Below are 115,343 nucleotides of genomic sequence, written 5' to 3' on the forward strand. Positions count from 1 at the left end.
AAAAGAAAGGGGAGCAGAATTTTGCTGCGATCGCCTGGGAATGCGCTTAGATTGCTCAGCCTGTACTGCCTCTTTGCCCAATGCTTTGAGGAGGAGCGCTCGCTTCTCGGGCGAGAGGTTTTTCAGTCGTTCTGAACGATTAGTAGACATCATAATTTACCTCGTCGCAGTGGTCGCTGTTTGTGATAGTTAAGGAAAGCTTTGCTGCTATTTTTAGCTGGTCGTTTAAAACAACGTTGATATCTGCTTCAGTGGTGAGGGGGTTGGCAAGGACGACTCGAAAAGCAACAATGGGAATGGTTTTGCCATAACAGGTGTTTTGCACGGTTGTTCGCGATACGAATGTGTGACCGGCTCGCCGCTGGGCCTCCTGAAGGCGCTCGTTAAATTGATTGATGAAGTGGTTGTCTGCTTCGGCTAGTTGTTTTTTGGCTGCTTTTTCCCTGAAGGTTTCTGGAATGTAGCGGTATAAAAGAATATTAATTTCTGGTTCTAGCAGCAATTCAAATGCTGGATTTTCCCGAATTAAATTGGCGAAGTGCTGCGTTTTATGGATGCCTGCATCTATCAAAAACTCATAGCCTTGATGGCCGATGATATTCAACGCGGCTTGCAAGTACAAACTCGCACCTGGTCGAGAGCCTTCGAGAGAGCGCTTGCCTAGATCGATGGAGTCTTTTCGCACCGTGTAGGGTGCGTGTTTTTCAATAACTTTGGCGGTTTGGGGATTGCGGAATAAAACCAGACCGATTCCCATTGGCAAATACATTTGTTTGTGTCCATCTATGGTGACGGAATCTGCTAGTTCAATGCCTGCGAATTTGTGCCGGTGACGTTCGGAAAAAAGCACGGGGCCGCCCCAAGCTGCATCGACGTGAAAGTGAGCGTTTGCTTCTTGCGCGATCGCGGCTATTTCTGGAAGCGGATCGATACTTCCCGAATCGGTGCTGCCTCCAATACCGATAATTGCCAGAATGTGCAGATTGCGATCGCGACATTCGGCTACAGTTTGGCGCAGCGCTGCCAAATCCATGCGGTGATTGGAATCGGTAGGGACTTTGAGGAGATTGCGATCGCCAATGCCTAATAAACCGGCAGCCTTTTCAAAAGAATAGTGCATCAAATGGGAGCCGATTATCACCATTCCCTTGTAGCCGTAAAACTCTAAAGCGGCGTACAAGCCTTCTTTTTCAATGCCACTAAAGTTATTTTTTGGCCCTAAAGAAGCGTTGCGAGCGCACCACAGGGCTGTAATATTAGCCAGGGTGCCGCCCGTTGTCATGATACCGAGCGTGCTGTCACTTTTTTGAATGTGCTGGTTATAAAAATCCTCAGAAAAATCGTAAATTAATCGGTGGATCATTGCCAAAGTCTGGCGCTCGCAAGGGCTTAAAACTTTGGCAGTTTCCATCTTGACTAAATTTTGATTCATCGCGGTTAACAGCTTCGCGATCGGGCGCACAAAATAGGGAAGTGCGCTCGTCATGTGACCGATATATCGGGGGGAAGAGGTGTGAATGGAATGAGCAACGAGGGTTTGAGTCAAATCATCGATATAATTGCCAACATCTGTAGGAAGGGCGGGAATTTTGTTTTCCCTAAACTCCTGAATAATTAACTCTAAGTCAATATCTGTACTAGCAGTTTTTGCGTACAAAAAGTCTTGAACTAGGGCAGAAATTCGCTCCTCCATTGCTTCTTCTGCCAAAAATGACTTTTCTGAAGCACTGAATAGCTCCATTAACTTTTCTTCAAGTGGGGTAACAGAGGCTTTTAATGACTGCATTACATCTTGAGAATCTTTGGCTTTTACTGTTAGTTTATTCATCCCGCATCAATCCTGTTAAATGGGCTTTTTTGTCTCCTATTCCCACCGAAGCCTTAAGGAGAAAAGGGCTGTTTGTGCTTTTTTGCTAACCCGATATTTACTCAGTCAGCATCACAGTTTGTGCTGACTCTCCCTCACTTTTTTCTAAGAGATCGAGCAATTCATCTATCTGGTTAGAATCGGCGTTTGCCAGAATTTCTTCCTCGATTAGTTCAGCTAAATTCTCAATGGTGGGAGCGGCAAAAAAATCGCACATCGCTAACTCTACCCCAAAGCACGATCGCACTCGCGATATTAACTGTGTTGCCATCAGAGAGTGACCGCCGATGTCAAAAAAGTTTTGGTTAGTTCCTACTTTTTCTAGCCCTAAAAGAGCAGTCCAAATCTCAGCAATTTCTTTCTCGGTGGGCGTTTGTGGCTCAGTGAAGGCTGTTTCATCAGAAACGTAATCGCACCTTTGAGATAAGGCGAGGCGGTCAATTTTTCCGTTGGGCGTTAGTGGCAGCGCATCTAATAGCACAAAAGCTGAAGGCACCATGTAATCTGGCAGTTTGTGCTTCAAGAATGAACGGAATTCGGAAATAAGTTCTGGGTGCTGATTTGTGAACCCAGAGTTAGGAACTAGGTAAGCGACTAGGCGTTGACTGCCTGGTTCATTTTCTTGAAGCAAAACAGCAGCGGTGGACACAGAAGAATGTTGAGAAAGTGCTGCCTCTATTTCTCCTAGTTCGATGCGGAAACCGCGAATTTTTACTTGGCAATCGCCACGACCCAGAAATTCTATATTACCATCCGGCAGGTAACAACCGAGATCGCCTGTTTTGAACAAAACTTTTTGATGAGAATTACCGAGAAAATCTAATTTTTCTTGCCCAAACGGGCTAGAAATGAATTTCTCCGAGGTTAAGTCGGGACGGTTTAAGTAGCCCTGTGCCAATCCATCGCCGCCGACGTAAATCTCGCCGGGAATTCCTATCGAAACGGGTTGCAAATTGCGATCGAGCAGATAAATTTGCGTGTTGGCGATCGGGCGACCGATTGGAACTTTCTCGACACAGTGAGTTGCATCGTACCACGTCACGTCCGCAGCTACTTCCGAAGAGCCATAAAGATTGATTAATACCCGCTGGGGCATCTGCTCTCGAAATTGCTGGCAAAGTTCCATCGGCAGAGTTTCTCCGCTGCAAATCCAATATTTTAATTGAGGCAAACGCCTGTCTAAATCAGGGAAAGAATCTAAGAGAGCGCGCAACAAAGAAGGAACCAGCACCAGTCGCGTTACATTTTGTTTTGATAAAGTCTGAATGAATTGGTTAATATCTTTGACGGCTCGATCGGGAATTATCACAGTTGGCAACCCATGCAACAAAGGAGCAAAGATTTCCCAAACCGAATCGACAAAATTTAAGGAGGTTTTTTGACAGCAAATATCTTGTTCGATAAAAGGGTAGGGGTTCCAAAAACAGCGATTGACTGTGCCTCGGTGGGTGCCGAGTACGCCTTTGGGAGTGCCAGTCGAGCCGGAAGTGTAGAGGACGTAAGCGAGGTTTTCAGCTTCCACTTTAACAGCGGGGTTGCGATCGCTCTCGCGGGAAATTTCCTGCCATTCGCCGTCGATACAGACGACTTTAGCGCTGTTTTGGGGGAGGGTTTCTAGGAGGTTTTTTTGAGTCAAAAGCACCGGAACTTTTGCGTCGGCCAGCATGAAGGATCGGCGTTCTTGGGGATAAGCAGGATCGAGAGGAACGTAAGCGGCACCGACTTTTAAAATGCCCAAAATGGCCGCCAGCATTTCCAGCGATCGCTCTAAGCAAATTCCCACCAAAACTTCGGGTTTTACACCTAGAGTTTGCAGGTAATGCGCGATTTGGTTGGCTTTGGCATTCAATTCGCGGTAAGTCAATTGTTCATTTTCGCAAATTGCAGCCACTGCATCTGGGGTTCGCTCTGTTTGCGCTGCAAATAATTCGTGAATTGAGGAATTTTTGGGGTAATCCGCTTGGGTGTCGTTCCACTGGACAAGTAATTGCTGGCGTTCGGCGGCGCTCAATAAAGGCAATTCTGACAGTTTCCGCTCAGGATTGGCAGTCATTCCCTGCAGTAAAGTTTGCAGGTGTCCGAGCATCCGTGCGATCGCACTGTCCTCAAAGCGGTTGCTATTGTAACCAATTTTGAGCGCCAACTCCTCACCCGGCACCACCGTCAGCGTTAGAGCATAGTTCGTCTTTTCAAAAGAAAGAACGCTTTCTATTTCCAGGTTTTGAACCCGCTTCTGCAAAGAAGACTCCAAGGGATAGTTCTCAAAAACTACCAGCGTGTCAAACAAAGGCAGCCTGCGCGGCACTTCGCTCCACCGCTGCACCTCTACCAAGGGGCTGTATTCGTACTGCCGCGCCTCTATTTGTCGATCCTGGAACTGCTTGAGCCAAGACAGCAGCGAGTCTTTTGGGCGAATTTTGACGCGCGCGGGCAGGGTGTTGACGAACAGCCCCACCATCGATTCTACTCCCGCCAAGTCTGGTGGACGACCGGAGACAACCGTTCCAAAAATGATGTCTTCCTCGCCGCTGTAGCGGCTCAGAAGCAGCCCCCAGGCTCCTTGCACTAGAGTGTTCAGCGTCAATTGCTGCTGCCGAGCTAACGATCGCAGCGCTGCTGTTGTCGCTACAGGCAGCAGGATTTGCTGCTCCCGATCGCTTTCTTCTCCCGCCGAGGCTCCAAAATCCCGCTCAATTGGCATCGGCGTGGGTGCGGTAAAGCCTTGGAGGCGCTGCCGCCAAAACGACTCAGCCTCAGACAAATTCTGCTGCTGTATCCAAACAATGTAGTCGCGATAGGGGCGCGGGCGCGGCAAGGATAATTGCTCGCCGTTGAGTTCGGCTTGGTAAAAATCAAAGACTTCTGTGAGGATGGTGGGGTTGGACCAGCCATCTAGCAGCAGGTGGTGGTGGCTCCAGATGAAATAATAAGTATCTTTTGCCAGTTTGATCAGAGTCATCCGCATCAACGGCGGTTGCCGCATATCGAAATCCCGCTCGCGATCGCTTTTGAGAAAGGTTTCTAGCTGCTGTTGCTGTGCTGCGGGCGCGAGCCCTTGCCAGTTGCACTCCTCCCAAGGCAGTTGGACTTGCCGGTACACGACTTGAACGGGTTCTTTGAGGCCTTCCCAGACGAAGGAAGTACGCAAGATGGGATGTCGATCGGTCACCTGCTGCCACGCCTGCTTGAATGCCTGCGGGTTCGCCAGTTTGCGAAGCGTGCAAGTTAATTGCTCGAAATAAACTCCCGAGTTGGGAGAGTACAGGGTGTGAAAGAGCATCCCCTGCTGCATGGGCGAGAGGGGGTAAAAATCTTCAACGTTGCTTTTGCCCATTTCAAACTTTTCCAATTGCTGAAAGAATGTCTTCTAGGTCGTTTTGCGTCCACTGGCTCCACTTGAATTCTGCAAAGTCAGAGGGAGTGCAGCCGACTGCTTCGGGTTCCTGGGACGCCAGGGCGATCGCTCGCAGGGCTTCGGCAAATTTTTGCGCTAAATTCTCCACCGTAGAACGGCGGTGGATTTCCTCGCTGTAAGTCCAATCCATTCGCAACTGCCCGCCCGCAACAAATCCGTTAATTTCTATCAAATAGCTGCGGTTTCCTTCGGGGCTAAAAGGCTGCCCGACGGATTCCCCAGACAGGGCAAATAAAGATGATTCAGGGAGAACTTGGTCGAACTGTCCGAAGTAATTGAAACTCACCTCGGCATCCGGGAGCGAGCGCAATTTCTGGGAAATTTCGCCGCCAGCGAGATATCGCAGCAACCCGTAACCGATACCGCGATTCGGGATGGCGCGCAACTGTTCTTTGACAGCCTTTAAGCCATCTGCAGGAGTTGAAGCCTCGCCGATCGACAGCAGTACCGGAAACACGGAAGTAAACCAACCCACAGTCCGCGAAACGTCTGCATCTGGGAAGATATCTTCTCGCCCGTGCCCGTCTAAATCAACCAGCAGCGATGGCTCTCGGGTCCACTGGGCAAACGCCCACGCCAGTGCTGCCAGCAGCACGTCGTTAATTTGGGTTCGGTAGACTTTGGGAACTTCGTGCAGCAAGACGTTAGTGTCTTCTGCTGCGATCGCCACCGACACGATGCGCGACTGGGCTACCGCATTGCTTCCCCCAGCGAAATCTACTGGCAGGGGAGAAATCGGCTTTTGCAGGTGTGCCAGCCAGTAATCGAATTCTTCGTGCAACGCTTCTGACTGAGCGTATTCAACCAGCCGCTGTGCCCACTGTTTGAAAGATGTCGTCTTCGGCGGCAGCGAGATTGCAAGACCCCTGCTCAACTGCTCGCAGGCATTCTGCAAGTCTTCCAGCAAAATTCGCCACGATACGCCATCGACAGCTAAGTGGTGGATAACTATTAGCAGGCGCGAAGGTTGCTGCGCCCCCAGATCGAACAGAACAGCGCGCGCTAGCGGCCCTTCTGACAGGTTTAAGCTTGCCTGTACTGCATCGGCCTTAGACTCAATAGCACAACTTTGCTCGTTTGTCAACAAATTAGATAAATCTAATTTTTCAAACGGCACGGCTCCCCCCGGTTCGGCATTGAACTGCTGCCAGCCAGATTCGCCGGGCGCAAAGCGCAGGCGCAGGGCGTCGTGGTGCGTCAGAAGTTGCGCGAACGCTCGCTCCAGCAGCACTGCTTCGAGGGGTTGCCGCACTTCTAACATCACGGCTTGATTCCAGTGGTGCCCACAGGCAAAATTTTCTTCAAAGAACCACTGCTGCACGGGAGTCAGCGGCACCGCGCCCGTCACCGGTTTTTGCTCGGCTCGCACAGCCTCGACAGTGCCAGCAGCGGCTGCCAGAAACGCGATCGTCTGGTGCTGGAATAGCAGTTTGGGAGTCAGTTGAATCCCCGCTCGATTGGCTTTGGCGACAATCTGAATGCTGAGAATCGAATCTCCGCCCAACTCGAAAAAGTTGTCGTGTATGCCCACTCGCTCGATTCCGAGAACCTCCATCCAAATACTGGCTAGCTGCTGCTCGATGCTGCTGCAAGGAGCCGCGAAAGTCTCTTCCAATTCGGATCGCGTCAAGTCTGGCGCTGGGAGCGCAGCCCGATCGAGCTTGCCGTTAGGCGTTAGAGGCAGTTTCTCCAGCAGGACGAAGGCAGACGGCACCATGTACTCTGGCAAGCGTTCTTGCAGGAACTGGCGCAGCTCGCTAGAAGACAGTGAAGAATTTTGCTCTCGGGCGTCGGGGACGACGTAAGCAACGAGACGCTTGCGAGCGTTCGTCTCGGACCACACCAAAACCGCACTTTCCCGCACTGCAGGATGCTGGGAGAGTGCCGCCTCAATCTCTGCCAGCTCGATGCGGAAGCCGCGAATTTTCACCTGATTGTCAATGCGACCAATTAGCTCGATATTGCCGTCTGGCAAGTAGCGAGCTAAATCCCCAGTTTTGTAAAGGCGATTTGAAGGCCCGAAAGCAGAAATTTCTTCGCAGAAGGGGTGGGCAATGAATTTCTGGGCGGTTAATTCGGGGCGGTTGAGATAGCCTCGCGCCAAGCCTGCACCGCCGACGTGCAGTTCTCCGGGAACGCCGATCGGCACGGGCCCCAAGGCAGCGTCTAAGATGTAAAGCTGGGTGTTGGGAAAGGGCCGTCCGATGGGCACTAACTGCTCGCCCGCTAAATTTCCCGTCGCGCTTTCAAAATAGCAACTGTCGATGGTGGCTTCAGTGATGCCAAAAGAGTTAATCAACCGAGTTTCAGGGCCGCAAAATTGCCGGAATTTTTCATATTCCGAGGCATACCAACTGTCTGAGCCGCAGACGACGATTTTCATAAAGTCGAGCCGCTGTCCGCTCTCTTCTAGGTACTGGATCAGGTTCCTCAAGACGGCGGGAACGAATTCGGCAAAGTCGATCTTTTGCTGCCGCATCAGTTCGTAGAGTTCCTGCGGCGCGAGCAGCAAATCGCGATCGCACAGCACCAGTTTGCCGCCAGAACACAGCGCTCGCATCAAGTCGCCGCTAAAAACGTCGAATGAGAAGCTGGCCATCTGGAGGTGAGATGTTACCCCAGACCGAAGCTCATAAGCGGTTTCCCAGCCTAAATAGGCATTTACCAGACTGCTGCGATTGACTGCCACCCCTTTAGAGCGTCCAGTAGAACCCGAGGTGTAGGTAACGTAAGCGAGGTTTTCAGGCGTGGCTGTGTTAGAGGGGTTTTCTTCGCTCTCCAGGGCAACTTGCTCCCAGTCTGCGTCCAAACAAACGACTTTGCAAGAGTGCGGGGGGAGCTTGTTTAACAGGTGTTGTTGCGTCAGCAGCAGTGGTGCCCCGGCGTCTTCGAGCATATAAGCCAAGCGCTTCGGCGGGTAAGCGGGGTCTAGGGGCAGGTAGGCTGCACCTGCTTTGAGGACGCCCAGAAAAGCCGCGATCGCCTCCTCTGAGCGATCGGCGCAAACGCCCACCAGCACATCTGGACTTGCCCCCAGTTTTTGCAAGTAATGCGCGATTTGGTTGGCCTTGGCGTTGAGCTGTCGGTAGGTTAGCTGCTGGTTGTCAAAGACTGCCGCCGGGGCGTCGGGGGTTTGCTCCACCTGTTTTTCAAACAGATCCGGCAGGCACTGGTTGGGAAAATAACCCGTATTGGTGTTATTCCACTCCAGCAATTGCTGCTTTTCGGCAGCAGTCAGCAGGGGCAAGCTGGAGAGGTGCTGCTCTGGCTTAGCGGCGATACCTTCCAACAAGGTTTGCAGGTGTCCGAGCATCCGGGTAATGGTGGCGCGATCGAACAAATCCGTGCTGTATTCCACTGAGGCTTGCAGCCTTTCTCCCACTTCTTCTAAATCCAAGCTCAAATCACACTGCGTCGTATTCGTTTCGACCTCGAGCAGACTTAAAGTCAATCCGGGCAGCTCCAAGGGCGGCATGGGGTTATTCCGCAACTGGAACATAACCTGAAATACCGGGTTATAACTGAGACTGCGCTCGGGTTGCAGTTCCTCAACCAGTTTCTCAAATGGCAAGTCTTGGTGCGCGTAGGCTCCCAAAGTCACCTCGCGCAAGCGTTGAAGCAATTCTCGAAAAGTAGGATCGCCGGAAACGTCAGTCCGCAACACCAGCGTATTGACGAATACGCCAATGAGCCCTTCAATTTCCGCGCGGTTGCGGTTGGCGATCGGCGAGCCGACTAGCAAGTCTGTCCGCCCTGTATAGCGGTAAAGCAGCGCTTTAAATGCCGCCAGCAGCGTCATAAACAGGGTAACGTCCTCCCGCTGGCTGAGGTTTTTGAGGGCGGCTGTCAGCTCGAAAGACAGCAATAGCGACTGGGTTGCGCCTTCGGAGGTCTGAATTGGAGGTCGGGGTCGATCGGCTGGCAGTTCCAGCAAGGGAGGCGCTCCCTCCAACTGTTGCTTCCAGTACGCAAGCTGAGTTTGCAGCACTTCGCCGCAGAGCCAGTGGCGCTGCCAGATCGCAAAGTCGGCATACTGCACGGGAAGCTCTGGAAGCTGCGGTTGGTTTCCGGCGGATAAGGCTTCGTAAATTGCCGCCAGTTCCCGCGCCAGCACTCCTATCGACCAGCCATCTGAAACGATGTGGTGCATCGTCAGCAGCAGGACGTATTCTTCTTCGCTAAGCTGTAGCAAAGATGTTCGCAGCAAGGGGCCTCGTTCTAAGTCAAAGGGCTGTTGCGCTTCCTTTGCAGATAGCTGCTTTACGGCTGCCTCTCGATCGCTCTGGGGCAGTTCTCGCAGGTCTATTACTGGCAGCGGCAGGCGAGTTCCAGGGGGAGCAATGACTTGAATTGGCTGTCCCTGAACCTCAGTAAAAGTCGATCGCAAAGCTTCGTGCCGGTTGACGATTTCGTTGAAAGTTTGCTCCAACACGGCGACATTTAATTTGCCTTTGAGCCGGATAGCGCCTGGGAGATTGTAGAAAGATTTTCCCGCCTCGAACTGGTCGAAAAACCACAGCCGTTGCTGGGCGAAAGACAAGGGGATCGAGTCGCCTTCTTTCCTTCTAGGAATTCTGCGATCGCTTGAGGATTCTACCCCCTTTTCTCGTAGCATCACTTCCAGCAATGCGCGTTTTTTTGCAGATAGTTTCAAATAGCTCATTTGACCCTGATTAATTTTGACTAGACTGCTGGAATTAATAAGTAGAGGGAGAGGCGATCGCCAATTCCCGATCGGGGAGAGAAGTTTTCTCGGCCAGCATTCGCTCTACTTCTTCATCGGAAAGTTCCGCAAGACTCAGCAGCAATTGAGCGGTATTTTCAACTTTCTCTCGCTGTGCGGGATTTTCCACCAGGGCAGCGGCTTGCTCGGATGCGGTAGGCGACTCGAAGAAGGAGCGCAGGGGGATATCTACCCCGAAGGTGTCGCGCACGGCTGAGATGATTTGCGTGGCTAGTAGGGAGTGCCCTCCTAAATCGATAAAAAAGTTGTCGTGAATGCTGATTTTTTCCACTCCGAGTATTTCAGCCCAGATGCCTGCGAGAACTTTTTCAACCGGGGTGCCAGGCGCGACAAAGGTTTTCGGAAGGAAGGCGGCATCCGGTGCGGGAAGAGCTTTGTGGTCTACTTTTCCATTGGCAGATAGCGGCAGTGCCTCCAGCATGACAAATGCAGACGGCAGCATATATTCGGGCAGCTTTTGGCTCAGAAATTGCCGCAATTCGCAAGTTTCTGGCGCTGGATTTTGTTGGGGAACCACATAGGCTACTAACCGTTTCTGACGGAGATCTTCCCCGAATGCCGTTACTACACACGATCGCACTGCCGGGTGCTGGTTCAAAGCGGCTTCAATTTCTCCGGCCTCGATGCGGTATCCCCGAATTTTGATGCGGAAGTCTTCTCGCCCTAAAAATTCGATGTTGCCGTCAGGGAGGAAACGCCCTAAATCTCCCGTTCGGTACAAGCGTTCGCCCGTCCGGGGGTGCGTTATGAAGCTGGCTGCAGTTTTTTCCGGATTGCGCCAGTAACCTTTGGCCAGTCCAATTCCGCCGATGTAAAGCTGACCCGGAACCCACACCGGACAGGGATCTAGCGCTTCGTCTAATACATAGAAGCGCTGATTTTTCATCGGTTTGCCGTAAGGCACGCTTGGACAATCTGGGCTGACTTCTTCAATGGGATAGAGAATCGACCAGATAGACGCTTCAGTCGCCCCCCCCAAGCTCACGACTTGCACGCATTCGCGCAAGGATTTAATTTGCCCCGGCAAAGTCAGAGGCAGCCAATCTCCGCTGAGCAAGACTAACCGCAGATTCTGGAAAACTTCCGGCTTGCCACTGGCATATTCCACCATCATCTGCATTAAAGCCGGCACGGAATTCCAAAGGGTGATGTTTTCCCGCACCATTAGTTCTGCCCAGCGAGCGGGGTCTTGTGCGGCTGAAGATTCGGGCAAGACAATCGTTCCGCCAGCCGCTAGGGTGCCAAAGATGTCATAAACTGACAGGTCAAAACTGAGGGAAGAAAGCGCTAACACTCGGTCACCTGCTTCTACCCCGAAACGCTGGTTGATGTCAGCAATGGTGTTGACAGCACCGCGATGGTCAATAATTACCCCTTTGGGCACGCCGGTAGAGCCAGAGGTGTAAATGACATAGGCGAGGTCTTCTGGCGTTTGCACTGGCTCTAAAGGCTGGTGAAATTCATCGGTCAGTTCTTCGGTATCGGCGCAAATTCGCTGCAGGTTTTCTGGCCAATCTAAGGAGACCTCTAGCCCAGATTGGGTGACAGCTATCTCAACTTCTGCTTGCGCTAACAGTTGCGATCGCCGTTCTTTTGGCAGTGCGGGGTCTACGGGTACATAGGCCGCCCCAGACATGAGAATTCCCAAGCACGCCACCACTTGTTCCCACCCTTTCTTCATGACGACTGCAACTAAAGTGTTGGGTCGAGATCCCAGCTTTTGCAGTCGATAACCCAGCGCGCGGGAACGCTGGTATAGCTCCTCATAAGTCAGGGTGCAATGCGTTGCCACGACAGCCACTTTTTGCGGGTGCAAAGGCACGCGGGCAGCAAACAAAGTGTGAAGCATTTCTGCAGGCACCGGCGCCTCGGTCGCGTTAATAGCGGCGCGTTGCTGCAGTTGTGTCGGTGGCAATAATTGGGGATTTGCTTCTTGCCAGATTTCCGCTTCATCAGCCAAACGCTGCAGGAAATGGCTGTAACTGGCAAACATATCATCCAGCATCCCTGCGGGGAAAAGTTCTTCCACAGCATCCCAGTTGAAAACCAAAGCACCCGCTTCTTCCGACACCTGAACGTCTAAGAAAACTTGGGGTGTCTGAGTGATGGCGCAAACTGTCTCTCCCAGCCAGTGCAGCGGGAAATTTTGTTCTCCTTCGGCATTTTGAGTCAGGGTGCTGGTAAACACCACCGGCATCAGCGCTGCTGAAACCCTCCCTTGTTGGCGGAGCAACTCCCGCAAAACTTGCACGCCGCTGAAATAGCGGTGGTCGAGGTCATCCCACAATTGCTCTTGGAGTCGCCGAACCCGAGCTGCAAAGCTATCCCGCGCCGAGTTATCGACCGCAAGCAATATCAGTGAGGTGAAATCTCCCGCGATCTCATTAACTTGAGGGTGCAAGGGCAAGCGATTAAACAGAGTTAGCCCAATGGTAAACCGAGGATTTTTGCTCCAAACAGCCAGAACTTCCGCAAAAGCAGCGAGCAAGATTCCCGAAGGGGTGCTGCCCGCTTTAGTTGACTTATTTTTGAGTTGCTGCCAGGTTTTTGGGTCTAATTGGCCGGTTCGGCGCTCGAAACGGGGTTTTTCGATGGCAGCCGGATTCTTAATCAAGGGCAGATCCGGTGCCGGCGGTAAAGTGGGAATGCGGCTTTGCCAGTAATCCACAGATCGCCGGTACTCTTCTGTATGGCGGCAGGCTAATTCTGCAAAGACATAATCTCGGAAGGAGATTTCAATGTCCGAAAGGGTTTCGTTGGGATTCTGGTAAAGCTTGGCCCATTCCTGACCCAGCATTTGAAAACTCCAAGCGTCGGCAATCAAGGCATCAAAGCTGAAGTGCAGCCGCACCCGCCGGTCATCTAACACAGAGGCGCGAATTTCAAATAAAGGCCAGCGATCGCTCGGAATTACCTGATGGGACAGAGACTCGCGAACCGCTTCGATCTGAGAATTTACGACCTGAGAATTTTGCCCGCGCAGGTCTAAAACTTGAATTTGATAAGCCGGCACCTGCTCCAAGATTTGCTGCTGCCCGTCTGGTCTGACGATCGCTCGCAGCATCTCGTGACGTTCGATTAATTGCTGCCAAGCTTGGCTGAATCGCTCTAGGTCTAAATTGACGCTTTCAATCTCTGCATAAATGTGCGTGGCGACCCCGCCCAACTCAAACGTTTCTCCGCGACCGATCCAGTAAGCCTGCTGGATGTCGGTGAGCCCGAAGGGCTGGTGCCGCCCCTCTGGATCGGGCGTTATTACCGGCAGGCTATTGGCAAAAACTTGTTTTACCGCATCACTTTTTTGCGGAGAAATTACAGCCGCCAAACTTTCCACCGTCGGGCACTGAAACAAACTGCGTAGTGGCAACTCTACCTGAAACGCTTCTCGAACTTTAGCAATCAGTTGCGTTGCCAGCAGGGAATGTCCTCCCAACTCGAAGAAATTGTCGCCAATTCCTATTTGTTTGACGCCGAGAACCTGACTCCAAATTTCAGCGAGTAACTGTTCTTCCCGAGTGCGAGGTGCAGAAGCTGCGTTTAACTCCGATCTTTCTACATCGGGCGCTCTGAGCGATCGCCGATCGATTTTTCCATTAGATGTTAAAGGCAGAGCCTCTAGCAGCACGAAGGCTGAAGGGATCATGTATTGTGGCAGCTTTTCTTTGAGAAAGCCACGCAGTTTGCTAATTAAAGATGGCTGCCCAGTGCTGAATTCTGAGCTAGAAACGATATAAGCCACCAAGCAGTTTTCGCCTGAATTATCCTCCCCAAGCAGCACTACACTTTCCCGCACTGCTGGATGCTGGCTCAGTACCGCTTCAATCTCGCCCAGTTCAATTCGGAAACCGCGAATTTTGACTTGATTGTCGCTGCGGCCTAAAAATTCAATCGTTCCATCTGGCAGGTAGCGGGCAATATCTCCAGTTTTGTACAACCGCGCCCCGATTTCCTCACAGAAGGGATTGGGAATAAACTTTTGGGCAGTTAGTTCGGGTAGGTTCAAATAGCCTCTGGATAAGCCAGCGCCGCCGATATACAGTTGGCCCAAAACGCCTACAGGAACCGGCTGCAAATTTGCGTCCAGAATGTAGAGCTGGGTGTTGGGAAGAGGGCGACCAATCGGGATCGAACCGCGCTTTGATTCAACGGATTTTATCCGATGGATCGCTGTCCAGACAGTGGCTTCTGTGGGGCCGTAAAAGTTCCAAAGGGGGAGGTTCCACTCAAGCAACTCAGAAGCGAGTTCTGCAGGCAAAGCTTCTCCGCCGCAAATAATTAGGCGCAGGCTCCATTTTGGCTCGCGATCTGCTGTTTTTTGAGCGTCAATCAGTTGGCGAATTGCTGAAGGAGTTTGATTGAGAATGGTAACTCGCTCGGAGCACAGCAATTGGTAAAAAGCCAAGGGCGATTGAGTCACTTCGAGAGGGACGATAACCAGCTTGCAGCCGTGAACAAGTGCTCCCCAAATTTCCCATACGGAGAAGTCGAAAGCGTAAGAGTGAAAAACAGTCCAAGCGTCGCGCTCACTAAAATTAAATAGGGGGTAAGTGGCTGCAAAAAGATTAACGGCGCTGCGATGGTTGACTTGAACGCCCTTGGGTTTCCCTGTCGAACCTGATGTATAGATTACATAAGCGAGACAATCGGGTGTTACATCGCTCAAACAATTTTCTTTGCTTTCTCGCGCGATGTTTTCCCAGTCTGAATCAAGGAAAACTGCACTCGACGCCCGATCGCGAATCTTCTCATCTAAATGCGACTGCGCCAGCAGCACTTGAACCTTGGCATCCTCCAGCATGAAGCTCAAGCGTTCGCTTGAATACGCCGGATCGAGCGGAACATAAGCGCCGCCAGCCTTAATAATTCCCAGCAATCCCACCACCATTTCTAGGGAGCGATCGACATAAATTCCGACGCGGACTTCAGGTTTTACACCGAGTTTTTGCAGGTAGTGCGCGACTTGATTCGCTTTTTGGTTTAGTTCCTTATAGGTGAGCTGTTTGTTTTCAAACACCACCGCAATGGCATCGGGTGTCTGCTGCGCCCGAGCTTCAAAAATCTGGTGAATTGTAGAATCTTTTGGATAATCGACTTGCGTATTATTCCACTCGATTAGGAGTTGATGCCGTTCGCGATCGCTCAACAATGGCAACTCTGAAATGCGCGTGTCGGCATTGGCGATAATTCCTTCCAACAAAATCTGAAAATGCCCTTGCATCCGCGCGATCGTGCTGGGTTGGAACAGGTTCGTGCTGTACTCCCACGTCGCCGTCAACCCCCGCTCGGTTTCTTCCAAAAATAGCATCAAGTCGAAATTAGCCGTTCCGGTATCGATTTCATGGGAATTTAAGGTCAGCCCTGGCAATTCTATAGTCTGCGTCAAGCCGTTTTGCAAGGCAAACGCCACCTGAAACAGCGGCGAGTAGCTCAAATCTCGCTCTGGCTGCAACTCCTCGACCAGCTTCTCAATCGGTACATCTTGATGCGCGTAAGCGCCTAATGCCACTTCTCGCACGCTGCTTAGCAACTCTCGAAAACTCGGATTTCCATTTAAGTCAGACCGCAGCACTAAAGTATTGACAAAAAATCCAATTAATGCTTCTATTTCGCTGCGATTGCGGTTGGCGATGGGAGAGCCAACTAAAATATCTGTCTGCCCCGTGTAGCGATAAAGCAGCGTCTTGAAGGCTGCCAGCAACGTCATAAATAGGGTGGCTTTTTCTTGCTGGCCCAATTGGGCCAGTGCCAAGCTCAAATCTTTGGGCAACTCCCAAGTTTGTCTCGCACCCTGGAACGTTTGAACGGCGGGGCGAGGAAAGTCTGTTGGTAAATTTAGAATCGGCAAGCTGCCACTTAACTGCTGCTTCCAGTAAGCCAGTTGCGTCTCTAATATTTCTCCTTGCAACTGCTGGCGCTGCCATGTGGCAAAGTCGGCGTATTGAATTGGCAGCGGGGAAAGCAAGGGTAAACGATCGCTAGAAAAAGCTTGATAAAATTCTGCCAACTCCCGGAGAAATACGCCCAGGGACCAACCATCAAAAACGATATGATGCACGGTTAGAAGTAAGACGTGCTCTGTGAAGTCGAGGCGCAGCAGTTGGGCGCGCAGCAGAGAGCTTTGCCCCAAGTCAAAGGGATCTCGCGCTTGGAGGGCCGACAGCCTTTGTACCTCGGCCTGGCGATCGTCTGGGGAGCGATCGCTCAAATCTATCAGCGGCAGCGTCCAATCGCCCGCAGCAGCGACAACCTGTATCGGTTGCCCTTCCACAGCGACAAATGCCGTTCTCAAAACCTCGTGCCGCTCGATAATTTTCTCAATACTTTGCCTGAGTGCTTCTGCATTGAGTTGTCCTGTGATCCGAACTGCACCGCAGAGGTTATAAAAGGGGTTTCCTGGTTCCAATTGGTCAAAGAACCATAAGCGCTCTTGAGCAAAAGACAGGGGGATATTTTGTAGGCGAGAAACTGCCTGAATAGACGCAATTTTCGGGGCTTCAGCCAATTTTTCTAAAATTTTTGCAGCCAGTTGAGCAAGACTTAATTCCTGGAATAAGTCTTCTATTGATAAAGCTATTTTTAGATCGGTTTCGATCTGATTTTTAAATTCAAATACCGCCAATGAATCCAAACCCAAGTTACTAAAACCCTGTGCCGATTGGATTTGAGAAATGCTGACTTTCAGCACCCTCGCTACCTGCTGTCGCAAATAGGTTTCTAACTGTGCCTGCTGTTCGGCTAACTCGGCTGTCAGCAGATTTTCTCGCGTGAGGCGATTCTCTATTTCAACAAAATCAGATATCTCTAAAACGCTACTGGCGACAACTTCCAATTTGTCAGCTAGAAAGTCAGCATAGGCGGCGCGACGTTGAATTTTACCGCTGGTCGTTTTCGGAATACTTCCGGGCTTAATCAGCACTACTCCATAGGCTTGTAGTTCATATTCGATCGCAATGCGATGGCGGATGGCGCGGATAATTTCCTCGCTATTGGCCGGTGTTTTGCGAGATTCTATTTCTTGGACAATAACGAGTTGTTCAGTGTCGGCAATTTTTACGGAAAATGCTGCGTTAGCCCCTAACCGTAAAGTGGGGTAACTTTGCTCTGCCGTTCTTTCTATATCTTGGGGGTAAAGATTGCGACCTCGGATGATAATCAAATCTTTGAGTCGCCCTGTAATAAACAGTTCTCGATCGCGTAAAAAGCCTAAATCTCCTGTTCGCAAAAATGGCCCTTCGCTGGTATCTGAAAGATATGCTTGGAAAGTTTTTTCTGTTTCTTCTGGGCGATTCCAATAGCCTCGCGCAACTGTTTCGCCAGCTACCCAAATTTCTCCGACTTCCTGCGGCTGGCATTGCGTCAGAGATTCGGGATTGACGATCGCAACTTTAGTGCCAAATTCAGGGAAACCGCAGCCAACTAAAGTTCTCGCGCCACGATCGCCTTCGACAACTTCTACAATGTGATTATTTTCCAGCGCCCCAGCGTCAACAGGTAAGAAAGTCGGTGTTGCGCCGCTGCGAACCGTGGCAATTTTTAACGTGGTTTCTGCCATTCCGTAAGCAGGACAAAAGGCATCCGCGTGAAAACCGCAGGGCTCAAAAGCTTTGGTAAATCTCTCTAGGGTTTCTTTGTGGATGGGTTCTGCGCCGTTATAGGCGACGCGCCAACTACTCAAGTCGAGCTTTTTTTGGCCATCGCTCAAGATTTTGCTTATTTTGCTAGCACACAAATCGTAAGCAAAATTTGGCCCGCCGCTGTGGGTAGCTTTGTAGCGCGAAATCGCTTCCAACCAGCACATCGGGTTTTGAATAAACGCGGCTGGCGGCATGAAGTAAGAGGGAATTCCCAGATACAAAGGTTTGAGCAATCCGTCAATTAACCCCATGTCGTGAAAGGGGGGAAGCCACGTTACGGCAACGCTTTCGGCATCGTGGTGAAAGCCTCGGTGAATGTATTCGATGTTGTACAAAACGTTGGCGTGGCTCACCATTACGCCTTTGGGGGTGGAGGTTGAGCCGGAAGTGTACTGAAGATAAGCCACGGAGTCGGGATGGATGGGTGGCTGCTGCCACTTTTCGCCGTCATCGGCAAGCATCTCTGCACTCAGCCAGTGCAGCCCTTTGAGTTCCGGCGCTTGCTCGCATAGCTGCTCTAAATTTTCCAAGTGTCGCGCGGGAGCGATCGCAACTTTTGCTCCTGCGTCTTTGGCGATCGCACTAATTTTCGCTAAATTCCGTTTCAGCTTCGGCGGATAGAGGGGAACTGCGATCACTTTGGCGTACAAACATCCAAAAAAGGCGGCGAGATAGTCCAATCCTGGTGGGAAAAGCAGTAAGGCTCGTTCGCCAGTGACTCCCAATGTCTGAAGTCGCACGGCGTGCGATCGGGCGATCGCGTCTAACTCTCGATAAGTCAAACTGGCGGTTTCAGTTTTTCCGTCTAACAGAAAAGTATATTTCTGCTCTGGTTGGTGTAATGCTCTGTTTTGCAGGAGTTCTACTAAAGTACAACTTTCGGTGAGTTGGTGTCCCTTAATGCTTGCGTCACTCATCGATTCTTTTTACCTATAAATCTTGTTTGCAGTACGCCAACCAGTTCCGCCAAATTCTTTCCACATAGACTTTCTGTGAACAGTTGTCGGGCGTTACGAGTCTCCCATCAGCGCGTTTTAGTCTTCAATCCGGGTATTAGTGCTTGTTTTGAGGTTTTTTTGTCGATCGCGCTGTTCGGCAATGGCTCCGGGGCGATTTCAGTCCGAGCCAGCTTCGATATCAGCTTCAGGGGCTTTACGGCTATCGACTTTAAGCATCCTATGCTAGATGATATTTATTGTCAAGAGTCGTTTAGCAAATTTGTTGACTCCTATGGTTTCCTATATGACAATCTTTTCTAACTCTTGCCATAGCATTTTAGGCGGTCGTTTGTCTAGCCCTGACAAGAAACCATAATAGGCAACTGGTACCTAGAGAGAGGGGTGATACCCCCTATTTTAAAATGCAATTAGTTTTCATTAGTTAACTCTTGACAGATGCAAGTCCTCTGTTATCTAATTAAGGCACTTTCTCATTAAGCGTCCAGCGACTACTTCCTTTAACCGAGGAAAATGCCCACCGTGGGCGATCGTCTAGAGCGCCACCGGACAGAGGCGTTCGCCCTCACGCGCTTCCTGCCAGACAAAGGCTGCTAGCGACGGGAGAATCGGATCGAAGTGCGCCCGACAACTAGGTCGTATCTTCCGCAGGTCAGTTTCACTCCTGCCCACAAGAGCAGCAACGCTGCCACAAATCATGTTGTGCAAACAACGCAAACCACATATCCGAAGTTCTATCAATTGTTGATTCAAGACTAATGAACAGATCGCAGAAATTTTTAAGTAGCCTTGGGCTGGCAGGAGTCGTGTCGGCGTTAGTCGCTCAGTCGGCGTGCGCTTCCAACATCGCGCAGGTGACGGGCGTTCGCCTCAACCCCACGCCAGAAGGTATTGAAATCATCCTAGACACTGAAGATGGAAGACCCCTGCAAGTCTTCACCACCACCTTTGGCGAAACTTTACAAATTGATGCCATCACCGCTCAACTGCGACTACCGGGGGGAAATGAGTTTCGTCAAGACAAACCGGCTGCGGGAATTGCTTCTGTCACCGTTACTCCTTTAGATAACAACAGCATCCGAATCAGAGTCATTGGCGAGAGGGGTCAACCAGTGGCACGGGTGATTCCTAACGCTGCGGGTCTGATTCTCAGCTTAAAACCCACCTCGGAGATGACTGCTCGCCCGGCTGCACCGGCTCCTACAACACAGCGGCCGGGGACACCCGCAGCACCCTTGCCACCGACCGGGCAGCAGGTAGAGATACCCGCAGAACCCTTGCCACCGACCGCCCAGCCGCCAGGAACGCCCGGAGAACCCTTACCGCCTACAGCGCAGCCACCAGGAACGCCCGGAGAACCCTTGCCGCCTACAGCACAGCCGCCAGGAACGCCCGGAGAACCCTTGCCGCCTACAGCGCAGCCGCCAGGAACGCCCGGAGAACCCTTACCGCCTACAGCACAGCCACCAGGATCACCGACACAGCCACCCGGAACGCCACAGGCGGGGAGAGACCCGATTGAAATCGTCGTCACTGCAACACGAACCGCACAAAGAGTGACGAACGTGCCGCGCTCTATAACGGTGATAGACTCAGAAGAAATTCAGCAGCAGGTAGGGCCATCGAGAAATGTCGGGGAAGCTCTGGCAAATCAGGTTCCCGGTTTCGCGCCGCCGACTCAAACTACGAGTACTTATGGTCAAACTTTGCGGGGTCGCAACGTTTCCGTTCTGATTGACGGCGTGCCGCAAACGACCAATCTTCAATCTTTTGTCAGGGATTTTAGAAACATCGATCCCAGTGCGATCGACCGCATTGAAGTAGTGCGGGGGTCTACCGCAATCTACGGCGCTCAGGCTACAGGTGGCGTGGTTAATATTATTACTCGTCGGCCAACTGAGGAAAGGCTAACTGCTGTTACTGAAGTGGGCGTCAGTAGCGCTTTAACAAACACAAGAGATGCTTTAGGCTTTAACGCTCAGCATACGATGTCTGGCCGAACGGGTAATTTCGATATGACGGGCACTGTGTCGCTCGCTAGAAGTGGAGCTTTTTACGATGCCAAAGGCGATCGCATTCCCTTTTTTGAACTCGGCGGAGATAGCAGCACCCTCTTCAACGTGATGGGCAAAGTCGGGGTAGATTTGGACACCGAACAGCGGCTGCAACTAACTGTCAATCACTATCGGGAAACTCAAGATCCCAATGTAATTCCAGACTTTAGTGTTGACGACCAGGAAGGACGCCAAAAAGCCCGCGCCATCCGAACCGGAAATTTGGATATCGCCGGGGAAACACCGGGAAATAGGAATACACAGCTCAACTTAAGTTACACCAACCAAAACCTTTTTGGCAGCAGCCTTCAAAGTCAAATTTACTATCGAACGCATTCCAATGTAGGTGTTCCTTCGGATTACCGCACGTCCGATTTCTTTGGGCCGTTTGTCGGTGTTACTCGTTCGCGCACCAACACCGAACAAATAGGAGGAAGGCTTGCGATCAACACTCCTTTATCCCGTGCCGAAAATCTTCGATTAACTTGGGGATCTGACTATGTTACTGAAGATAGCAGACAGCGTTTCGACCTGTACGACCCGGAGAGATTTGACGCAAGTGGTGGCCGGGTTTACCGGAAAATCTCCGAGCGTCCTTTCGTTCCTCCTTACACTTTCAACAGCCTTGGCTTTTTCGGTCAATTGGAATGGAATATTGACGATATCGTCATTCTAAGTGGTGGGATACGTCACGAACGCCTCGGGTTAAACGTCAATGATTATACCACTTTTAATGAGCGCCAGATCGAAGGAGGCGATCGCAAATTTAACGCCACCCTATTTAATACAGGAGCTGTCTATAAAATTACTGACAACTTCAACATATTTGGCAACTTTTCTCAAGGTTTCTCAGTTCCAGATTTCGGCCGCATCCTCCGCCAACCCCCCGACGATTTTGTCGGAATTGAATCTTCGTTAGAAGTAACTCAACCGCAAAAAGTCAACAGCTACGAAATTGGCATTCGAGGAGGGTGGCAATCCGTGCAAATGTCGCTTGCCGCTTTTTACAATACCTCCGATCTAGGAGTCCGTTTTACACCAGTTGGCAACACAGGCCGCCTGGAACTACAGCGCTCCCCAGAACGCATTTATGGCTTAGAAGGAACTGTGGATTGGCAACCTGGACAAGCATGGTCGCTCGGCGGGACTGCTACTTATATTCAAGGCGAATATGAGGACGAAAACAGTTACCTCGCCCTCGATAGCAGCCGAATTCCACCACTCAAGCTAACAGCTTATGTTCAAAACGAAACTTTGCCGGGATGGAACAATCGGTTACAGTTATTATATTCTGGAAATCGCGATCGAGCATTCAAAGACGGCTCGGATGGCGGCCCGATTAGCAGCTATCTCACACTGGATTACATCAGCGCGGTTAAAATTGGCTCTGGGCTGCTAGAAGTCAAAGTGGAGAATTTATTGAATAATCAATATTTTCCCGTGATCTCGCAATACTCCGCTGGATTTGGATCGGGACAGCGTTAATTATGCAGGGAGAGGTCTAACTCTCAGTGTTAATTACCGCCTTAACTGGTAATTACAGCAGATTGCAGGTTTATGAGGTAGATTCAATATCCCCGTAGGGACACTCCAATAACCCATTGGTGTCAATTTAAGCTGTTAGTCCGCTAGTCCTCGCGCCCACCCGCTAGTCCGCCAGGGGTTGAAACCCCTGTCTAATAGCTAAAGTCCTCTTGCATAGGACTAAGGAGTTGAAAAGTGTTTTTCTCAGTCCTCATAGCGAGGACTTTAGCTTTGAGACAGGGAATTCATTCCCTGTCGGACTATCGGTTTTACCTTAATGACAACAGTTAACGGCTTTGAGAAAAATTTAGAGATGAAGTTCCGCAAACTCGCATTCAAACTGCACTTGTATTTGGGGTTGGTGGTAGGAATATTTCTAGCAGTAATTGCTTTAACGGGCAGCTTGCTAATTTTCGGCCCCGAAATCGAGCGGTTCTTCAATCCCCAACTTCTGCAAGTAATTCCTCAAGCCGAACGGATACCGCTGGAAAATGTCCTGAAGATTGTCGAAAAAGCTTATCCGCAAAATCAAGCTCTTAGTATCTTGCTGCCACGAGAAGCGGAGGATGTTTGCCAAGTTTCAATGCTGTCAAAGAGTGAGGAAATAGTTAGCGTTTATGTCAATCCTTACAGTGGAAAAATTACGGGTGGGCGCCTTTGGAAAGAAACTTTTACAGGTTTTATTTTTACGTTACACGCGGAATTAGCGGGAGGAGAATTCGGTCATCTTGTGGTCGGTATTTGCGGTCTAGTAATGCTAGGACTAACTTTCACTGGCTTGGTTCTTTGGACGGGCTGGCGCAATTTGGTTCGCGGATTTTCTATTAATTGGAAAGCTCACTGGCAGCGGACTGTATTTGATTTACATAACGTTTCGGGCATTGTATCGGTCGCTTTTCTCATACTCATCTCCGCTACAGGGACAGCGATAATTTTTTACGAGCCGGTTCAATCGACGCTTTATTTGCTAACGAATCAAAAGCCACAGCCCGCCTTGACTTCTCATCCCGACTCTAGCAGTTCGAGGCAAAACCTTGACGAAATCTTACACCAAGTTAATACCGTTTGGCCGGAAGCTAAAACCACTTTTATTTCTCTGCCTTTGAAGCCTGAAGCAACTTTTAAAGTACGGAAAAAATTTCCCAATGAGCCTCACCCAAACGGGGTTAGCACCATTTATCTCGACCAATATAGTGGCAAAATATTGCAGGCTGACAGTGTAAATTCAGCTTCTGTAGCAAATCGAATTCTCAACTCGCTTTATCCGCTACATATTGGCAGCTATGGCGGAATTTACTTGCGACTTGTACACGCGATCGCAGGATTAGCAGCGATTGTACTGTTTGTTACGGGCGTACTAATGTGGCGGCAGCGGCATTTGGCGAAATTTTACCGCAAGGAGGCGAGACAGCAATATGAAGAATTATCTCCACTGAGCCAGCAATGGCCTTGGTTTTAATGAGAGCGGTGTGCGGTTGGATGCGGGTGTCATTCTCCTGCCTAAAAACCCCGATTCTCTGAATTTTAAATCCTATCAATCGCTTCTTTAATGCAAAAATTTATTCAACTCTGGCTCGGACAAACTGCTTCGATGATTGGCAGCGCTATGTCCGCGTTTGCGCTGACTATTTGGATTTGGGAGTCCACCAGTCAAGTGACGGCTTTGGCTTTGTTGATGTTTTTTACTCAATTGCCGCGCATCTTGCTTGCTCCGGTTGCTGGCATTCTCGTCGATCGCTGGAATCGAAAATTTTTGATGGGGAGCGGTGATGCGGTTTCAGCTTTGTTAACGCTCACTATCCTATTACTTTATATCAGCCAAAACCTGCAAATATGGCATATATATGTAGCGGCTGCGATTAACGGAATTTTTGACCAACTTCAGCAGTTAGCTTACTCCGCAGCGATCGCCACAATGATGCCAGAAAAGCATTACAGCCGCGCTAGCAGTTTAAGTTTTTTGGCAAAATACGGCGCGAGTATTATTGCTCCGACGCTGGCGGGCATTCTCTATTCTGTGATTGGGTTGAGCGGGATTTTTACGATCGACCTGGCAACTTTTACAATCGCGATCGCCACCCTAGTATCTGTCAAAATACCCCAGCCCGCGATCGCCTCCAATCCCCAGCCGACTCGCCCCCACCTATTGCAAGAACTCAGCTTCGGATTCCGCTACATCGTCCAGCGTCCCAGCCTACTTGCCTTGCTGGTGTCGGTTTCGCTATTCTGGTTCGCTCACGACATCGGCGCCGCCCTCTACTCACCGATGATTCTGGCACGCACCGGCAATAATGCCAGAATCCTCGGTACTATTCTTTCAGCCGCCGGCGCAGGCGGCGTTTTAGGAGCATCAATCGTCAGTATTTGGGGCGGCCCCAAACGCCGAATCCGGGGCTTTCTGCTCGGCATGGCAGGCGCGGGCTTGAGTAAAATAGTCTTTGCTTTCGGTCAGGCGCTTTCCATCTGGATTCCCGCTCAATTTTGTTCGTCTTTCAATTTCCCCATCCTCGGCAGTTCCAACGAGGCAATCTGGCTGGCGAAAGTCGCACCAGAGGTACAGGGCCGCGTTTTTGCTACCAGAGCAGTCATCGTGCAATTGGCGTCCGCGATCGGTTTATTGATCGCAGGGCCACTTGCCGATCGCGTCTTTGAACCCGCCATGCAACCGGGAGGTTTTTTAGCAGCTATTTTTGGCGGAATTCTGGGGACAGGTGCCGGTGCTGGCATGGCTTTGTTATACGCTATCTCCGCCCTGGGCTTATTCCTCGTTGCAGTCGGTGGGTATGCTTGCCGACTGCTACGCGATGCGTAAAGGGGACACGGAAAAAAGTCTTTTAACTTCTTCCTTCTTCCTCCTTCCTTCTTCCTTCTTCCTTCTTCCTTCTTCCTTCTTCCTTCTGCTATAGTTTTTGGCGCGAACTCAGGTGAGCTTCAATTTCCGATCGCGATCGCCATACAGGGCGCAATTCCTTGCGAGCAAATAGCTGCAACTGATCGCCGGCGTGGGGCGAACCAGGTTGAGTGGCGTTGCCGTAACTGTTTAGCGCCATCGCTTTGACCGGATTCGAGAACTCAATCGCGGCCACAAAAGAATCGCCCGCCACCGCTTGAAAGCGATCGTCCTTCCCAGGAGCGAACCATACTGAGCGAAATACACCCAAAGCACCGTCAGCTCCATTTGCAGGCAGATTCGCCACCCCAGGCAATCGGAAGACTTCCCCCCATGCGACATCTAACGCGCCATAAGTTACCTCAACTTTGGTTGCTGTCGCTTCCAGCACCCGCACCGCCTCCGCAGGATTTGCCAACCCGTCTGGCGTCGTTAGCGGCGCATCTTCGCTCCAAGGTTTAGCGAATAACCGATCGGCATCCATCGCTTTTTTCCAAAAGGCAAACAGCACCGCACCGCGACTGTCAGCATCGACTTTGCGATCCCAAGTGGCGAGAACTTCCGCAGCGCGGCGCGCTTTTTCACTGCCTTGCCGTGCGGCGGGAATTAAATCATCGAGGAGGCGATCGGCGAGTTCTACCTGAGTGGAATGTTTGTATTGCATCAATTCATCGAAAGAGATTTTTTCATCTTCTAATAGCATTTTTGCCGATCGCTGCGATCGCAAGTCCATCGGGCCGCGCGGTGCCATGTAGGCGGGATAATTATCCGGTGCGATCGCGCTGGGAAACGTCGTTGTCCAAGGCGGATCGTTAGTATTTTGCAACCAACCGCTGGGCGGATCGACAACGCGCGGCAAATCCGCATAGGGATGATTTTTGCTCCACAAAGTCTCTGACGTATTGCCTGCGATCGTGCCTGACCAGTATTTAAAATCTCCTTTTTTGCGTATGGGGACTTGACCGTTAAACAAGTGCATGATATGCCCCTCACGATCGGCATACATGACGGTAAACAGAGGAATTTCCAAGCGCTTTAAAGCGGTTTCAAATTCAGAAAAATTCTTTGAGCGTGCCATATCCCACCACTGCTGAAGGGCTGCTGGTTTATCCAGTCCGACAACGCGCAGGGCGATCGCTTTGCCCTGTTTTTCTGTGACAATCGGTCCGTGAACAGAACGCCGCACGACTAGAGATTCCGATCGCAAATTTCCATTCTTTTCTTTGACTTTTAAAACCTTCTCTTCTCTGTCAAATTTTCGGACTTCGCCATCGAAGCGATAGCCATCGTTAGCGAGGGGCAATTCATAGGCATCCCAGCCATCGTGAGTGTTGACAGTATGAGTCCATCCCAAGTTGTCATTAAAGGCGATCGTTAATACAGGAAATCCGACGAGAGTCGCTCCGTAAGCGTTAATTTCTGGGGCAATCAGTTGCGCTTCGTACCATAAATATAAATCCGACCAAGGAAGGTGAGGATTTGCCAATAGCATGGCATTGCCGCTTTCAGAGCGCGAAGGAGCGATCGCCCAACCATTAGAGCCTTTGGGGGTATCATTTTCAGCGATATCTTCAAGGCGCTCTGGATCGACTACAAAAGTAAAATTGATGACGCGTTGCGCGTGTGCCAATACATCTGGAGGTTTGAGGGGCAATGCTACCTTTAATTCTTGGGTGAGCGCCTCTGGGTGTTCTTTTGCATAGGCATTCATTCCGCCAACAAAAGCATCGAGATAGTTGCGAAAAATGGGATTTTGTGATTCATACCACGCATTGGCGCGATTAGGAATTCCCATCGTTTGCACCCAGCGATCGGATTCCAGATAATCTTCGCCCCAAAATTCGGCAGCTTGCCCGCGAGCTTGGCCGTAAAGACGCAAAATCAGATTACCGTGACTTTGCATCTGCGCCCAGCCGAAAGCGTAGAAAAGGCTTTTACTATTCTCTCCATAAATATGTGGAATTCCATAGGTATCCCAAAGGATTTGATTGCCGATTTCAGGCGAGGATTGAACCCCATTATTTAGAAGCAAAACTAAAATAAAACTCATCAATAACGAGACAATCCGGCGACCTTGTTTTTTTAGTTGTAGAAACACTGGAAATTAATTGGCTAGGGTTAAACTGAGACATAACAGCATTTTCAACAAGCTGCACGAACAAAACGCCGAGGATTTAAATCCCTTTTATGGAGAACAAGGGAGAAAATTATACAAATCCGATGGCCAAAAACGTAACCTATCTACGTCTATCGGCGTCCATCTGCTGTTAAAAAAATAACACCTCTTCGAGACATCCAGAAAATCCGAAAAAACACCCTGTGTAAATCGGATGTGAAATTAAAAGCCCTCCGCTACGCTCACCAACTTGAAAAGCGCTATGAAACGCCCGTGTGTCGGCCCTAAAGCGCATTAATGCCATTGGTGAGGAGGAGGGGTAAACAAGTAGGGCGAGATAGGTTATAAGGTTATTTTTTAAGCTGCCCCTGTTGCCAAGTTCCCTCTACTTTCGTTCCATCTGCATATAGATAAGAACCTTGCCCGTGTTTCTGGCCGTTGAGGAATTCACCTTGATAGCGATCGCCATTGGCGTAAATACAGGTACCTTTGCCGTTGAACTGACCATCCCTAAATTCGCCTTCGCAGCGATCGCCATTAGCAAAAATAAAAACTCCTTTCCCGCTCATCTTACCCTTGACAAAAGTGCCTTTATAGCTATTTCCATTGGCGAACTCACGGACACCTTCACCACTAAATTCTCCATTGTCAAACGGCCCTTGATAACGTCCCCCTTCTTTAAAAGTAAACAACCCCTGACCTTGAAGGTTGCCCTTCACAAACTCTCCTTCATAGCGGTTGCCGTTCTGATATTCGCGAACCCCTTTACCGTGAAACTGCCCTTCACTAAATTGCCCCTCATAACGACCTCCTTCAGCAAAGGTATAAATTCCCTGCCCGTGAGGTAGATTATTCAGCAACTCTCCTTCGTAGCGGTTCTTATTAGCATATTGACAGACGCCTTTGCCGTTAACTTTTCCTTCTTTAATATCTCCTTCGCAACGAGTGCCATTACTGAACGTAAAAGCCCCGCGACCGCTGGGAGAACCATTGGTAAAAGAGCCTTCGTAACGAATGCCGTTAGTTGAGGTAAAAGTTCCTGTACCATCGAACTCACCGTTTTTAAAAGTGCCTTCGTAGCGGTTGCCGTTAGCAAATTCGCGGACACCTTGACCGTTGAATTCACCATCGGCAAATTCTCCTTGGTATCGACCTTCTTCTTTAAAAGTATAGATGCCTTGACCGTGAGGTTTGCCGTTGAGAAATTGGCCTTCGTAGCGATCGCCGTTGGCATATTGACAGATGCCGGGGCCGCTGAGTTTTCCCTCGCTCAATTCTCCCTCGCAACGTCCGCCATCGGGTAAAGTAATTACTCCTGCCATTGCGCTGTGAGGGTTGGCAAACAACAAAGCAATTCCCAAGTTGGAACCAAGTAATAGAGCGAGTCCAACTCGCTGAAGTTTACTTAATATTGGTGACGACATTCCCAAATTCATAATTCACAAAAAATTCAACTTTTAACTTTGCTATTCCTTGGACGGTGCTATAGAATTTCCAGCCAAATTGCTAGAGTCTCAAAAAAATCCCTAGTCAGTGAGCAGGAAGGTAATGGTTATTCTTTCTCCTTGAATGCCACTCTCTGATGGGGCATATTTCCTTTCTTCTACTGTTTTCATCGCTGCGCGATTCAAGTCGTTGTATTTGCTAGGAGTCAAGATCTTGATGTTGACTGTCTTACCGTTGGGGTCAATGTCACAAATGAGTTCCACTTGGCCTTGGCGCCCTTCTTCTCTGGCTGCGCTCGGATAGTTAGGTTTACCGCAGCCACTAATGCAAGTGCCTCCAGGCGTGCCGGGAGCGCGCGAAGGGCTCCCCCCTCTTCCTGGATTTGTCGGTTTTTGCCCTGACCCCGAACCGCTTCCAGAGCCTCCGCCTCCACGACCTCCGCCTCCAGAACCTCCGCCTCCAGAACCTCCGCCTCCAGGGCCTCCGCTTCCAGAGCCTCCGCTTCCAGAGCCTCCGCTTCCAGAGCCTCCGCCTCCAGGGCCTCCGCCTCCAGAACCTGGTAAGCCAGCCGTCGCCGATCTTCCCAATCGCCCCGAACCATCCCCAAATGGCTCTGAGGAAGGTAGGTCGCCATTTTCGCTGGCGCCAGATGGTGAGTTCGAGGCACTTCCTCCAGGGCTTCCACCTCCAGGGCTTCCGCCTCCGGGGCCACCAGAGGCAAGGTTTCCTAAACCTCCGATCGCATTTCCAGAATTGCCACCGCCTCCTGGCCTAGTAGGTGTGACAGGCGACCCGGCCCCGGGCGATCGCTGTATGGGCCCGGAAGAAGGATTTAATGGTTCTGAGGAAGGCTCCCCGCTACCCGCCGAAGCAGGCGGGTTATTATTTTCAGGGCTGGCTGGGGAGTTGGGATTTCCAGCATCGGTAAGGTCTGGGAGACTCCCACCACGCTTGGGGCGGGGTTCGGTAACGGGTGGTTCGCTTTTTGGAGGATCGGGCGAGGGAGTTTCGGGTTCGTTGGCGATCGGGGCTTTAGGAGTTTCTCGGGAATTAAAATCCTGTTGAGGTGGGGGAGAAGGCTTCTCTGGAATTGGTGGTGGCGCTACCGCTACGGGTGGCTTCTCTGGAATTGGTGGTGGCGTTACCGCTACGGGTGGCTTCTCTGGAATTGGTGGTGGCGTTACCGCTACGGGTGGCTCCTCTGGAATCGGCGGTGGCGTTACCGCTACGGGTGGCTCCTCTGGAATCGGCGGTGGCGTTACCGCTACGGGTGGCTCCTCTGGAATCGGCGGGGGCGTTACCGCTACGGGTGGCTCCTCTGGAATCGGCGGGGGCGTTGCGGCTACGGGTGACTCCTCTGGGGGACTTGGCTCTGCTGGCGGTTCTGGTTTGAACGTCTCAGGTGGGGGAGATACCTTTTCTGGAATAGTCGGCTCTGGCTGGGTTTCCTCTACTTTGGGTTCATCAAGCACAACAACTTCAATGGGTTCCTCTGCAAATTCAGCAGGTTCGACCAAGTTGAGGCTCAACGGCAGCGCGACACCGTGCAGTAAGCTTGAGGCTAATAGACTGATCGCCAGAACTTTTTTGAGAGCTTCTTCTTGTTGTTCTCTTTGCGTCGCCGAAATATTTGAAAAACTCATGCCTTATCAATCTCCTTGATGGATGGGTTGGCAACGTCCTCGCTGGCTCCCCCACATAACCCGAAACAAGCTACCAACAGCCTGTTGAGCTTGCTATCAATTATGAACCTACCCATCCTATAAGAAGACTGTCACCCTGTTCAAGACTCTTGCAATTAATTTTCATTATTTAATTTTGAGATAGTGACTAGACGCTACCAATCAGCATTTCCTTTGGGGGCGTCTACCTTGCTCTTATGGGCTCTGTCAATGTTCTGATTCTGGTAGGGCAAGGTTCAAAAATGCCTTAACTGCAATACTCTAGCCCGTAATATACCAACAAATTTCCACATTCTCAAGCTTTTCATAAAAATACTTTAATAAGTAAAGTTAATTTTACTTTTCCAGTTGATAGGTAATATTTATTTAAAAAGGTGGATCATGACTTGACAAACCCTGAACTTTGTGGAAACCTAGTTGAGAATCTTTAAAATTATTGAAGATTATTGTCAAGTCCTAACGCAAATATTTAGCAAAGAAGCACTGGCAGAACAATCTGTCGCGATCTCGGTCGTGATCACATTAGGAGCATTTTGGGTACAGACGAAGATAGTCACATACAGGTAGTGCGTTTGTGCGATCGCGATCGCGATCGCACTTGAGTGAAACAATTCGCAGCCTGAATCACTTGTGCCGACTTGACGCAGAAACTCTACCAGCCTTCGATCGGGCTAATTGCACCATTAGGCAGCTTGCGCTCACTCAACACAGCTAACGAGAATACAAACTAATGGATAATTTCATTTACATTTTTCGCGCTGGGGGCATTGTTTCTTGGCCGCTGCTTGCCTCGTCAATCGCAGCAGTCGCACTGATTTTAGAGCGTCTTGTCTTTTGGTTTAAAGTGAATCAGCGACAGCGGCGGGTCGTGCGGGAAGTGCTAAGACTTTACAGTCAAAACCCGGATTCCGCCATCAAAAAGTTACAAGTAAACGCTGATTTGCCGTTAGCCAGAATTTTTTTGGAAGCATTAGAATTAGACTCGCCCAACATCGAAGAATTTCGTTTGGTCTTAGAGAGTGCAGCTCAGGCAGAAATCCCCGTTTTGAAGCGATTCAATACAATATTTGACACCATTATCACCCTCTCCCCGCTATTTGGGTTGCTCGGAACAGTTTTGGGCTTAATTACCACCTTTGACTCCCTCAAACTGGGAGATGCTGCAGGCACCAATGCCGCGGGCGTTACCGGGGGGATTAGCGAAGCCCTCGTTTCTACGGCAATGGGGTTAGTGGTGGCAATCTTTACGCTCGTATTTGCTAATATGTTTCGTGGGTTTTACTTACAGCAGATTGCTTTTATGCAGGAAGCCGGAGGCCAGCTAGAGCTATTGTACCGTCACCACTACGAAAAACTACCAAGAGAATCTAACTATGCGCCTACCCGATGAACCTGATAGTATTCCCCAGATCAACATCGTGCCACTGATTGATGTAACCTTCGCCATATTGACGTTTTTCATTGTTTCCTCTTTGTCTTTATCCAAATCCGAGGGTCTACCCGTAAATTTACCGAAAGCATCAACCTCTCAAGTTCAGGACTCGCCTGCTAAAATTACCGTCACCATTGATGCTCAGGGAAAATTAATGGTTGATAAAAAGTCAGTCAACTTAGAGCAGATTGAGAGTACAGTGCGACAGGTAATGGGGTCAAATCCGAACTCATTAATTGTGCTGAATGCGGATAAAAGCGTCAATCACGGAAATGTTGTGGAAGTTATGGATCGATTACGCCGAATTAAGGGAGCTAAGTTAGGGATTGCTACGGCAAAGTAGAGAGTTCCTATAATTACTAATTTGTAATTCGCTCACATCATTAAACAGGAATTACCCCGTGAAAATTTACTAAAAAAAGCCTGTAAGCCTGATTAAAAGGTAGTCCTGAATAGTCTCTACGATTCAGGACTTTATTTGATAAAGCAGTTAAAAATTAAAGTCCTTACTGCCAACAAACAGCAAGGACTTTAATTATTTATTCCTGAGTTTTAAGGACGAACATCCTTACTAAACACGTTAAATACTTGCCATCACTTCACGCGCTGCAGCCAAAGTTCGATCGATATCTTCGTCAGTATGAGCCAAAGAAGTAAATCCCGCCTCAAACTGCGAAGGAGCAAGATAAATTCCGTGCTCCAACATTCCCCGGTGAAAGCGGCTGAACTTCGTCAAATCCGACTTCTTCGCATCCTCGTAATTGTGAACCGGGCCAGCCGCAAAAAACAAGCCAAACATCCCGCTAATTTGCCCGCCCCAAACCGCGTGTCCGGCTTCCTTAGCAATTTTTAGCAATCCGTCAGACAGTTTTTTAGTAATCTTATCCAACTGTTCGTAAGTGCCGGGTTTTTGCAGCAATTCCAAAGTCTTAATCCCAGCAGTCATCGCCAAAGGATTTCCCGAAAGCGTACCCGCTTGATACATCGGGCCAGCAGGAGCCACCATCCCCATAATATCCCGCCTTCCCCCGTAAGCTCCCACCGGCAAACCGCCACCGATAACTTTACCCAAAGTAGTCAAATCCGGGGTGACACCGAATCTTTCCTGAGCTCCGCCGTAGGCGATGCGGAAACCCGTCATTACTTCATCAAAAACTAACAAAGCACCGTTATCTTTAGTAATTTCCCGCAAACCTTCGAGAAAACCTGCATCCGGGGTAATAAAACCGGCATTCCCCACCACTGGTTCGAGAATTACGCCTGCTATCTCGCCGGGATTTTCGGCAAATAAAGCTTTGACTGCTTCTAAGTCATTGTAGGGAGCGTTGAGGGTATTGGCAGTAGTGGATTTCGGGACGCCCGGAGAGTCGGGAAGGCCCAGAGTTGCAACGCCGGAACCGGCTTTTACCAAGAACATATCGGCGTGTCCGTGATAGCAGCCTTCAAATTTAATCAGTTTATCGCGTCCGGTGAAAGCTCGCATCAGCCGCAAAACGGCCATACAGGCTTCGGTGCCAGAGTTGACAAATCGCACCATTTCAATGCTGGGAACGGCATCGATGACCATTTCGGCGAGTACGTTTTCCAACAGCGATGGCGCGCCAAAACTTGTACCTTTTTCTAAAGATTCGTGCAGGGCTTTGATGACTTCCGGGTGGGCGTGGCCGCAGATGGCTGGGCCCCAAGTGCCTACATAGTCAATGTATTGGTTGTCGTCAACATCCCAAATGTAGGCTCCTTTTACCCTGTCAAAGACGATGGGCTGTCCGCCTACGGATTTGAAGGCGCGCACGGGCGAACTGACGCCACCTGGCATCAACTTCTGGGCAGCGGCGAAAATTTCTTCGGATTTGGTCGTTTTCAAGGTTGTGGAAACCAATGTTTTCTCCTTAGTGAACGTCTGTTGTTGGTAGAATAATTTTATAACCGGTTCAACATAAAGGTTAGGTCGATTCAAGGAAACTATTCTAGTAGATTTTAGGGTACAAACCAATGAGTAGCAATACTAGCTTGGGTTTTTTAGGCTTTGTAGCACCCGCATCGATCGCCCTAAAGTGTAATTTTTTGTAAAAGAGTTCTTGACAATTTACCCCTCCCTTGCTCAATCTTCTCTCTTCCTTTGCGTCCTCTGCGTTCTCTGCGGTTAATTAAAAAAAATCTCCGACAGGAAAGCGTTAATCTATCTTACCAAGTTGAAATAAAATTATGTCTACTACTGATTTATCGAGTTTGAGCAGATCGATCCCAATTGAAAAGATTCGTTACGACGATCGCGGTTTAGTGCCTGCGATCGTCCAAGATTATTTGGACGGTACGGTGTTAATGATGGCCTGGATGAATCGGGAGTCGCTGCAAAAAACGCTCTCTACCGGGCAAACTTGGTTCTGGAGTCGTTCTCGTTGCGAATTGTGGCCAAAAGGCGCGACTTCGGGACACATTCAAAATGTCAAAGGGCTGCGCTACGACTGCGATAGCGATGCTTTGCTGGTGACTGTCGAACAAATCGGAGATATTGCTTGTCACACAGGAGAAAGAAGTTGTTTTCACCAAGTTGATGGGGAAATTTCACCGCCGCCAGGGGATATGTTATCTCAATTATTTGCGGTAATTTGCGATCGCCGTGATCATCCTAACGAAAGTTCTTATACTTGCAAGTTGTTCGAGGGCGGTGACAACAAGATTCTCAAGAAAATTGGCGAAGAGTCGGCGGAAGTTGTGATGGCTTGCAAAGATGACGACAAAGACGGGATTGCTGGGGAAGTTGCGGATTTATTTTATCATGCTTTGGTTGCTTTGGCTCACCATCAAGTTGATTTGAGAGAAGTTTACCGCAAATTGGGCGATCGACGAAAATAATCGGTAATTGGGAATGGGTAAGTGGTAATTGGGCATCGATAAGTGGGAGGCTATAACAGCGGTTTTTTTAACAACATTCGATCGAGCTTTTGCAAAATAAAAATAGCCGCGCCGACACTCAAAGCCAAACCCAACCAAAAATTATCTGCCGCCCATTTACCTCTATCCAAAGCCAAACCGCCCAGCGGCGGCCCGATTAAATAGCCTATCGCCCAACACTGAGAATTAACCGCCAAATACACTCCCCGTAAAGACTCTGGGGCTAAATCCACCACCAAAGCCGAAGCAAAAGGCGTATAAGCAACAGTCGCAACCGACAAAAAGCTCAAGCCTAAAACAGCTAAAAATAGATTGCCAGTTGCAGCCATTCCCGTCAAGCCGATCGCGATAAATCCCATTCCCCACAGCAGCGCCGAAATCATCAAAGCTTTCGAGTGGGAAAACCGCCTCAAAGCTTTAACAACCGGCAGTTGCAAAGCCACAGTTAAAAACGTGCTAAAAGCAAACAAAACAGTAATTGTACCAGTAGAAAAACCTGTTCGCGTCCCCACCGCCACAAACTTGTTAAAGTACAGTGGCATTGTGGTTTGGATTTGGGAAATATATAATGTGAACAGAGTATTTACTAAAGCATAAACTAGAAGACTTGGATCGCTCAGTGCCACCATCCAGCCATTTTTCCGATTTTTGTCGCCTCTATCCGTTGGATTAGCTGGTTTGTAAGTTTCGGCGATCGCGATCGCCACCACCGCAAACAGCACTAAAAACGAGATACCATCAATAATAAAGAGCGATCGATAATTCCCCGTTAACTCAATCAACAAACCGCCCAAAATAATCCCAACTTGCAAACCCAAATTATCAGCAAGCCGCGTCAAAGCAAAAGCCTCCTGTCGTTGTTCACCCTCCGTTAAATCCGCCACCATCGTCTCGGTTGGAGGCCAATACAAACCCACCCCAAAACCCATCAGTAAATTGCCCGCAATTAAGCCAACGAAATCATTAGTGGCCGCCAGTACAAAAGAAGCCACAGCACAAATAACTGCCGCCAGCAATAAAGTTCGCCGCCTTCCCCAAAATTTTGAATCGCAAAAAGAACCGCCCAAAATTCTGCCGAATATTCCCGAAACTGAACCACTACCCAAACCAATCCCAACAGCAGTAGCAGATAAACCCACGCGATCGACAAAAAATATCGGCGCGTAAAATAAAGTAAAACCGGTGCCACTTTGGGAGAGGAATCTGCCGGCAGCAAGAATCCAGACTTGAGGGGGGAGACGGGGCAACCAAGAGGATAATTGAAATTTAGGCATATACAGTTAAATTAGGAGTTATTTCTGGACGCAGAAACCTGGTTTTTTATGAAAAAAATACGTTCCTGTGTTTAATCAGGGTCAAAAACAGATATCTTTGGTCGCAGTGCATAAGTCCTGTGAGTAATTATTAATTTATTCGGTACTTTTTCCGAATTAGTATTAGTTAGCGGAGGTGATGACAAACATAAGTGAGCTTAACAATTCTTCAGGGTATGTTACACAAAAGTTACCATTAATTTAAAAATACTTAACAGAATTTGAGAAAAAAGTTAGTTAAACTCTAGAAAAGGCAGAAGAAAATTTTAGAGGGTCTAATTATATGACAGCTATTACAACATCAAGAGTGGAATCAATCAAACCGCGCTGGCAAGCAATTGTCATGGTGGCTCTAATTTTCTGGCTCAGCGTTAGCCTGATTTTGGATCTAGTCATTATGCCCAGTCTCTACGTATCTGGCATGATGACATCTCCCGAGTTTACAACAGCCGGAAATTTAATGTTCTGGGGATTCAACCGGGTTGAGTTAATCTGTTCGGGCCTGGTGGCAACGGGTTTGATGGTTTTGAGCAATTTAGTCGGTGACTTCGCCAAGCGCAGCCGCACAGCAATTTTATTATCATTGGTACTTCTGGCGATCGCCCTGATTGACACCTACGCCCTGACACCCCAAATGAGCGCCCTAGGAATCCAGCTAAATCTGTTCGATTCCGCAGCAGAAGTGCCCGCCGGGATGAATCTACTGCACCAAGGCTATTTTGCATTGGAAGCGCTGAAGTTGGCTGTCGCCGGTACCCTGCTGGGCTGGTGCTACCAAAACCAAGTTTAATCGATACAATGCTCAGAGGTTGAGTTGAGAAAAACTCAACCTGCAGCGGGGGGCGTGAATTCACGCCCCCCGCTAATTTTTTAAATTTTAGCGATCGAAAACGAGGCTTGAATTGCAGCCATTCTGTATTCATCGGCGTTAATCTGTGTTTATCTGCCCTCATCTGCGGTTAAAACAAGAGAATGTATTAACTAACCGCAGATGACAATGGATTGACTCTAATTCACGCAGATGAAGAGAATAGAGACATGAATAATCTCCGATGCTAACAGATTTGATATAACTATATTTTCGAGTTTCCTGACCCTCCCAAAAACGGATACTTGCGAACGACTCCTGTTGTGGAGAACTCAAAATTTTAGACTCTTGTTCAACTTCCTACATTCATCTGTGGAGTAAATCTAAAATCTAAAATCGACCGACGCCCCGCCCTACTCGGATGCTTCCGGTAAATCTGCTTTTGGCCACAGTAAGCGCAAGCCCATTACCGCAAATCCGATCGCTGCGAGTCCCTTTACCAGTCGTTCCGGCAACACCTCTGCAGTGCTGAAGCCGATCGCCACACCGATTAAACTCGCCAGCAGCAGCGCCGACGCGGTGCCGAAAAATACAGCCCGCGGCGAGTTACAACTACTGCCCAAGGCGATCACAGCTAATTGACTTTTGTCTCCCAATTCTGACAAAAACACTGTAATAAAACTGATTCCCAAAAGTTGCCAGTCCATATTTTTTTAGTTCTTAGTTAGCTATTGTAGAAATCTACGACTTACCGACAGGCAGACAATTAACCCAGCACTTCCCACAGCAGAATCGCCGAAATTGCCAGCAAAATCACTCCGGCTGCTCTCTCCAAAGTTCTCGGAGCAATCCGACTAGCCAGCCACCTTCCCAGCAACACCCCCAGCAAACTGGTTGCTATCAAAGCCGAACCCGCACCCGCAAAAACGATCCAAGGATTTCGAGATTCAGCCGTCATTAGCAAAATCGCAAGCTGAGTTTTGTCTCCTATTTCAGCTAAAAAAATAGTTGCAAAAGTCGAAGCAAAAACTGCCCAGTGCTTCGACTTCAGTTTCTTTTGTTCCTGACAAATATCGGGATTTACAGTCCCTGAGAGTTCAGCGGGCTCCGGGGTTAAAGCAGCACAAATATCAGTAACCTCTTTTATTTGTAGTTGTACCTGTTGTGGCAAATCATAATTGAGGTTTACTGAGTCAGAAGCAGACAAGCTTGGCGGAACAGAATCAAGTTTCACGGGCAATGAGTGCTAAAAGCTATTTATTTTTGACTTGTACTTTTGATTCTAACTCTCTCGGTGCCTGCTTTTACCAAACCAGGGTCATCTTTTTCCCCCGAGCTTTCAGCAACTGATTCCTGGAACCACTCACCGCACCCAAAAACGGATACAAGCCCCCCGATTTATCTGTCGAGTCAATCTAAAATCTAAAATCTAAAATCTAAAATTGACTGACTGACTGGTTCATGTGCCGTAAGTTCGATCGCCCGCATCTCCCAAACCAGGTACAATAAAGCCCTGTTCGTTGACTATTTCGTCGATCGTTGCCGTGTAAATCATCAAACTCGGGTACTCTGCACTCAGCCTCTTCAAAGCCGGAGGAGCAGCCACCACAGAGATAATCCGAATCAAGCTCGGGTCAATTCCCCGCTTCGTCAATTCCTGCATTGTCGCTATAATCGTGCCGCCAGTCGCCAGCATCGGCTCGCTAATTATCACCCGCGTTTCCGGGTTAAACTGCGCCGGCAATTTGTTCAAATAACAAGTCGGTTGCAGCGTCTCCTCATTTCTTGCCATGCCGAGGTGGTAAACCGAAGCCAGCGGTACAACCGTCTGAATTCCTTCGAGCAGTGCCAAACCCGCCCGCAAAATCGGTACCACAACTAACGGAGCTTCCGGGTTGATAAAAGTCGCCGGACATTCGCCCACAGGGGTCTGCACCGTCGTTTCCACTGTCGGCAGCCATTCTCGAATCGCCTCGTAAGCCAGCCACCTTCCCAATTCTGTCATCGCAGAACGAAAAAGTACCGAGGGGGTGGCCGCGTCGCGGGCAACAGCCAGCCAGTGTTTAATTAATGGATGCGGGGGAACGTAAACGCGCAGTTGCAGGGACATTAGAAAATTGGGGAGAGTGCTAGGTTTGAGAAATTTTATGCGGTGCGGTCGATCCTCTTCGAGGGCTTCCCCAACGGGCGATCGATCGCTCTGTGCAACTTATCACATCCTTGAGGACGCATACAAGCCAGAGATTGAGAATCGACATCTTGCACTATTTTCAAGATTACCGTCACAGGCTCAAACCTCCGCCGCACTACCGGGCTATTGCAACAAGCACCAGCCCTCGGTTAGAACTGACATCTTGCACCATTGTTAATAAGCCTTTCACGGGCCGGCTCTCCTGCCCAACCCCTACTCCCCACAAGAAAACTCACTCTTTGTGGAACAGGCCCGAAAGCCTGTTCTTGAGAATTTTGCCAGATGTGAGTTAGAGCCCATTCGCCGATCGACCTCCATCAGCTTATTGAAATATTTTTCCAATAGTATTGACATTAATTAGCAACAAGGCTATAGTGATTTTTAGTGTTCTCCTCTCAAAGGATCGGCAGACGGGGGCAGTCGGCAATGGTAGACTGTTCCCGCATTTTTTTTGAGGAAAGAAGAAGGAAGAAGTCCGATGCAAGTCGGAAGAAGTCAAGGGTGAAGAGGGAAGAGGGAAAAAGGCAGAAGGCTAGATATGCAAAGGGAAAATAGCAGAGGCAACAGTTCAGGGAGGGCGATCGACTGTAAAATCATAGAAATATTAAGATTTTTAACCCAATGTCAGCTCCTACCCAATCCCAGTTATTTTCTCCCAACTCCCGCCCTATACAGCAAGAGTTTGATGTAATTGTCATCGGTTCCGGCATTGGCGGACTCGTGACAGCCACCCAGCTAGCCACTAAGAAAGCCAAAGTTTTAGTGCTCGAAAGCTATACAATTCCCGGGGGTAGCGCTGGATATTTCGATCGAGAAGGCTACAGATTCGATGTCGGCGCCTCCATGATTTTTGGCTTCGGACAGCGTGGTACCACCAACCTCCTCACCCGCGCCCTGAAAGCAGTCAACGTCACTTTAGAAACGATTCCCGACCCCGTACAGCTTCACTATCACTTACCCAGCGGCTTGGAACTTGAAGTTCCCCAGGCTTATGATAAATACTTGCAAGAATTAACAGACAGGTTCCCTCACGAACGCGAAGGAATCCACAAATTTTACGGCGAATGCTGGAACGTCTTTAACTGCCTCAACGGGATGGAATTGCTATCCCTAGAAGAACCCGGATATCTAGTCCGAGTCTTTTTTCAGAATCCTTTAGCCTGTTTGGGGTTAGTAAAATATCTGCCTCAAAATACTGGCGACATTGCGCGGCGCTACATAAAAGACCCTACTTTGCTGAAATTTATCGACATGGAATGCTACTACTGGTCTGTAGTACCTGCAGACTTGACGCCGATGATTAATGCCGGAATGGTATTTTCCGACAGACATTACGGTGGCATAAATTATCCCAAAGGCGGAGTCGGTCAAATCGCCCAGAAATTAGTCGAAGGATTAGAAAAATGCGGCGGGAAAATTCAATACAAAGCTAAGGCGAAAAAAATTATTACACAAAAGGGTCGCGCTGTGGGAGTCGAGCTAGCAACCGGCGAAGTTTACCGGGCAAAGCGGATAGTTTCTAACGCCACGCGATGGGATACTTTCGAGAAGTTGCTGCCTGCAGAAGAGATGCCCGCTAGCGAGAAGAAATGGCAGCAGCGCTATCAAAAAGCCCCCAGTTTCTTGAGTTTGCATTTGGGAGTGGAAGCAAGCGTAATCCCTGCGGGTAGTGCCTGCCACCACATTTTGTTAGAAGATTGGGACAAAATGGAAGCGCCGGAAGGAACAGTTTTGGTGTCAATCCCGACCGTGCTCGACCCGGATTTAGCTCCCGCAGGATATCACATAGTTCACGCTTTTACTTCGAGTTGGATGGAAGAGTGGGAAGGACTTTCACAGCAGGAATATGAGGAGAAAAAGGAAGAGGCGGGAGGGAGAATTATTGAAAGATTAGAAAAGATTTTTCCCGGTTTAGATGCCGGTTTGGATTATATGGAAGTTGGGACAGCGCGTTCTCACCGTCGCTTTTTGGGACGCGAAGACGGAACTTACGGGCCGATTCCGCGACAGAAGCTAATGGGTTTGCTGGGAATGCCGTTTAATCGAACTTCTATGCCTGGTTTATATTGTGTGGGTGACAGTACGTTTCCCGGACAGGGTTTAAATGCGGTGGCATTTTCTGGGTTTGCTTGCGCGCACCGAATTGCGGTTGATTTGGGTTTTTAGCGGTAGTAGTAGGGTGCCTCAGATTGTCCGCTTGAAATACGACATAAAATGTGAGGCTCTGGGGCAGCCTACAAAAAGACTAAAAACCCGGTTTCTGGAGAGAAACCGGGTTTTAACCTCAAAATTGGTGTTTTCCATTCTTTTAATGAGTTTACTGGTCGTAGCTGCCGCCGACGCCGATTTGGGTATTGTAGATTTTCGCATCTGTGATCGTCATATCTTTCATTGATGCGCCGGATACGTCAGCGGTGTTAATGATGGCTGCGGTCAGATCTGCCCGATCGAGGTCTGCGTCATTTAAACTGGCATTAGTCAGGAAAACTTGGGTCAAGTTAGCACTCGTCAAGTTAGCACCCGTCAAGTCAGCACCTTCGAGGTTGGCACTAGATAGGTTTGCTCCTCGTAAATTTGCTTCTCTTAAATCAGCACCAATTAAATGAGCTCCCGTTAAATCTGCTCCTGACAAGTCGCACTTAAAACATTGCCCGGTTGACAATAACTGTTTGACGTGAGCGGGATTTTCAGCGCGAGCCGGACCGGCCAACAGTAGGGGAGTAATTAAAAAAGTAGCGGCTAATAGATTGCGTTTCATAATCCCTTTTCCTCACCAGACTCTGTATGTAACTTCTTGTGTTGATATCTACAATCTTACCACGGTTGTTTTCGCAAGTTGCGATCTAATTCACAGATGGGCTGTGATATCGATTGCCCTCAACCACGCATAGATGGTCTCGACAAGCTCGCAAAACATAATTTCGCAAAACTTAACACTGCCGAACTGAATACAGTGCCTTTTTGTAGTAACCTTTTCTAGGTTAGCTGAAATAGGCAACAGATGTGTCTTTCTGAAGATGGAGATAATTCGCAATGCTATGGATGATTTTAGCGGCGATCTTATCGCAAAAAGTTCACAAAAAATACCTGGTTTTCAATAAAAGTGTCACGAGATAGAAAATTTAATTTAAAATAAAGATCAGCTTATAACTTTATAGGTAGAGGCAAAGCAGTCACTGGTCTGATCCCCAGCCCAACTTCGGCTGCATTTTTAACAATAAGTTTAATTAGGTCTCAGCAGCGCAGTAAAAATCCACCTAGTGCTTGGAAATCAGCACTTTTTTGGAATGTCGCAGAGTCCACGCGATCGCAAAACTCAATTAAATATGCTCAAAAACGATTCATCCAAGTATCTGCCAACCTTAGCTCAAGTAATTGACCGCTACCCCTTGACAGTTGCGCCCGATACCCCACTAGCAGAAGTAATTACCCTGATGGGCCAACGGCGCGGAACTTGCTCTCTAAACGCAGACATTCCACCAACCGATATCTATCAGCCACTAACAGAAATCGCAAATCCCCCCACCTCAAGTGCATTTAGAGACGCGACAGGTATCTGCGTCTTTGTCGTGGAAGAATCCCTAGAAAAATTATCCTCGCACTCTGCTCCACATTCTCAATTGCAAGGAATCTTCACCGAAAGGGATCTTGTCGATTTGATTGCCTCGGGCAAAAACTTAAAAGGTATCACCATCGCAGAAGTAATGAGGCAGCCTGCTGCAACTCTCACAAAATCCGAGACTCAAGACATTTTCAGCGCCCTAATTCTGCTGGGGCAACGAAGAATTAAGCATTTACCAATATTGGATAGTGAAGGTCAACTCTTAGGAGTAATTACCCCGGAAAGCATTCGCCAAGCCATGCTGAAACCGGCAAATATCTTACAAATGCGCCGCGTGAAAGAAGTAATGACAGCACAAGTCATTCAAGCACCTCGCTCCGCGTCAGTTAGGAGTTTAGCCGAGTTGATGGCCCAGCACCGCGTTAGCTGCGTAGTAATTACCGAATCAACAGAATTATCGATGAATTTACCGTTCCCCATTCCAGTAGGTATAGTCACAGAACGGGATATTGTCGAATTTCAAGCTTTAGATATAGATTTGTCGCAAACGATCGCCCAAACTGTGATGAGTACCCCCTTATTTAGCCTCAAGCAAGAAGACTCGCTGTGGGTAGCTCATCAGGAAATGCACCAGCGTTTAGTCCGCAGGTTAGTAGTAACGGGGGAAGAGGGAGAACTCCTGGGAATAGTTACTCAAACCAACATACTTCGCGTACTTGACCCGATGGAAATGTCCGGGGCGATCGATGTTCTGCACGATTCAGTGGCACAAAGGACTAGGGAATTGCAAAAAGCGATCGCATCCCTGAGCTTGACTAACGCCAGACTAGAAAGGGAAATTGCTACCCGCGTGCGGGCCGAGGCCAGGCTCCACCTTTTAGAATCTGCTGTAGTGAACGCTAACGACGCAATCGTGATTATGGATGCCGGAGACAGCGATATCTCCGACCCCACCATCATCTATGCCAACGAAGCTTTTACCCAAATGACGGGCTACCTACCCGAAGAAATCATCGGGAAAACCCCCAGTTGCTTGCGTGGCCCAGAAAGCGACCCAACCCAAGTCGCTAAAATTCGCCGTAGTTTCTCTCGCCGAGAACCCCTACGCGTAGAATTGATTAACTACCGCAAAGACGGTTCAACATATTGGGTGGAACTCAACAGCGTACCCATTGCCGACACCTCCGGGAACGTTACCCACTGGGTGTCGGTGCAGCGAGATATTACCGATCGCAAGCGCATGGAACAAGCATTTTTTGAAGAAAAAGAACTCGCTCAGGTTACTCTACAATCGATCGGCGATGCCGTAATCACTACTGACGCCGACGGCTGCATTTCCACCCTTAATCCAGTTGCCGAAACACTCACGGGTTGGTCTACATTGGAAGCTAAAGGTTTGCCCCTCGCCCGCGTGCTGAGAATAGTTGACGAAACTACCAGGTGGCCGATCGAAAATATCGCCGAAATCGCTTTGGGCGAAGGTCGGATTGTTGACCAAGGACACAACAGCTTGCTGATTGACCGCAACAACACCGAATTTGCGATCGACCACTGCGTCGCCCCCATCCACGCTAGCAACGGCGAAATTGTCGGGGCCGTCGTTGTGTTCCGAGATGTTACGCAAGTGCGAACTCAAGCGCGGCAACTCACCTGGCAGGCAACTCATGACCCCCTGACGCAATTAGTCAACCGCCGGGAATTTGAGTACCAGCTAGAGCACGCCTTACACGGCGCTCAAGGTTACGGGCAAGAACACGTGATGCTTTACCTGGATCTCGATCGCTTCAAAATAGTTAACGACACCTGCGGTCATGCTGCAGGGGACGAACTACTGCGCCAAGTCAGCCAGCTATTTAAAAGCAATATCCACAAAACCGATATTTTGGCGCGTCTGGGTGGCGATGAATTTGCCGTACTCCTGTACAATTGTCCCGTCGAACGAGGATTGAATGTTGCAGAATCGCTGCTGCGAAGCATTCAGCGATTCCGCTTTGCGTGGCAGGATAAAACTTTTTCGATCGGCGTCAGTATCGGTTTGGTAGCAATCAATCCCAAAACAGCCTCGACATCTGCGATTTTGAGCGCGGCCGATATGGCCTGCTACGCTGCTAAAAATAAAGGTCGCAACCGGGTGCAGGTTTATCAAGCCGGCGATCAAGAATTAATCAAACAGCACGGCGAAACCGAGTGGGTGGTGCAAATTCATCAAGCTTTAGAAGAGAATCGCTTTTGCTTGTATTCTCAGCCGATCGTACCTTTGCTCAACTCACCAACTACCGGAACCCACCGCGAAATCCTCCTGCGCCTCCAGCTTGAAACTGGTGAGTTGGTGTCGCCGATGGCGTTTATTCCAGCGGCCGAACGCTACAACTTGATGCACGCGATCGACCGCTGGGTAATTCGCACTTTATTTAGCAATTTATCTAAAATTTTCACGGCAAATTTATTAGTCCAAAACCCCGGGGTAGACAGCGATAAAATAGTTACCTTCCCTGCTTGCTCTATTTTGTCTAATCCGCAATCCTCATTTGGCAAATATCCCAGCCTTTATTCGATCAACCTTTCTGGGGACAGCCTCAACGAAGAAAAGTTTATCGAGTTTATTCAGGAGCAGTTTTCCATCCATCAAATACCGCCGCAAATAATTTGTTTTGAAATTACAGAAACCGTGGCGATCGGTAATCTCAGTAAGGCAGCCAGCTTGATTTGGCAACTCAAGGAACTAGGCTGCCAGTTTGCCTTGGACGACTTCGGCAGCGGGATGTCTTCCTTTGCTTACCTGAAAAGCTTGCCGGTTGATTATCTCAAAATAGACGGCAATTTTATTAAGCATATTGTCGATAATCCTATTGATATCGCAATGGTGGAAGCTATTACCAAAATCGCTCACGTCATGGGCATTAAAACTATTGCCGAGTATGTGGAAAATCAAACAATTATGGATAAAATCAATGAACTAGGGGTAGATTACGCTCAAGGCTATCATTTGGGAAAACCTCAGCCTTGTAACTTCACATCTCCTATTTTAGAAGAAGTTTTGGGGGAGTTTCCTGTTAATTCTTTGGCTTTTGAGGCTAAGCTGGCTTGTTGAAGAAGGAAGTGTGGCAACGAGCCAGCAATGGGATTTAACCGATTTAACGGAGGGATGTTGAGCGATGAAGGAAAAGGGAGATTTTAAGTTCTCACATCGTTTACTGTTGTTTCGGAATGATTTAACCGCAGAGACCGCAGAGGGCGCTGAGTCTCCAGAAGAGAGAGATGAATAATTCTGATACCAACGAATTTGATATCAGATCAATTCCCCATTCCCCACTACCCATTACCTTCTACATTACTTTCCGCCGCTTCAATGTACTGACTGTCTAACAAAAAAGCACCTTTTTCAAAGCGAATTCCCCAATAATTGCCGGGACGCCGATCGATTACAACACCTTCAGCGCCGATCGCAATTAAATTCGCAGGCCGCAGCATCGGCATCGGTTCGGCAGTTTTGACGTAAGGCGGCATCGCCACAACTCGGACTTTTTGACCGATTGTAAATTCTTTTTCCATGACCTTTATTCCCTAAAAAAACACGGCGATAAAGGAATTTTAACACGGATACGCGGATGGATTTAATTATCTTACTATCTGTCCAATGTTAGGGAGTTTTACAAGTTTGGGTTTATTCTATAAATTCCAACAAATTTCAGTCCCCAAGGGGAAAAAGGTACTGTGTCACCTTTCGCCCGTTGGGGCGGATAGGAAAGGAATGTTTCTGTTTGATTGATTAATGGATTAGGGATGGATAATAAAAGGGAGAATTATAAAGCGTAATTAAGGGAATAACCGCCAAAGTTATTGATATTTTAGGCTGCCATCTTCGTTATATTCAAGTTCATGATATTTTCCCCCTAACCTTAAGTCATGAAGACATCGTTGGTAGTTTTTGGCTCCCATATCGAAAGGGTTAGTCCTGTTCAATCTTGCCCATTCAGCTATCTTTAGCTGGTTAGTTACCCCTGAAGCATCGGCTACGGTTTTGACAATCCAATCAAACATTTTTTTCTTCTAAGCTGTCTCTCACTCTACCTCTCTAGATTAGCTATATATTCACCTATAGGCAATCAAACATTTTTTTCCTCTAAGCTGTATCTCACCCCTAACTCGGACGATCGCCCGTAACACCCCTGACCGATCGCGCTACAATTGTAAATCGGGATGAAAATGGCTGAACTAAAAGTAGGGGATAGTTTCTATGGCTACAAATCGTCGCATTGAGCGTGTAGCTTCACTGATTAAACGGGAAGTCAGCCTGATGTTGCTGAATGGAATCAAGGACGACCGTGTAGGTGCTGGTATGGTTAGCGTTACCGACGTAATTGTTTCGGGAGACCTTCAGCATACAAAAATTTTTGTCAGCATCTACGGTACTGATGAGGCAAAGGCCGAGACTATGGAGGGCTTGAAATCTGCTACTAGCTACGTCCGCAACCAGTTGGGTCAACGGGTGCAACTGCGCCGGACACCGGAAGTGATATTTCTCGAAGACCATTCTTTGGAACGGGGCGATAAAATGTTGATACTGCTGAATCAGCTTTCTGCCGATCGCAAACCGGGTATGTTTGATGACGAAGGATTGGCGGATGGCAATGAAAATGATGATGATGATGATTTAGAAGCAGACGAGGATTAGTGTCTGAAGGTAGTCAACAGTCAACAGTCAACAGTCAACAGTCAACAATTCCTAATTTCCCATGATTGACAATCTTTCCTTACCAGAACTGGTGGCCCAGATGTTCGTGGTGCGCGCTTCTGGCTGCTTGTTCGACCACCAAATCCGCTATCCCGAATGGGAACCAACTGCTAGCAAACTCCGCTATTATCTGGAAAAGTTGGGCGTCGGCGGCGTGATTTTGGTGGGGGGAAGTGCTGCGGAGTTGGCGGTTCGATCGCACCAATTGCAGTCTTGGGCCAAGTTTCCGCTGCTGCTGGCGGCTGATATTGAAGAAGGTGTCGGCCAGCGGTTCGGCGGGGCGACTTGGTTCGGGCCGCCGATGGCAATTGCCGAAGTGGCGCGGCACGATGCAGGTAAAGCCGATCGATATGCTGAACAAATGGGGGCTGTCACTGCGATCGAAGCTAGGGCGATCGGTCTAAATTGGATTTTCGCACCAGTGGTTGATGTTAACAACAATCCCGACAATCCTGTGATTAACGTCCGCGCTTTTGGCGAGACACCGGAAATTGTCGGGAAATTAGCCGCTGCTTTTATTCGCGGCGCAGGTCAACACCCGGTTTTGACTACAGCTAAGCATTTTCCCGGCCACGGAGACACGGCGGTTGATTCTCACTTGGAATTGCCGGTTTTGCCGCATTCGCCAGCGAGATTGGCCCAGGTGGAGTTGCCTCCTTTTGTGGAGGCGATCGCCGCTGGGGCCGATGCTGTGATGAGTGCTCACTTGCTGATTCCGGCTTGGGATGCCGAGTTTCCTGCTACTCTTTCTCGCAAGATTTTGATCGGCAAGCTGCGAGAAGAGTTGGGATTTGAAGGTTTGATCGTGACGGATGCTTTGGTGATGGGTGCGATCGCCAATAAGTACGGCACTAATGAAGCTGCTGTTTTGGCGGCTGAGGCTGGTGCTGATGTTTTGCTGATGCCGCTTGACCCGGAAGGGGCGATTCTGGCTGTCTGCGAAGCTGTCACTCAAGGGCGACTTTCTATAGCACAAATCAAGGAATCTGTCAAGCGAATTTGGTCTGCTAAAGCTAAAGTCGGTTTGTTAGTAAAGGAAAAGGAAAAAGCAGTAAATTCAACATCGATCGACTCGATCGACTTAGGTTTGCTGGCAAACCCAGAGGCAAGGTCAACTGCTGCCGATATTTTGCGAGATTCTTTGAAATTTGGAGGTTCTCTGCCTTTAGTGGCGAAAAAGCCCCCAGAAAACCAGCTTTTGCGGAATTTGATTGTTGTAGATGATGTTTTGGGGTGCGAGTTTTTGGGCAACCACACTCCGGCGATCGCCATTCCCGAACAGTTTGGTTACGAATTGCAACTAATTGACGATCGCACAGGCGCGATCGCTGAAAATACAGGTGCAGAGCATTTTTCTGCGACGCTGCTGCAAATTTTCATTCGCGGCAATTGCTTCCGAGGCAGTGCTGGTTTGACCGAAGCAGCTCAAGATTGGTTTAAGAAATTATTAAAGACGGGTGAACTGCAAGCTGTATTAATTTACGGAAGCCCCTACGTTTTAGAGCAATTTTTGCCACACTTGCCTCCGAGTATTCCTTATGTATTCTGTTTTGGGCAGATGCCGGCCGCGCAATCTCTCGCTCTAGAATTGCTATTCGGCATTAACGAAACTGGTAATGCTTGAGTTGCCGGACTCCTGAATCTTTCCTTTGCTGCTTGCTGCCTCAAGAGTTAAATTCATCAACCCGGTTTCTCGCGAGAAATTCTGCCTTTGGAGGGGGAAGCATCCAGAAACCGGGGATCGGGCTTTAGTGCCTAAGGCCTGAAGTGATATCAGTTTCAAAAAAGGGCGTTGCTGATTTAGGGTATGAAGGGCTAAATATGCAAGTCAGAGAAACCAGTATCCACAAAACTTCGGGATTTTCAAGTTATTTTTTTCATACCCTGATTAAGCAACGCCCAAAAAAGAATGCAACTGTAGGCAAGCTACAAACCCATATCCCGTCATTCATTCCCAATTCTAAAATCTAAAATCGCTCGACAGAGCGCGACTCTACGGCTCGACTGAGCGCTCGCCGAACGTCTCACCTCACGCCCAAGTCTCAAATATAAAAGGGTATGAGCTTTGCAACAGATCCACCTGCTAGCCGGAAAAATGTGCCACGTCTCTACCTCCCAAGACTGATCCGATCACTTACTCATCATTGCTAGAATTTTTTTCACTTAACCGTAGTGAATTGTATACCTCTATACTGACAAAATTTAACTTACATATCCGGAATTTTGGATTATATTATTACAAAGGTCATAATTTTTTTTTAACTAAAACCTTGAGGGCGCATTATGATTCAGTCAACTATCAAAATCAAATACTCTTTAGATGTCATCCAGGATGAAGCCCGTCACCTCGTGCACGAGGGTGTGCTGAGCCGGCAACAGCCTATCTACACGCTCTGCCAATTCATTCCGCCTCGGGAATGGGCTTGCGTGGAGTGCGAGTTAGAAAAATGCGACTTCTTGCTGCGCGATCGCATCGCCGACCTGATCGGTTCTGAAAACTGGGACAATGACTAAAGTTTGGTTCTTTTAAATAAGTTGGTAAATCACTTTGCAAGTAAACTCCGGCTGTATTAAAGACTCTTGATTCTTTAATGCTGGGAATTTTTGACACGCAAATTTTCCAACTCGACCCTCAGCGCTGCCATGTGTGCAGTTAATTCTTGAATCTCTAGCTTTACGTTAGGCTGTACAACCGACTCGGGAGGAGCATCAGTCGTTGCATCCGATTGCTTGGGCGAGACAGATTCGCTTTCTGCATTCTCCCGATCGTCCGGTTGAGAGAAAATAGTATCTACAAAATTCCGGGCTTCTCGATCGGTCATTTCTCCTTTTTCCAGCAGCTCATCGGCTAGCTGACCCAAATCTGACTTCAGTTTGTCAAGATTTTCTTCTCGCTTCACGGGATCTTGCAATGTCTCAATTAAAAAGGAAGTTGCACCTAAAGTTAGGTGAAATCCTGTTTGCAGCATTTGAGGCAGGTTGTCGGGGTTCATCTAAAAATGCCGCTAGAACGTTTTTCTGAGTTTTTGGTTCGCTAGTTGCTCCCAAGTGAGGGCGTAAAGCCGCTTCTTAGCGGGAAGATGCTTGCGTTGTGGGTCCCGATCGCCCTGAGTCAGGAAAGATCAGCTTTTGGGTGGAGGTTTTTCCGTTGGGCCAATACTAATTGTATCATTACTTCGTAAATTAATAAATGTCAAGTGTAAAGTTTTGTAACTAGGAATCGAGACTTTCCCACTGGAAGGCTCAGTCTATTTGAGATTTGAGATTTGAGATTTGAGATTGAACAGGACTTACCCACTGCGACTAAAAAAACCTGGTTGCTGGCCAACCGTGCCTAAGCCCTATTCAAGCCCGTTAAGGATACAGCGCTTCACCGGTGGAAGGGTCAAATATAAATAGTCGATCGAAGTCAAGCTGTACCGTCAGCCGATCGCCCGATCGCAAGCGAACACTCGCAGGTACTTGCACCTGTACAGTAGTTTCAGCGCTCACCAAAGGCAAACTCGCCCGGATTAAAGTTTCTCGCCCCAGAGGTTCCACTACTTTTACCTCTACATCGAGGGGGACTTTTTCTAGTGCCCAAACATCGGTTTTCAAATCATCATCTTCTACCGTTTGTGGGGTAAAGATTTCTATATTTTCTGGACGGATGCCCAAATCAAATCCTTGTCCTTCTCTCGCCTGCAATTTTTTCTGAATCGAGGGCGGACAGGCTAAATGTTGATTTCCCACTTGAAAGGATTCGTTAGTATAAATTGCCGGCAAAATGTTCATGGCGGGATTGCCTAAAAATGTGGCAACCATGCGGTTAGCTGGTTTGGCATAAATGCTTTGCGGGTCTCCAATTTGTTGAATTTTTCCCCCATTTAAGACTACAATCTTATCAGCTAAAGTCATCGCTTCCACTTGGTCGTGGGTGACGTAAACTGTGGTAATTCCTAGCCTTTGATGCAGTTGTTTGAGTTCGGCTCTAGTGTCGTCTCGCAGTTGAGCATCGAGGTTAGAAAGCGGTTCGTCTAAAAGGAATACTTTCGGTTCGCGGGCGATCGCCCTTCCCAGTGCTACCCGCTGCTGCTGTCCGCCTGATAGCTGTTTGGGCTTACGCTTAAGGAGGTGGTCGATCGAGAGCGATCGCGCCACTGTTTCGACTCGTTCTTGAATTTTAGTCGGGTCAACATTCCGCATCCGCAATCCAAATGCCAAGTTTTCTGCGACAGTCATGTGCGGATAAAGCGCGTAATTTTGAAACACCATTGCTACATCCCGCTGTCTCGCCGGAATGTTGTTAACTAAATTATCTCCGATGTAAAGATTGCCGGAAGTTGCGGTTTCTAAACCTGCAATTGTCCGCATAATTGTAGATTTCCCGCAGCCGGAGGGCCCGACTAATACCCAAAATTCTCCGTCCGGGATTTTGAAGCTGATATTTTCGATCGCGGTGACGTTTTGGTAGCGTCGGGTAATATTTTCTAAGCGAACATTTGCCATTTTTTAATTGTAATTGGTAATTGATAATTAGTGCTTTTTACCTTCAGCCTTCAGCCTTCAGAAAACTGTTCCAATTCTAAAACTGTGCGGTCTAATTCTTCAACTATAGGCGTTAACTCAGCTTGGCGGAATGCTTCTACTAAAGAACGATAATACCAGAGAGAACCGTCTTTGCCACCTTTGAAGCGTTCCCAAACCAAGTCGCCCAATTGACGGTAATCTTTCAGGATCGATCGAACATTATAAAGTTTATCAGCAGCCGAGACTAATCTTACTGAGGCAGAAGCTGTAGGAATGCGATCGATATAAGCTTGTTTTCGCTGCCGCCAAGGGGGTTTCGGCGTCGTGTCACTGTCGGTACAGCCGTCTACAATCGCTGTGACGGTATCGCCAAAGCGGCGGTGGATGGCTTCGCGGGTGGTGGCGCCACCTTGATCTTCGATCGCATCGTGAAGCAAAGCTGCGATCGCCTCATCTTCATTTGCCCCATATTCTAAAGCTATACTAGCAGTGCCCAACAAATGGGCAATGTACGGAACGCCGGAACCTTTGCGAAGTTGGGTAGCGTGCAATTCGGCGGCATAGGTGAGGGCTTCAGAAAAACGGTTTGAGAGAATCATGAAAGTCACCTTTGTCAATTGCTATGATATATAAATTGTAGGGCTAAGTTTAAAAAACAAAAATTGTTTTTTTTCGATAGCTGATATCCACTCGCCCTGCCCACTTCAATAAGATCATAAAGATGCGATCGAGAGCGATCGTGTGTAAACTTAAAATCATCAAATAGAGGTTGCGCTTGTGACAGCTACTACAATTTCGCCCAAAAATGCAGACCCAAAATTAGAGCCAGGATTCCAGCCAAAATTAGAAAACATAGCAGATAATCAGCCCGAATCTGAACCTAAAAAAGTCATATCTCTAGAAGAGTTTTTAGTCAACCCTACTGATAGAAGAGAATGGGTTGACGGCAACTTAGTGGAGAAAACAGGAATGACATTCAAGCACAGTCTAGCTCAATCTAAATTAGCCCGTTTCTGGGGAAATTATAAAGACTCCAGCGGACAGGGAGGAGAAGTTCTTACCGACATAGTTTGCCGCACTAACAAACAGGGTCGCCGTCCCGATGTTGCTTACATCACTCCTGAATTGTTGCCAGAATCAGGCAATTTTACAGCATTTTCGCAAAGTTTTCCTTTGATAGCGGAAGTTGCTTCCCCGGAAGATAGCGGCGAAGAGTTATTTGCGAAAGCTCAGGAATATTTGGAATCGGGATGTTTAGAAGTTTGGTTGCTGTTTCCTGAAGCTAGATTAATATTTGTCAATGCAGGGCAACGCTGGCGGTTGTTTAATGCCGATGAAGTTGTTAAGACTCAAAGTGTGCTTGCAGACTTTAGCGTAGCCGTCAGTGAATTGTTGGCTTGAGTAATTAGTTTTATTAATTTATTAAAACCGTAAAAACAGAGATTCAAAAATTGAAATTTAAGGGTAAAAAATTAGCTTAAGACTGGGTTTAATGAGAATGTGGGAGGGTTCAAATCGAGTTTAAGGTAGCTCAACCTACAGGGAACGAAAGAAGTATTGATACAGTCGCTCGCGATTGATATATAAATTTCCGCTTTTTTAAATCAACGTCAAAGGCGTTTTGCGGGGTTTGAAAGAGGCGGCAACTCGACTTCATGATAATGGACGGGTAATCAATTTTTATTCGTCTGTTCGCGTTTGACCTTGCCGAATTATGGCGTTTACTCAGCAACCAAAGCAGCGGTAGAGCAGTTAACAGGGGTGTTTGCAAAAGAGGTCGGAGCGCCGGGCATCAGAGTAAATTATTTTGATCCCGACCCTAGAAATACTGACTTGTTTCTAGATTGTAAAGTGGTTCAATACCCTAACCACTATAATTAAGGTATCTCTAACTGTGGTATCTGTCTATGCCCAAGCCAGATGTATTTATTACGTTTGGCGTCACTCAAGAAGAGAAAGAATTACTAAAGAAATATTGCGAGCCAGAAGTGAGAAATCAAACCTGTTGTGCTAAGAACTCTGATTAGGGGACTGAGGCGTAAAGTGAAAAGGACTGACCCTTTATGGTCAGCAGATTCATCCCACGACTAGAAAGCCAAGGCTTTATCTGCGATTTTCTATAAGCGGTAGTCTTCGATTGGAATGGGGTTGAGAGATTGTTGGTGGAGTGCGATCGCCTTTAAATTTGAGCCAGAACGATCGCCCGATCGACTAAAAAGAACAGCCGGCTAACAGATCAAAACTGATAACCGCCTCCCAGTCACTCCAACAACCAACCGCACATCAAGCAACTCAGCCATTGTTGCTCTCGGTGAAAAAGAGAAAAAGGCTCGCAACTTGCTGATGCGATTGGTTGTTGGAGGTACGACATTAATTGTTAGTTAGCGTCGGTGCGTATTTCACCTAGCAAGTGGTGCGGAATTTGACGCTAGAAAACTTGAACCGCAATGCTTGTTTAGAAGTCCAACCCGAGCCGATATTTTCCCTGTTTATTGCCGATAAAATCTCGTGGCTCTAAACCAGGTTTGGGAACTCTCAAGCCTGTACCCTATCTTTACTGTTTTGAACGCTATGCTGTCAAAGTCCACAATTGTTGTTGCTAAAGGCTTTAGTAAGGTTCCCCTGCGAACCGGTCTGGTTGTTCCATTCATCCTGCAAATCTTCGGGGCCGTAGGATTAACAGGGTATCTGTCGCTGCGAAATGGACAACAAGCAGTGAATGAACTAGCGACTAACTTGCAAACGGAGGTGAGTAACCGTGTAGATCAGCACCTCGACAGCTATGCCGCTGCAACCCGCTATTTGACCCAAATCAACGGCGAGCAAATTGACCTGGGATTGTTGAACTTACAGGATGCCGATCGCCTAGCTCAATTCTTTGCCAAGCAAGTAAAAACCTACAAGGTTGGCTATATCCTCTACGGCTCTAAAACGGGCGACTTTATCGCATCGGGATATTACCGCGAGTCAACCATTCCCAACAACGGCAATCCTGACATTAGCCTGGTGCTACCGAAGCGGTACGGCAATCCTGATTTGTACAACTACATTACGAATGACCAAAGCAAGCCAACTAAAATGTTTGAAATCACCAAAGCGTATCAGTTCCAGAAAGAAGGCTGGTACGCCAAAGGTGTCGAGACGGGCAAACCAGGGTGGAGCGCCATCTATCAATGGGAGACTAATAACTACCCGTTGTCGATCGCCACGAGTCGCCCCATCTATAACAAGAATGGTCAGTTGATCGGCAGCGTGGGAGTCGAGCAGCGCCTTTCGCAAATTAGTGACTTTTTACGTGAAATTAAGGTTAGTCAATCCAGCAAGGTGTTCATTCTGGAGCGTAACGGATTAATCGTTGCCAGCTCTAGCGATGCGCCCGTGTTTTCAGTGACCAACGGGAAACCTCAACGACTACGGGGCTTTGAGAGTAAGGACGCCCTAATTCAAGCCACGTCCCAGTATCTCCGCGATCGCTTCGGCGCTCTCAAAACCATTCAAACCGTCCAGCAGCTAGACTTTCAGCTCCAGGGTGAGCGGGAGTTTGTTCAAGTAACTCCCTGGCAGGACGAATGGGGATTGGACTGGCTGCTAGTCGTCGCCATGCCCGAATCAGATTTCATGGGACGAATTAATGCCAACACAGTCAACACGATTTGGCTGTGCTTAGGCGCATTAGCACTGGCAACGGTTTTGGGTATCTACACCTCGCGCTGGATTGCTCGACCCATTTTGCTGCTGAGTCACGCATCGGAAGCGATCGCCGAAGGAAAACTCGACCAAAACGTCGAAGCCTCTGGCGTTAAAGAACTGGGTGTACTTGCTCAATCCTTTAACCGCATGGCGCAGCAGTTGCGCGATTCCTTCACCGCCCTAGAGCAAACTAACCAGCAGCTTGAACAGCGAGTTGAACAACGCACCGCCGAACTCAAGTCTGCAAAGGAAGCAGCAGACAATGCCAACACAGCAAAGAGTGATTTTCTTGCCAACATGAGCCACGAACTCCGCACTCCCCTCAACGGTATTTTGGGCTATGCTCAAATCCTCAACCGATCCAAAGCGTTGCCAGCGAAAGAACGTCATGGAGTAGAAATCATTCACCAGTGTGGTTCTCATTTGCTGACGCTGATTAACGATGTGTTGGACTTGTCCAAAATTGAAGCCGGCAAACTAGAACTCGCCCCTAAAGCAATTCACTTTCCCTCATTCCTCCAAGGTGTCGCTGAAATCTGTCGCATTCGTGCTGACCAAAAAAACATTGACTTCGTTTACGAGCCCGATCCACAGTTGCCGGAAGGGATTTTTGTTGATGAAAAACGGCTGCGTCAGGTGTTACTCAACTTGGTGGGAAATGCGATTAAATTCACCGACAAAGGTTCTGTCACGCTCAAGGTTGCCGTAGTTGAGAATCCTCCCAATCCGTCCACTCGCTCTTTCAAATTTCAAATTGAGGATACCGGCGTAGGAATTGCGCCCGATCAATTGGATAAAATTTTTCAGGCTTTTGAACAAGTGGGCGATCGCCAGCGCCAAGCCGAGGGCACGGGTTTAGGACTCGCCATCAGCCAAAGGATTGTCCAACTTATGAACGGACAAATCCAAGTTAAGAGCCAACCCGGAGTCGGCAGTGAATTCTTTTTTGAGGTGGAACTGGCGATCGCCACAGATTGGGCCGAGCAAAACTCCCTCACAACTGGAAAACAAATTATTGGTTACGAAGGACAACGCCGCAGCATTCTGGTGGTAGACGATCGTTGGGAAAACCGAGCCGTTCTCTTCAACTTGTTAGAGCCACTAGGATTCCAAGTTAGTGAGGCCGAAAATGGACAAGAAGGATTGGAAAAAATACGACAGTCTCAACCTGACTTAGTGATTACAGACTTGGCAATGCCAGTCATGGATGGCTTTGAACTGCTCAAACAAACTCGCAGTGCAAATGATTTGCAACACCAGAAGATCATTGTCTCTTCCGCATCAGTATCACAAGCCTATCGACAGATGAGTTTAGATGCCGGGGGAAATGATTTCCTGGCAAAGCCAGTGGAAGTCAGTGAATTATTTAACCTCTTAGCCACTCATTTGGAATTAAAGTGGAAATATGAAATTACAGCCTCAAACGAGTCTGCTTCATCCCTTCCAACGACTGCATTAGAAAACCCAGGAGGCAGTATTATTCCTTCCCCTGTTGAGTTAAAGACGTTACTAGAAATGGCACAGAAAGGCAACTTAAAACGGCTCCGAGAACACACAGAGCATATTGCTCACTCTAACCCTGGTTACGCAGATTTTGCCTCACAAATTATTCGGCTCGCCAAGCAATTTAAAGCCGAAGAGATTGAAGAGTTGCTACAACAACACCTCACAGAGAAGAAAGCCGATGTCTAGTCCTGAATTAATTCTGGTGGTGGATGATACCCCTGCGAACTTAGAAGTGGTTTGTGAAACCTTAAGTGATGCGGGGTACGAAGTAGCAACCGCGATCGATGGCGATCGCGCTCTTAAGCGAGTCCAAGCTTATCCTCCCGATCTGATCTTGCTCGATGTTCAAATGCCTGGAATTGACGGCTTTGAAACCTGCAAACGTCTGAAGGCAGATCCGAAAACAGCCAGTATTCCCATCATTTTTATGACCGCTCTCTCCGATGCTGATAGTAAGGTGAAAGGATTTGTCCTGGGTGCTGTAGACTACATCACCAAACCATTTCAAGAACAAGAGGTGCTAGCACGGGTGAAAACTCATTTGCAGCTACGGCAGTTAACTAAAAATCTCGAACAGCGTGTAGCTGAGCAAACGGCTGCTCTAGAAACAGCATTCTCACAACTGCAACAGTCTCAGATTCATTTAGTCCAAACCGAAAAGATGTCTGCGTTGGGCAATTTAGTGGCGGGTGTCGCCCACGAAATTAATAACCCGCTGGGCTTTATTGCTGGCAATCTGAAACCCGCTCAAGACTATATTAAAGACCTCTTTAAACTAATTGAGTTATACCAAAAAGAACTCCCTTATCCAAGTGCCTCACTACAGGAATTCGTGGAGGAAATAGATTTGGAATATTTACAAGAGGATTTACCCAAGTTGATCGATTCGATGCAAGAAGGAGTCGATCGCATTCACACAATCAGCACCAGTTTAAGAACCTTCTCGCGTTCGGATAGCGATCGCCCCATTCCTTACAATATCCACGACGGCATTGACAGCACGATCTTGATTCTGAAGCATCGCCTCAAAGCCAACGAATGTCGCCCGGAAATTCAAGTCATCACAGACTATGGCGATCTGCCACAGGTAGAATGCTTTGCGGGACAGTTGAATCAGGTATTTATGAATCTGCTGGCCAATGCGATCGATGCCCTTGAGGAATCAAATCAAGGACGCAGTTTTACTCAGATCAAAGCTAACCCCAACCAGATTACTGTCAAGACACAATTGTCGGAATCTCAGGCAGTGATCCGAATTCAGGATAATGGGATTGGCATTACGGATGCGGTGAAGCCAAAAATCTTTGAGCATTTGTTTACAACCAAAGGCGTGGGGCAAGGAACAGGGTTAGGATTGGCGATCGCCCGTCAAATCGTAGTCCAGAAACACTCTGGAACTCTAGAAGTCAACTCAACTTTAGGTCAAGGTACAGAGTTTGTGATTTCAATTCCGGTGAAGGAACTCGCTGTAAAAGACATTCAGGCAACGATCTGCGTTGACGCAGCATAACAAATCGTTGCAGCAGCGGCATAAAGATGATTGGTGATGCTGCAAAGGTGATCTGCCGCGGCTGAACTCAACCGTTGTTATCGATACCATTAACGGAACAATCCCAGTATGCCAGATGAATCATCGGCTCCTTCCTTCCCGAAGCTCTTTAAAGTGCCATTACAGGCGCTCCTAGTTTTCCCATTCGTTGTTCAAACGGTGGGGACAGTGGGTATTGTCGGTTATCTTTCCTTCAGGAATGGACAGAAGGCAGTGAACGATGTAGCTGCTCAGTTACGCAACGAGACGAGCGATCGCATCGCGCAAAATCTAACTCACTTGGTTGCTACTCCTTTTCAAGCGTTTGAAAGTTATGAAGCTGCACTAAGCCAAAACCGGATCGACCTTAATAACGGAAGGGATATAGAGAAGTTCCTGTGGCGACAACTTCCTGCTTTTGGGAATCTCAGCCTGACAGCGTTCATTACAACCAACCAAGAGTTTTTTGGTGCTGAGCGACAAGATGATAGTGCGATCGTTATCCGCACTTCTGAAGTAGAAAATAACCGTGCGCTGACAACCTACCGTACTAACTCAATTGGCTCACGGCTCGAAGTCATCAACGCTGGCAAGCCGAACTTTGACCCGCGCAAACGGCCCTACTACACAATTCCAGCCCAGCAGAGGCAAGCAACCTGGGGAAAAGTGTTTCCGCACATCACTGGCAAAACGATGTATATTGCCCCTGGCAAACCCATATACAACAGGGCAGGCGAGCTGCAAGGGGTGTGGATGGCGAGCTTAAACTTGTCAATGATTGGGGATTTTCTCAGAAGCCTCAAAATAGGAACAACCGGACAAAGTTTTATTCTGGAGCGCTCTGGAGAATTGATTGCCACCTCTACAGGCGAAAAACCGTTCCGATATTATGCAGACAAAGTTGTGCAACTGCCAGAACAGCGGGTTGAACGACTCAATGCGATCGATAGCGAAAATTCCACCACTCAGAAAACAAGCCAATTTTTGCTACAGAAGTTTCAAGATTTCGACCAGATCCAGGGATTTCAGCAGCTTGAGTTTTCCATTAACGGTACACGCCAGTTCGTGCAGGTTGCTCCTTTTCGGGATGGCAGGGGGATTGACTGGCTGGTGGTTGTCACCGTTCCAGAATCAGACTTTATGGCCCAAATTAATGCCAATACTCAAAGTACGATTTTGTTAAGTCTACTGGCGCTAGCTATCTCTCTGGGAATTGGCATACTCACCAGTCGCTGGATTACTCAACCGATTTTGCAGCTCAATCAAGCATCTTCGGCAATGGCTGCCGGATCTCTGAGCCAAGCGGTGACAGCATCATCTGTGTATGAGTTGCAAGAACTCACGCAGTCGTTTAACCGTATGGCTCAACAGTTACAGGAATCATTTAACACGCTGGAACAAGCCAATGAACAATTAGAGCATCGAGTCGAAGAACGCACGGCCCAGCTAAAAGCGGCAAAGGATGAAGTTGAAACTGCCCTCAGAGAACTACAACTGGCCCAGACTCAACTGATTCAAAGCGAGAAAATGTCGAGTTTGGGGCTGCTAGTTGCCGGAGTTGCCCATGAAATCAATAACCCAGTGAATTTCATCTATGGCAATCTCCGTCATGCCGATGAATACACTCAAGAACTCTTAAAACTCGTGCAAGCCTACCAGACTCATTACCCCGAACCTCCAGCAGCGATCGCACAGCAGTTAGAGGCGATGGATGTAGATTTTATGGTTAACGATCTATCTAAGCTGATCGAATCAATGAAAGAGGGGGCGCGACGAATTCGAGAAATTGTCTTAGCATTACGAACATTCTCTCGACTGGATGAAGCAGGAGTTAAATCAATCAATATCCATGATGGCATTGATAGCACGCTGGTTATTCTGGGTAACCGTCTCAAGCCCAAGCTGAATCATCCAAAAATAGAAATCCTGCGAAACTATGGTTCTCTTCCCCTGGTGGAGTGCTATCCGGGACCACTCAATCAGGTTTTTATGAACATCTTATCTAACGCCATTGACGCCATTGAAATCGCGATCGAGCATGGACAACAAATTACTCCCACAATCTCCATTCATACGGGCCTCATCGACGAGAGTCGGGCCCAGATCCGAATTAGGGACAACGGCAACGGCATTCCAGAAGCGATCAAACAGCAAATCTTTGACCCATTCTTTACAACCAAGCCGGTGGGAAGTGGCACTGGCATGGGGCTGGCAATCAGTTATCAGATCATCACTGATCGGCATCACGGTACTTTAAGCTGCAGCTCACACTCTGGAGAAGGCACGGAATTTGTAATTCAAATTCCGCTCCAACAGAATTTGAGAGATGAGGAGCTATAGTTATTTCAAATAAAAATGAGACACTAAGTTGCACAATAAGCGCGAATAATCTCATCAAGAGATGTGGCAGAATGCGAATACATTATAGCTCTCTTTAATGCACTAAAATCATGCTCAATATCATTTAAGTCAGGAGAGTATTTTGGTAAAAAAAGTATCTGATGGCCTGCTTCCTCCACCAGCAGTCTAATTGCTGTCTTACGATGAATCGGTGCATTATCCATGATTAATATTGATGGTATTGTTAAAGATGGCAATAAATATAAAGCTAACCACCCTTCAAAACTTTCTGCATTCAAGCTCCCTGTAAAGACCATAGGTGCAATCAAGTCCTTGTTTCCTTTTCTTCTTCCTGCTACTAAATTTTCTCTCTTTCCGCGTTTTCCTTGTCTATCCCCATATACTTTTTTTCCTTTTTTTGACCACGCATAAACACAAGCATGAAACTCTTCAAACCCTGACTCATCAATAAATACAAGGCTTTTACTCCCATGAGCTTTAATTAAATTTCTCAGTGTTTGGTAGTATTGTATTCTTTCTTCTCTATTCCTTTCTCTATAACGATATTCTTTTTTTTTCTCGTAATTTTCATTTTCTTTAAGGCATAGCATATGGCACTCGCTCTCACCCCGAATTTCCTTGCTCTTTCTATTAATCTTGCTTCGGGATTTTCTTCTACATCTTTTCTGAGCGCTTCCCAGTCTATCTTTCGCTCACGGTGTTCTACCTTAGTGGCTCGAAGGTCTTCCCTCCCTAGCCATCTGTATATTGTTGCTCTTCCTACTTTAAACAGGGCGGCGGCTTTAGTTATACCCCCTCCATTTTCCACATAATCCACTACTCTTTTTCTTAAATCTAGACTGTATGCCATTTTTCGGCTCCGAGTTAACAATTTTTCTTGATTTTACATCATCTTGCATTTGTCTCAGATTTATTTGAAATGACTATATCTAGAGAGTGAGTAGTTGTCATTGGCCCGTGCGATCGCCGCATCACGCGGCGCTGAAGCCGATAAAACCAGCTACAAAGGACTGGTTCACAACAGGAATCTGGTCATCATTAAAGGTTCTTGATTCCTTGCCTGCATTCTATCTGAGCTGTCGAAGTGTTCCGCCCGTTAGCGCAGCCCTCGGAGAGGATCGCTCCTTCAAACCATCCAAACTATTGATATATTAGTACGCGGTGCAAAAAACAGTAAACCATGACAGCCACAAATCTAGTCAATAAATTTGAGTACAAACCCCTATACAAACCAAATCAATTAATTTGTGGAACGGGGCAAACAGCCATTGTCAGCGGCTGGACAGTAAAAAGTGCGATCGGCAAACATTTACAACCTCAAGAATATGCTGCGATCGGACAACTGTACTCTCCTACTCGCGGCATCAACTTCTTAATTAGAAACTTGCTGTGCAATCCCCACGTCCGCTTTTTAGTAATTCTCAATGCTACCAAAGAAGATAGCAACTCCGGTGCGGCAGCGTGCTTGCTAGACTTTTTTCGCAACGGCTTTGAAGCCGGCAAAAGCGATACTGGCAGAGATTGCTGGCTAATTAAATCTGCAATATTTGGCTACATCGATATTGAAATAGCAGCAGAAGCCCTAGAACTATTGCGTCATTCCATCGAATGGAAAGAAGCCAAAAATATAGCCGATACAGTGACCTTTGTCAAGTCTTTTGCCCAAAAAGAATCTGTTGAACCTTGGGGAGAACCCGTAACTTTTCCGCTAGTCGAAATCGTCCCGACTGTACTCCCCGGTCAGAAATACGGACACAGAATCGAAGGCAAAACTATCGCCGAAACTTGGGTAAAAATCATCCACCGAATTAAGACCACTGGCACCTTACGGCCGACTGGTTACGACGGACAATGGCAAGAATTAATCGACTTAATGGCAGTGATTACAGATGAACCTGCGGAGTTTTATTTTCCTGAACCGAATTACTTACCAATCGACCGCGATTTCCTCGAACAGTACAAACCGCAAATGCTCGAAGATGCCCCGTATAACGAAGGCATTAAATATACCTACGCACAGCGGATGCGGTCGTGGTTTGGACGCGATCAAATTGAAGAAGTGATTGCCAAACTAATTAAAGAAATTGACGCGGCAAGTGCTGTAATTAGTTTGTGGGATGCCGGGGGAAATATTAACAGAAGGTCTGACGGTTCCTCAGACCACCAGCACAGCGGCAGTCCTTGTTTAAATCATATTTGGGTGCGAGTGGTGGATGGTGAAATATCGCTAACTGCAACTCTCCGCAGTAACGATATGTTTGCGGCTTGGCCGGCCAATGCAATGGGTTTGCGGGCTTTGCAGCAGCACATTCGAGATGAAATTGCGAGGCGTTCCGATTATAATTTGACAATGGGCCCGTTGGTAACGCTGAGTCAATCGGCTCACTTGTATGACGATACCTTTGAAAATGCCGATCGACTAATTCAAACCCAATATGCTAAAATCTGCGAAGATCGAGACTTTTTCGATGCAGCAGGCAATTTTTTAGTTGAAGTAGCGGACAATCAGATAGTAGTCACGCAAACCACCCCGGGCAGCGGCGAAGTTGTCACCTGTTATTCTGGAAAAAACCCTCTCAAGTTAGTGCGAGAAATTTGTGCGGCTTCCCCGGCTATCAAAGGCGAGCATATTGGTTATTTGGGAATAGAATTGCAGAAGGCTGCCGAGTGTCTGAAAACGAGCAAGCAATACATCCAGGATAGACGATGAATTTAGAAGAAGAAAGACCGACTTGGGACGAATACTTCTTAATGTTAGCAAAATTGGCCGCTACTCGATCGACTTGTCTTGCTTTTCCTGTAGGCGCAGTGATAGCTAAAAACAGGCAAGTGTTAGCAACGGGTTACAACGGTTCGCCGTCTGGTTCGGCACACTGTACTACTCAAGGCTTCTGCTATCCTGGTTTGAGTAGTTGCGACGCCAGTAAAACTTTGCCATCAAGGGCGGTTCACGCTGAAGCAAATGCGATCGCCAAAGCTGCCAAACACGGTATATCTACTGCTGGGGCTAGTATTTACGTCACCTTAGAACCCTGCATCTATTGTTTGAAATTAGTCATTGCGGCTGGAATTCGAGAAGTGTTTTACGAAACAACTTTTAACAGTGGAGAAAAAGCTGCTTTGAGAGATACTTTTATCAGTGAAGGTATTGTTGAGTTAAAACAAATTCAGTTATCTGAAGATACAGCAAAAAAGGCGGCTTTGTTTTTGTTGAATCCTACATCTGTGACCAAAAATTTAGTATAGGATAAATCCTCCCTGTGGTTGTCGCAGCCACAGGAAATAACTGTGCTGTGTTCCTATAAATGATATTTATTTGCTGGCAATTTGTAGGTATACGGCAGTGCCGTATGTTGAATCCCGCGTGATACAAAGGATATTTATTGTACGTCTTGTAAAGACACGGCACTGCCGTGCCTTTACAACAAATAGAGATGGCAGTTAACCAAAAAACGTCCTGACAAATTGTGAATACCGTGTAGTTCAATCAATCAAACTCATTCACAGCTTGCAAATAGTCGATCGCGGCATCTATCCTCGAAGAATACTTAAAAGCAAACTGATCGAACCAATATCCCTCATCGGAATTTTTATCCAACTTTTTCAGCCAAACCTGAGCTTGCCTAACTTTCTGTCTGTGCGTTTGTACATCCAACTGCGGTCTCGCGACTTTTTCTGCTGGCCTCGGTTCAGGTGAAGCCACTTCCTGAGCTTTATTTTGCGCTTCGTGCTCAGCCTTAAGCGGTTGCAGTGAAGCGACTTCCTGAGCTTTATTTTGCGCTTCGTACTCAGCCTTAATTTGAGCTAAATCCCGATCCAAAGGACTAGCATACAAATTTATATCTGATGTTTTAAATGTTGCATTTGACGGCGCTTGTGCTTGCGCCGGCGCCTGACTTTTCAACTCAGCAATTTTTTGAGATGCTTGATACTCTGCCTTAAGTTCACCTAACAGGCGCTCGATCGATTCCATAACTTAAACCCCCTAAAAAATCCTGCTGGGTCAACTGCCCCCAATATAATCACGGGAACTTCGCCCGCCTCCTCAATCAGTTATTGCATTCAGCAATACCTCCGTCAGGGTCATTCCTTCAATATCCTCCATCGTGACAGTATCAACGATATCGAATTTAGCCCCAGCGCTTTGCAGTTCGTCATCCAATATCTTGAGAAACTTAGTAGCTTCCGGCGCATTCCCTACTTGAATGAAAGAAATCGCCAGCTCTTCATCTCGATCGAGCTTCCGCGAAGCCTCTATAATCGTTTTCATCACTTCTTTGCGATCGTCAGGTTCCCCGTCGGTCACCACTAATATTGTTTCCCCATTTTGCTTGGTCTTACCGGATGCTTTGCGCTGAAAAAAACTGTTCACAGCATCTTGCAGCACTGCACCTAAATTCGTAGTTCCCGAAGGTTCGTTTTCTTGGAAAATTTGCACGACTTTAGCGGATGTTACGTTGTCGTAGCGCTTGAAGCGACCGGAAAACAAATAAACTGTTATGCCATCAGGATCGAGTTCTTCACATTTATTCGCCAATGCGATCGTCGATTCTTGCATGAGCGCCCAGCGACTTTTACCGCCCATCTGGTCTTTCGTGTACATACTGCCGCTTTTGTCAATGATTATGGTATAATCGCGGTTCTGAAGCATAAGATTTTTCCTGTTAATTAATTAAATTTTTCCCAACAATATCAAAACCAGCGAGCAGAAGCTGTTGAGCTTTAGTTGCTCGCTGCGTTTTTTTAGTTGATTTGCGATCGCAAATAGCGGAATTTAAGCTGCAACTAAAGCGTCTTTAAGTGGCTTCCAGCTAAAAGCTCGATCGCCTCCCATCTCCACTGCTATTTTAACTCGTGGTTCTAACGTCGGCAAAACAGTCAAATACTCAATCTCCTGATTCGACAAAATGTGCCCTTCAATAATCCACAGCACCAGTCCTTTTGCTTTCGGCGGCAAATTGTCTAATTGAGTTTGCAAAATCGGCGGCACGAACCACGTATAACCCACGGCCGCTTCGTTGCCAGTAGTTTTCTTGCCCAAATGCGGCGGCCGCACCCCGTGAACCCCCGTCAAATACATCGCCAAATCACCCAAACCCCGCGCCGAGATCGTGTGCGCCCCGTAACCCGCAGCCCTCAGCCGCCGCAGGTAGCGCCCCTCAAATCCTCCCTCTAAAGGAACGTACAGGGCCAGCGACCCCGACTTTTCCAAATCCCGAATCACATCAGATCCCGTCGTAATCAGTCCCATAAATTTGTGTTTCCTGCTGTATCAAAATTTGGTCGATCGCTGCTTGCGAGCTGGAAATATTATAAATCCTAAAGTTGAGCCGAAAAATTCTCATCCCGGCCTTGACAAACGGCAAACACTTCATGTACTATTGTGAATTGTCGCCGTAAAGGATACTGAGTAGTTTGCTGCTCAAGTCCTGGCACAAACAAGCAAGACCGAGACAAAACTCGGAGATAGAGTCGGTAAAAAGCCGCGAATCTCAACCCTTGCAAGACTTCCACAAGCTCGCTCCCAAATTTAAAACTCAAATTTTAAACACAGAGGAAGGCTGTTGGTTGATAACAGTTAATTGCAGGAACACTGAAATAAATGTTTCTGCACAAGAGCAAGCGGATTGACGTAAATTTCGCAATCCGAAACCTCTTGCGTAAATAAAAGGAAAAAAATCCGTGTCTGTAGGCATTCTTGGCACTAAACTAGGCATGACTCAAGTGTTTGACGACCAAGGGAGAGCAATCCCTGTCACCGTCATACAAGCAGGGCCTTGTACAGTAACTCAAATCAAAACAAAACAAACTGACGGCTACGGTGCCGTTCAACTTGGATACAACGAAGTCAAACCAAAGGCTCTCAACAAGCCAGAACTAGGACACCTTGCCAAGTCGGGGGCGAATCCACTGCGCCACTTGCAGGAATACCGCTTGGAAGACACCAGTTCATTTGAATTAGGTCAACAACTAAAAGCAGATACCTTTACACCGGGACAAATAGTAGATGTCATCGGTACCAGCATCGGTAAAGGTTTTGCAGGTTTTCAAAAGCGCCACAACTTTAAACGAGGCCCCATGTCTCACGGTTCCAAGAACCACCGCGAGCCTGGATCGATCGGACCTGGAACTACTCCCGGTCGCGTTTATCCCGGGAAAAGAATGGCGGGACGCATGGGCAACGTTCAAGTCACCGTCCGCAAACTAACAATTGTCCGGGTGGATACAGAGCAGAATTTGCTGCTAATTAAGGGAGCAGTTCCCGGCAAAGCTGGCGCCTTAGTCAATGTTGTGCCTGAGAAAAAAGTAGGACGTTAGTCAGTAGTCATTAGTCAGTAGTCAGCAGTCAGTAGATAGTGGTTGGCCATTAGTAGCAAGCAATAACTAAGAACTCAAAGCTGAAAACTAAGAGCTGAAAACTAAGACCTGAGAACAGACAACAGACGACAGACAACAGACAACAGACAACTAACAACAGACAACTAACAACAGACAAAGGACAAAAGATATGGTTAATTGTGTAGTCCGAAATTGGCAAGGCGAAGAAGTTGGGGAAACAACTTTAGAACTGCGCGTAGCCAAAGAAGAAAATGCTTCTCACATCGTTCACAGAGCATTGACGCGGCAACTGAATAACGCCCGTCAAGGAAATGCTTGTACCAAAACTCGATCGGAAGTCAGAGGCGGTGGCCGTAAACCCTGGCGTCAAAAAGGCACGGGTCGAGCCAGAGCAGGTTCAATCCGTTCTCCGCTGTGGCGGGGCGGCGGTGTCATCTTCGGACCAAAACCGAGAGACTTTGAAGTCAAAATGAACAAAAAGGAACGCCGTCTCGCTTTGCGGACAGCATTCCAAAGTCGCACCGAAGACATCATTGTGGTTGAAGAATTTGCAGAGCAATTTCCGAGACCCAAAAGCAAAGAATTGCTGAGTGCGATATCCCGCTGGGGCATCGAACCCGATACAAAAGTTCTGTTAATCTTGCCAGAACCGCAACCAAACGTCTACTTATCAGGACGCAATATCGAATTAGTAAACGTCATCTTGGCAACTTCCCTGAATGTTTACGACGTTCTCGCGGCTGACAAAATTATCGTCACATCTACAGCCATAGCTAAAATTCAGGAGATTTACGGTGAGTAAAATCGACCCCCGCGACTACGCAGATTTGATCCAGCGTCCGATTCTCACCGAGAAAGCTACCCGAATGATGGAATTAAATCAATTCACATTCGACGTAGCCCCCAAAGCGACGAAGCCTCAAATCAAAGCTGCAATCGAAGAACTATTTAAGGTTAAAGTCATCGGCGTCAACACCCAAAACCCGCCGCGCAAAAAGCGTCGAGTTGGCAAATTCGTCGGCTTTAAACCTTGTTACAAGCGAGCAACCGTAACTCTGACCGACGGAGACTCGATCCGCAAACTCCTATTCCCAGAAGTTTAGCCAATTTTGGATTTTAGATTTTAGATTTTAGATTGCGGTTAACTGGTGAAAATACCAAACCCAGAAAGCTAGCAAGTTAACTGATAATCGCAAATCTAAAATCCAAAACCGCCAAGTCCTTGCATCCCAAATCTAAAATCTAAAATCTAAAATCGATTATGGGCATCCGTTCTTACCGACCTTATACCTCCAGCACCCGGGAACAGACCGTCTCGGACTTCGCTGAAATTACCAGATCAGAACCAGAAAAGTCTCTAACCAGCAACAAGCACACCAAACAAGGCCGCAACAACCGAGGCGTCATCACCTGTCGCCACCGGGGAGGCGGTCACAAACGGCTGTATAGAGACATCGACTTCCGCCGCGACAAACACAGCATTCCCGCTACCGTCAAGGCGATCGAATATGACCCCAATCGCAACGCCCGCATCGCCCTCCTGTTCTACAAAGACGGCGAAAAACGGTACATCCTGCACCCGCTTAACTTAAACGTCGGTACAGTAATTGTCTCAGGCCCAGACGCGCCGATCGAAATCGGCAACGCCCTCCCCCTGAAGAACATTCCCCTCGGTACGAGCATCCACAACGTCGAGCTAGTACCCGGAAAAGGTGGACAAATCGTTCGCTCCGCCGGCTCCAGCGCTCAGCTAATGGCAAAAGAAGGTAGCTACGTTACCCTCAAACTGCCATCCGGTGAACAGCGCAAAGTCCGCGCCGACTGCTACGCCACTATCGGTCAAGTCGGCAACACAGACGCCAGAAACCTCAGCCTCGGCAAAGCAGGTCGCACCCGCTGGAAAGGTCGCAGACCCACCGTTCGCGGTAGCGTCATGAACCCGGTAGACCACCCGCACGGCGGTGGCGAAGGCAGAGCTCCCATCGGACGTCCGGGGCCTGTCACTCCTTGGGGTAAACCAGCATTGGGTGCAAAAACCCGACGCAAAAACAAACGCAGCGACGCTTTAATCGTCCGCCGCCGCCGCAAATCTTCCAAGCGTGGCAAGGGCGGCAGACAAAGTTAGTCATCAGTCAGCAGTCTTCAGTCTGCCGTTGTTAACTGCTAACTAATGGCTGAGGACTGCTGACTGCTGAATGCTGAATGTTGACTCATGACTCCTGAATCACTAAAAAAATCATGTCTCGATCGCTAAAAAAAGGCCCGTTTGTCGCAGATGCTCTGATGACAAAAATCGAAAAACTCAACGCCGCAGGCCAAAAACAAGTAATTAAAACTTGGTCGCGCTCTTCCACAATCCTGCCCCAAATGGTAGGTCACACGATCGCCGTTCACAACGGCAGACAGCACGTACCCGTCTACCTGACAGACCAAATGGTAGGTCACAAACTCGGAGAATTTTCCCCCACTCGTACCTTTAGAGGTCACGCTAAAAGTGGTGATAAAAAGGCAAAAAGATAGCCGAATTAGGTGATAGGTAATAGGTAGTAGGCTCAACTTTTTCCCAATTACCAATTACCTTTTTCCCAATTACCAATTACCAATTACCCAAATCGAAATGGTTATAGATACCACATCCGAAATTAAGGCGATCGCCCGTTATATCCGGACATCCCCCTTCAAAGTGCGCCGAGTCCTCGACCAAATTCGCGGCAAAAGCTACCAAGAAGCGCTGATTTTACTCGAATTCATGCCCTACCGCGCCTGCGAACCAATCGTCAAAGTTTTGCGATCGGCAGTAGCCAACGCAGAACACAACGCAGGATTGGATAAATCCAAGCTAGTAGTTTCTCAAGCTTACGCAGACCAAGGCCCAGTCCTCAAACGCTTTAGACCCCGCGCTCAAGGTCGCGCCTACCAAATCCGCAAGCCAACCTGTCACATTACCGTAGTAGTAGCTCCGCTCGTAGAAAACTAAACCAGGGAAAAACGTAATAGGTAATAAACAGCTTAAAGTTGAAAAAAATTGGTAATCACCAATTACCAATTACCATTTACCAATTACCAAATACCAATTAACTCATCAACTATTATGGGCCAAAAAATACATCCAATTGGTTTTCGCCTCGGCATTACCCAAGAGCACCGCTCTCGCTGGTTTGCTGATCCCAAAAACTATCCAGAACTCTTGCAAGAAGACTATAAAATTCGCAAGTACGTTCGTAAAACCCTCAGCAATGCGGGCATTTCCTCGGTCAAAATTGAGCGGAAAGCCGATCAAATCGACCTAGAAGTGTTCACCGCCAGACCAGGCGTTGTCGTAGGTCGCGGCGGAGCAGGCATCGAAACCTTGCGCGTCGGTTTGCAGCAGCAACTCGGTAGTAACCGCCAAATCCGCATCAACGTCGTCGAAGTCCAGCGAGTAGACGCCGATGCCACACTGATCGCGGAATACATTGCTCAGCAACTAGAACGGCGCGTATCCTTCCGCCGAGTCGTCCGCCAAGCAATCACCCGCGCTCAAAAAGTCGGCATCCAAGGCATCAAAATTCAAGTCAGCGGACGCCTCAATGGCGCAGAAATCGCGCGTACCGAATGGACGCGGGAAGGAAGAGTCCCGTTGCACACGCTGCGGGCCGACATCGACTACTCCTACTGCACTGCTCAAACCATCTACGGTATTCTTGGCATTAAAGTTTGGGTTTTCAAAGGCGAAATTATTCCCGGACAGGAACAGGAGGCTGCACCAAATGCAGCAGTGCCCCGCACCAAACAAAAGCGCCGCCGCCAGAACTTTGAAGATAGATCGAACGAAGGCTAGCTAATTGTTAACTGTTAGTTGTCATTTGTTAAGTGTGAGTTGTTCCAAACCAATTAGCAATTAGCAATCACCAATTACCAATTACCAATTACCAATTACCCAACTCCCAAAGCCATGTTAAGCCCTAAAAGAACCAAATTTCGCAAACAACAGCGCGGGCGAATGAGCGGTATTGCCACCCGCGGCAACACAGTTAGCTTTGGCGACTTCGCGCTACAAGCTGTCGAACCCGCCTGGATCACTTCCCGCCAAATAGAAGCCGGACGCCGAGCCATGACCCGCTATATCCGCCGGGGCGGCAAAATCTGGATTCGCATTTTTCCCGACAAACCAGTCACCCAGCGTGCTGCAGAAACCCGGATGGGTTCTGGTAAAGGCGCACCAGAGTTTTGGGTTGCCGTCGTCAAACCCGGCCGGGTAATGTTTGAAATTGGTGGCGTAACTGAAGAAATTGCCCGCGAAGCAATGCGTTTGGCATCTTTCAAATTACCAATTAAAACCAAGTTCATCAGTCGCGAAGAAGACCAGTCATAGGTAAGAGCGAAGGTAGAATTAGGTGGGTATTAGTCAGGATTTTAAACGGCTACAGCAATTTAAAATCTGGTCTTCATAACTGTTCTTTCCTTCGACCTTCACCCTAAGAGACAATTCTGTCTTCTGTCATACCGCTCGCTAACGAGAAAGCACACAATTATGTCTTTGACCAAGATTAAAGAAGCTAGAGAATTAAGCGATGCTGCAGTAGCAGAGCAAATTTTAGCCGTCAAGCGCCAACTAATGGAATTGCGGCTCCAGCAAGCTACCGGCCGCATGGAAAAGCCTCACCTGTTCAAGCACGCCAAACACCGGCTAGCTCAATTGATGACAGTTGAACGCGAGCGCCAAATCGTTGCTGAGAAAGAAGCTGCAGAAAAATTAGCGGCATCTAAACAGCTAGCACAGCCTGCTCCAACCGCAGCAGTCAGCCAAGAGTCAGAAGCAGCCGAGCCGACGATCGCACAGTAGCTAAAAAAAAGTCAATTGCACAACAAAAATAGGTAGCTATGGCAATTAAAGAACGAGTTGGCGTAGTAGTCAGCGACAAGATGGATAAAACCGTCGTGGTAGCAATCGAAAACCGCTCCTCCCACACCAAATACGGCAAAATCGTAGTCCGCACCAAGCGGTACAAGGCTCACGACGAAGAAAATCAGTGCAAATCGGGCGATCGCGTCCGCATCACTGAAACTCGCCCACTGAGCAAAACCAAACGTTGGACGGTTGCTGAGATTTTCGGGACGAAAAACGGCTAACAGTTAATTGCGACATCGCGCTCGCCCCATCGAAAATTAACAATCAACTAGCAGTCAACAGTCAACAGTCAACAGTTAACAGTCAACAGTTAACACTCAACAATCACCATGATTCAACCCCAGACATACCTCAATGTCGCCGACAATAGCGGAGCCCGCAAACTGATGTGCATCCGCGTATTGGGAGGCGGCAACCGTCGCTACGGCGGAGTCGGCGATGTCATCATTGCCGTCGTCAAAGACGCCATCCCCAATATGGCCGTCAAAAAATCAGATGTCGTCCGGGCCGTCATTGTCAGAACCCGCAAAGGCCTGCGCCGCGACAGTGGCATGAGCATTCGTTTTGACGATAACGCCGCCGTTATTATCAACGTAGACGGCAACCCCAAAGGCACTCGCGTCTTCGGCCCCGTCGCCCGCGAATTGCGCGACAAAAACTTTACTAAAATCGTTTCCTTAGCCCCGGAGGTACTTTAAAATGTACGGAAAAAAGGGTAAACCAACTAGCGAATCGCAGCGCTACCGAATGCACGTCAAAGCAGGCGACACCGTGCAAATAATTACTGGCAAAGAGAAAGGAAAAGTCGGAGAAATCTTAAAGACATATCCTAAAGTCAGCAAAGTAATTGTTAAAGGTGTAAACATCAGAACCAAGCACGTCAAGCCCCAGCAAGAGGGAGAGTCCGGGAAAATACTCACGTTTGAGGCTCCCATTCACAGCTCAAATGTCATGCACTATTCCGAAAAAGAGAAAATAGCTAGCCGCGTTTGCTATACATTTAGCGAAGACGGTCGGAAACTGCGACAGCTCAAAAAAACTGGAGAAATCATCGATCAATAGTGATTGGTTATCAGTCATTAGTCATTAGTCCGCCTTCTGACAAGTGAGTTTTCAACTAATAACAAACATCGGTGAGACTGACAAGCGACAAATTCCCTGACCAAGCCCAGGGACAGTTAACGAAACACAAAAACTATGCCGGACAAACTCAAGGTTCTTTATCAAGGAAAAATCGTTCCCACACTGATGGATCAGTTTAAATATACTAATATCCATCAGGTTCCCAAACTCGTCAAAGTCACAGTGAACCGCGGTTTGGGAGAAGCATCTCAAAACGCTAAGGCACTGGATTCGTCGATCAACGAAATTGGCATCATCACCGGGCAAAAACCGGTGGTGACGCGGGCGAAAAAAGCGATCGCAGGCTTCAAAATCCGCAAAGGAGTACCCGTCGGCGTTATGGTGACGCTGCGCGGCGATCGGATGTACGATTTTCTCGATCGGCTGATCAACCTCGCACTCCCCCGCATCCGCGACTTCCGCGGCATCAGCCCCAAAAGCTTCGACGGGCGCGGCAACTACAGCTTGGGTCTGAGAGAACAGCTAATTTTTCCAGAAATAGAATATGACCGCATCGATCAAATTCGAGGCATGGACATTTCAATTATCACCACAGCAAACACCGACGAAGAAGGACGCGCCTTGCTTAAAGAAATGGGAATGCCGTTCCGGGACAACTAAGCACTAGAGTAAGAAGCAAAAGATGGCAGCTAACGATACCATAGCAGATATGTTGACGCGCATTCGCAATTCTTGCATGGCGCGTCACCAAACAACGCAAATTCCAGCTACAAAAATGACCCGCAGCATCGCCCAAGTCCTCAAAAGTGAAGGCTTTATCGGCGAATTTGAAGAAGCAGAAGCAGAAGGGATCAACCGACATTTAGTGCTTTCTCTAAAGTACAAAGGTAAAACTCGCAAGCCCATTATCACGGCACTTAAGCGAGTCAGCAAACCAGGACTGCGCGTTTACTCGAACCGTAAAGAATTGCCCAGAGTGTTAGGCGGAATTGGCATAGCCATTATTTCCACCTCCAGCGGCATTATGACCGATAGAGAAGCTCGACGCCAAGGTTTGGGCGGTGAAGTGCTTTGTTATGTTTGGTAGTCATTAGTCATTAGTCATTAGTCGCTGGTCGTTGGCAACAGACTCCAAAATCAATCACTAAGGACTAATAACTAAAGACTAATAATCAAGGACTAATAACTAAAAACAAAGGACAAAAAAGTATGTCGCGAATTGGCAAGCGTCCGATTAGCATTCCCAATAAAGTCACCATCACCCTAGACGGTCAAAAAGTAGCCGTCAAAGGCCCTAAAGGTGAACTTTCCCGAGTTATCCCAGCCGAAATCGTCATGGGGCTCGAAGGCGAGACTTTACTCGTTACCCGCCGAGACGAATCTCGCGTCGCCAGACAACTGCACGGCTTGTGCCGCACCCTAGTCGCCAATATGGTCGAAGGTGTATCCCAAGGTTTTCAGCGGCGCCTCGAAATTATCGGCACAGGTTATCGGGCACAGGTTCAAGGACGGAACCTGATTTTAAACGTCGGTTACAGCAAACCCGTTGAAATGCCCCCTCCAGAAGGCATCACAATGGCAGTTGAAGGCAACACCAACGTCATTGTCTCCGGCATTGACAAAGAACTCGTAGGCAATACAGCAGCCCGCATCCGCGCGGTGCGTCCGCCCGAAGTCTATAAGGGCAAAGGCATTCGCTACAGCGGCGAAGTGGTCCGGCGCAAAGCTGGTAAAACAGGCAAAACAGGTAAGAAGTAACAATGAAGCTTACTCGCAAAGAATCAGTCCAGCGCAGACACCGCCGTGTTCGGCGCAAGGTGTTCGGCACCTCCGAACGTCCCAGACTAGCGGTATTTCGATCAGAGCAGCACATCTACGCTCAAGTAATCGACGACACCGCCCAGCACACTTTGGCCGCCGCGTCAACCCTCGATCCCGAATTGAAGTCAACTCTCAGTTCTGGCGGCAACTGCTCCGCGAGCGTGCAAGTCGGTCAGTTGATTGCCAAACGCTGTTCCAGCGCTGGCATAGTCAAAGTCGTATTCGATCGGGGGGGCAACCTCTATCACGGTCGTGTTAAAGCCCTCGCAGAAGCAGCTCGCGAAGCGGGGTTAGACTTCTAGAGGGGGTAATGGGTAGCGGGTAATGAGTAATTAAAAAGTAAAAAGTCAAAAGTTGAAAGTTAAAAGGCAAAATCCAGATTTCTTCTATTTTTACTTTTTACTCAAACAATTACCACTTACCGATCGCCTTTCACCAATTACTAATTCCCACAGGACAAAACTATGGCAGAACAAAAAGAACAGCGCAACAAGAAAAAAAGCAGCAATAATAAAACGCGCGAAAAAGAATCCGAATGGCAAGAGCGGGTCGTTCAGATCCGGCGCGTTACTAAAGTAGTTAAAGGCGGTAAAAAACTTAGCTTCCGCGCCATAGTCATTATCGGCAACGAACGCGGTCAAGTTGGAGTAGGAGTCGGCAAAGCTAGCGACGTAATCGGTGCCGTTAAAAAAGGCGTCGCTGACGGCAAAAAGCACCTAATTGAAGTCCCCCTCACCAAATCTAACTCCATCCCTCACCCCATCAACGGTGACGGTGGCGGAGCTAAAGTGATGATGCGGCCGGCCGCTCCGGGAACCGGGGTAATTGCAGGGGGAGCAGTGCGAACTGTTCTCGAACTAGCAGGAGTCCGCAATATCTTAGCCAAACAGCTAGGTTCTGGAAATCCCTTAAACAACGCCCGAGCCGCAGTCAACGCCCTCTCGACCCTCCGCACCTTGTCCGAAGTTGCTCAAGAGCGCGGAATTCCAGTAGAAAACCTCTACGGTTAGGGCACGCGAGAATGGGAAACTGTAAGTTTTGAGTGTTAAGTGCTTGCGTTGAGAAAAAAAATCTGAAACTCAAAACTCACGCACTCAAAACTACTCGGCACCCGCTCTCTAAATACCAATTACCAATTACCAATTACTAAAACTATGAGATTGCAAGACGCCCGACCCAAAGCAGGCTCCCAAAAGCGCCCCCGACGCTTGGGCAGAGGTATTTCTGCCGGTCAAGGCGCGAGCTCCGGCAAAGGGATGCGCGGTCAAAAATCTAGAGCCGGTAGCGGCACTAGACCCGGTTTTGAAGGTGGTCAAAATCCTCTTTACCGCCGCCTGCCCAAGCTGAAAAGCTTCCCTTTAGTGAACCGCAAAGAGTACACTACCATTAATGTAAGTAAATTAGCATCCCTGCCAGCAAACACAGAAGTTACTCTCACCTCTTTGATTCAAGCAAAAATTGTCACCACAGACGACGGGCCGCTGAAAATCTTAGGAGATGGCGAACTAAATGTGCCTCTGCAAGTGCGCGCCTCGGCTTTTACCGCAGGTGCTCGCACCAAAATTGAAGCCGCCGGCGGAAGTTGCGAATTAGTTGCGTGAAGATTTGAGGTTTGAGAGTATGTCCAAATCTCAAATCCTCAACCTTGCTATCAGAAAATGATTTAGTCGAAAATCCCAAATCTAAAATCCAAAATCGTAACTATGGACGTTAGTAGAGAGAAAGCGCCAACTGCACAAGAGACATTCATGCAGATGGCTCAAGCTGCTGGTTTGCGAGGCCGCATACTCGTAACCATTGGCTTATTGATTTTAGTGCGCCTGGGTGTCCACTTGCCAGTCCCCGGTATCGATCGAGTCGCCTTTGCCCAAAACGTCGAAAATAGCCCTTTAATTGGCTTTTTGGATTTGTTCTCAGGAGGTGGCTTGTCAGCTTTGGGGATTTTCGCGCTGGGGATTTTGCCCTACATTAATGCTTCAATTATTGTGCAACTTCTAACTGCGGCTCTGCCAAGTTTAGAAGACTTGCAGAAAAATGAAGGGGAAGCAGGGCGGCGCAAGATTTCTCAAATTACTCGCTATGTTTCTTTGGGATGGGCAATTCTGCAAAGTGTTGGCATTGCGATTTGGGTCAGCCCTTTTGCTCAAGCTCCGGCGCCTTTATTCATAGCACAAACTGCTTTGGCCCTGACGGCAGGGTCGATGTTTGTCATGTGGGTGTCGGAATTGGTGACGGAGCGCGGCATCGGGAACGGAGCTTCGCTGCTGATATTTATCAACATTGTGTCGGTTTTGCCGCGTTCTTTGGGACAAACTTTTGAATTGGCTCAAAGTGGGGACACGCAAGTTGTCGGCCGTGTAGTCGTTCTGCTGCTGGTCTTTTTGGTGACGATTGTCGGGATTGTTTTTGTTCAGGAAGGTACTCGCCGCATTCCGATTATTTCGGCCCGCCGCCAAGTTGGCCGCAAAGTTTATCGGGAGAGCCGGAGCTATCTGCCCCTGCGCTTGAATCAAGGCGGAGTGATGCCGATTATTTTTGCATCTTCGGTGTTGATTGTGCCTTCTTTCCTCGCTCAGTCTCTCAATAACCCGTTTTTGGTTCAAGTTGCTAATGTTTTGAGTCCGAACGGGCCGGCGCCTTGGGCTTACGCGCTGTTTTATCTGACTTTGATTCTGTTCTTCAGCTATTTCTACGCTTCGTTGATTGTCAACCCCGTAGATATGTCTCAGAACTTGAAGAAAATGGGCGCCAGCATTCCTGGAATTCGTCCGGGTCAGAAAACCAGCGATTATGTGGAGAAGGTTTTGAACCGTTTGACTTTCTTGGGAGCGATATTTCTCGGTCTGGTGGCTATTGTACCAACTGCTGTAGAAAGCGCGATCGGAGTGCAAACTTTTAGAGGTTTTGGCGCAACTTCCCTACTGATTTTAGTAGGTGTCGCGATCGAAACTGCTAAGCAAATTCAAACTTACGTCATCTCCCAGCGATATGAAGGAATGGTGAAGTAATCGCAATGCACTTGATTTTTATGGGTCCTCCAGGGGCAGGAAAGGGAACTCAGGCTCAGCTTTTAGCAGCTCTCTGGAAAATACCCCACATTTCTACCGGTGACATCCTGCGCGCCTGCGTAGTTGCCAAAACTGACTTGGGTCAAAAAGCACAATCTTACATGGATAAGGGAGAGTTGGTTCCTGACGAGTTATTGATGGATATCGTGCAAGAACGCATGAATCAACCAGATGCTACTGCTGGCTGGATTCTGGATGGCTTTCCCCGCACAGTCCCACAGGCAGCGTTTTTTGACAAACTGCTCTGCGATGTTGGCGGTGGGGGAAGTTCGTCGGGAAAGGACTGCGATCTCAGAGCTGTCAATTTGGACGTTCCTGACAATATTTTGGTGGCTCGCCTGTTGTCGCGAGGTCGCCAGGATGACAATGAGGAAACGATCCGCCGCCGATTGCAAGTTTATCGCGAGCAAACTGAACCTTTAATTGAGTTTTACAGAAACCGCGAACAGTTAGTTGTGGTTGATGGCGATCGAGCGATGGAATTAGTCACCGCAGAACTGCAACAAGCTCTCTCGGGCGACTCTTGAACCCTCTCAATACAGCTTGTTACTCACAAGCTTTTGCTAAGATATGTTAACTAGGAGCTTTTTGTGCTATCAGGTTTTGTGAGGGTTGCTAGTTTCCGGATTGAACTCGATACTAATTGCCACAACTTTACTCAAGTAAAGCTAAAGCGAGCGGTTGGTTGAGTCAAGAAGTCGATCGAGTCGCCCGAATTCTTGCCCCCGTTCCGGTTTGACGCCTACCAGTAAATAGGTTTTGAGGCTGCGCAGCGGGACACTCCTAGTTAATCAAATGTAGAGTTGAGGTAAATACCAAATTGTCTAAGCAAGATTTAATTGAAATGGAAGGGACAGTGACGGAATCCCTGCCGAATGCGATGTTTCGCGTTGATCTAGATAATGGGTTTAACGTGCTGGCTCACATTTCCGGCAAGATCCGCCGCAACTACATCAAAATTCTGCCTGGCGATCGCGTCAAAGTCGAATTGACTCCCTACGACTTGACCAAAGGCAGGATTACTTATCGCCTTCGGAAAAAATAGGCTTAGATAAAACTTTCTAAAAACTAATTCTAAGTTTAATTAGAGAGAATTTGGTAAAAAGAGTCAAATTTATGCTATAATGCTACGTTTGTAGTGTTGCCGAGAAGGGCGTCAACAACCCACCGGTGTACCGGGTTAAGTCATTGCTACGCCGTAAAAGTATCGCTCGCCAACACTCTGGCGCAGGCGAACTTTACCCCAGCAATGGGAGTGGGTGCAAGCGGGCTCCTTCATGAAACAACCCGCACTTTATACAATTTAATCGAGGAGAGGCCTACACCTTGCCCAGCCTCTCCTCCCACCGCTCTACGGGCAGTCCCAGCGTGCCTGCTCTCCGGTAGAGCGGGGTTCTCCAGGCAGGAAGAAAGATGAAAGTTCGAGCATCTGTCAAAAAAATTTGTGAGAAATGTCGCGTCATCCGCCGTCGCGGTCGAGTGATGGTGATATGCACTAACCCGAAACACAAACAGCGCCAAGGTTAGAAAAAACGAAGATTGGGCAATGCACGCAGGTGCATCCTAATTTAACATTGTAGCCAAACAGGAAAACTAGGGAGAGAAAAAGTGTGGCACGGATTGCCGGGGTAGACCTTCCACGCGATAAGCGCGTCGAAATAGGTCTGACATACATTTACGGAATAGGCTTGTCGCGGGCCCAAAAAATTATCGCTGCAACAGGCGTAAATCCTGACACTCGCGTCAAGGATTTAACAGAGGCCGACGTGACAGCTCTGCGGGCTCATGTAGAAACCACATACCAAATCGAAGGAGACCTCCGGCGCTGGGAGTCAATGAACATCAAGCGCCTGATGGACATCGGAACTTATCGCGGTCGGCGTCACCGTTTGGGTCTGCCGGTGCGGGGACAACGAACCCGTACCAACGCCAGAACCCGTCGTGGCGTCCGCCGAACAGTTGCGGGAAAGAAAAAGGCACCTTCCAAGAAGTAACATCTTTTTTGGAAAAATACGCTGGGGGCTGCTGGCTCCTAGCGCTTCGGGACATTAGTTGAGAGAAACGTTAAAGAGACTAATATGGCGCGACAACAAACAGGCAAGAAATCTGGTGCAAAAAAGCAGAAACGGAATGTACCCAATGGGGTAGGCTACATCCAGTCTACCTTTAACAACACGATTGTAACTATTACCGACCTCAACGGCGAAGTGATATCCTGGGCATCGGCAGGTTCCAGCGGTTTTAAAGGAGCTAAGAAGGGAACTCCCTTTGCAGCTCAAACAGCAGCCGAAAGTGCTGCCCGCAGAGCCAACGACCAAGGAATGCGCCAAATAGAAGTAATGGTGAGCGGGCCTGGAGCAGGTAGAGAAACTGCAATCCGGGCGCTGCAAGGGGCGGGACTGGAAATCACCCTGATTAGAGATGTTACCCCAATTCCTCACAACGGCTGTCGCCCTCCCAAGCGGCGTAGAGTCTAAAACGATTTGAGATTTGAGATTTTAGATTTTGGATAATGGCTAACTGCTTAAAGTCAAAAATTAATGGTTCTAACTGTTGCCCCGTCCATCCAAAATCCGAAATCCATTCAGGGGTATGCTCTGCAATCTAAAATCCAAAATCAAAAATCCAAAGTGGAAAAGGGAGGTCACTCCGTGGCGCAGTTTCAAATTGAATGTATAGAGTCTAACACTGACAAAGACCGCAGTCAGTACGGAAAATTTGTCCTGGAACCGCTCGATCGCGGTCAGGGAACAACTGTTGGGAATGCGCTCAGGCGAGTTCTGCTTTCTAATTTGGAAGGAACAGCAGTAACTTCAGTCCGAATCGCGGGCGTCAATCACGAGTTTGCCACGATCGAAGGGGTACGTGAGGATGTTCTAGAAATTCTCCTGAACATGAAAGAGGTCGTCCTCAAAACTCATTCTCAGCAGCCGCAAATCGGCAGGTTGCGGATTGAGGGGCCTGTCACAGTTACGGCCGATCGCTTCGATTTGCCCTCAGAGGTCGAATTGATCGATCGATCCCAGTACATTGCAACTCTCTCGCCCGGCTCAGTTCTGGAAATGGAATTCAGAATTGAAAAAGGCATCGGATACCGAGCAGTAGACCGCAGTCGCGATGATGGGTCGGCTTTGGATTTTCTCCAAATTGACGCCATCTTTATGCCGATTCGCAGAGTCAACTACAGCGTTGAAGATGCTCGGGTAGGCGGCACTGTCGAGAAAGACCGGCTGATTATGGAAATCTGGACTGATGGCAGCGTGACTCCTCAAGAAGCTCTGAGTCAATCGGCCAACATCCTGGTAGATTTATTTGCACCTCTCAAAGACATCACCCAAGATTCTCTCAAACCAGAGTATCCAGGTGAGGCCGATCCTACGAGCCAAATTCCGATCGAAGAATTGCAGTTGTCCGTCCGGGCTTACAACTGTCTCAAGCGGGCTCAGATCAACTCAGTCGCAGACTTATTGGATTATACCCAAGAAGACTTGCTCGAGATCAAGAATTTCGGGCAGAAGTCCGCAGAAGAAGTGATTGAAGCTTTACAAAAACGCTTGGGCATTACCTTGCCACAGGAAAAATCAGCTAAAAGTTAATCAACGGGTAACGGGTAAAAAAGTTCTGAATTTTAAGTAGGTGAGTTTTTAAGTTAAAGAATTCACCGCTCAAAACTCGCGGACTATCCCGGCGCCCAATTACCAATTACCAATTACCAACTGCCATGCGTCACCGCTGTCGCGTTCCCCAACTCAGCAAACCGGCTGACCAGCGCCGCGCCCTACTGCGCTCGCTGACCACCGAATTAATCCGCCACGGTAAAATCACTACCACTCTCGCCCGCGCCAAAGCGCTGCGCTCAGAGGCGGACAGGATGATTACCCTGGCCAAAGATGGCTCCTTGGCCTCTCGCCGCCAAGCTATGGGCTATATCTACGATAAACAGTTAGTACACGCCTTGTTTGAGGCGGCACAAGAACGGTACGGCTCGCGCAACGGGGGCTACACCCGCGTAGTACGAACAGTCCCCCGTCAAGGAGACAATTCCGAAATGGCGATCGTTGAACTGGTTTAATTCAATTTTGGGTTGGAGATTTGTGATTTATGACTGACAATCGAAAATCCCCAATCGAAAATCCCCAATCGATACAGCGCGTTGCTCTGGTGATCCAATACCTCGGCACTAACTTTCACGGTTGGCAGCGACAGCCGAACCAGCGTACAGTACAAGAAGAAATTGAAACAGCAATATCGACTGTTCTGGAACGCCCGGTAACGCTGCACGCTGCCGGGAGAACCGATGCGGGAGTTCACGCCGCTGCTCAAGTAGCCCATTTTGACGCCCACGGCCCAATTCCGGCTCACCGCTGGGCAAGCGTTCTCAACTCTCGACTGGCAAAAGATATTTTAATTCGAGCTTCGGCAAAGGTGGAACCTACCTGGCACGCTCGGTTCTCAGCCAGTTGGCGGCGCTATCGCTACACCCTTTATACAGACCCGACCCCTAATTTGTTTGTGCGTCCTTTTGCTTGGCACTGCTATCACGCCCCTGTGGATGAATCTTTGATTCAGACAGCATTGACACCGCTAATCGGGCGGCATCACCTGGCTGCTTTCCACCGCGCGGGGTCTGCCCGCCCCCATTCCTGGGTGGACGTGCAAGCGGCCGAGTGTCAGCGTTCTGGGCCTCTTATCTATATTGAGGTTCAGGCGAGCGGGTTTCTGTACGGGATGATGCGGCTGCTGGTGGGGTTGCTGGTGCAGGTGGGTCGCGGGGAAAGGCCGATCGACAATTTCACAGATATCTGGGTCAACGAACGCCGAGAAATGGTAAAATACGCCGCTCCCGCTCAAGGTTTGTGCCTGTTGCGCGTTGGCTATTCAGAATTTCCCTTTCCCCCAGAGGTCTGGTACGACACTCAGCCAAAATTAGTCATGAGTCATGAGTCATTAGTCATTAGTCATTAGGTAACTACTAATAAAAAACTAAGGACAACTAACAATTAAAAACTGACAACTGACAACTGACAACTGACACCTAACAACAGTTAACAGTTAACAGACAACTAACAACAAACAATGAACAAAACTTACGTCCCTACTCAAGACTCCCTAGAGCACAAGTGGTACGTGGTCGATGCCGCTGACCAGCGGCTGGGCCGTCTGGCAACTGAAGTTGCCATGTACCTCCGGGGGAAACACAAACCGACTTACACTCCTTCTATGGACACCGGTGACTTCGTAATTGTCATCAATGCGGACAAAATCGCTGTTACTGGCAAAAAACGCACCCAGAAAATCTACCGTCGCCATTCTGGAAGACCCGGCGGCATGAAAACAGAAACTTTTGCCAAATTGCAAGCACGTTTGCCCGAAAGAATCGTCGAAGAAGCTATACGGGGAATGCTGCCTCACACTTCTCTGGGCAGACAACTGTTTACTAAACTGAAGGTGTACGCTGGCCCCAACCACCCGCACCAAGCTCAAAAACCAGAAGAATTAATTGTTCAAACGATTCCGGGAGGAAATGAGTAATGCAAGCAACAGATACATCCGGTCGCGCTGTGTACTGGGGTACCGGCCGCCGCAAGCGTTCCGTAGCGCGGGTGCGCTTGGTTCCCGGCACTGGCATACTGACTGTCAATGGTAAAGAGGGGGATTTGTACCTGCAATTCAACCCTACTTATTTGGCTCTGGCTAAGGCCCCTCTGGAAACTTTGGGTCTGGAAAATGAGTATGACATTTTGGTAAAAGTCGAAGGCGGTGGCTTGACAGGTCAGGCTGACTCGATTCGCTTGGGTGTCGCTAGAGCACTTTGTCAATTAGACCCGGACAACCGCAAGCCTCTGAAGACTGAGGGCTATTTGACTCGCGACCCGCGGGCCAAAGAACGGAAAAAGTACGGTTTGCGGAAAGCTCGCAAAGCTCCTCAATACTCGAAGCGGTAATCGAGGGAAGAAGGAAGAAGGAAGAAGGAACCAGGAAAAGGCAAAAATTATCTATCCAGATTTTAGCTGCCTTTTTTTGAAGTTTATTTCCGATTCCTGATTCCTGGTTCCAACAGATATAAGGCAAAATTGGTGCTGTTGTTGGTGTACAAGTCCAGCAGCAGCTAAAATGGTTGTAAAGTCAAAAATTAGAGAGTAAAAAACAATGGCAAAAGATGGCATTCACCCTGAGTGGTATCCCGAATCTCAGGTTTATTGCAACGGGGAACTTGTGATGACTGTGGGTTCAACTAGACCAAAGCTTCAAGTTGATGTCTGGTCGGGAAATCATCCTTTTTATACTGGCACTCAGAAGATTATTGATACTGAAGGTCGTGTGGAGCGCTTTATGCGGAAATACGGCATGACGGAGGTAGAAATGCCGAAGGCAGATGCTTCCTCTGGACCGCTGAAAATGGAAGAGCCGAAAGCAGATGCTTCTAAGGCTGCTGGTAAAGGCAAAAAGAAGAAGTAGCCGGATTGTCATTTGTCCGCAGTTTGTTGAGAGTAGTTCTTTCTACTGACAACTTACCGCCCTCGGATTTTAGATTTTAGATTGAAGACTTGCTATGCAGGCAGTTGAGTTCGATCGAGTACAGTTCGATCGACATTTTATCCTAACTGCTCTTGAGTTCTAAAATCTAAAATCTAAAATCTAAAATCTAAAATCGATCCGCCCTCGGATTGGAGAGTTTAGATTGAAGACTTGCTATGCAGGCAGTTGAGTTCGATCGAGATTCTATCCCAACTGTTCTTCAAATCTAAAATCTAAAATCTAAAATCTAAAATCTAAAATCGATTGACAAAGGACAACTGACAATGGCTGAATCTTATTTGCTGGATAAATTGAAGTCGGTAGAGCAAACTTTTAATGAGTTGACTCGCCGCATGGCTGACCCGGATGTCGCTAGGGACAATCAAGAGTTTCAACGGGTAGCGAAAGCTCGATCGTCCTTGGAGGAAGTGGTCGATACTTTTGCTCTGTGGAAAACCACTCAGGAAGATTTGGTGGGCACGCGACAGGTTCTAAAGGAAGCTGCGGGCGATCGAGATATGCAAGAAATGGCTGCGCTGGAAGTTCAGGAACTTGAGTCGAAGCTGGAGAATTTGGAAAGTCGTTTGAAGGTTTTGCTGCTCCCCCGCGACCCGAACGATGACAAGAATATTATGCTGGAAATTCGGGCGGGTACTGGCGGAGATGAGGCTAGTATTTGGGCAGGAGATTTGCTGCGGTTGTATTCCCGTTACGCTCAAACTCAAGGCTGGCAGGTGAAGTTGGTGAGCGAGTCGCTGGCGGAAATGGGCGGCTTTAAAGAGGTGATTCTGGAAGTTCAAGGCGACAGTGTTTATAGCAAGCTGAAGTTTGAGGCTGGGGTACACCGGGTGCAGCGAGTGCCGGTAACTGAGGCTGGCGGTCGGATACATACTTCGACGGCGACGGTGGCTGTGATGCCGGAGGTGGATGATGTGGAGATTCACATCGATCCGAAGGATATTGAGATGAGTACGGCTCGATCGGGCGGTGCTGGCGGTCAAAACGTGAACAAGGTGGAAACTGCAGCAGATTTGTTTCACAAGCCGACGGGAATTCGGATTTTCTGTACTGAGGAGCGCAGTCAGTTGCAGAATAAGGAGCGGGCGATGCAGATTTTGCGGGCTAAGCTCTATGAGATGAAGTTGCGGGAGCAGCAGGATGAGGTGAAGTCGCGGCGTTTGGCTCAGGTTGGTACTGGTTCGCGATCGGAGAAGATTCGCACCTACAACTATAAGGACAATCGGGCTACCGACCACCGTTTGGGGGAGAATTTCTCGCTCAATAGTGTTTTGGAAGGGGATATTGAGGGGATTATTCAAACTTGCATTTCTCAGGATCAGCAGGAACGTTTGGCTGAGTTGGCTGCTTCTACTAATTGATGGATTGATGGGGGGCTAGGCGCATTGTTTGCTCAGCCTCAGTTCCCTTGTTACGCGGGAGATATGCTTGAGTAGGGCTTCCCAAATTGCGTCGGCGATCGCCACTGGATATTTGAAATGTTCGAGGTCGTATTGTACAATGACTTCTAGGGGTGCTAGCATTTGCTGGTTTCGACAACTGGCAATTGCTGCGATCGCCTCTTGTTCCCATCTGGCAAATAGTCTGTAGCTGAAAAAGGAACTGCATTTTTGTCCTTTCTTGTTCAGGTAAACAACTATTACTTGATGTTGTTTGGGGTAGACTTTGACGATGCGGTTGATGGGCATTCTCAGGGCTTCGGCGGCTTCTTTTTTGGAGATTTGCCAGCACTGGGGTTTTAGCCAACCGGAGGCTGTAAGGCTTTGCCGTGTGTGGGTGGGCTTGTGAGTTTTTAGATTGCGTCTCTTGGTCATTTTTACTTTCCCTGATGTCTGCCTTCGGTTTTAAAGTTCGATCGGGCTGTCCCCTTATGTTGGGTTCCTCGCTCAGAACCATTTGTTTAGCGACTCCTTGGGTCTATCAAAACTTAAGTTGTAATTATTAGTTTACTTGCAATCGTTTCCTGTGTCAAGTGTAATTATGAATTGCAAGTGGAAAATTTAGGAGTTGGGAAGTAAACTGAGTTATGTGGGATTAAGTAGTGACGGCAGTTGTGAACGCAGAAGCTAAGAAAAAATTGATTGAGATTGTCAAACTAGCTCGCGGTTCGATGAGTCAGCGGGCATTCGGCAAGCTTCTGGGCGTCTCTGCGACTGCGGTTCAGTTGTGGGAAAAAGGTCAGAGCATCCCAGATACAGAAAATTTGGCTCAGATTGCTGTGAGGGCCGGGTTTACACTTGAAGAGCTGCTCGCTCATCTGGAAGGCAAACCCATGCGTGAACCGGTAGATACTAACGATCTGCTGAAAAAAATTCAATGTATACCAATTAGTGAGTTAGCCGTGGTTGGTAGAGCCGTGATGGATAGACTCGCGGCGGCTGCTGAGTCGTCTGGGAAATATAGTTGATGTATCACTTCGTAAGTAGACTGGTAGATACGGTTGAGTAACCTTCGAGTCGTGAACATCCAAAATAGACAAAAACTTAGTGAAATCATCAAAACTGCTCGCGGAACAATGAGTCAGCGAGCCTTTGGTAAGCTTTTGGGCGTTTCCGCTACCGCTGTTCAGCTTTGGGAAAGGGGCGATACGGTCGCTGATACTGAAAACTTGGCTAAGCTCGCTGCGAGAGCTGGTTATTCGCTGGAAGAACTCCTGAGATTTGTGGATCGGAAGCCAGTTTCAGATCCGTTAGATATTCAAGATATTGTCAATAAAATTAGGTTCTTGCCTCTGAGTCAGGTGGCGCTAATTGGCAAAGCTGTAGCGGAGACATTCGTTGCGTCGGCTGAGGCTGCTGGGGAATGAGTTAGGATCGAGCGCGATCACCCGTTTTGCAGAAGTAGATCCCGATCGCCCTTAAAAATTTCCACCACTCGTACACATCACAAATCGAGTAATTGGTCAAGACCAAATCTACTTTATTACGGAGTGCGATCGCCCTTATGCACTTACGCACTCCAAGCAAAGAAACCGGGTTTTTTACCGAATCTGCGGGATACAACGAAGTTTTATCGTAAAAAATCCGGTTTCTGGGCCCCTATGCGATCGCCCTTATGAAAAAACCACTCGCCCTATCCCTGACTCAATATGTCTAAAAACTCTTCGACAATGCGATCGGGTTCTTCTGTGCATCTGTTAGCGTCGCAGTAGTGGATGATGCTGATACCGTGAGATGCAAACAGGCGATCGCGCATTTCATCTTTTTCTGTATCGGGATGCGATATTTCCAGAATACCCCATTTGCCTTGGTGGAATATGAGGAAATCTGGTTCTTGGTTTTGTCTACCTGCGGGTGTTGTGAGGCGGGCTTTGGAGTTGGGGAAAAAGAGAGTGTTTGTGCGATCGAGCGCTTCGGCAATTTTCACTTGTTCTTCGCAGTGAAAACGCAAATCATTCCAGTGATAAATCCGTTCTTTTATGGTAGACAAAATTCCCTGGTTATGTGCGTCTTCAGCCTTGATAATTTCATCTGATGCTGTCTTATCCTCAGTTACGATTGATTTGTTTAAATCAGTCTGATAAAAATCGGCTTCACTTAAATTTGTGAGCAATAATCTGGCTCCGCTTAAGTTAGCACCGCTGAGATTAACTCCAATTACTTGAGTTCGATGTAATGTCACTTGATGTCGCCGTAAGTATCGTTTTATAACTGCTTTAATATTATTTTTTTTTACTTTTTCGTCAAAAGCGTCTGAGAGTAACTTCCAGAGTTTATAGCCAGCAGCTTTAATATATTCATCATCATATTTAGAAAGTTTGGCAATTTCCTCATAAGACTGCCTGCCTTCCCAGCACTGTTTGAAGATTAGCTCTTGCACGTCGTTTAACTGTTCGTCGTCCTCTAGGATTGTTTCGACAATGGCGAGAGCTTCATCCACAGTCATAGGTTAAATCCTCTTAAAGGTAGTGTCCGAGTTGAGGTTGTGCTGGCTGCGTTGGATTTTGCCCGTGCGTCCACATTACTCTTGGTAGATTTTAGCAGAAATTTTAAGATTTTGCTACTTATTATCACTATTTGTTACTATTTATCACTGGTTCAGCTCAAGATGAAGCTTTACTATAAATAAATTATGTTGGCACATTTCAAAACGCACAGGAGTTAAAAGAAGTGAGTTTACCATACAACATTGCCGAAAAAATTCAGAATGTTATGATTGCTTTGGCTTTGGCTAAATGAATTTTATCCCCCTCACAGGTTTCTGAGATTCCCAATTCGACAATAATAGCTCAATTTGAAGAGCAAATCGGAATAGCAGACAAGGCAGAAAAAGAGAGGGTAGAAAGGGAAATAAAAAAAGTAAAGTCAAATCAATCAACCATGCTACAGATAGCAAAAAAAACAGGCTATGGTAGCGGGGGTTATGGTCGGGGGAATTATGGGGGATAAAGAAAGCAATCTTACTAAGACTGTTTCGACAATAGCCAGAGCAGCCTCGGCAGTCATCGGTTAAATCCTCTTAAAAGTAGTATCAGACTTGAGGTGGTGCTGGCGGGCGCACAGCATTTTGCCCGTGCATTTACCTCAACTCTGGGTAGATTTTAGCAGAATTTTTAATAGTTGCTACTTATTATCACTTTTTGTCACTTTTTATCGCTGGTAAAGCTGAGGCAGACTTGTTACCTTGTTTCAAGGAGATAGGAATGTGAAAGATCAATCACAAAAGGAAATTTAGAAAAATGGCATGGAGTGAATGGATCGAGTGCAACTTCGACAGCAAAGGCGAACTCAACACTCAAGCAGTGGGCAGATCGCCAAACTCATCAGGGGTTTATGCGATCTCTACTAAAACAGGAAATAATTATCACACCCATTATGTAGGAAGGTCGGGAAGGAGTATTCGGGGAAGATTGCAATCCCATTTGACCGGAAAAGGGAACAAGGTTATTGCTGGATTATTGAAAAATAAAAAACAGCTTCCTAGCGATCCTACCCAAGCCTTGTACTTTGCTTATTTGGAAACAAAGGAGAATAAGTTAATTGAAGCTGCTTATATAGATGCAAAGGCAGAAGATAGACCTCTGGCAAACTTAATTCGTGCTAAATTGCCCAAAGGCTTGAGAGAAGAGGATGTCTTTGGATCTCAACTGGAAGATTAAACTATACTGATTTTGTGCAGGAGGAGGTAAGCGTTATATGTGGGTCTTCATTATCATCATAGTAGTAATTTTGGTTGTGGTTTGGGTAAATTCTAATCCCTCTAACAGAGTTCAAGGGAATAGTAGCAAGCCGAAATTCCCTACCGTTGATGAAAGTCAACTGAATGACGATCTCAGTTCAGCAGTAGGAATAGATTATCGAGCACTCCGTAATTTCCTAGCGTTAGGAGATTTTGAATCAGCGAATAAGGAAATAATTACTATTTTCACAAAACTTATTTCTCCTATGAAGAAAGTTGGTAACATTCGTAATCAAATTTTTTATCTCGATATCGGTGTGGATACAGAAATCTATGAAGATCGTGTAGAAAGAATTCCCTGCACTGAGATATGTACAATGGAGAGGCTTTGGGTAAAATACAGTAGTGGACACTTTGGATTTAGAATCCAATCCGAAATTAATCTGCAGCTATATACACAATTTTATGAAGAGATTGTCGAATTCAATCGTAAAGAAAAAATTAATATGCCAGAAGAAGAAGTTCATCTCAGAACTGTTTTAAAAACACAGGATGCGTTCAAAAAACAGCTTAAATGGGATCAAGACTCTTTAATTTTTAACCATTCAGCACCAAGTGGTCACTTACCAAAAATACTGTGGGTAGATAGTATGACAGGTTACAATCACCAGGTTATGTTATTAAATAGAGTGACAAAATGCTGTACGCTCATGGGAGGGACGGCAGTGGCGAGAGAATAAATTACAAAGTTTTTGAAGTACGTGAAGCGAAGCTATCCCGTAGGGACTCGCCCTCCCACTCAAATCGCTTCCACTCCATCATACTTTCAAAGATTCTCGCTGCTGCTCCCTAGTAGGCACTCCATAAGCAGTATAAGGTCTAACATCAGGCGGTTGAAGCCCCAAAACAATTGATTCGGCAGGAACTCCCGCTGCAACTAACTCCTCAGCAATCAGGCGATCGGTATTATTTGCTTGAATCCAAACCTGACCGTCAATAATATCAATATAAATCACGCAATGGTGAATGCGCTGCTCGTTAAACCAACCTATATTTATTAACATATAACGGTCATTTTCCAAATCAAAAATTATTTCATTTTGGATACCCCTGTCAAAAACGGGAATCTCAGCGTATTCCGTAAGGAGCTGCTTAACAAGTTTGCGATAATTATTTAAGCTATCCATTGTACTATTTCCTCTATTTTTGGGTTGAAAACAACCAAATTTAGGCGGTTATTATCTAGGAATATCTGACCAAAACTTTCTCCTTCAACAAGCTCTGTAAAAGCATTTAGTGGAATTGCAAGATACAGTTGTCTTTCTGATTCCGTCCGTTTTAAGATGTCATAGTAAAGAGTATATTGACCCAAAGCTTGCTCTAAATCTGCAATTCTAGACTCTCTGATAAAACTTTTAACTTCAACGGCTATCTTGCGATCGTTGTTCTCAGCAGCTAATAGCTGTTCGGCACCAATATCGATAGGTTTCTCTTCCCCCAAGCCAAGGGATACGGATCGTGGGTAATTGTCAAGCCAGCCTTAATGAGAGCCTGTTTGACAACTTGATGATAAATGTCACTTGCTGGCACGATCGCTCTCTTTTGCTATTGAGGTTGACACTGACTATTATAATGTGCAGAAGTCTCAACCATTATTCGAGAAATTCAATCTGAAACAACACGATCGCCCGATCGCCCCACCCAAATAGTCCTGCACCCACGTCGAGGGCAGAAACCGGGTTTCTTCGTATATCTCTAGCTGAGAATCTGCGATTTTTCAGAGAAACCCCGTTTCTTCGCGTAAGTCCTACCAAATCCAAATCTGGCAATACGCTAAATATAATTAAAATTTGTTAAGATTAACTCGACCTCAGCGCCGGCATCCCATCCGCCGCTAAACCTGCCCTTCCCCAGTCCCCACAACAATGCTGCGACTCGAACACATCAGTAAAATTTACCCCACAGGCGTCGTACTCAAAGATGTCACCTGGGAAGTCAAGCCAGGCGATCGCATCGGCTTAGTAGGCGTTAACGGTGCCGGCAAATCCACCCAACTCAAAATCATCGCCGGCGAAATCGAACCCACCGCAGGCGAAGTCATTCGCCCCGCCAGCCTCCACATCGCCTACCTCTCCCAAGAATTTGAAGTAGATCCGACTCGCACCGTCAGAGAAGAATTTTGGCGCGCCTTCAGCGAAGCCAACGAAGTCCACGAATCCCTGATGCAAGTGCATCGAGACTTGGAAGCCTCCACTCCAGAAAATCTCGACGAACTGATCCACAAAATGGATCGGCTGCAACGGCAATTTGAAGGCTTAAACGGCTACGGTTTAGAAGCGCAAATCGAAAAAATTCTGCCCGAAATCGGATTTGAACCCGAAGACGGCGATCGATTAGTCAGCGCCTTCAGCGGCGGCTGGCAAATGCGGATGAGTTTAGGCAAAATTCTCCTCCAAAAACCCGACATCCTGCTGCTAGACGAACCTACCAACCACCTCGACTTAGAAACGATCGAATGGCTGGAAGTATACCTCAAAGGGCTGATAACCCCGATGGTAATCGTATCCCATGACCGGGAATTTCTCGATCGGCTCTGCACCCAAATCGTCGAAACAGAACGCGGCGTTTCCAGCACCTACCTCGGCAACTACTCCTCCTACCTGCTGCAAAAAGCAGAAGCCAGAGAAGCCCAACTCAGCGCTTACGAAAGCCAGCAAAAAGAACTCGAAAAACAGCAAGCATTCGTAGAAAAATTCCGCGCCAGCGCCACTCGCAGCACCCAAGCCAAAAGCCGCGAGAAACAGTTAGACAAAATCGAACGCATCGAAGCGCCCACCGGCGGATTAAAAACTTTGCATTTCCGCTTTCCCCCCGCACCCCGCAGCGGTCGCGAAGTAGCAATAATTGAAGATTTGGTGCACACCTACGGCGAAAAAATCCTATTTTTGGGAGCAGACTTATTAATTGAAAGGGGCGATCGTATTGCCTTTCTCGGCCCCAACGGCGCGGGCAAATCCACCCTACTGCGACTGATTATGGGTTTAGAAAAGCCTTCTGAAGGTATAGTCAAATTGGGAGGCCACAACGTCATCCCCGGTTACTTTGAACAGAATCAGGCAGAAGCCTTAGATTTGAATAAAAGCGTGATCGAAACTATTCACGACGAAGTACCAGACTGGAAAAATGAAGAAGTTCGGACTTTGTTGGGGCGGTTCTTGTTTACCGGCGAAACAGTATTCAAACAAGTCGGCGCTTTGAGTGGCGGAGAAAAAGCCCGTCTGGCTTTAGCAAAGATGCTGTTGACTCCCGTGAATTTGCTAATTTTGGACGAGCCGACAAATCACCTCGACATTCCGGCGAAAGAGATGATGGAAGAAGCGATTCAGAATTATGACGGTACGGTAATTATCGTTTCACACGATCGCTATTTCATCTCCCAAGTAGCTAACAAAATTGTCGAGATTCGGGATGGAGAATTTCGCCCTTATTTGGGAGATTACCACTACTATCTCGATAAAATAGCTGAAGAAAAAGAGCTAGCCAAGTTAGCCAAACTTGAAGCTGAAAAAGCAGCTAAAAAAGCTGAAAAAGAGACCAAGAAAAAAGCTGCGGCTAAGCAAAAATAAACTTGCAACCCTCGCAGATAAACCTTAAATCCGCGTTTATCTGCGTGCAGCAGCGGTTAAAAAAGAATCTGAGTTCAGGGGGCGACAACCGCCCCCGAACTATTACAGGCAAAGCTTTTCGCCCGATCGACCCGTCACAAAAATTTCTGCTTATTGACAAAATAATCTATCGAGGGAAAAGAATACCCAGTTGTGATAAAAAAGAAGGGTACTGCTAATACAACAAGACCCAAACAATAATATGTTGCCCTTATTCTATCATGAGATTCTCGAAAAATATCTGACTCCTGCACAATTACTTACCCTTCAAATGCTAGTGTGGTTGTTAGAGTCTCAAAAACAAGTTAGAATAGAACGATTAGCTGCCACCCTCCAATTACCCATATTACAAAGTAGTCGCCGGCGTCACATACAACGATTTTTACAGATTAAAGCACTCAGCATACTGGCGCTGTGGTTCCCGATAGTGAAACAGGTGATATCCTGTCAGCTCAAAGCTGGGAGTCATACCAAATCCGGGTTAGCTACCCCCGTTATGATGGCGAAAAAAAACTGCACTCACTCATAATTTGTTTAAAACCACCAACTAAGAGAGAAATTTGACAAGAAAGCTGTCACCATTCTCGCAGAATTTAGCGACTCGATAGATTAGTAAACAACTGAATATACTCGCCCTCACAAGGCGAGCGGTCGTTGATAATTCTCGTTGATAATTATTGAGATAAATTCCTCGCCCAACGAGAGGTTATCCCTCAGAGGGCAAGCTGTTTTGTGGCCACCAATAATAATTAGTAAGATTTTTGATGGGTTCTGTCATAGTTGTCGATAAAATTTGACAACGTTCTTCGAGAACTGTTTCCAAGTCCTGTATCTTGTCAAAACTTTTATTAAGTAACGGCTCATCAGTCACAGACCACAGCCTTTCTGCTGGTTGAAGTTCGGGAGAGTAAGCTGGCAAGTATTCTACACAAATTCCTGATGGAATCACCAGTCGCTCGCTCATATGCCAACCCGCTCTGTCCATGACTAATAGGATAATTTTGGATTGTCCGGCTCCAGTTTGTAAGGCAAATTTTTCTAATACTAGATTCAGCCATTCACAGTTGACTCTGGGAATGATAAACCATTCGGTTTTTCCAGTAGGAGGATTGACAAATCCGTAAAGATATACCCATTCGTAGCGATGACAAACAACTGCGGATGGTCTTTCTCCAATGGGGGCCCATACTTTACGGAGAATTGGTTTGAGTCCTACTCTATGTTCGTCGAATGACCAGACCTCTATTGGATGTGAAGGAAACTCCTTTTGTAGCTGCCTCACTCGATGTGACAGTTTTTTTTTAAGTTTTCTTGCTCAATTTTATCCCCGTTCTTATGTCGAGGTCGAGGTCTTTGAGGTGAGTAGCCAGACTTTTTTAAGTATTCCCAGCCCCTTTGTTTTCCGACTCGTTCTCTCCCGATTTTTTGGGCAATCCATAATGCGACCTTGGGTCCGGTCCACAGACCTCGATCGGGAGATTCCCCCGCTAAACTTAAACGCAGTTCTTCTAATTGCAGACTATTGAGTAAGGCATGGCTAGGACGTTTTTTTGGTGGCTGTTTTTTGAGACGAATCGCTGTCTCTCCTTGCTGATTATAGCTTTTAACTATTGCTCGGGCGTAATCATAATTAATCCCAAGGACTGCTGCTGCTTCTTTAATTGTTTTTGAGAGCGCGATTAACCAGAGTAATTGCCAGCGACGCGCTTCGCTCGGGTTGCTTGCCTCTCGGTAACGATACTTGAGTTCTGTTGCACTCAAGTAAGGTTCCAAATGTGCTTTTCTGGTCATCTTTTTGTTTGAACTATTAACTCATGAAAACTATTTTAGTTATTTTTGCTACCAGTTTTCATGAGTCGAGCGTCGGCACAGCATTTGAGCGCCCGCACAGCATTCGAGCGCCCGCACAGCATTCGAGCGCTTGCCATAAACACATAGATGGCGATTGAGCGCCCCTGGCGCTCAACCGCCATCATAACGGGGGTAACTAACGCGGATTTGGTATCAATTAATCATTGCATTGGATAGAACCCAATGGAAAGAGTATAATGTTTTAATGGTAAGTGCGATTTATCAAAAAAGAGCTTTCCCGATATTCTGGACACTGTTAGATAAACAAGGGGCTTCTAATTTAGCTGAACAGCAGCAAGTATTACGTCCGGTAATTCGGCTGTTAAAAAAATATAAATTAGTGATTATTGGCGGCCGTGAGTTTCATAGTATAGAGTTAGCACTTCGGGTTACACAGTCAGCATCTTAGCTTTGTGCTTCGCCAAAAAGGTAATACGAGTTTTCGAGAAAAAAGACAGCCATTTCAAGCACTAAATACTATTCCATTTCAACCCGGTAGTCATCTCTTCTATCCTCAGATTAATTGGGAGCATAACTGTTATGCGCTCAGTATAAATACTGATGATAATTTAAGCTGCTGCTTTGAGATTGACACCAATCATTCCATTTAAGTAAGCTACTCGATGAGCCAAGACTTGCGGGACATTTTGCTCATTCCATTGTGCGCCAGAAATTTTGATACGACGACCAATTTGTTTGATTGCTGATTCCACAGCACCCGACCCAATCGAACAAATCTTATTTGACTGATAATAGTGGTAATTAACGATGCGTGTTCGGTGTTTGTTGAGATATACGCAGAAATTATGTGCGGCTTTTTTTGTCAGATTTGCCAAAAGTTGTTTCGCTTTTTCTACCTGTCCCATCCATAAATAAGCTTGGGCTTCATTGATTCTTCGTTGTGAACCGCCAACCTTATTCAGATTTTCAATCAGATGATACCAGTCAAGGATTTCTCGGCGTTGTCGATTTGGGGCGACTAAAGCGATAATATTCCAAATTCCATCATGTCCATCTCCCAGACAGGTTACAATCTTAGCGATGGGTTGACTGTTGACCCAATTAATCAGCCCAATGTTATCTTGATAAACCGCGATTAATCCGCTGTTGGTGTGCATTGCTTTATAGTCTTTGTAGATACATTCTAGTCCCTGTGCAGTTCTTAATCTAACTTTTCCTCCATCTACACCTAATTCTTCAATTAGTTCTGTGACTATCGGGAACTGAAACTCTTGCCGATGGACTAATCTCTGTTGTGACATGGCATTGGTTTGGACACCGGTGATGTATTCTAAATCTACTGCCGTTTGCTCGTAGGACATATTGGCACTTAATCTCAGACAACATTGTTCCAAATGTGGACTAATTCTTGTGCAGGGCTTAACTCCGAGTATTTTAGCTTGTTTTTCACTGATTTTTAGTATCCCTAATGTACTGGTAAGTTTTCTGGTTCTGCCGGAAGTTGTTCCTGTTGATTGCTTAAAAAAAAAGCGGCAATTTCGGGACTGACATACGGCTGTTGCTGTGTCTGAACAGTTTTTTCTATACTTTCCAGCGTCAACTGTTGTTCAGATTCAGCTTCTGTATATAAAATCTCAGCAATTGCTCTGGTATATTCTTGCAGCTTTCTTTGTTTCTCTGGATTCATAATTTTGCGAGAGTGGTAAACATATTTAATTATGGACTAATGAGGGGTAGGGTATTTCTGAGTATTTGTACTCATCGCATAAGTGTTATGCTCCCGATTAATTTAACTCAAACCAAAGGTTTCTCTCGCTTTAACTTAGTAGCTGCCTGGAAAAGAAAATATAAAGGTAAGCAAGAAGATGAACCTTGGTATCTATTAACTAATCTCCCAGATTTGAAAAATGCGATTAAAATTTACGGTCAACGTTATGGCATAGAAGCAATGTTTAAAGACTGCAAAACCGGAGGATATAACGAAAGAAGGTTGCCAAGCATCACCGGATAGATTAATTGCTTTAATGATTGTAATAGCTTTGGCGATGACTTCGGCATGGTTACAAGGAAAAAGGGCGTTGCATAATAGTGATATGAATTGAGGTTAAATCTAATGAAATGTCCTGAATGTGGCTCCAGCCATATCCGTAAAAATGGCAAGATGAGAGGGAAGCAAAATCATATTTGTGTCGATTGTCATCGTCAGTTTATTGATGTTTACACAATCTCCAAAGGATACTCAGATGAAATTAAAGCGCAATGTTTGAAAATGTATGTCAACGGCATGGGATTTCGAGGTATTGAGCGCGTCACAGGAGTCCATCACACCACCGTCATTAATTGGGTCAGACAAGTAGGAGAACGCCTACCGTCCGCCTATGACCCAGAGGGTGCATCTCACTTGTGCAAATACATCAAGCGGAAAGTTGACCATTGAGATAAGCACAGCGCAGAGAAAGGATAGAGGAAACACTCTCGATATTCCACGGCGCTCCCGATAGTTTCACTCTTAGTCCAATTCGTTTAATCGTGGATTCCACTGTTCCAGAACCGATAGAAGTTAAAGATTCTTCTTTATAGTATCGGTAGTTAACTATTCGGTTGCGATGGAAGTCTAAATAATTGCAAAAGGTTTTAAATCCTTTTCTTTTCAACTCTTTAAATAAATTGATAACTTCATTAACTTGACCGGATCATAACAGAGTTTCGGCTTGTTTTAATCGTTTCAATGAACCCCCGGCTTTGTACAAATTTTCTTTCAGATGATACCAATCTAAGATTTCTTGTCTTTGTTCAGTCACTCCAATTTCTTGAAATAAGTTCCAAATGCCGGGATGACCATCCCCTATACAATACATAGGATGTAGCAGTTTTTGGCTATTACTCCAATCAATTAAATCTTGATTATTTTGAAAGAAGGCTCCGCAATAAACATTATCTAAACACAGGGTTTTATAATCTTTCCAATAACATGGCTCACCCTTGTTTCCATTGCGTAGTCTGACTTTACCTCCATCTAAGGTAATTTCCTGTACTCCTTGGTTAGATGTAGGCCATTCAAATTCTTGGTTCTTTACTAATCTGTGTAATGTACTATGAGACACTGGGATTCCTGTGAATGTTTCTAAATCTTTTTCTCCTTTTTGATAAGACTCATTATTTCTAATTATCAGAGCACACTTTTCCATCATGGGACTGAGTTGACTATAAGGTTTTAACCCGAAATATTCCGCCTGATTATTTGTAATCCTGAGCGACCCAACTACAGATTTTACTGTTCGCGTTCTTCCTGTTTTAATTCCTGATGCTGTTGAAAAAAAAAGCTACCTAATTCTGGCCCCACTTCTGATAATATTTTTTGACGCAGAGATTTTTCGATACTTTCAAAATTGGACAGTTCGGTTGAATCTGTATTTCTGTAAAGAATGGATGCTACCTCTTTTAAGTGCGCTTTTAGGCGCTTTTGGTCTTCGGGTGTCATTTTTTTTCACAGTTTTACTAGCTTTTTTATTTTCGCCCTTTTTTCAGAGATTTGCAATAGTGAGATGCACCCGACCCAGAGACCACTCCAGAAGTGGGGGAGTTGGATGAACTAGAAACTTTTGTAGGGCAAAAAAAAAATCTGGTTGTGGACAGCAGTAGACCACTTTAAGCCAGGAATCTTAGGGTGGGTTTTGGGCGACCACTGTGCGAAGACCTTTGCCCCCTTGTGGGAGCTTGTAGCAACATGGAATTGTTATTTTTATGTCACGGACGGCTGGCGAGTCTATCCAGGATTTATTCCAGATGGAGATCAAATTATTAGCAAGACTTACATGACGAGGGTAGAAGGTGAAAACACACAGTTACGACATTACGCAAGCCCGACTGCATCGCCAGACACTTTGTTATTCACGCGTTAGAGGAAATGCTGAGACACTCGATCAGATTGTTGCTACACTACCTCAAGTTCTGGGATGTGCCGATTCCTCAATGATTCATGGCATCATTCAGCAACGCCGGAAAAAGAACTCGGCTTCAGAGACAAGAAAAATATGTGTGTCGTCCCCAAAAGACAGGTAGAACAAGAAGAAGACATAGCAATTTTTGGATAGGTTTATATGGCGAAAATTGGCTAATTGCCTTTGAGTACTGCCAGGAGTGGGTAGAGTCTATGATAGGTTTGGTTCGCAACAATAAGAAATCATTTTATCAGAGGGGATTGAGAGCCATAAAGCTTATCCCGCAACCGCTTTAGGATCGTTCTCGCCCCCTGAAGAATCTGAGTCTTAACTAACCCAAAATTCGATTAATCATTTGATTCGCCTGGGACTCGTAACTCCCACCAAACAAATTAAAATGATTTAAAATGTGATACAGATTATAAAGAGTTTTGCGTTGTTCATACCCTGCATCCAAAGGCCAAACCTGATTATATCCCCGGTAAAACTGCGCAGGAAATCCACCAAATAACTCAGTCATAGCAATATCAACTTCTCTATCTCCAAAATAGGCCGCCGGGTCAAAAATCACCGGTTCCCCCGCAGATGTCACCCCCACATTTCCCCCCCATAAATCCCCGTGAACTAGCGAAGGTTGAGGTTCATAACCAGCTAACAATTGAGAAATCATCTCTAATAAACGTTCCCCTTGCGGAAAATGGCCGCGCCGACCCCGAGCCAATTTTAACTGATAACCAATCCGATGTTCGATCCAAAATTCTGCCCAATTTGCCGTCCAATTATTAATTTGTATAGTTGATCCGATCGTATTATTAATATCCCAACCAAAACATCCCCTCACAAGGGCAGAATTAGGCTTTTTCCCCCCCCTTGCGAAGGGGAGGTTGGGGGGGGTGTATTTGTGCATCGCGGCCAGTTGGCGCCCCATTTCCTCCCAAGCTCGATCGCCCCCGCGACTTCCCAAATCCAGCCATTCCAGCACAATATAAGCTGAATTCCCCTCAGTTCCCCAGCAAATCGGCTCAGGTAGTCGAATCGTCTGGGTTGCCCGCATTTGCTGCAAACCCAAAGCCTCGGCTTCAAACATCGCGACTTGGGAAGCTCGATTTAATTTCGCGAAGTAAGCGTGGGCACTGCTGCTGATATAATAGCCTTGATTTATGCAGCCACCCCTGACGGAACGGCGATTGTCGATCGAAAATTTGTCTCTCCTTACTTCGGCAATGCGTGCGGCAATTTTATCCCACATTCAATCAAAGTGTGTTGAGGGCGCTCGAAATTACTTTAACAGGTATAGCAACTTAAAACTTAATTAGCACAAACACCACAGCTCCTATCTGTATAGATAGGAGCTGTGGTGTAAATAATAAGGTTCCAGGTATCGAGGTATTGTAGAGCGACAGTGAGGGGGCAAATATCTGAGGCACCTGGGGGTTTAACCAGCGAGATCGGGATGGTATCGGGGTGGTGCCATTGCCTCTGGTGACACTACCGAAAAGATGTAAGGGTGAAAAACCCTGAAGACTGCATAGAATTAAGTCATCAATCACCATCAGTCAATAGAGGTCAAGCCCTCGGTCTATTAGTACGCCTCAGCTTCATCCCTCTCAGGACTTCCACTTAACGCCTATCAACGGGTGTTCTGCCCGTGACCTTACTGGATAACTCCATGAGAAGACTCATCTTGAGGTGGGCTTCCCACTTAGATGCTTTCAGCGGTTATCCACTCCGCACTTGGCTACCCTGCGTTTACCGTTGGCACGATAACAGGTACACCAGCGGTGCGTCCCTCCCGGTCCTCTCGTACTAGGGAGGACTCCTCTCAATCTTCTTGCGCCTGCACCGGATATGGACCGAACTGTCTCACGACGTTCTGAACCCAGCTCACGTACCGCTTTAATCGGCGAACAGCCGAACCCTTGGGACGTACTTCCGCCCCAGGTTGCGATGAGCCGACATCGAGGTGCCAAACCTCCCCGTCGATGTGGACTCTTGGGGGAGATCAGCCTGTTATCCCTAGAGTAACTTTTATCCGTTGAGCGACGGCCCTTCCATGCGGCACCGTCGGATCACTAAGACCGTGTTTCCACCCTGCTCGACTTGTAGGTCTTGCAGTCAAGCTCCCTTATGCCTTTGCACTCTTGGGCTGATTTCCAACCAGCCTGAGGGAACCTTTGCGCGCCTCCGTTACCTTTTAGGAGGCGACCGCCCCAGTCAAACTACCCCCCTGAAACTGTCTCCTTCCCGGATGACGGGTAAGGGTTAGAATTCTAGCCTCGCTAAAGTGGTATCTCACCGTTGGCTCGATTCTGCCCACAAGCAGAACTTCACAGCCTCCCACCTATCCTGCGTAAGCGAAGCCCGAACACAATTCCAGGCTATAGTAAAGCTTCATAGGGTCTTTCTGTCCAGGTGCAGGTAGTCCGTATCTTCACAGACAATTCTATTTCGCCGAGTCTCTCTCCGAGACAGCTCCCAGATCGTTACGCCTTTCGTGCGGGTCGGAACTTACCCGACAAGGAATTTCGCTACCTTAGGACCGTTATAGTTACGGCCGCCGTTCACCGGGGCTTCAGTCGCTAGCTTCGGTTACCCTAACCAACTTCCTTAACCTTCCGGCACTGGGCAGGCGTCAGCCCCCATACGTCGTCTTACGACTTTGCGGAGACCTGTGTTTTTGGTAAACAGTCGCCTGGGACTCTTCACTGTGACCTACTTGCGTAGGTACCCCTTCTCCCGAAGTTACGGGGCCATTTTGCCGAGTTCCTTAGAGAGAGTTATCTCGCGCCCCTTGGTATACTCTACCTCCCTACCTGTGTCGGTTTCGGGTACAGGCTGACATTGTTTATGGTGTTTAGAGCTTTTCTTGGAAGCCTGACATCTACCACTTCCCTCCCGTAGGAGGTCGTACTCGTACCTTAGCTCAAGACGTTTTCTCCGTCTCTCAACACCTCGAATACTTGAACCGGTAACCAACATCCGGCTGGCGATTGCCTTCTCCGTCCCTCTGCACCAACAATGTCAGGTACGGGAATATTGACCCGTTATCCATCGACTACGCACTTCTGCCTCGCCTTAGGACCTGACTCACCCTCCGCGGACGAGCCTGGCGGAGGAACCCTTAGGGTTTCGGGGTGTAGGATTCTCACCTACATTTGCGCTACTCAAGCCGACATTCTCACTTCCGCACAGTCCACACCTGCTTGTCGCTAGTGCTTCACACCGTTGCGGAACGCTCCCCTACCAATACATGATTAAAAATCATTTATTCCACAGCTTCGGTAGACTGCTTAGCCCCGTTCATTTTCGGCGCAGGAGCGCTAGACCAGTGAGCTATTACGCACTCTTTTAAGGGTGGCTGCTTCTAGGCAAACCTCCTGGTTGTCACTGCACTCCCACCTCCTTTATCACTTAGCAGTCATTTTGGGACCTTAGCTGGTGGTCTGGGCTGTTTCCCTCTTGACGATGAAGCTTATCCCCCACCGTCTGACTGGCCGAGTACCAGTTTAGTATTCAGAGTTTGCCTCGATTTGGTACCGCTCTCGCAGCCCGCACCGAAACAGTGCTTTACCCCTAAACTTAATCTCGACCGCTGTGCCTCAACACATTTCGGGGAGAACCAGCTAGCTCCGGGTTCGATTGGCATTTCACCCCTAACCACACCTCATCCGCTGATTTTTCAACATCAGTCGGTTCGGACCTCCACTTGGTGTTACCCAAGCTTCATCCTGGACATGGTTAGATCACCCGGGTTCGGGTCTATAAACAGTGACCTGTGCTTTCACACGGGCGCTCTTGTCAAACTCGCTTTCGCTTTGGCTGCAACCCATAGGGTCTTAACCTGCCACTGCCTATAACTCGCCGGCTCATGCTTCAACAGGCACGCGGTCAGACGTTAAATCGTCCTCCCACTGCTTGTAAGCTAACGGTTTCATGTTCTATTTCACTCCCCTTCCGGGGTTCTTTTCACCTTTCCCTCGCGGTACTGGTTCACTATCGGTCACACAGTAGTATTTAGCCTTACGAGATGGTCCTCGCTGATTCACACGGGATTTCACGGGCCCCGTGCTACTCGGGATACAGTCACGCTCTTTTCTACTTTCGACTACAGGACTTTCACCTTCTCTGGTGCAGCTTTCAACTGCTTTGTCTAGCTTGAAGATACGTTGATTGACTGTCCCACGACCCCAGAAGTAAAAACCTCTGGTTTAGGCTGTTTCCCGTTCGCTCACCACTACTTGGGAAATCGCTATTGCTTTCTCTTCCTCCAGCTACTAAGATGTTTCAATTCGCTGGGTTCGCCGCTATCAGTCTATGTATTCAACTGATGCTTACTGGGTTGCCCCATTCGGACATCTCCGGCTCAATGCTTGCTTCCAGCTCCCCGGAGCTTATCGTCGGTCGCCACGTCCTTCTTCGCCTCTGTGTGCCTAGGTATCCACCGTTAGCCCTTTGTAACTTGACCACTTGATTTTTTCATGGTTGTCGCTTGTAAGATGCTCTTGTAAGAGGCTCCGATTGCTCGGATGACTTACAAGTGACTTACAAGCTTTGATGACTTAATTTCTATGCAGTTTTCAAGGTTCTGACTAGAGTTCTCGACTCCAGCATTCCGACTTCTTTGATTTTGATCAAGTTAGTCTGGGTGCTGATTTCTATTTCTTTTGGTTTTTTTTGTTGGTTCTAGTTAGTGAGAGTGGAGGTAAGCGGACTCGAACCGCTGACTTCCTGCGTGCAAGGCAGGCGCTCTACCAACTGAGCTATACCCCCACTAAGCAAGTTCTGATTTTGATTGTATGAGTCCTGAATTAATCATTGATTATCCATTACTCATTACTTACAATTCATCACTTTTTTTCCAGGTGGGCCATCCTGGATTTGAACCAGGGACCTCACCCTTATCAGGGGTGCGCTCTAACCAACTGAGCTAATAGCCCATGTTCCGAACCAGTTAATAGTTTGAAAGCTTTGACATCTATTCCTCGAACGACCAGGGATGACTGATATTGACCTATTGTTTAGGTTCGGTCGAGTATCAGATGGTCTCCCTAAAAGGAGGTGATCCAGCCACACCTTCCGGTACGGCTACCTTGTTACGACTTCACCCCAGTCATCAGCCCTGCCTTCGGCATCCTCCTCCTCGAAAGGTTAGAGTAATGACTTCGGGCGTGGCCAACTTCCATGGTGTGACGGGCGGTGTGTACAAGGCCCGGGAACGGATTCACCGCAGTATGCTGACCTGCGATTACTAGCGATTCCGCCTTCATGCAGGCGAGTTGCAGCCTGCAATCTGAACTGAGGCAGGGTTTACGGGATTAGCTCGCCCTCGCGGGTTGGCTGCCCTCTGTCCCTACCATTGTAGTACGTGTGTAGCCCAGGACGTAAGGGGCATGCTGACTTGACGTCATCCCCACCTTCCTCCGGTTTGTCACCGGCAGTCTGTTTAGAGTGCCCAACTTAATGATGGCAACTAAACACGAGGGTTGCGCTCGTTGCGGGACTTAACCCAACATCTCACGACACGAGCTGACGACAGCCATGCACCACCTGTGTTCGCGCTCCCGAAGGCACTCCTCTGTTTCCAGAAGATTCGCGACATGTCAAGTCCTGGTAAGGTTCTTCGCGTTGCATCGAATTAAACCACATACTCCACCGCTTGTGCGGGCCCCCGTCAATTCCTTTGAGTTTCACACTTGCGTGCGTACTCCCCAGGCGGGATACTTAACGCGTTAGCTACGGCACTGTCCGGGTCGATACAGACAACACCTAGTATCCATCGTTTACGGCTAGGACTACTGGGGTATCTAATCCCATTCGCTCCCCTAGCTTTCGTCCCTGAGTGTCAGTTATGGTCCAGCAGAGCGCCTTCGCCACCGATGTTCTTCCTGATCTCTACGCATTTCACCGCTACACCAGGAATTCCCTCTGCCCCTACCATACTCTAGCTGTTCAGTTTCCACTGCCTTTCCGAAGTTAAGCCCCGGTCTTTGACAGCAGACTTGAACTGCCACCTGCGGACGCTTTACGCCCAATCATTCCGGATAACGCTTGCATCCTCCGTCTTACCGCGGCTGCTGGCACGGAGTTAGCCGATGCTGATTCCTCTGGTACCGTCAGGTTGCTTTCACAACTTTCTTCCCAGAGAAAAGGGGTTTACAACCCAAGAGCCTTCTTCCCCCACGCGGTCTTGCTCCGTCAGGCTTTCGCCCATTGCGGAAAATTCCCCACTGCTGCCTCCCGTAGGAGTCTGGGCCGTGTCTCAGTCCCAGTGTGGCTGATCGTCCTCTCAGACCAGCTACCGATCGTCGCCTTGGTGGGCTTTTACTCCGCCAACTAGCTAATCGGACGCGAGCTCATCTTCAGGCTATAAATATTTTCCCTTTCGGTACATCGGGGCTTAGCAGTCGTTTCCAACTGTTGTCTCCGTCCTGAAGGCAGATTCTCACGCGTTACTCACCCGTCCGCCACTAAGTATTTCTACTCCGTTCGACTTGCATGTGTTAAGCAGACCGCCAGCGTTCATCCTGAGCCAGGATCAAACTCTCCGTGTTGTTGAGTTTTTTTGGCTACAATCAAGTTCTTTCCACTCAGCCCTTAAGCTGGTTTTTTTCCCTTGACTTTTTTCTCGTTGTTTGTGATATTGAGTATTAGCTCTCGCTTCTACTCTCGATCTTAATTTTTTGACGAGGTTAATAGTGCTTTAAGCTTTCAAACTATTCTTTTTTCTAGGTTCAGTTTTTTGTCTTGCTTTTTTGCCTTTAGTCCGCGGTTCAGTGAACCGCTTCTCTTCTGGCGCTTTATTAATGTATCAACTCTCCCCAGAGTTGTCAAGCGTTTTGTGAAAATATTTTTATGTTGTTCTGTAGCCTATGCCCAGTAAGGGTTTCGGTACTGATGGCGCGTTTTGGTATCCGGTCGCTGACTCCTATTTAGGGCTTGGGTCTGCTTTTTGACCCGGAAATACGCTTTGGGCCGGGATTCTCCAGCGAATCGGTAGAATATTTGCACATATAGATGTTGTATATAGAGATGGTCTATATATATGTGTTCGATCGCCCGCTTATGAAAAAACCTCCCGCTCGCCCTACTGCCTTGTTCGTTACCTGCGCTTTACTGCTGATCGCTTGCAGTCAAACGAACACTCCCCAGACATCAACTACCGTCTCAGCAGGTACTTCGCCCTCTCCAGCAACTTCGTCAGAGGGTTCGGCTGCGGGGAACTCTAGCGCTATTCCCGTTGGGGTTGGGGTGGCGCAAACTAGCAATGTGGCTTTGCTCGGTCAGGAACAGGTGGCTGGCGCGAAAATTGCTCAGAAGTATTTCAACGATAAGGGCGGTGTGGATGGGACGCCGATTAGACTGGTGTTCCAAGATACCGGTGGAGATGAACAAGGGACAATCAATGCCTTCAATACTCTGATCAATCAGGATAAGGTGGTAGGTATTGTGGGGCCAACTCTCTCGCAGCAAGCTTTTAGTGCCGATCCGATCGCCGATCGCGCAAAAGTACCCGTTATCGCACCCTCCAACACTGCTAAAGGCATTCCCCAGATTGGCGATTATGTGGCCAGAGTCTCCGCCCCTGTGGCCGTGGTAGCACCTAATGCAGTTAAAGCTGCACTGAAGCAAAATCCCAATATTAAGAAAGTAGCCGTGTTTTTTGCTCAGAATGATGCTTTTAGCAAATCTGAGACTGAAACTTTTCAGACAACGGTTAAAGATATGGGGCTGGAATTGGCAACAGTCCAAAAATTCTTGACTACTGATACAGATTTCCAATCTCAAGCTACTAACGCAATAAATGTCAACCCCGATTTGATAATTATTTCCGGGTTGGCCGCCGATGGAGGCAATTTAATTAAGCAATTGCGAGAGTTGGGTTACAAAGGCGCCATAATTGGCGGCAATGGTCTGAATACTTCTAATGTATTTCCTGTTTGTAAAGCACTCTGTGATGGAGTTTTGATTGCCCAAGCCTACAGCCCGGAATATGAAAATGAAGTTAATAAGGCTTTTCGCGAGGCTTATCGCGCTCAATTTAAGAAAGAACCGCCTCAGTTTAGCGCTCAGGCTTTTACTGGCGTACAAGTTTTTGTTGAGTCATTAAAGGCACTTAATGCTCAGTCTAAGGTTAGCGAAAAGCCTTTGGCAGAGTTGCGTACAAATTTGAATCAACAGTTGTTGCGTGGAAAGTATGACACGCCTTTGGGGGAAATTTCTTTTACCCATGAAGGTGAGATTAATCAGAAAGAGTTTTATGTGGCACGAATTAAGATGGAGGCAGATGGCAATAATGGTAAGTTTGAGTTTTTGAAATGAGGGGAGAGGGAAGTGGGTTCACGGATTTTGTAACAGATGTAACAGGGGTCAGGAAGACGAAAGAAGTAAGAGGGAAGAGGGAAAATCCCGGACGTATGTGTTGTTGAATGATTTTGGTGTGATGCTCACTTCTTAACTGGTAATGGACTTAACTCTGTTTTTGCAACAATTCTTGAATGGTTTGTCGATCGGCAGCGTGTATGCTATTTTTGCCCTGGGATACACGCTGGTCTTTTCTATTTTGGGAATTATTAATTTTGCTCACGGTGCCGTATTTACTTTGGGTGCTTATTTCACTTATGCGCTCATGGGAGGTGCTTTCGGTTTTAATGGGTTGTGGGCTAACGCTCGAATTCCCGTGCAGTTGCCTTTTGCTGTGGCGTTAATTTTGGGAAGTGTCATGGCTGGTTTGGTAGGAGTAATAGTTGAAAGAGTTGCTTTTTTACCTTTGCGCCGACGACACTCGGATACTCTGCTGACTGTGGTTTCTAGTTTGGGTGTAGCTGTTGCAATCGCCAATATCATCCAATATCTGGTCGGTGCGGAAATTTACACTTTTCCTGCTAACACTTACGGCTATTTACCTGCTGCCATTAACTTCGGGACGGCGGATAAACCAATTCCGATTCGGACTGTCCAAATAGTAATTTTTGCGGTATCTGTAGCGATTGTAACTGTTTTAACTTACTTAATAAATTTTACTAAATTTGGCAAAGCAATGCAGGCTGTGGCTGAAGATGCGACTACTTCTAGTTTATTGGGTATTGATACTGAGACATATATTGTTTTGACGTTTTTTGTGAGCAGTTTTCTGGCGGGTTTGGCGGGGAGTTTGGTGGGTTCGAGTGTGAGTATTGCTGGGCCGTATTTTGGTATTGCTTTTGGTTTGAAAGGTTTGGCGGTGATTGTGCTTGGTGGGTTGGGAAGTATTCCTGGGGCAGTTTTGGGAGGTTTTATAATTGGTTTGGTAGAGGCTTTTGTACCTGGAGATTTTTCGGCTTATAAGGATGCTGTTGCTTTTGCCATATTGTTTATTATGCTATTGGTTAGACCACAGGGTTTGTTTGGACGGCGTTTGATTCAAAAGGTGTAGTATTATTTGCAAGACATCTAATAAGGCAGGGCGGTTTGGAGAAGGGACAATGGGTTTCCAGCAAAGACTATAGCTAAACCAGCCCGTATAAACTGTTGTGGAGTTTTATATACGTACCTATAAAACTTCTTCATACCTGAGAGGCAGTTTGATGAATTCGGAAGTCCCATTAATACTAAGCGAGCGCCTTTTTTTGCGATTAGCCAATCAAGACGACATCTACAAAATAATTAAATTTTACAGAGACAATCAAAGGTTTTTTACTCCCTGGCACCGACAGTGGGCGGAGGAATTTTTAAGGAAAACTTATTGGGAAAAACAAGTAGAGAAAGATTTCCAAGGCTTTAAATCTGACAAATCTTTAAAGCTATGGATTTTTGACGAGGATAATCCTGAGTATATTGTCAGTAACGTTAATTTTAATAATTTTGTACGAGGGGCAGGTCATTTCTGCTTTTTGGGATATAATCTGGCAGAAGCGCAACAAGGTAAAGGTTATATGACAGAAGCTGGGAAAATTGCCATTCAATATGTTTTTGAAGAGTTAAATTTACATCGCATTATGGCAAATTATATGCCTCACAATCAGCGTAGCGGTAATCTACTTAAAAGATTGGGATTTGTGGTAGAAGGTTACGCTAGAGACTATTTGTTGATAAATGGTCGGTGGGAAGACCATATTCAGACTAGCTTAATAAATCCAAATTGGAAACGAAGCTAACCAGATTTTCCTTAATAAGTTCTAATCTAAAATATCTAAAATCAAATGACTGCATTTTTTACTACTTATGGGTTTCTGATTGTCTCGATGTTGCTGGGTGCAATGTTGGGAATGTCGCTGTATTTGCCTTTAATGACGGGTCAGTTGTCTTTGGCTAGTCCTGGCTTTTATGCTTTGGGCGGGTATATTGCGGCGATTTTGTCTACAACAGTGTTTCCAACGACGGGCAGTTTATTTCCCCTGCCACTGCTGTTATTAGAGATGATAATTGCAGGGGTTGTTTCAGGGTTGCTGGGTATTTTAGTGGGAATTCCGGCGCTGCGGTTAAGTGGGATTTATTTGGCGATCGCAACTATTGCTTTTGTGGAAATTTTGCGGGTTTTATCGCTGAATCTAGATATCACTGGCGGGGCTGTGGGCATTTTTGGGATTCCACAACCGTTTGCGACGCCGATCGAGTATTTGTGGATTGTATTACCTTTACTTTTGGTAAGTATGGCGATTGTGTATCGGCTGGAACGGATTCGGGTGGGGCGCGCTTTTGCGGCGATCCGCGCTGATGAGTTGGCGGCTGATGCTATCGGCATTAATCCAACTTTTTATAAGGTTCTGGCTTTCACGTTAGGTGCTGTTTTAGCTGGTGTTGTGGGTGCAGTTAGTGCCCATTTCCTCAATACTTGGAACGCGCGTCAAGGTACTTTTGATGCTAGTATTATTTACTTGACTTCTGTGTTGATTGGTGGTAGCAGAAGTTTTCTGGGAGCAGTTTTGGGTGGGATGGTGTTTACTGCTTTGCCGGAGGTTTTGAGGGGAATGGCGACTATTCAGGGATTGCCGATTTGGTTGGCACAGTTTCTGCGGGATGGGCGGTTAATTATTTTTGGGGTACTGATTGTTTTGGGTACAATATTTTTTCCGCAAGGTTTGGTGACGCCCGAGTTGTTGAAGAGGTGGAGGAAGGGCGATCGTACTTCTGTTTAAAATTTGATTTTTAGTTATCAGAAAATTGGGTTTAAAACCCCGTCCTTCTAGGACGGCTTTAATTGCTCCTTAATATATTGTTTTAAAATTTCAATAGGTGCACCACCTACTGACGAAGCAAAATAGCTGGGACTCCAGAGAGCGTCTTTACCGTAGGGTTTAGGGTAGCCAGCCTGTCCGTATCGCCTACTCGATACTCCTTTTAAAGCATTGACAATACTAGATATTGAAAGCTTAGGCGGATACTCAATTAGCACATGAATATGGTCGGCTTCACCATTGAATTCCAGCACTTGAAAATTCATTTTCTCAGCAACCTCTCGAAATGACTTTGCAATCAAATCAATACTTTCGCCAGTGAATACAGACCGACGATACTTTGTAACGCAGACCAAGTGAATCTTAAGTTCTGTAACACTATGCCGTTCTCTTCTGAAAGTGGTTGACATTGCTTGTAGGCAAATATAGAGTTTAAGTACAGACCAATACTAACATACTCAATGAAAGCCAGATATCAATACAGATTCTATCCAACAGACCAACAGCAGCAGAGTTTAGCTCAGTTGTTTGGTTGTGTTCGGGTAGTCTGGAATGATAGCCTTGCTCTCTGTAAGCAGTCTGAAAATTACCCGGGTTTTAATCAGCTTTCTGCTTTGTTAACTCAAACCAAGAAAGCTGATAAACGCCAATGGCTAAAAAATGTTTCGTCTGTCCATTTGCAACAGTCTCTCAGACAGTTGGACATTGCCTATAGAAACTTTTTCAATTCTTGTAATGGGAAACGAAAAGGTAAAAAGTTAGGTTTACCCAAATTCAAAAATAGGACAAATTCGCAGTCTGCTGAGTTCACAAAAGCAGCATTTTCTCTAACGGGTGAATCTGTATACTTGGCGAAAATTGGAACAGTCAAACCAATTTGGTCTAGAGAATTACCTTCAGCGCCTAGTTCTGTCACAGTAATCAAGGACTGTGCCGAACGCTATTTCTTGAGTTTTGTCGTAGAAGTTCAACCAATTCAATCCCAGGCTAAAAACCAAAGTCTCGGAATTGACTTAGGGATTAAAACTTTTGCAGTAATGAGCAATGGTGAAAAAGCTGAAAGTCCTACCTATAAAAAGTTAGACCGGAAAGTTCGTAAACTACAAGGTAAGTTAGCTCGTCAACCAAAGGATTCTCAAAGAAGAAACTTGACTCGAATCAAGATTGCTAAGCTTCACAATCGCATTGCCGATACCCGTAAAGATTTCCTGCACAAACTATCAACCAAAATAGTCAACGAAAACCAAGTGATTGTTTGGGAAGATTTGAACGTGTCAGGAATGGTAAAGAATCGGAAACTTTCAAGAGCGATTAGCCAGCAAGGATGGAGAGAATTTAGGACTCTTTGTGAAGCCAAGTCTGAAAAGTTTGGCAGAGAGTTTCAAGTAATTAGTAGATGGGAACCTAGTAGCCAAATCTGCTCAGATTGTGGCTTCAGATGGGGTAAAATCGATTTGTCTATTCGCTCAGTGCTTTGTTTGAATTGTGGCACTGAGCAAGATAGAGACGAAAATGCTGCTAAAAATATAGAGAAAGTCGGGATAGGGAATTGCCACGACTCTAAATGGACGCAGAGGGATTGTAAGACTACCTCGGTAGCAGAACCCAATGAAGCGTCAAGAATCACTGCGGCTTTAGCCCGGTGAGTATTTCAAGCTACAGGTTCTCTTACCGTCGTGGGAGGACTTAGTGCATCATCGACTCGATTTGGGGATATTCAATCGCATTCGCCATTGATGCAACTGCCAAATCAATAGTGCTGATGATCTGACGGGCTCCGGCAAGTCGATAGGCTTCCAGGAATTCGCGATCGCGCATTCGCACCACAATATGGGAAATGCCATAGCTCCTGTATAGGGTGATCAGCGCTAAATTCAGTGCATCATCGCTGAGTACTGCAACGACTGCGTTTGCTTGTTTAATTCCCGCTTCCAGAAGAACCGTTGTACTCACCGCACTGCCTTCAAATGCCATCACTCCGATTTTTTCACGAGCAAAGCGACAAGCAAGCGGGTCGGCATCAATGATTGCAACCGTATGACCGAGTTTTAATAGCTGCTGGGCTAAACCCAGCCCCATCATTCCTGCTCCACCAATTAATACGTACATGACTATTTGTCACCCCAAGAATGAACGTTACAGATTTATCCCTATGAGTGAGATTGTTTTGGGTTTCTCTCAGTTTAATCTGCTTGTGGGGTGGCTTTTACCGGGCTTACTTATTATCTGTTCCACACTTAGTTTAATCTGGTTGTGGGGTTGGCATGGGAGCCAGCCCCTCAAGAAATTCTCCTCAGTTAGGTGCGCAGCGGGAAGTTTACATAATCTTAGGCACTTTAAAAAACTCCCCATCGCGATCGGGAGCTCCCTCCAAAATACTTTCTCCCTTAGCAAAAGGTTGCAAATCGTCCGATCGCATCACATTACTAACATCGATCGCCCGCGTTGTCGGCTGTACCTTACTCGTATCCAGTTCGCTCAACTGCTCAAAATAATCCAAAATACCGTTAAGTTGACCAGTAAACTGCTCTTCTTCTTCCGGCGTTAATTCCAATCTCGCTAAATTCGCTACTTTGCGAACTTCTTCTCTGTCAATCATAAAAATCTGCAATTGGGAATTAGTGAGTAGTTTTGACTGGTGATTTGTAAGTTTTAAGTGGAAGAGTTTTCAATTCACCACTCAGCACTTAAAACCCACAACTTTTTGTTTACCCAATCAGGCTTCTTGTAGCTAACAACTGAGGTTAAAAATACACATCAATTTGCGATCGACCTGTTGTCTTCAGCCAATTTTGCACCTCAATGTAATTGTTGGGAGCCAAGCGAATAGCCTCCTTCCAATAATCTGCCGCTTTATCAAACAACCCTTCCGCTGCTTCTAGATTGCCCGCTTCCTTTTGTTTTTCCCCTTGATAGTGGTAAATCACAGCAATATTATTCAGCGCTTGTGGCATTCTCGGATTGAGCTCCAGAGCTTCGCTGTAATATTCCAAACCTTTATCGTGTTCGCCGTTGCTAGTATGGATCAGCGCGATATTGTACAAGACATAACTGCGATCGTAAGGATCTTCCTCCAGCTTCAGCGCTTCATGATAATTTTCCAGCGCTTCAGCATATTCGCCATCTGCTTGAGCTGACATACCATCCCGGTAATAAGCAAAAGCTTCCTTCGCCTGCTTTTTCGCCGGCATAATCTTCAGGATGATATCAGCCATTACCGTGAAGCTTTTGTCAATAAAGTTATCGTTGCGTTGAGTTCTTGGCATATGCGATTCTTTGGTTAGTGGCTAATCCGAAAAATTAGCCTGTAAAGTTTTCCTATTAATAATTGCGCCACTGTTTTAGTTGGCAGTTGTGTTGAGGGCGCTAAAAAGTCTACTCGATCGCAAGTGGGAACCTTAAAACACGCCCTTGGGTTTAACACCCGCGCAAGCTCTATCTATTTTATATAAGTCTTGCAAGACTTGCAAAAAAACCAGATTTGTTTAACCTCTCTCTCGCACTCTAAACAAAACTTACAAAAACCCGTGCAGAAAGGAAAATTTTTGCAGTAAGGTGCAGGGGCGATCCTCTTCGATGGCTTGCCTTCGGATCGATTCGCTAACGCCAATGGGCGATCGCGCACCGTACCCTACTAACTGTAGCCATAATCCCCGTCGTTGACCCTCAGAGCAAACAAGCAAAAGCAAATGCCGAGGAGAAATTCAATCACAAAGTTTTATTAAGCTATCCGAGTTCAGCCCATACTTAAAAGTTATTCGGCAAAACACTAGCAATATTTTGCCCCAAAGTCAAGGGCAGCCTCAAAAAAAATCAGAAACCCGATCGCCAAAACCAGCTCGAATTCCCGCAATATATAATAAAAATAACCGGGTAATTTTCACAGATAGAAACCTATGGCTCCGAATCCCACCATTATGCAAGCCGTCGAACAACTTGGCTACCGCGTTACGGTTGGAGACGTGGCGGCAAAAGCTGGATTAGATATCCATTTTGCCCAGCGAGAACTGTTAACCCTCGCCTCCGAAGCAGGTGGCAACCTGCAAGTAGCAGAATCCGGCGACATTGCCTACCTATTTCCCAAGAACTTTCGAGATATTTTGCGAAACAAATTCTTGCGCTTGCAGTTGCAGGAATGGTGGCAAAAAATCTGGCGCATTTTATTTTATCTGATTCGGATATCTTTCGGCATAGTGCTGGTAGCTTCCATCCTCTTAATTTTTGTTGCTATCACGATTTTACTCTCCAGCGGCGACAGCAATAACGGGGGAGGAGGAGGAGGAGAGGGTGGCGGCGGGGGCGGCAGAGGTGGCAGCTTTTTGTTTTTCCCCTACTTCTGGAACGACTTAATCTGGATATTTTACTGGAACCATGACCAACCATACTACCAGCAGCGATCGCGCTTAACTGGCCAAAAACCCCAGATGAGTTTTCTAGAAGCAGTTTTCTCCTTTCTATTTGGAGACGGGAATCCCAATTACAATCTAGAAGAGCGCAAGTGGATCGATATTGCGACTGCAATTGGCAACAACCGAGGCGCCGTCGTCGCCGAACAAATTGCCCCATATCTAGACAATCTCGGACAGGGATACGCCCGAGAATACGAAGAATATATGTTACCGGCCCTAGCCCGTTTTGACGGCCGCCCCGAAGTCAGCCCCGAAGGGCAAATAATTTACCATTTTCCGCAATTGCAAACCACAGCCGTCCAGAAAAATCCTCAACCAGTAGCAGCTTATTTGCGAGAAATGCTGTGGCGTTTTAGCAACGCCAGCTCCGGGCAAATCATGCTCGCAGCAGGGTTAGGAGCCGTCAATCTTGTCGGTGCGTTAGTTTTGGGGAATCTATTAAGTAATAATTTAATCGCAGGTGGATTTATCGGTTTCGTCAGCCCTGTTTATCCCATGCTCCTGATTTACGGCGTCGGATTTCTCGCAATTCCTTTAATTCGCTACTTCTGGATTCAGTGGAAAAATAGCCGGATAGAAGCCCGCAATCAAGAGCGTCAGCAGCGAGCAATGTTATTAAACGAACCTGATGGCAGCTTGCTCAAAAAA

General features: G+C 47.4%; 94 protein-coding genes, 2 tRNA genes, 2 rRNA genes and 9 pseudogenes (1 of these 107 running past the window's edge). 68 read left to right on the forward strand and 39 right to left on the reverse strand.

Annotation, left to right across the window (positions count from 1 at the left end):
- Positions 1-139: 139 nt before the first annotated feature.
- The 4 genes from panP to D0A34_00020 all read right to left on the reverse strand — a co-directional run bounded on the left by panP (position 140) and on the right by D0A34_00020 (position 18,577).
- Positions 140-1,828, reverse strand: a complete 1,689-nt coding sequence (gene panP, locus D0A34_00005) for a putative pyridoxal-dependent aspartate 1-decarboxylase (GenBank protein ID UNU17454.1) — start codon at positions 1,826-1,828, stop codon at positions 140-142.
- Positions 1,829-1,925: 97 nt separating this feature from the next.
- Entirely contained in the window at positions 1,926-5,201 is a 3,276-nt protein-coding gene (locus tag D0A34_00010) for a non-ribosomal peptide synthetase (protein ID UNU17455.1), read from the reverse strand.
- A gap of 1 nt (position 5,202) precedes the next feature.
- Positions 5,203-9,945, reverse strand: a complete 4,743-nt coding sequence (locus tag D0A34_00015) for a non-ribosomal peptide synthetase (GenBank protein UNU17456.1) — start codon at positions 9,943-9,945, stop codon at positions 5,203-5,205.
- 34 nt (positions 9,946-9,979) lie between these two features.
- Positions 9,980-18,577 carry a non-ribosomal peptide synthetase gene (locus tag D0A34_00020; GenBank protein UNU17457.1) on the reverse strand — a complete coding sequence of 2,866 codons (8,598 nt, stop codon included), beginning with the start codon at positions 18,575-18,577 and terminating at the stop codon, positions 9,980-9,982.
- A gap of 797 nt (positions 18,578-19,374) precedes the next feature.
- On the opposite strand from D0A34_00020, the pseudogene D0A34_00025 reads away from it, so the two are divergent.
- The 3 genes and pseudogenes from D0A34_00025 to D0A34_00035 all read left to right on the forward strand — a co-directional run bounded on the left by D0A34_00025 (position 19,375) and on the right by D0A34_00035 (position 25,006).
- A pseudogene (locus D0A34_00025) lies at positions 19,375-22,207 on the forward strand (TonB-dependent receptor).
- Between the two features lie 264 nt (positions 22,208-22,471).
- Positions 22,472-23,653 carry a PepSY domain-containing protein gene (locus D0A34_00030; protein ID UNU17458.1) on the forward strand — a complete coding sequence of 394 codons (1,182 nt, stop codon included), beginning with the start codon at positions 22,472-22,474 and terminating at the stop codon, positions 23,651-23,653.
- 90 nt (positions 23,654-23,743) lie between these two features.
- Positions 23,744-25,006: an MFS transporter gene (locus D0A34_00035; GenBank protein UNU17459.1), complete on the forward strand. Its 1,263-nt coding sequence runs from the start codon at positions 23,744-23,746 to the stop codon at positions 25,004-25,006.
- Positions 25,007-25,094: 88 nt separating this feature from the next.
- Here D0A34_00035 and D0A34_00040 read toward each other — a convergent pair whose 3' ends face one another.
- The 3 genes from D0A34_00040 to D0A34_00050 form a co-directional block, all read right to left on the reverse strand.
- Complete coding sequence (locus tag D0A34_00040; protein UNU17460.1) at positions 25,095-27,134, reverse strand: acylase; 2,040 nt, start codon at positions 27,132-27,134, stop codon at positions 25,095-25,097.
- A 416-nt stretch (positions 27,135-27,550) separates the two neighbouring features.
- Entirely contained in the window at positions 27,551-28,624 is a 1,074-nt protein-coding gene (locus D0A34_00045; protein UNU22106.1) for a hypothetical protein, read from the reverse strand.
- 102 nt (positions 28,625-28,726) lie between these two features.
- The gene (locus D0A34_00050; protein ID UNU17461.1) at positions 28,727-30,289 is read right to left on the reverse strand and encodes a TonB family protein; all 1,563 of its coding nucleotides are present in this window, start codon (positions 30,287-30,289) and stop codon (positions 28,727-28,729) included.
- A 769-nt stretch (positions 30,290-31,058) separates the two neighbouring features.
- On the opposite strand from D0A34_00050, the gene D0A34_00055 reads away from it, so the two are divergent.
- Positions 31,059-31,718, forward strand: a complete 660-nt coding sequence (locus D0A34_00055) for a MotA/TolQ/ExbB proton channel family protein (GenBank protein ID UNU17462.1) — start codon at positions 31,059-31,061, stop codon at positions 31,716-31,718.
- Entirely contained in the window at positions 31,702-32,103 is a 402-nt protein-coding gene (locus D0A34_00060; protein ID UNU17463.1) for a biopolymer transporter ExbD, read from the forward strand. The genes D0A34_00055 and D0A34_00060 overlap by 17 nt, the downstream gene beginning before the upstream one ends.
- Positions 32,104-32,340: 237 nt before the next feature.
- On the opposite strand, the gene hemL is transcribed toward D0A34_00060, so the two are convergent.
- Positions 32,341-33,639: a glutamate-1-semialdehyde-2,1-aminomutase gene (gene hemL / locus D0A34_00065; GenBank protein ID UNU17464.1), complete on the reverse strand. Its 1,299-nt coding sequence runs from the start codon at positions 33,637-33,639 to the stop codon at positions 32,341-32,343.
- Between the two features lie 326 nt (positions 33,640-33,965).
- Here hemL and D0A34_00070 point away from each other — a divergent pair, with 326 nt between their 5' ends.
- On the forward strand, positions 33,966-34,616 hold the full coding sequence (locus D0A34_00070; GenBank protein UNU17465.1) for a bifunctional phosphoribosyl-AMP cyclohydrolase/phosphoribosyl-ATP diphosphatase HisIE: 651 nt from the start codon (positions 33,966-33,968) through the stop codon (positions 34,614-34,616).
- A 50-nt stretch (positions 34,617-34,666) separates the two neighbouring features.
- Here the strand turns inward: D0A34_00070 and D0A34_00075 are convergent, their stop codons facing one another.
- Entirely contained in the window at positions 34,667-35,929 is a 1,263-nt protein-coding gene (locus D0A34_00075) for an MFS transporter (protein ID UNU17466.1), read from the reverse strand.
- 322 nt (positions 35,930-36,251) lie between these two features.
- Here D0A34_00075 and D0A34_00080 point away from each other — a divergent pair, with 322 nt between their 5' ends.
- Entirely contained in the window at positions 36,252-36,758 is a 507-nt protein-coding gene (locus D0A34_00080; GenBank protein UNU17467.1) for a DUF4149 domain-containing protein, read from the forward strand.
- Positions 36,759-37,189: 431 nt separating this feature from the next.
- Here the strand turns inward: D0A34_00080 and D0A34_00085 are convergent, their stop codons facing one another.
- The 3 genes from D0A34_00085 to D0A34_00095 form a co-directional block, all read right to left on the reverse strand.
- On the reverse strand, positions 37,190-37,483 hold the full coding sequence (locus D0A34_00085) for a UPF0016 domain-containing protein (GenBank protein ID UNU17468.1): 294 nt from the start codon (positions 37,481-37,483) through the stop codon (positions 37,190-37,192).
- Between the two features lie 59 nt (positions 37,484-37,542).
- The gene (locus tag D0A34_00090) at positions 37,543-38,010 is read right to left on the reverse strand and encodes a UPF0016 domain-containing protein (GenBank protein ID UNU17469.1); all 468 of its coding nucleotides are present in this window, start codon (positions 38,008-38,010) and stop codon (positions 37,543-37,545) included.
- Between the two features lie 225 nt (positions 38,011-38,235).
- A complete protein-coding gene (locus tag D0A34_00095) occupies positions 38,236-38,886 on the reverse strand; it encodes a uracil phosphoribosyltransferase (protein ID UNU17470.1) in 651 nt (216 codons plus the stop codon).
- Positions 38,887-39,588: 702 nt separating this feature from the next.
- On the opposite strand from D0A34_00095, the gene crtH reads away from it, so the two are divergent.
- Positions 39,589-41,133, forward strand: coding sequence for a carotene isomerase (gene crtH, locus D0A34_00100; GenBank protein UNU17471.1), 1,545 nt, complete (start codon positions 39,589-39,591; stop codon positions 41,131-41,133).
- Between the two features lie 151 nt (positions 41,134-41,284).
- Here crtH and D0A34_00105 read toward each other — a convergent pair whose 3' ends face one another.
- Complete coding sequence (locus D0A34_00105) at positions 41,285-41,725, reverse strand: pentapeptide repeat-containing protein (GenBank protein ID UNU17472.1); 441 nt, start codon at positions 41,723-41,725, stop codon at positions 41,285-41,287.
- 529 nt (positions 41,726-42,254) lie between these two features.
- Here D0A34_00105 and D0A34_00110 point away from each other — a divergent pair.
- Positions 42,255-45,620, forward strand: a complete 3,366-nt coding sequence (locus tag D0A34_00110; protein UNU17473.1) for an EAL domain-containing protein — start codon at positions 42,255-42,257, stop codon at positions 45,618-45,620.
- A 221-nt stretch (positions 45,621-45,841) separates the two neighbouring features.
- On the opposite strand, the gene D0A34_00115 is transcribed toward D0A34_00110, so the two are convergent.
- On the reverse strand, positions 45,842-46,081 hold the full coding sequence (locus D0A34_00115) for a DUF3148 domain-containing protein (protein UNU17474.1): 240 nt from the start codon (positions 46,079-46,081) through the stop codon (positions 45,842-45,844).
- 285 nt (positions 46,082-46,366) lie between these two features.
- The gene (locus D0A34_00120) at positions 46,367-46,570 is read right to left on the reverse strand and encodes a hypothetical protein (protein ID UNU17475.1); all 204 of its coding nucleotides are present in this window, start codon (positions 46,568-46,570) and stop codon (positions 46,367-46,369) included.
- 196 nt (positions 46,571-46,766) lie between these two features.
- On the opposite strand from D0A34_00120, the gene rbfA reads away from it, so the two are divergent.
- The 3 genes from rbfA to D0A34_00135 all read left to right on the forward strand — a co-directional run bounded on the left by rbfA (position 46,767) and on the right by D0A34_00135 (position 49,778).
- Positions 46,767-47,204, forward strand: coding sequence for a 30S ribosome-binding factor RbfA (gene rbfA, locus D0A34_00125; protein UNU17476.1), 438 nt, complete (start codon positions 46,767-46,769; stop codon positions 47,202-47,204).
- A 61-nt stretch (positions 47,205-47,265) separates the two neighbouring features.
- Positions 47,266-48,888, forward strand: coding sequence for a beta-glucosidase (locus D0A34_00130; GenBank protein ID UNU17477.1), 1,623 nt, complete (start codon positions 47,266-47,268; stop codon positions 48,886-48,888).
- A 659-nt stretch (positions 48,889-49,547) separates the two neighbouring features.
- Entirely contained in the window at positions 49,548-49,778 is a 231-nt protein-coding gene (locus D0A34_00135) for a DUF4327 family protein (protein UNU17478.1), read from the forward strand.
- A 74-nt stretch (positions 49,779-49,852) separates the two neighbouring features.
- Here the strand turns inward: D0A34_00135 and D0A34_00140 are convergent, their stop codons facing one another.
- From D0A34_00140 to D0A34_00150, 3 genes are all read right to left on the reverse strand, one after another.
- A complete protein-coding gene (locus D0A34_00140) occupies positions 49,853-50,257 on the reverse strand; it encodes a hypothetical protein (protein UNU17479.1) in 405 nt (134 codons plus the stop codon).
- Between the two features lie 361 nt (positions 50,258-50,618).
- Positions 50,619-51,752, reverse strand: a complete 1,134-nt coding sequence (locus D0A34_00145; protein UNU17480.1) for an ABC transporter ATP-binding protein — start codon at positions 51,750-51,752, stop codon at positions 50,619-50,621.
- A 50-nt stretch (positions 51,753-51,802) separates the two neighbouring features.
- Positions 51,803-52,369 (reverse strand): HD domain-containing protein, encoded by a 567-nt coding sequence (locus D0A34_00150; protein UNU22107.1) that lies wholly within the window; start codon positions 52,367-52,369, stop codon positions 51,803-51,805.
- A gap of 256 nt (positions 52,370-52,625) precedes the next feature.
- On the opposite strand from D0A34_00150, the gene D0A34_00155 reads away from it, so the two are divergent.
- The 6 genes and pseudogenes from D0A34_00155 (at position 52,626) to D0A34_00180 (ending at position 60,837) form a co-directional block, all read left to right on the forward strand.
- A complete protein-coding gene (locus D0A34_00155; GenBank protein UNU22108.1) occupies positions 52,626-53,174 on the forward strand; it encodes a Uma2 family endonuclease in 549 nt (182 codons plus the stop codon).
- Positions 53,175-53,376: 202 nt separating this feature from the next.
- A pseudogene (locus D0A34_00160) lies at positions 53,377-53,654 on the forward strand (SDR family oxidoreductase).
- 26 nt (positions 53,655-53,680) lie between these two features.
- Positions 53,681-53,864: pseudogene (locus D0A34_00165) on the forward strand (CopG family transcriptional regulator).
- Positions 53,865-54,344: 480 nt separating this feature from the next.
- Entirely contained in the window at positions 54,345-57,155 is a 2,811-nt protein-coding gene (locus D0A34_00170) for a hybrid sensor histidine kinase/response regulator (GenBank protein ID UNU22109.1), read from the forward strand.
- Positions 57,148-58,479, forward strand: coding sequence for a hybrid sensor histidine kinase/response regulator (locus D0A34_00175; protein ID UNU17481.1), 1,332 nt, complete (start codon positions 57,148-57,150; stop codon positions 58,477-58,479). Before D0A34_00170 ends, D0A34_00175 begins: the two co-directional genes overlap by 8 nt.
- 108 nt (positions 58,480-58,587) lie before the next feature.
- Positions 58,588-60,837: a HAMP domain-containing protein gene (locus tag D0A34_00180; protein ID UNU17482.1), complete on the forward strand. Its 2,250-nt coding sequence runs from the start codon at positions 58,588-58,590 to the stop codon at positions 60,835-60,837.
- Positions 60,838-60,860: 23 nt separating this feature from the next.
- Here D0A34_00180 and D0A34_00185 read toward each other — a convergent pair.
- Positions 60,861-61,708 (reverse strand): annotated as a pseudogene (locus D0A34_00185) (IS630 family transposase).
- A 330-nt stretch (positions 61,709-62,038) separates the two neighbouring features.
- On the opposite strand from D0A34_00185, the gene D0A34_00190 reads away from it, so the two are divergent.
- Both D0A34_00190 and D0A34_00195 read left to right on the forward strand, forming a co-directional pair.
- Positions 62,039-63,568 carry a thymidylate synthase gene (locus tag D0A34_00190; protein UNU17483.1) on the forward strand — a complete coding sequence of 510 codons (1,530 nt, stop codon included), beginning with the start codon at positions 62,039-62,041 and terminating at the stop codon, positions 63,566-63,568.
- Positions 63,565-64,104, forward strand: a complete 540-nt coding sequence (locus D0A34_00195; GenBank protein ID UNU17484.1) for a cytidine deaminase — start codon at positions 63,565-63,567, stop codon at positions 64,102-64,104. The genes D0A34_00190 and D0A34_00195 overlap by 4 nt, the downstream gene beginning before the upstream one ends.
- A 241-nt stretch (positions 64,105-64,345) precedes the next feature.
- Here D0A34_00195 and D0A34_00200 read toward each other — a convergent pair whose 3' ends face one another.
- From D0A34_00200 to D0A34_00210, 3 genes are all read right to left on the reverse strand, one after another.
- A complete protein-coding gene (locus D0A34_00200) occupies positions 64,346-64,831 on the reverse strand; it encodes a hypothetical protein (GenBank protein UNU17485.1) in 486 nt (161 codons plus the stop codon).
- 72 nt (positions 64,832-64,903) lie between these two features.
- On the reverse strand, positions 64,904-65,509 hold the full coding sequence (locus tag D0A34_00205; protein ID UNU17486.1) for a VWA domain-containing protein: 606 nt from the start codon (positions 65,507-65,509) through the stop codon (positions 64,904-64,906).
- A gap of 123 nt (positions 65,510-65,632) precedes the next feature.
- Complete coding sequence (locus D0A34_00210) at positions 65,633-66,109, reverse strand: NAD(P)H-quinone oxidoreductase (GenBank protein UNU17487.1); 477 nt, start codon at positions 66,107-66,109, stop codon at positions 65,633-65,635.
- 164 nt (positions 66,110-66,273) lie between these two features.
- Between D0A34_00210 and D0A34_00215 the strand changes: the two genes are divergently transcribed.
- From D0A34_00215 to prfA, 32 genes are all read left to right on the forward strand, one after another.
- Positions 66,274-66,489 (forward strand): hypothetical protein, encoded by a 216-nt coding sequence (locus tag D0A34_00215; protein ID UNU17488.1) that lies wholly within the window; start codon positions 66,274-66,276, stop codon positions 66,487-66,489.
- A 51-nt stretch (positions 66,490-66,540) separates the two neighbouring features.
- Positions 66,541-67,176, forward strand: a complete 636-nt coding sequence (locus D0A34_00220; GenBank protein ID UNU17489.1) for a 50S ribosomal protein L3 — start codon at positions 66,541-66,543, stop codon at positions 67,174-67,176.
- Between the two features lie 190 nt (positions 67,177-67,366).
- The gene (locus D0A34_00225; protein ID UNU17490.1) at positions 67,367-67,999 is read left to right on the forward strand and encodes a 50S ribosomal protein L4; all 633 of its coding nucleotides are present in this window, start codon (positions 67,367-67,369) and stop codon (positions 67,997-67,999) included.
- Positions 67,992-68,300, forward strand: a complete 309-nt coding sequence (locus D0A34_00230) for a 50S ribosomal protein L23 (GenBank protein UNU17491.1) — start codon at positions 67,992-67,994, stop codon at positions 68,298-68,300. Before D0A34_00225 ends, D0A34_00230 begins: the two co-directional genes overlap by 8 nt.
- Before the next feature lie 158 nt (positions 68,301-68,458).
- On the forward strand, positions 68,459-69,322 hold the full coding sequence (gene rplB, locus D0A34_00235) for a 50S ribosomal protein L2 (GenBank protein ID UNU17492.1): 864 nt from the start codon (positions 68,459-68,461) through the stop codon (positions 69,320-69,322).
- A gap of 113 nt (positions 69,323-69,435) precedes the next feature.
- The gene (locus D0A34_00240; GenBank protein ID UNU17493.1) at positions 69,436-69,717 is read left to right on the forward strand and encodes a 30S ribosomal protein S19; all 282 of its coding nucleotides are present in this window, start codon (positions 69,436-69,438) and stop codon (positions 69,715-69,717) included.
- A 97-nt stretch (positions 69,718-69,814) separates the two neighbouring features.
- Positions 69,815-70,174 carry a 50S ribosomal protein L22 gene (locus D0A34_00245; GenBank protein ID UNU17494.1) on the forward strand — a complete coding sequence of 120 codons (360 nt, stop codon included), beginning with the start codon at positions 69,815-69,817 and terminating at the stop codon, positions 70,172-70,174.
- A gap of 114 nt (positions 70,175-70,288) precedes the next feature.
- Positions 70,289-71,017 (forward strand): 30S ribosomal protein S3, encoded by a 729-nt coding sequence (locus tag D0A34_00250; GenBank protein UNU17495.1) that lies wholly within the window; start codon positions 70,289-70,291, stop codon positions 71,015-71,017.
- Positions 71,018-71,131: 114 nt separating this feature from the next.
- The gene (locus tag D0A34_00255; GenBank protein UNU17496.1) at positions 71,132-71,551 is read left to right on the forward strand and encodes a 50S ribosomal protein L16; all 420 of its coding nucleotides are present in this window, start codon (positions 71,132-71,134) and stop codon (positions 71,549-71,551) included.
- 159 nt (positions 71,552-71,710) lie between these two features.
- The gene (locus D0A34_00260) at positions 71,711-72,022 is read left to right on the forward strand and encodes a 50S ribosomal protein L29 (GenBank protein ID UNU17497.1); all 312 of its coding nucleotides are present in this window, start codon (positions 71,711-71,713) and stop codon (positions 72,020-72,022) included.
- Between the two features lie 38 nt (positions 72,023-72,060).
- Positions 72,061-72,309 carry a 30S ribosomal protein S17 gene (locus D0A34_00265; protein ID UNU17498.1) on the forward strand — a complete coding sequence of 83 codons (249 nt, stop codon included), beginning with the start codon at positions 72,061-72,063 and terminating at the stop codon, positions 72,307-72,309.
- A 108-nt stretch (positions 72,310-72,417) separates the two neighbouring features.
- A complete protein-coding gene (locus D0A34_00270; protein UNU17499.1) occupies positions 72,418-72,786 on the forward strand; it encodes a 50S ribosomal protein L14 in 369 nt (122 codons plus the stop codon).
- Between the two features lies 1 nt (position 72,787).
- Positions 72,788-73,150 (forward strand): 50S ribosomal protein L24, encoded by a 363-nt coding sequence (locus D0A34_00275; protein UNU17500.1) that lies wholly within the window; start codon positions 72,788-72,790, stop codon positions 73,148-73,150.
- Between the two features lie 135 nt (positions 73,151-73,285).
- Positions 73,286-73,831, forward strand: a complete 546-nt coding sequence (locus tag D0A34_00280) for a 50S ribosomal protein L5 (GenBank protein ID UNU17501.1) — start codon at positions 73,286-73,288, stop codon at positions 73,829-73,831.
- 22 nt (positions 73,832-73,853) lie between these two features.
- The gene (locus tag D0A34_00285) at positions 73,854-74,258 is read left to right on the forward strand and encodes a 30S ribosomal protein S8 (protein UNU17502.1); all 405 of its coding nucleotides are present in this window, start codon (positions 73,854-73,856) and stop codon (positions 74,256-74,258) included.
- A 122-nt stretch (positions 74,259-74,380) separates the two neighbouring features.
- Positions 74,381-74,929 carry a 50S ribosomal protein L6 gene (locus tag D0A34_00290; GenBank protein ID UNU17503.1) on the forward strand — a complete coding sequence of 183 codons (549 nt, stop codon included), beginning with the start codon at positions 74,381-74,383 and terminating at the stop codon, positions 74,927-74,929.
- Positions 74,930-74,931: 2 nt separating this feature from the next.
- Positions 74,932-75,294 (forward strand): 50S ribosomal protein L18, encoded by a 363-nt coding sequence (locus D0A34_00295; protein UNU17504.1) that lies wholly within the window; start codon positions 74,932-74,934, stop codon positions 75,292-75,294.
- 162 nt (positions 75,295-75,456) lie between these two features.
- A complete protein-coding gene (gene rpsE / locus D0A34_00300; GenBank protein UNU17505.1) occupies positions 75,457-76,002 on the forward strand; it encodes a 30S ribosomal protein S5 in 546 nt (181 codons plus the stop codon).
- Positions 76,003-76,146: 144 nt separating this feature from the next.
- Positions 76,147-76,593 (forward strand): 50S ribosomal protein L15, encoded by a 447-nt coding sequence (locus D0A34_00305; GenBank protein UNU17506.1) that lies wholly within the window; start codon positions 76,147-76,149, stop codon positions 76,591-76,593.
- Positions 76,594-76,695: 102 nt separating this feature from the next.
- Entirely contained in the window at positions 76,696-78,000 is a 1,305-nt protein-coding gene (gene secY / locus D0A34_00310) for a preprotein translocase subunit SecY (protein UNU17507.1), read from the forward strand.
- A 5-nt stretch (positions 78,001-78,005) separates the two neighbouring features.
- Positions 78,006-78,587, forward strand: coding sequence for an adenylate kinase (locus D0A34_00315; protein ID UNU17508.1), 582 nt, complete (start codon positions 78,006-78,008; stop codon positions 78,585-78,587).
- A gap of 293 nt (positions 78,588-78,880) precedes the next feature.
- Complete coding sequence (infA, locus tag D0A34_00320) at positions 78,881-79,105, forward strand: translation initiation factor IF-1 (protein ID UNU17509.1); 225 nt, start codon at positions 78,881-78,883, stop codon at positions 79,103-79,105.
- A 368-nt stretch (positions 79,106-79,473) separates the two neighbouring features.
- Positions 79,474-79,587, forward strand: a complete 114-nt coding sequence (locus D0A34_00325; GenBank protein ID UNU17510.1) for a 50S ribosomal protein L36 — start codon at positions 79,474-79,476, stop codon at positions 79,585-79,587.
- 83 nt (positions 79,588-79,670) lie between these two features.
- On the forward strand, positions 79,671-80,054 hold the full coding sequence (locus D0A34_00330; protein UNU17511.1) for a 30S ribosomal protein S13: 384 nt from the start codon (positions 79,671-79,673) through the stop codon (positions 80,052-80,054).
- Between the two features lie 84 nt (positions 80,055-80,138).
- Positions 80,139-80,537 carry a 30S ribosomal protein S11 gene (locus D0A34_00335; GenBank protein UNU17512.1) on the forward strand — a complete coding sequence of 133 codons (399 nt, stop codon included), beginning with the start codon at positions 80,139-80,141 and terminating at the stop codon, positions 80,535-80,537.
- Between the two features lie 63 nt (positions 80,538-80,600).
- A complete protein-coding gene (locus D0A34_00340; protein ID UNU17513.1) occupies positions 80,601-81,656 on the forward strand; it encodes a DNA-directed RNA polymerase subunit alpha in 1,056 nt (351 codons plus the stop codon).
- Between the two features lie 125 nt (positions 81,657-81,781).
- Positions 81,782-82,132, forward strand: coding sequence for a 50S ribosomal protein L17 (locus D0A34_00345; GenBank protein ID UNU17514.1), 351 nt, complete (start codon positions 81,782-81,784; stop codon positions 82,130-82,132).
- Between the two features lie 29 nt (positions 82,133-82,161).
- Positions 82,162-83,025 (forward strand): tRNA pseudouridine(38-40) synthase TruA, encoded by an 864-nt coding sequence (gene truA, locus D0A34_00350; protein UNU17515.1) that lies wholly within the window; start codon positions 82,162-82,164, stop codon positions 83,023-83,025.
- A 111-nt stretch (positions 83,026-83,136) separates the two neighbouring features.
- A complete protein-coding gene (locus D0A34_00355; GenBank protein UNU17516.1) occupies positions 83,137-83,592 on the forward strand; it encodes a 50S ribosomal protein L13 in 456 nt (151 codons plus the stop codon).
- Positions 83,592-84,005: a 30S ribosomal protein S9 gene (locus D0A34_00360; protein UNU17517.1), complete on the forward strand. Its 414-nt coding sequence runs from the start codon at positions 83,592-83,594 to the stop codon at positions 84,003-84,005. Before D0A34_00355 ends, D0A34_00360 begins: the two co-directional genes overlap by 1 nt.
- 205 nt (positions 84,006-84,210) lie before the next feature.
- Positions 84,211-84,519, forward strand: coding sequence for a 50S ribosomal protein L31 (locus tag D0A34_00365; protein ID UNU17518.1), 309 nt, complete (start codon positions 84,211-84,213; stop codon positions 84,517-84,519).
- A gap of 344 nt (positions 84,520-84,863) precedes the next feature.
- Entirely contained in the window at positions 84,864-85,958 is a 1,095-nt protein-coding gene (prfA, locus tag D0A34_00370) for a peptide chain release factor 1 (GenBank protein ID UNU17519.1), read from the forward strand.
- Positions 85,959-85,973: 15 nt separating this feature from the next.
- Here prfA and D0A34_00375 read toward each other — a convergent pair whose 3' ends face one another.
- On the reverse strand, positions 85,974-86,411 hold the full coding sequence (locus D0A34_00375) for a hypothetical protein (GenBank protein ID UNU17520.1): 438 nt from the start codon (positions 86,409-86,411) through the stop codon (positions 85,974-85,976).
- A 239-nt stretch (positions 86,412-86,650) separates the two neighbouring features.
- On the opposite strand from D0A34_00375, the gene D0A34_00380 reads away from it, so the two are divergent.
- Together D0A34_00380 and D0A34_00385 are read left to right on the forward strand one after the other, a co-directional pair.
- A complete protein-coding gene (locus tag D0A34_00380; GenBank protein UNU22110.1) occupies positions 86,651-87,004 on the forward strand; it encodes an XRE family transcriptional regulator in 354 nt (117 codons plus the stop codon).
- Between the two features lie 51 nt (positions 87,005-87,055).
- Entirely contained in the window at positions 87,056-87,403 is a 348-nt protein-coding gene (locus tag D0A34_00385) for an XRE family transcriptional regulator (protein UNU17521.1), read from the forward strand.
- Between the two features lie 266 nt (positions 87,404-87,669).
- Here the strand turns inward: D0A34_00385 and D0A34_00390 are convergent, their stop codons facing one another.
- Entirely contained in the window at positions 87,670-88,482 is an 813-nt protein-coding gene (locus D0A34_00390) for a hypothetical protein (protein UNU17522.1), read from the reverse strand.
- 793 nt (positions 88,483-89,275) lie between these two features.
- On the opposite strand from D0A34_00390, the gene D0A34_00395 reads away from it, so the two are divergent.
- Both D0A34_00395 and D0A34_00400 read left to right on the forward strand, forming a co-directional pair.
- Positions 89,276-89,695 carry a GIY-YIG nuclease family protein gene (locus tag D0A34_00395; protein ID UNU17523.1) on the forward strand — a complete coding sequence of 140 codons (420 nt, stop codon included), beginning with the start codon at positions 89,276-89,278 and terminating at the stop codon, positions 89,693-89,695.
- A 37-nt stretch (positions 89,696-89,732) separates the two neighbouring features.
- A complete protein-coding gene (locus D0A34_00400) occupies positions 89,733-90,455 on the forward strand; it encodes a hypothetical protein (GenBank protein ID UNU17524.1) in 723 nt (240 codons plus the stop codon).
- Between the two features lie 78 nt (positions 90,456-90,533).
- Here the strand turns inward: D0A34_00400 and D0A34_00405 are convergent, their stop codons facing one another.
- Both D0A34_00405 and D0A34_00410 read right to left on the reverse strand, forming a co-directional pair.
- Entirely contained in the window at positions 90,534-90,902 is a 369-nt protein-coding gene (locus D0A34_00405) for a XisI protein (GenBank protein UNU17525.1), read from the reverse strand.
- Positions 90,890-91,305 (reverse strand): annotated as a pseudogene (locus D0A34_00410) (fatty-acid synthase). The gene D0A34_00405 and the pseudogene D0A34_00410 overlap by 13 nt, the downstream one beginning before the upstream one ends.
- Positions 91,306-91,640: 335 nt before the next feature.
- Between D0A34_00410 and D0A34_00415 the strand changes: the two are divergent.
- Both D0A34_00415 and D0A34_00420 read left to right on the forward strand, forming a co-directional pair.
- The gene (locus D0A34_00415) at positions 91,641-93,341 is read left to right on the forward strand and encodes an ABC transporter ATP-binding protein (protein UNU17526.1); all 1,701 of its coding nucleotides are present in this window, start codon (positions 91,641-91,643) and stop codon (positions 93,339-93,341) included.
- 241 nt (positions 93,342-93,582) lie between these two features.
- Positions 93,583-93,909 carry a hypothetical protein gene (locus D0A34_00420; protein ID UNU17527.1) on the forward strand — a complete coding sequence of 109 codons (327 nt, stop codon included), beginning with the start codon at positions 93,583-93,585 and terminating at the stop codon, positions 93,907-93,909.
- A gap of 177 nt (positions 93,910-94,086) precedes the next feature.
- Here the strand turns inward: D0A34_00420 and D0A34_00425 are convergent, their stop codons facing one another.
- Complete coding sequence (locus D0A34_00425; protein UNU17528.1) at positions 94,087-94,674, reverse strand: IS630 family transposase; 588 nt, start codon at positions 94,672-94,674, stop codon at positions 94,087-94,089.
- Positions 94,659-95,171 carry a helix-turn-helix domain-containing protein gene (locus D0A34_00430; GenBank protein UNU17529.1) on the reverse strand — a complete coding sequence of 171 codons (513 nt, stop codon included), beginning with the start codon at positions 95,169-95,171 and terminating at the stop codon, positions 94,659-94,661. The genes D0A34_00425 and D0A34_00430 overlap by 16 nt, the downstream gene beginning before the upstream one ends.
- A 265-nt stretch (positions 95,172-95,436) precedes the next feature.
- Between D0A34_00430 and D0A34_00435 the strand changes: the two genes are divergently transcribed.
- The gene (locus tag D0A34_00435) at positions 95,437-95,640 is read left to right on the forward strand and encodes a hypothetical protein (protein UNU17530.1); all 204 of its coding nucleotides are present in this window, start codon (positions 95,437-95,439) and stop codon (positions 95,638-95,640) included.
- 160 nt (positions 95,641-95,800) lie between these two features.
- Here D0A34_00435 and D0A34_00440 read toward each other — a convergent pair.
- A protein-coding gene (locus D0A34_00440; protein UNU17531.1) for an ISKra4 family transposase occupies positions 95,801-96,879 on the reverse strand; the annotation gives its coding sequence in 2 pieces (ribosomal slippage) (positions 95,801-96,708 and positions 96,708-96,879; 1,080 coding nt in all).
- A gap of 87 nt (positions 96,880-96,966) precedes the next feature.
- On the opposite strand from D0A34_00440, the gene D0A34_00445 reads away from it, so the two are divergent.
- Complete coding sequence (locus tag D0A34_00445; protein ID UNU17532.1) at positions 96,967-97,203, forward strand: hypothetical protein; 237 nt, start codon at positions 96,967-96,969, stop codon at positions 97,201-97,203.
- Positions 97,204-97,305: 102 nt separating this feature from the next.
- A pseudogene (locus tag D0A34_00450) lies at positions 97,306-97,581 on the forward strand (IS1 family transposase).
- Positions 97,582-97,606: 25 nt separating this feature from the next.
- On the opposite strand, the pseudogene D0A34_00455 reads toward D0A34_00450, so the two are convergent.
- Positions 97,607-98,673 (reverse strand): annotated as a pseudogene (locus D0A34_00455) (ISKra4 family transposase).
- A 72-nt stretch (positions 98,674-98,745) separates the two neighbouring features.
- Here D0A34_00455 and D0A34_00460 point away from each other — a divergent pair.
- Positions 98,746-99,168: pseudogene (locus D0A34_00460) on the forward strand (IS1 family transposase).
- 296 nt (positions 99,169-99,464) lie between these two features.
- On the opposite strand, the gene D0A34_00465 reads toward D0A34_00460, so the two are convergent.
- The 5 genes from D0A34_00465 to D0A34_00485 form a co-directional block, all read right to left on the reverse strand.
- Positions 99,465-100,382 carry a fructosamine kinase family protein gene (locus D0A34_00465; GenBank protein ID UNU17533.1) on the reverse strand — a complete coding sequence of 306 codons (918 nt, stop codon included), beginning with the start codon at positions 100,380-100,382 and terminating at the stop codon, positions 99,465-99,467.
- A gap of 313 nt (positions 100,383-100,695) precedes the next feature.
- Positions 100,696-103,600: ribosomal RNA gene (locus D0A34_00470) — 23S ribosomal RNA — on the reverse strand.
- A gap of 230 nt (positions 103,601-103,830) precedes the next feature.
- Positions 103,831-103,903: transfer RNA gene (locus D0A34_00475), tRNA-Ala, on the reverse strand.
- A gap of 90 nt (positions 103,904-103,993) precedes the next feature.
- Positions 103,994-104,070: transfer RNA gene (locus tag D0A34_00480), tRNA-Ile, on the reverse strand.
- 106 nt (positions 104,071-104,176) lie between these two features.
- Positions 104,177-105,684 (reverse strand): 16S ribosomal RNA (locus D0A34_00485).
- Together the 16S and 23S rRNA genes with 2 tRNA genes alongside form the textbook arrangement of a ribosomal RNA operon.
- Before the next feature lie 511 nt (positions 105,685-106,195).
- Here D0A34_00485 and D0A34_00490 point away from each other — a divergent pair.
- From D0A34_00490 to D0A34_00505, 4 genes are all read left to right on the forward strand, one after another.
- Positions 106,196-107,452, forward strand: coding sequence for a branched-chain amino acid ABC transporter substrate-binding protein (locus D0A34_00490; protein UNU17534.1), 1,257 nt, complete (start codon positions 106,196-106,198; stop codon positions 107,450-107,452).
- A 142-nt stretch (positions 107,453-107,594) separates the two neighbouring features.
- Positions 107,595-108,545 carry a branched-chain amino acid ABC transporter permease gene (locus D0A34_00495; protein UNU17535.1) on the forward strand — a complete coding sequence of 317 codons (951 nt, stop codon included), beginning with the start codon at positions 107,595-107,597 and terminating at the stop codon, positions 108,543-108,545.
- Between the two features lie 151 nt (positions 108,546-108,696).
- A complete protein-coding gene (locus tag D0A34_00500; protein ID UNU17536.1) occupies positions 108,697-109,266 on the forward strand; it encodes a GNAT family N-acetyltransferase in 570 nt (189 codons plus the stop codon).
- 45 nt (positions 109,267-109,311) lie between these two features.
- Positions 109,312-110,247 carry a branched-chain amino acid ABC transporter permease gene (locus D0A34_00505; protein ID UNU17537.1) on the forward strand — a complete coding sequence of 312 codons (936 nt, stop codon included), beginning with the start codon at positions 109,312-109,314 and terminating at the stop codon, positions 110,245-110,247.
- A gap of 47 nt (positions 110,248-110,294) precedes the next feature.
- Here the strand turns inward: D0A34_00505 and tnpA are convergent, their stop codons facing one another.
- Positions 110,295-110,696 carry an IS200/IS605 family transposase gene (gene tnpA, locus D0A34_00510; protein UNU17538.1) on the reverse strand — a complete coding sequence of 134 codons (402 nt, stop codon included), beginning with the start codon at positions 110,694-110,696 and terminating at the stop codon, positions 110,295-110,297.
- A gap of 51 nt (positions 110,697-110,747) precedes the next feature.
- Between tnpA and D0A34_00515 the strand changes: the two genes are divergently transcribed.
- Complete coding sequence (locus D0A34_00515) at positions 110,748-111,932, forward strand: transposase (protein ID UNU17539.1); 1,185 nt, start codon at positions 110,748-110,750, stop codon at positions 111,930-111,932.
- 43 nt (positions 111,933-111,975) lie between these two features.
- Here the strand turns inward: D0A34_00515 and D0A34_00520 are convergent.
- The 3 genes and pseudogenes from D0A34_00520 to D0A34_00530 all read right to left on the reverse strand — a co-directional run bounded on the left by D0A34_00520 (position 111,976) and on the right by D0A34_00530 (position 113,552).
- Positions 111,976-112,395 (reverse strand): annotated as a pseudogene (locus tag D0A34_00520) (TrkA family potassium uptake protein).
- A gap of 208 nt (positions 112,396-112,603) precedes the next feature.
- Positions 112,604-112,885 (reverse strand): Asp-tRNA(Asn)/Glu-tRNA(Gln) amidotransferase subunit GatC, encoded by a 282-nt coding sequence (gene gatC / locus D0A34_00525; protein UNU17540.1) that lies wholly within the window; start codon positions 112,883-112,885, stop codon positions 112,604-112,606.
- A 145-nt stretch (positions 112,886-113,030) separates the two neighbouring features.
- Positions 113,031-113,552 carry a photosystem I assembly protein Ycf3 gene (locus tag D0A34_00530; GenBank protein UNU17541.1) on the reverse strand — a complete coding sequence of 174 codons (522 nt, stop codon included), beginning with the start codon at positions 113,550-113,552 and terminating at the stop codon, positions 113,031-113,033.
- Between the two features lie 630 nt (positions 113,553-114,182).
- Between D0A34_00530 and D0A34_00535 the strand changes: the two genes are divergently transcribed.
- Positions 114,183-115,343, forward strand: partial view of a hypothetical protein gene (locus D0A34_00535; GenBank protein UNU17542.1) — the 5' portion only. Its footprint extends 156 nt past the window's final position; the window shows 1,161 of its 1,317 coding nt (coding positions 1-1,161); the start codon lies at positions 114,183-114,185; its stop codon lies off the right edge, out of view.

It is taken from the genome of Microcoleus vaginatus PCC 9802 (assembly GCA_022701275.1).
In the GTDB taxonomy this organism is placed as follows: Bacteria; Cyanobacteriota; Cyanobacteriia; order Cyanobacteriales; family Microcoleaceae; genus Microcoleus; species Microcoleus vaginatus_A.

Coding starts and splice junctions, on each gene's coding strand:
- D0A34_00060 (UNU17463.1), top strand. CDS start 31,702: ATGCGCCTACCCGATGAACCTGATAGTATTCCCCAGATCAACATCGTG.
- D0A34_00405 (UNU17525.1), bottom strand. CDS start 90,902: ATGGATAGCTTAAATAATTATCGCAAACTTGTTAAGCAGCTCCTTACG.
- D0A34_00085 (UNU17468.1), bottom strand. CDS start 37,483: ATGGACTGGCAACTTTTGGGAATCAGTTTTATTACAGTGTTTTTGTCA.
- D0A34_00030 (UNU17458.1), top strand. CDS start 22,472: ATGACAACAGTTAACGGCTTTGAGAAAAATTTAGAGATGAAGTTCCGC.
- gatC (UNU17540.1), bottom strand. CDS start 112,885: ATGATTGACAGAGAAGAAGTTCGCAAAGTAGCGAATTTAGCGAGATTG.
- D0A34_00045 (UNU22106.1), bottom strand. CDS start 28,624: ATGTCGTCACCAATATTAAGTAAACTTCAGCGAGTTGGACTCGCTCTA.
- truA (UNU17515.1), top strand. CDS start 82,162: ATGACTGACAATCGAAAATCCCCAATCGAAAATCCCCAATCGATACAG.
- D0A34_00400 (UNU17524.1), top strand. CDS start 89,733: ATGTGGGTCTTCATTATCATCATAGTAGTAATTTTGGTTGTGGTTTGG.
- D0A34_00260 (UNU17497.1), top strand. CDS start 71,711: ATGTCTTTGACCAAGATTAAAGAAGCTAGAGAATTAAGCGATGCTGCA.
- D0A34_00115 (UNU17474.1), bottom strand. CDS start 46,081: ATGGAAAAAGAATTTACAATCGGTCAAAAAGTCCGAGTTGTGGCGATG.
- D0A34_00415 (UNU17526.1), top strand. CDS start 91,641: ATGCTGCGACTCGAACACATCAGTAAAATTTACCCCACAGGCGTCGTA.
- D0A34_00355 (UNU17516.1), top strand. CDS start 83,137: ATGAACAAAACTTACGTCCCTACTCAAGACTCCCTAGAGCACAAGTGG.
- D0A34_00210 (UNU17487.1), bottom strand. CDS start 66,109: ATGGGACTGATTACGACGGGATCTGATGTGATTCGGGATTTGGAAAAG.
- tnpA (UNU17538.1), bottom strand. CDS start 110,696: ATGTCAACCACTTTCAGAAGAGAACGGCATAGTGTTACAGAACTTAAG.
- D0A34_00120 (UNU17475.1), bottom strand. CDS start 46,570: ATGTTTGATTGGATTGTCAAAACCGTAGCCGATGCTTCAGGGGTAACT.
- D0A34_00095 (UNU17470.1), bottom strand. CDS start 38,886: ATGTCCCTGCAACTGCGCGTTTACGTTCCCCCGCATCCATTAATTAAA.
- D0A34_00070 (UNU17465.1), top strand. CDS start 33,966: ATGTCTACTACTGATTTATCGAGTTTGAGCAGATCGATCCCAATTGAA.
- D0A34_00290 (UNU17503.1), top strand. CDS start 74,381: ATGTCGCGAATTGGCAAGCGTCCGATTAGCATTCCCAATAAAGTCACC.
- D0A34_00340 (UNU17513.1), top strand. CDS start 80,601: ATGGTTCTAACTGTTGCCCCGTCCATCCAAAATCCGAAATCCATTCAG.
- D0A34_00375 (UNU17520.1), bottom strand. CDS start 86,411: ATGACCAAGAGACGCAATCTAAAAACTCACAAGCCCACCCACACACGG.
- D0A34_00250 (UNU17495.1), top strand. CDS start 70,289: ATGGGCCAAAAAATACATCCAATTGGTTTTCGCCTCGGCATTACCCAA.
- rpsE (UNU17505.1), top strand. CDS start 75,457: ATGGCAGAACAAAAAGAACAGCGCAACAAGAAAAAAAGCAGCAATAAT.
- D0A34_00180 (UNU17482.1), top strand. CDS start 58,588: ATGCCAGATGAATCATCGGCTCCTTCCTTCCCGAAGCTCTTTAAAGTG.
- D0A34_00055 (UNU17462.1), top strand. CDS start 31,059: ATGGATAATTTCATTTACATTTTTCGCGCTGGGGGCATTGTTTCTTGG.
- D0A34_00020 (UNU17457.1), bottom strand. CDS start 18,577: ATGAGTGACGCAAGCATTAAGGGACACCAACTCACCGAAAGTTGTACT.
- crtH (UNU17471.1), top strand. CDS start 39,589: ATGTCAGCTCCTACCCAATCCCAGTTATTTTCTCCCAACTCCCGCCCT.
- D0A34_00195 (UNU17484.1), top strand. CDS start 63,565: ATGAATTTAGAAGAAGAAAGACCGACTTGGGACGAATACTTCTTAATG.
- D0A34_00430 (UNU17529.1), bottom strand. CDS start 95,171: ATGACCAGAAAAGCACATTTGGAACCTTACTTGAGTGCAACAGAACTC.
- D0A34_00010 (UNU17455.1), bottom strand. CDS start 5,201: ATGGGCAAAAGCAACGTTGAAGATTTTTACCCCCTCTCGCCCATGCAG.
- D0A34_00145 (UNU17480.1), bottom strand. CDS start 51,752: ATGGCAAATGTTCGCTTAGAAAATATTACCCGACGCTACCAAAACGTC.
- D0A34_00110 (UNU17473.1), top strand. CDS start 42,255: ATGTCGCAGAGTCCACGCGATCGCAAAACTCAATTAAATATGCTCAAA.
- prfA (UNU17519.1), top strand. CDS start 84,864: ATGGCTGAATCTTATTTGCTGGATAAATTGAAGTCGGTAGAGCAAACT.
- secY (UNU17507.1), top strand. CDS start 76,696: ATGGACGTTAGTAGAGAGAAAGCGCCAACTGCACAAGAGACATTCATG.
- D0A34_00345 (UNU17514.1), top strand. CDS start 81,782: ATGCGTCACCGCTGTCGCGTTCCCCAACTCAGCAAACCGGCTGACCAG.
- D0A34_00015 (UNU17456.1), bottom strand. CDS start 9,945: ATGAGCTATTTGAAACTATCTGCAAAAAAACGCGCATTGCTGGAAGTG.
- D0A34_00175 (UNU17481.1), top strand. CDS start 57,148: ATGTCTAGTCCTGAATTAATTCTGGTGGTGGATGATACCCCTGCGAAC.
- D0A34_00420 (UNU17527.1), top strand. CDS start 93,583: ATGTTGCCCTTATTCTATCATGAGATTCTCGAAAAATATCTGACTCCT.
- D0A34_00500 (UNU17536.1), top strand. CDS start 108,697: ATGAATTCGGAAGTCCCATTAATACTAAGCGAGCGCCTTTTTTTGCGA.
- panP (UNU17454.1), bottom strand. CDS start 1,828: ATGAATAAACTAACAGTAAAAGCCAAAGATTCTCAAGATGTAATGCAG.
- D0A34_00335 (UNU17512.1), top strand. CDS start 80,139: ATGGCGCGACAACAAACAGGCAAGAAATCTGGTGCAAAAAAGCAGAAA.
- D0A34_00040 (UNU17460.1), bottom strand. CDS start 27,134: ATGAGTTTTATTTTAGTTTTGCTTCTAAATAATGGGGTTCAATCCTCG.
- D0A34_00390 (UNU17522.1), bottom strand. CDS start 88,482: ATGACTGTGGATGAAGCTCTCGCCATTGTCGAAACAATCCTAGAGGAC.
- D0A34_00105 (UNU17472.1), bottom strand. CDS start 41,725: ATGAAACGCAATCTATTAGCCGCTACTTTTTTAATTACTCCCCTACTG.
- D0A34_00445 (UNU17532.1), top strand. CDS start 96,967: ATGCTCCCGATTAATTTAACTCAAACCAAAGGTTTCTCTCGCTTTAAC.
- D0A34_00435 (UNU17530.1), top strand. CDS start 95,437: ATGGTAAGTGCGATTTATCAAAAAAGAGCTTTCCCGATATTCTGGACA.
- D0A34_00315 (UNU17508.1), top strand. CDS start 78,006: ATGCACTTGATTTTTATGGGTCCTCCAGGGGCAGGAAAGGGAACTCAG.
- D0A34_00140 (UNU17479.1), bottom strand. CDS start 50,257: ATGAACCCCGACAACCTGCCTCAAATGCTGCAAACAGGATTTCACCTA.
- D0A34_00515 (UNU17539.1), top strand. CDS start 110,748: ATGAAAGCCAGATATCAATACAGATTCTATCCAACAGACCAACAGCAG.
- D0A34_00270 (UNU17499.1), top strand. CDS start 72,418: ATGATTCAACCCCAGACATACCTCAATGTCGCCGACAATAGCGGAGCC.
- D0A34_00265 (UNU17498.1), top strand. CDS start 72,061: ATGGCAATTAAAGAACGAGTTGGCGTAGTAGTCAGCGACAAGATGGAT.
- D0A34_00050 (UNU17461.1), bottom strand. CDS start 30,289: ATGAGTTTTTCAAATATTTCGGCGACGCAAAGAGAACAACAAGAAGAA.
- D0A34_00275 (UNU17500.1), top strand. CDS start 72,788: ATGTACGGAAAAAAGGGTAAACCAACTAGCGAATCGCAGCGCTACCGA.
- D0A34_00225 (UNU17490.1), top strand. CDS start 67,367: ATGGTTAATTGTGTAGTCCGAAATTGGCAAGGCGAAGAAGTTGGGGAA.
- D0A34_00360 (UNU17517.1), top strand. CDS start 83,592: ATGCAAGCAACAGATACATCCGGTCGCGCTGTGTACTGGGGTACCGGC.
- D0A34_00395 (UNU17523.1), top strand. CDS start 89,276: ATGGCATGGAGTGAATGGATCGAGTGCAACTTCGACAGCAAAGGCGAA.
- D0A34_00245 (UNU17494.1), top strand. CDS start 69,815: ATGGTTATAGATACCACATCCGAAATTAAGGCGATCGCCCGTTATATC.
- D0A34_00135 (UNU17478.1), top strand. CDS start 49,548: ATGATTCAGTCAACTATCAAAATCAAATACTCTTTAGATGTCATCCAG.
- D0A34_00240 (UNU17493.1), top strand. CDS start 69,436: ATGTCTCGATCGCTAAAAAAAGGCCCGTTTGTCGCAGATGCTCTGATG.
- D0A34_00280 (UNU17501.1), top strand. CDS start 73,286: ATGCCGGACAAACTCAAGGTTCTTTATCAAGGAAAAATCGTTCCCACA.
- D0A34_00130 (UNU17477.1), top strand. CDS start 47,266: ATGATTGACAATCTTTCCTTACCAGAACTGGTGGCCCAGATGTTCGTG.
- D0A34_00285 (UNU17502.1), top strand. CDS start 73,854: ATGGCAGCTAACGATACCATAGCAGATATGTTGACGCGCATTCGCAAT.
- D0A34_00255 (UNU17496.1), top strand. CDS start 71,132: ATGTTAAGCCCTAAAAGAACCAAATTTCGCAAACAACAGCGCGGGCGA.
- rplB (UNU17492.1), top strand. CDS start 68,459: ATGGGCATCCGTTCTTACCGACCTTATACCTCCAGCACCCGGGAACAG.
- D0A34_00200 (UNU17485.1), bottom strand. CDS start 64,831: ATGGAATCGATCGAGCGCCTGTTAGGTGAACTTAAGGCAGAGTATCAA.
- D0A34_00365 (UNU17518.1), top strand. CDS start 84,211: ATGGCAAAAGATGGCATTCACCCTGAGTGGTATCCCGAATCTCAGGTT.
- D0A34_00305 (UNU17506.1), top strand. CDS start 76,147: ATGAGATTGCAAGACGCCCGACCCAAAGCAGGCTCCCAAAAGCGCCCC.
- D0A34_00190 (UNU17483.1), top strand. CDS start 62,039: ATGACAGCCACAAATCTAGTCAATAAATTTGAGTACAAACCCCTATAC.
- D0A34_00505 (UNU17537.1), top strand. CDS start 109,312: ATGACTGCATTTTTTACTACTTATGGGTTTCTGATTGTCTCGATGTTG.
- D0A34_00495 (UNU17535.1), top strand. CDS start 107,595: ATGGACTTAACTCTGTTTTTGCAACAATTCTTGAATGGTTTGTCGATC.
- D0A34_00080 (UNU17467.1), top strand. CDS start 36,252: ATGACAGCTATTACAACATCAAGAGTGGAATCAATCAAACCGCGCTGG.
- D0A34_00325 (UNU17510.1), top strand. CDS start 79,474: ATGAAAGTTCGAGCATCTGTCAAAAAAATTTGTGAGAAATGTCGCGTC.
- D0A34_00295 (UNU17504.1), top strand. CDS start 74,932: ATGAAGCTTACTCGCAAAGAATCAGTCCAGCGCAGACACCGCCGTGTT.
- D0A34_00465 (UNU17533.1), bottom strand. CDS start 100,382: ATGTGGGATAAAATTGCCGCACGCATTGCCGAAGTAAGGAGAGACAAA.
- rbfA (UNU17476.1), top strand. CDS start 46,767: ATGGCTACAAATCGTCGCATTGAGCGTGTAGCTTCACTGATTAAACGG.
- D0A34_00490 (UNU17534.1), top strand. CDS start 106,196: ATGAAAAAACCTCCCGCTCGCCCTACTGCCTTGTTCGTTACCTGCGCT.
- D0A34_00205 (UNU17486.1), bottom strand. CDS start 65,509: ATGCTTCAGAACCGCGATTATACCATAATCATTGACAAAAGCGGCAGT.
- D0A34_00035 (UNU17459.1), top strand. CDS start 23,744: ATGCAAAAATTTATTCAACTCTGGCTCGGACAAACTGCTTCGATGATT.
- D0A34_00530 (UNU17541.1), bottom strand. CDS start 113,552: ATGCCAAGAACTCAACGCAACGATAACTTTATTGACAAAAGCTTCACG.
- D0A34_00075 (UNU17466.1), bottom strand. CDS start 35,929: ATGCCTAAATTTCAATTATCCTCTTGGTTGCCCCGTCTCCCCCCTCAA.
- D0A34_00170 (UNU22109.1), top strand. CDS start 54,345: ATGCTGTCAAAGTCCACAATTGTTGTTGCTAAAGGCTTTAGTAAGGTT.